The sequence below is a fragment of the Cypionkella sp. genome (genome assembly GCF_030652235.1).
Classification (GTDB): Bacteria; Pseudomonadota; Alphaproteobacteria; order Rhodobacterales; family Rhodobacteraceae; genus Cypionkella.
Genome location: NZ_JAUSBA010000031.1, coordinates 1 through 93,432, shown reverse-complemented (window position 1 = coordinate 93,432; position 93,432 = coordinate 1). Strand labels below are relative to the sequence as shown.

General features: G+C 59.9%; 100 protein-coding genes and 3 tRNA genes. 37 read left to right on the top strand and 66 right to left on the bottom strand.

Going from position 1 to position 93,432, the window contains the following annotated elements; all coding sequences use genetic code 11:
* Positions 1 to 125: 125 nt before the first annotated feature.
* Together Q7V03_RS09660 and Q7V03_RS09655 are read right to left on the bottom strand one after the other, a co-directional pair.
* Positions 126 to 806: a hypothetical protein gene (locus Q7V03_RS09660; protein WP_304925387.1), complete on the bottom strand. Its 681-nt coding sequence runs from the start codon at positions 804 to 806 to the stop codon at positions 126 to 128.
* A gap of 91 nt (positions 807 to 897) precedes the next feature.
* Positions 898 to 973 (bottom strand) — tRNA-Ile (locus Q7V03_RS09655).
* A gap of 143 nt (positions 974 to 1,116) precedes the next feature.
* Between Q7V03_RS09655 and purM the strand changes: the two genes are divergently transcribed.
* The 3 genes from purM (at position 1,117) to rnd (ending at position 4,222) form a co-directional block, all read left to right on the top strand.
* Complete coding sequence (gene purM, locus Q7V03_RS09650) at positions 1,117 to 2,163, top strand: phosphoribosylformylglycinamidine cyclo-ligase (protein ID WP_304925386.1); 1,047 nt, start codon at positions 1,117 to 1,119, stop codon at positions 2,161 to 2,163.
* Positions 2,160 to 2,747, top strand: coding sequence for a phosphoribosylglycinamide formyltransferase (gene purN, locus Q7V03_RS09645; protein ID WP_304925385.1), 588 nt, complete (start codon positions 2,160 to 2,162; stop codon positions 2,745 to 2,747). The genes purM and purN overlap by 4 nt, the downstream gene beginning before the upstream one ends.
* 317 nt (positions 2,748 to 3,064) lie before the next feature.
* On the top strand, positions 3,065 to 4,222 hold the full coding sequence (gene rnd, locus Q7V03_RS09640; RefSeq protein WP_304925384.1) for a ribonuclease D: 1,158 nt from the start codon (positions 3,065 to 3,067) through the stop codon (positions 4,220 to 4,222).
* A gap of 101 nt (positions 4,223 to 4,323) precedes the next feature.
* Here the strand turns inward: rnd and Q7V03_RS09635 are convergent, their stop codons facing one another.
* Complete coding sequence (locus Q7V03_RS09635) at positions 4,324 to 4,773, bottom strand: hypothetical protein (RefSeq protein ID WP_304925383.1); 450 nt, start codon at positions 4,771 to 4,773, stop codon at positions 4,324 to 4,326.
* Between the two features lie 118 nt (positions 4,774 to 4,891).
* On the opposite strand from Q7V03_RS09635, the gene Q7V03_RS09630 reads away from it, so the two are divergent.
* Positions 4,892 to 5,305, top strand: a complete 414-nt coding sequence (locus tag Q7V03_RS09630; protein ID WP_304925382.1) for a SufE family protein — start codon at positions 4,892 to 4,894, stop codon at positions 5,303 to 5,305.
* 211 nt (positions 5,306 to 5,516) lie between these two features.
* Here the strand turns inward: Q7V03_RS09630 and Q7V03_RS09625 are convergent, their stop codons facing one another.
* The 4 genes from Q7V03_RS09625 to cobS all read right to left on the bottom strand — a co-directional run bounded on the left by Q7V03_RS09625 (position 5,517) and on the right by cobS (position 10,709).
* Positions 5,517 to 5,849, bottom strand: a complete 333-nt coding sequence (locus Q7V03_RS09625; RefSeq protein WP_304925381.1) for a DUF427 domain-containing protein — start codon at positions 5,847 to 5,849, stop codon at positions 5,517 to 5,519.
* 45 nt (positions 5,850 to 5,894) lie between these two features.
* Positions 5,895 to 7,700, bottom strand: a complete 1,806-nt coding sequence (locus tag Q7V03_RS09620; RefSeq protein WP_304925380.1) for an aminopeptidase P family protein — start codon at positions 7,698 to 7,700, stop codon at positions 5,895 to 5,897.
* A 91-nt stretch (positions 7,701 to 7,791) separates the two neighbouring features.
* Positions 7,792 to 9,663 (bottom strand): cobaltochelatase subunit CobT, encoded by a 1,872-nt coding sequence (gene cobT / locus Q7V03_RS09615; RefSeq protein ID WP_304925379.1) that lies wholly within the window; start codon positions 9,661 to 9,663, stop codon positions 7,792 to 7,794.
* A gap of 71 nt (positions 9,664 to 9,734) precedes the next feature.
* Positions 9,735 to 10,709 carry a cobaltochelatase subunit CobS gene (gene cobS, locus Q7V03_RS09610; RefSeq protein ID WP_304925378.1) on the bottom strand — a complete coding sequence of 325 codons (975 nt, stop codon included), beginning with the start codon at positions 10,707 to 10,709 and terminating at the stop codon, positions 9,735 to 9,737.
* A gap of 183 nt (positions 10,710 to 10,892) precedes the next feature.
* Here cobS and msrB point away from each other — a divergent pair, with 183 nt between their 5' ends.
* The 3 genes from msrB to Q7V03_RS09595 all read left to right on the top strand — a co-directional run bounded on the left by msrB (position 10,893) and on the right by Q7V03_RS09595 (position 13,946).
* On the top strand, positions 10,893 to 11,348 hold the full coding sequence (gene msrB, locus Q7V03_RS09605) for a peptide-methionine (R)-S-oxide reductase MsrB (RefSeq protein ID WP_304925377.1): 456 nt from the start codon (positions 10,893 to 10,895) through the stop codon (positions 11,346 to 11,348).
* A 115-nt stretch (positions 11,349 to 11,463) separates the two neighbouring features.
* Complete coding sequence (locus Q7V03_RS09600; protein WP_304925376.1) at positions 11,464 to 12,267, top strand: hypothetical protein; 804 nt, start codon at positions 11,464 to 11,466, stop codon at positions 12,265 to 12,267.
* Positions 12,264 to 13,946 carry a glycosyltransferase family 4 protein gene (locus tag Q7V03_RS09595; protein WP_304925375.1) on the top strand — a complete coding sequence of 561 codons (1,683 nt, stop codon included), beginning with the start codon at positions 12,264 to 12,266 and terminating at the stop codon, positions 13,944 to 13,946. The genes Q7V03_RS09600 and Q7V03_RS09595 overlap by 4 nt, the downstream gene beginning before the upstream one ends.
* A gap of 20 nt (positions 13,947 to 13,966) precedes the next feature.
* Here Q7V03_RS09595 and Q7V03_RS09590 read toward each other — a convergent pair whose 3' ends face one another.
* Positions 13,967 to 14,599, bottom strand: coding sequence for a DnaJ domain-containing protein (locus tag Q7V03_RS09590; protein ID WP_304925374.1), 633 nt, complete (start codon positions 14,597 to 14,599; stop codon positions 13,967 to 13,969).
* A gap of 72 nt (positions 14,600 to 14,671) precedes the next feature.
* Here Q7V03_RS09590 and Q7V03_RS09585 point away from each other — a divergent pair, with 72 nt between their 5' ends.
* A complete protein-coding gene (locus tag Q7V03_RS09585; RefSeq protein ID WP_304925373.1) occupies positions 14,672 to 14,923 on the top strand; it encodes a BolA family transcriptional regulator in 252 nt (83 codons plus the stop codon).
* A gap of 86 nt (positions 14,924 to 15,009) precedes the next feature.
* On the opposite strand, the gene Q7V03_RS09580 is transcribed toward Q7V03_RS09585, so the two are convergent.
* Positions 15,010 to 17,157: a malate synthase G gene (locus Q7V03_RS09580; RefSeq protein WP_304925372.1), complete on the bottom strand. Its 2,148-nt coding sequence runs from the start codon at positions 17,155 to 17,157 to the stop codon at positions 15,010 to 15,012.
* A gap of 179 nt (positions 17,158 to 17,336) precedes the next feature.
* On the opposite strand from Q7V03_RS09580, the gene Q7V03_RS09575 reads away from it, so the two are divergent.
* The 3 genes from Q7V03_RS09575 to Q7V03_RS09565 are packed head-to-tail and all read left to right on the top strand — an operon-like array spanning position 17,337 to position 18,603.
* Complete coding sequence (locus Q7V03_RS09575; protein WP_304925371.1) at positions 17,337 to 17,672, top strand: helix-turn-helix transcriptional regulator; 336 nt, start codon at positions 17,337 to 17,339, stop codon at positions 17,670 to 17,672.
* 2 nt (positions 17,673 to 17,674) lie between these two features.
* Positions 17,675 to 18,160 (top strand): SRPBCC family protein, encoded by a 486-nt coding sequence (locus Q7V03_RS09570; RefSeq protein ID WP_304925370.1) that lies wholly within the window; start codon positions 17,675 to 17,677, stop codon positions 18,158 to 18,160.
* Positions 18,160 to 18,603, top strand: coding sequence for an SRPBCC domain-containing protein (locus Q7V03_RS09565; protein ID WP_304925369.1), 444 nt, complete (start codon positions 18,160 to 18,162; stop codon positions 18,601 to 18,603). The genes Q7V03_RS09570 and Q7V03_RS09565 overlap by 1 nt, the downstream gene beginning before the upstream one ends.
* Before the next feature lie 18 nt (positions 18,604 to 18,621).
* On the opposite strand, the gene Q7V03_RS09560 is transcribed toward Q7V03_RS09565, so the two are convergent.
* Positions 18,622 to 18,777 (bottom strand): DUF2256 domain-containing protein, encoded by a 156-nt coding sequence (locus tag Q7V03_RS09560; RefSeq protein ID WP_304925368.1) that lies wholly within the window; start codon positions 18,775 to 18,777, stop codon positions 18,622 to 18,624.
* Positions 18,777 to 20,255 (bottom strand): FAD-binding domain-containing protein, encoded by a 1,479-nt coding sequence (locus tag Q7V03_RS09555; RefSeq protein ID WP_304925367.1) that lies wholly within the window; start codon positions 20,253 to 20,255, stop codon positions 18,777 to 18,779. Before Q7V03_RS09555 ends, Q7V03_RS09560 begins: the two co-directional genes overlap by 1 nt.
* A 301-nt stretch (positions 20,256 to 20,556) precedes the next feature.
* Here Q7V03_RS09555 and pepN point away from each other — a divergent pair, with 301 nt between their 5' ends.
* Positions 20,557 to 23,118, top strand: coding sequence for an aminopeptidase N (gene pepN, locus Q7V03_RS09550; RefSeq protein WP_304925366.1), 2,562 nt, complete (start codon positions 20,557 to 20,559; stop codon positions 23,116 to 23,118).
* Here pepN and Q7V03_RS09545 read toward each other — a convergent pair.
* Positions 23,075 to 23,695: a transglycosylase SLT domain-containing protein gene (locus tag Q7V03_RS09545; RefSeq protein ID WP_304925365.1), complete on the bottom strand. Its 621-nt coding sequence runs from the start codon at positions 23,693 to 23,695 to the stop codon at positions 23,075 to 23,077. The two genes, pepN and Q7V03_RS09545, sit on opposite strands and share 44 nt — an antisense overlap.
* A 179-nt stretch (positions 23,696 to 23,874) precedes the next feature.
* On the opposite strand from Q7V03_RS09545, the gene gatB reads away from it, so the two are divergent.
* From gatB to Q7V03_RS09530, 3 genes are all read left to right on the top strand, one after another.
* Positions 23,875 to 25,386, top strand: a complete 1,512-nt coding sequence (gatB, locus tag Q7V03_RS09540) for an Asp-tRNA(Asn)/Glu-tRNA(Gln) amidotransferase subunit GatB (RefSeq protein ID WP_304925364.1) — start codon at positions 23,875 to 23,877, stop codon at positions 25,384 to 25,386.
* Between the two features lie 119 nt (positions 25,387 to 25,505).
* The gene (locus Q7V03_RS09535; RefSeq protein ID WP_304925363.1) at positions 25,506 to 26,156 is read left to right on the top strand and encodes a glutathione S-transferase family protein; all 651 of its coding nucleotides are present in this window, start codon (positions 25,506 to 25,508) and stop codon (positions 26,154 to 26,156) included.
* 134 nt (positions 26,157 to 26,290) lie between these two features.
* Entirely contained in the window at positions 26,291 to 26,680 is a 390-nt protein-coding gene (locus Q7V03_RS09530) for a DUF4177 domain-containing protein (protein WP_304925362.1), read from the top strand.
* On the opposite strand, the gene Q7V03_RS09525 is transcribed toward Q7V03_RS09530, so the two are convergent.
* The 4 genes from Q7V03_RS09525 to Q7V03_RS09510 all read right to left on the bottom strand — a co-directional run bounded on the left by Q7V03_RS09525 (position 26,681) and on the right by Q7V03_RS09510 (position 32,371).
* Positions 26,681 to 27,784: a pyridoxal phosphate-dependent aminotransferase gene (locus tag Q7V03_RS09525; protein WP_304925361.1), complete on the bottom strand. Its 1,104-nt coding sequence runs from the start codon at positions 27,782 to 27,784 to the stop codon at positions 26,681 to 26,683.
* Positions 27,785 to 27,952: 168 nt separating this feature from the next.
* Positions 27,953 to 28,282 carry a DUF1992 domain-containing protein gene (locus Q7V03_RS09520; RefSeq protein WP_304925360.1) on the bottom strand — a complete coding sequence of 110 codons (330 nt, stop codon included), beginning with the start codon at positions 28,280 to 28,282 and terminating at the stop codon, positions 27,953 to 27,955.
* Between the two features lie 104 nt (positions 28,283 to 28,386).
* Positions 28,387 to 31,422: a valine--tRNA ligase gene (locus tag Q7V03_RS09515; RefSeq protein WP_304925359.1), complete on the bottom strand. Its 3,036-nt coding sequence runs from the start codon at positions 31,420 to 31,422 to the stop codon at positions 28,387 to 28,389.
* Between the two features lie 196 nt (positions 31,423 to 31,618).
* Positions 31,619 to 32,371 carry a VOC family protein gene (locus tag Q7V03_RS09510; protein WP_304925358.1) on the bottom strand — a complete coding sequence of 251 codons (753 nt, stop codon included), beginning with the start codon at positions 32,369 to 32,371 and terminating at the stop codon, positions 31,619 to 31,621.
* A 179-nt stretch (positions 32,372 to 32,550) separates the two neighbouring features.
* Here Q7V03_RS09510 and Q7V03_RS09505 point away from each other — a divergent pair, with 179 nt between their 5' ends.
* Positions 32,551 to 33,282 (top strand): DUF3592 domain-containing protein, encoded by a 732-nt coding sequence (locus Q7V03_RS09505; RefSeq protein ID WP_304925357.1) that lies wholly within the window; start codon positions 32,551 to 32,553, stop codon positions 33,280 to 33,282.
* Here Q7V03_RS09505 and Q7V03_RS09500 read toward each other — a convergent pair.
* Complete coding sequence (locus Q7V03_RS09500; protein ID WP_054007924.1) at positions 33,279 to 33,710, bottom strand: Lrp/AsnC family transcriptional regulator; 432 nt, start codon at positions 33,708 to 33,710, stop codon at positions 33,279 to 33,281. The two genes, Q7V03_RS09505 and Q7V03_RS09500, sit on opposite strands and share 4 nt — an antisense overlap.
* Before the next feature lie 223 nt (positions 33,711 to 33,933).
* On the opposite strand from Q7V03_RS09500, the gene Q7V03_RS09495 reads away from it, so the two are divergent.
* The 3 genes from Q7V03_RS09495 (at position 33,934) to aguB (ending at position 37,202) form a co-directional block, all read left to right on the top strand.
* The gene (locus Q7V03_RS09495; protein ID WP_304925356.1) at positions 33,934 to 35,079 is read left to right on the top strand and encodes a type III PLP-dependent enzyme; all 1,146 of its coding nucleotides are present in this window, start codon (positions 33,934 to 33,936) and stop codon (positions 35,077 to 35,079) included.
* 74 nt (positions 35,080 to 35,153) lie between these two features.
* Positions 35,154 to 36,233: a DUF2235 domain-containing protein gene (locus tag Q7V03_RS09490; RefSeq protein WP_304925355.1), complete on the top strand. Its 1,080-nt coding sequence runs from the start codon at positions 35,154 to 35,156 to the stop codon at positions 36,231 to 36,233.
* A 96-nt stretch (positions 36,234 to 36,329) separates the two neighbouring features.
* Positions 36,330 to 37,202, top strand: coding sequence for an N-carbamoylputrescine amidase (gene aguB / locus Q7V03_RS09485; protein WP_304925354.1), 873 nt, complete (start codon positions 36,330 to 36,332; stop codon positions 37,200 to 37,202).
* Here the strand turns inward: aguB and Q7V03_RS09480 are convergent.
* From Q7V03_RS09480 to gltX, 3 genes are all read right to left on the bottom strand, one after another.
* Positions 37,194 to 37,916 (bottom strand): heparan-alpha-glucosaminide N-acetyltransferase, encoded by a 723-nt coding sequence (locus Q7V03_RS09480; RefSeq protein ID WP_304925353.1) that lies wholly within the window; start codon positions 37,914 to 37,916, stop codon positions 37,194 to 37,196. The two genes, aguB and Q7V03_RS09480, sit on opposite strands and share 9 nt — an antisense overlap.
* Before the next feature lie 78 nt (positions 37,917 to 37,994).
* The gene (gltA, locus tag Q7V03_RS09475; RefSeq protein ID WP_304925352.1) at positions 37,995 to 39,290 is read right to left on the bottom strand and encodes a citrate synthase; all 1,296 of its coding nucleotides are present in this window, start codon (positions 39,288 to 39,290) and stop codon (positions 37,995 to 37,997) included.
* 74 nt (positions 39,291 to 39,364) lie between these two features.
* The gene (gene gltX, locus Q7V03_RS09470) at positions 39,365 to 40,765 is read right to left on the bottom strand and encodes a glutamate--tRNA ligase (RefSeq protein ID WP_304925351.1); all 1,401 of its coding nucleotides are present in this window, start codon (positions 40,763 to 40,765) and stop codon (positions 39,365 to 39,367) included.
* A gap of 77 nt (positions 40,766 to 40,842) precedes the next feature.
* On the opposite strand from gltX, the gene Q7V03_RS09465 reads away from it, so the two are divergent.
* Complete coding sequence (locus Q7V03_RS09465) at positions 40,843 to 42,960, top strand: ComEC/Rec2 family competence protein (protein WP_304925350.1); 2,118 nt, start codon at positions 40,843 to 40,845, stop codon at positions 42,958 to 42,960.
* Here the strand turns inward: Q7V03_RS09465 and lexA are convergent.
* From lexA to Q7V03_RS09435, 6 genes are all read right to left on the bottom strand, one after another.
* Positions 42,954 to 43,640 (bottom strand): transcriptional repressor LexA, encoded by a 687-nt coding sequence (gene lexA, locus Q7V03_RS09460; protein WP_304925349.1) that lies wholly within the window; start codon positions 43,638 to 43,640, stop codon positions 42,954 to 42,956. The genes Q7V03_RS09465 and lexA overlap by 7 nt on opposite strands.
* 78 nt (positions 43,641 to 43,718) lie before the next feature.
* Positions 43,719 to 44,894, bottom strand: a complete 1,176-nt coding sequence (locus tag Q7V03_RS09455; protein WP_304925348.1) for a molybdopterin molybdotransferase MoeA — start codon at positions 44,892 to 44,894, stop codon at positions 43,719 to 43,721.
* Positions 44,891 to 45,382, bottom strand: coding sequence for a cyclic pyranopterin monophosphate synthase MoaC (gene moaC, locus Q7V03_RS09450; protein ID WP_304925347.1), 492 nt, complete (start codon positions 45,380 to 45,382; stop codon positions 44,891 to 44,893). Before moaC ends, Q7V03_RS09455 begins: the two co-directional genes overlap by 4 nt.
* Positions 45,379 to 46,191 (bottom strand): indole-3-glycerol phosphate synthase TrpC, encoded by an 813-nt coding sequence (gene trpC / locus Q7V03_RS09445; RefSeq protein ID WP_304925346.1) that lies wholly within the window; start codon positions 46,189 to 46,191, stop codon positions 45,379 to 45,381. Before trpC ends, moaC begins: the two co-directional genes overlap by 4 nt.
* 96 nt (positions 46,192 to 46,287) lie before the next feature.
* Positions 46,288 to 47,301 carry an anthranilate phosphoribosyltransferase gene (gene trpD, locus Q7V03_RS09440; protein WP_304925345.1) on the bottom strand — a complete coding sequence of 338 codons (1,014 nt, stop codon included), beginning with the start codon at positions 47,299 to 47,301 and terminating at the stop codon, positions 46,288 to 46,290.
* The gene (locus Q7V03_RS09435) at positions 47,298 to 47,885 is read right to left on the bottom strand and encodes an aminodeoxychorismate/anthranilate synthase component II (RefSeq protein ID WP_304925344.1); all 588 of its coding nucleotides are present in this window, start codon (positions 47,883 to 47,885) and stop codon (positions 47,298 to 47,300) included. Before Q7V03_RS09435 ends, trpD begins: the two co-directional genes overlap by 4 nt.
* A 168-nt stretch (positions 47,886 to 48,053) precedes the next feature.
* Between Q7V03_RS09435 and Q7V03_RS09430 the strand changes: the two genes are divergently transcribed.
* Positions 48,054 to 49,655 (top strand): divergent polysaccharide deacetylase family protein, encoded by a 1,602-nt coding sequence (locus Q7V03_RS09430; protein ID WP_304925343.1) that lies wholly within the window; start codon positions 48,054 to 48,056, stop codon positions 49,653 to 49,655.
* Positions 49,656 to 49,949: 294 nt separating this feature from the next.
* Here Q7V03_RS09430 and trpE read toward each other — a convergent pair whose 3' ends face one another.
* The 7 genes from trpE to fabI form a co-directional block, all read right to left on the bottom strand.
* Positions 49,950 to 51,458: an anthranilate synthase component I gene (gene trpE / locus Q7V03_RS09425; protein WP_304925342.1), complete on the bottom strand. Its 1,509-nt coding sequence runs from the start codon at positions 51,456 to 51,458 to the stop codon at positions 49,950 to 49,952.
* A gap of 44 nt (positions 51,459 to 51,502) precedes the next feature.
* Positions 51,503 to 53,380, bottom strand: a complete 1,878-nt coding sequence (locus Q7V03_RS09420) for a SurA N-terminal domain-containing protein (RefSeq protein WP_304925341.1) — start codon at positions 53,378 to 53,380, stop codon at positions 51,503 to 51,505.
* An 80-nt stretch (positions 53,381 to 53,460) separates the two neighbouring features.
* Complete coding sequence (locus Q7V03_RS09415) at positions 53,461 to 54,639, bottom strand: aminotransferase (protein ID WP_304925340.1); 1,179 nt, start codon at positions 54,637 to 54,639, stop codon at positions 53,461 to 53,463.
* A gap of 213 nt (positions 54,640 to 54,852) precedes the next feature.
* On the bottom strand, positions 54,853 to 55,362 hold the full coding sequence (locus Q7V03_RS09410) for a DUF2127 domain-containing protein (protein ID WP_304925339.1): 510 nt from the start codon (positions 55,360 to 55,362) through the stop codon (positions 54,853 to 54,855).
* A 178-nt stretch (positions 55,363 to 55,540) separates the two neighbouring features.
* On the bottom strand, positions 55,541 to 56,047 hold the full coding sequence (gene gpt, locus Q7V03_RS09405; protein WP_304925338.1) for a xanthine phosphoribosyltransferase: 507 nt from the start codon (positions 56,045 to 56,047) through the stop codon (positions 55,541 to 55,543).
* Positions 56,048 to 56,058: 11 nt separating this feature from the next.
* Positions 56,059 to 56,673 (bottom strand): LysE family translocator, encoded by a 615-nt coding sequence (locus Q7V03_RS09400; protein ID WP_304925337.1) that lies wholly within the window; start codon positions 56,671 to 56,673, stop codon positions 56,059 to 56,061.
* A 25-nt stretch (positions 56,674 to 56,698) separates the two neighbouring features.
* Positions 56,699 to 57,535 (bottom strand): enoyl-ACP reductase FabI, encoded by an 837-nt coding sequence (fabI, locus tag Q7V03_RS09395; RefSeq protein ID WP_370651098.1) that lies wholly within the window; start codon positions 57,533 to 57,535, stop codon positions 56,699 to 56,701.
* 121 nt (positions 57,536 to 57,656) lie between these two features.
* On the opposite strand from fabI, the gene pdxH reads away from it, so the two are divergent.
* From pdxH to tdh, 8 genes are all read left to right on the top strand, one after another.
* Positions 57,657 to 58,259, top strand: coding sequence for a pyridoxamine 5'-phosphate oxidase (pdxH, locus tag Q7V03_RS09390; protein WP_304925336.1), 603 nt, complete (start codon positions 57,657 to 57,659; stop codon positions 58,257 to 58,259).
* 118 nt (positions 58,260 to 58,377) lie between these two features.
* Positions 58,378 to 58,905 carry a cold-shock protein gene (locus Q7V03_RS09385; RefSeq protein ID WP_304925335.1) on the top strand — a complete coding sequence of 176 codons (528 nt, stop codon included), beginning with the start codon at positions 58,378 to 58,380 and terminating at the stop codon, positions 58,903 to 58,905.
* On the top strand, positions 58,881 to 59,357 hold the full coding sequence (locus tag Q7V03_RS09380) for a DUF192 domain-containing protein (RefSeq protein WP_304925334.1): 477 nt from the start codon (positions 58,881 to 58,883) through the stop codon (positions 59,355 to 59,357). Before Q7V03_RS09385 ends, Q7V03_RS09380 begins: the two co-directional genes overlap by 25 nt.
* Before the next feature lie 97 nt (positions 59,358 to 59,454).
* A tRNA-Pro gene (locus Q7V03_RS09375) sits at positions 59,455 to 59,531 on the top strand.
* A gap of 120 nt (positions 59,532 to 59,651) precedes the next feature.
* The gene (locus Q7V03_RS09370; protein ID WP_304925333.1) at positions 59,652 to 61,061 is read left to right on the top strand and encodes a YdiU family protein; all 1,410 of its coding nucleotides are present in this window, start codon (positions 59,652 to 59,654) and stop codon (positions 61,059 to 61,061) included.
* Between the two features lie 105 nt (positions 61,062 to 61,166).
* Positions 61,167 to 61,727 (top strand): helix-turn-helix domain-containing protein, encoded by a 561-nt coding sequence (locus Q7V03_RS09365; RefSeq protein ID WP_304925332.1) that lies wholly within the window; start codon positions 61,167 to 61,169, stop codon positions 61,725 to 61,727.
* A 139-nt stretch (positions 61,728 to 61,866) separates the two neighbouring features.
* Positions 61,867 to 63,057: a glycine C-acetyltransferase gene (locus Q7V03_RS09360; RefSeq protein WP_304925331.1), complete on the top strand. Its 1,191-nt coding sequence runs from the start codon at positions 61,867 to 61,869 to the stop codon at positions 63,055 to 63,057.
* On the top strand, positions 63,054 to 64,079 hold the full coding sequence (tdh, locus tag Q7V03_RS09355) for an L-threonine 3-dehydrogenase (protein WP_304925330.1): 1,026 nt from the start codon (positions 63,054 to 63,056) through the stop codon (positions 64,077 to 64,079). The genes Q7V03_RS09360 and tdh overlap by 4 nt, the downstream gene beginning before the upstream one ends.
* Positions 64,080 to 64,214: 135 nt before the next feature.
* Here the strand turns inward: tdh and bfr are convergent, their stop codons facing one another.
* Together bfr and Q7V03_RS09345 are read right to left on the bottom strand one after the other, a co-directional pair.
* Positions 64,215 to 64,700: a bacterioferritin gene (gene bfr, locus Q7V03_RS09350; protein ID WP_304925329.1), complete on the bottom strand. Its 486-nt coding sequence runs from the start codon at positions 64,698 to 64,700 to the stop codon at positions 64,215 to 64,217.
* On the bottom strand, positions 64,648 to 64,953 hold the full coding sequence (locus tag Q7V03_RS09345) for a bacterioferritin-associated ferredoxin (RefSeq protein ID WP_304925388.1): 306 nt from the start codon (positions 64,951 to 64,953) through the stop codon (positions 64,648 to 64,650). The genes bfr and Q7V03_RS09345 overlap by 53 nt, the downstream gene beginning before the upstream one ends.
* A gap of 240 nt (positions 64,954 to 65,193) precedes the next feature.
* On the opposite strand from Q7V03_RS09345, the gene Q7V03_RS09340 reads away from it, so the two are divergent.
* The 6 genes from Q7V03_RS09340 (at position 65,194) to Q7V03_RS09320 (ending at position 73,130) form a co-directional block, all read left to right on the top strand.
* Positions 65,194 to 65,874: a trimeric intracellular cation channel family protein gene (locus Q7V03_RS09340; RefSeq protein WP_304925328.1), complete on the top strand. Its 681-nt coding sequence runs from the start codon at positions 65,194 to 65,196 to the stop codon at positions 65,872 to 65,874.
* 189 nt (positions 65,875 to 66,063) lie between these two features.
* A complete protein-coding gene (locus Q7V03_RS23860) occupies positions 66,064 to 66,417 on the top strand; it encodes an Arm DNA-binding domain-containing protein (protein WP_370651097.1) in 354 nt (117 codons plus the stop codon).
* A gap of 68 nt (positions 66,418 to 66,485) precedes the next feature.
* The gene (locus tag Q7V03_RS09335; protein WP_304925327.1) at positions 66,486 to 67,334 is read left to right on the top strand and encodes a site-specific integrase; all 849 of its coding nucleotides are present in this window, start codon (positions 66,486 to 66,488) and stop codon (positions 67,332 to 67,334) included.
* Positions 67,335 to 67,689: 355 nt separating this feature from the next.
* Complete coding sequence (locus Q7V03_RS09330; protein ID WP_304925326.1) at positions 67,690 to 70,041, top strand: glycosyltransferase; 2,352 nt, start codon at positions 67,690 to 67,692, stop codon at positions 70,039 to 70,041.
* Between the two features lie 72 nt (positions 70,042 to 70,113).
* On the top strand, positions 70,114 to 72,168 hold the full coding sequence (locus Q7V03_RS09325) for a glycosyltransferase 61 family protein (protein ID WP_304925325.1): 2,055 nt from the start codon (positions 70,114 to 70,116) through the stop codon (positions 72,166 to 72,168).
* Entirely contained in the window at positions 72,165 to 73,130 is a 966-nt protein-coding gene (locus Q7V03_RS09320) for a hypothetical protein (RefSeq protein ID WP_304925324.1), read from the top strand. The genes Q7V03_RS09325 and Q7V03_RS09320 overlap by 4 nt, the downstream gene beginning before the upstream one ends.
* Positions 73,131 to 73,478: 348 nt before the next feature.
* Here Q7V03_RS09320 and Q7V03_RS09315 read toward each other — a convergent pair.
* From Q7V03_RS09315 to Q7V03_RS23855, 7 genes are all read right to left on the bottom strand, one after another.
* Positions 73,479 to 73,552, bottom strand: a tRNA-Cys gene (locus Q7V03_RS09315).
* 59 nt (positions 73,553 to 73,611) lie between these two features.
* A complete protein-coding gene (xerC, locus tag Q7V03_RS09310; protein ID WP_304925323.1) occupies positions 73,612 to 74,640 on the bottom strand; it encodes a tyrosine recombinase XerC in 1,029 nt (342 codons plus the stop codon).
* Positions 74,634 to 74,834 (bottom strand): hypothetical protein, encoded by a 201-nt coding sequence (locus Q7V03_RS09305; protein ID WP_304925322.1) that lies wholly within the window; start codon positions 74,832 to 74,834, stop codon positions 74,634 to 74,636. Before Q7V03_RS09305 ends, xerC begins: the two co-directional genes overlap by 7 nt.
* Positions 74,821 to 75,153, bottom strand: a complete 333-nt coding sequence (locus Q7V03_RS09300; protein WP_304925321.1) for a GapR family DNA-binding domain-containing protein — start codon at positions 75,151 to 75,153, stop codon at positions 74,821 to 74,823. The genes Q7V03_RS09305 and Q7V03_RS09300 overlap by 14 nt, the downstream gene beginning before the upstream one ends.
* Entirely contained in the window at positions 75,150 to 75,365 is a 216-nt protein-coding gene (locus Q7V03_RS09295) for a hypothetical protein (RefSeq protein ID WP_304925320.1), read from the bottom strand. The genes Q7V03_RS09300 and Q7V03_RS09295 overlap by 4 nt, the downstream gene beginning before the upstream one ends.
* A gap of 2 nt (positions 75,366 to 75,367) precedes the next feature.
* Entirely contained in the window at positions 75,368 to 75,613 is a 246-nt protein-coding gene (locus Q7V03_RS09290; protein WP_304925319.1) for a hypothetical protein, read from the bottom strand.
* On the bottom strand, positions 75,610 to 75,750 hold the full coding sequence (locus Q7V03_RS23855) for an Arc family DNA-binding protein (protein ID WP_370651099.1): 141 nt from the start codon (positions 75,748 to 75,750) through the stop codon (positions 75,610 to 75,612). Before Q7V03_RS23855 ends, Q7V03_RS09290 begins: the two co-directional genes overlap by 4 nt.
* Positions 75,751 to 75,871: 121 nt before the next feature.
* Here Q7V03_RS23855 and Q7V03_RS09285 point away from each other — a divergent pair, with 121 nt between their 5' ends.
* Positions 75,872 to 76,201 (top strand): Arc family DNA-binding protein, encoded by a 330-nt coding sequence (locus Q7V03_RS09285; RefSeq protein WP_304925318.1) that lies wholly within the window; start codon positions 75,872 to 75,874, stop codon positions 76,199 to 76,201.
* Positions 76,202 to 76,215: 14 nt separating this feature from the next.
* Entirely contained in the window at positions 76,216 to 76,605 is a 390-nt protein-coding gene (locus Q7V03_RS09280) for a hypothetical protein (protein WP_304925317.1), read from the top strand.
* Here the strand turns inward: Q7V03_RS09280 and Q7V03_RS09275 are convergent.
* The 24 genes from Q7V03_RS09275 to Q7V03_RS09155 form a co-directional block, all read right to left on the bottom strand.
* Positions 76,602 to 76,928: a hypothetical protein gene (locus Q7V03_RS09275; RefSeq protein WP_304925316.1), complete on the bottom strand. Its 327-nt coding sequence runs from the start codon at positions 76,926 to 76,928 to the stop codon at positions 76,602 to 76,604. The two genes, Q7V03_RS09280 and Q7V03_RS09275, sit on opposite strands and share 4 nt — an antisense overlap.
* Positions 76,925 to 77,083, bottom strand: coding sequence for a hypothetical protein (locus Q7V03_RS09270; RefSeq protein ID WP_304925315.1), 159 nt, complete (start codon positions 77,081 to 77,083; stop codon positions 76,925 to 76,927). The genes Q7V03_RS09275 and Q7V03_RS09270 overlap by 4 nt, the downstream gene beginning before the upstream one ends.
* A gap of 1 nt (position 77,084) precedes the next feature.
* Positions 77,085 to 77,345: a hypothetical protein gene (locus tag Q7V03_RS09265; RefSeq protein WP_304925314.1), complete on the bottom strand. Its 261-nt coding sequence runs from the start codon at positions 77,343 to 77,345 to the stop codon at positions 77,085 to 77,087.
* Positions 77,342 to 77,809: a lysozyme gene (locus Q7V03_RS09260; RefSeq protein WP_304925313.1), complete on the bottom strand. Its 468-nt coding sequence runs from the start codon at positions 77,807 to 77,809 to the stop codon at positions 77,342 to 77,344. Before Q7V03_RS09260 ends, Q7V03_RS09265 begins: the two co-directional genes overlap by 4 nt.
* Positions 77,806 to 77,973 (bottom strand): hypothetical protein, encoded by a 168-nt coding sequence (locus Q7V03_RS09255; protein WP_304925312.1) that lies wholly within the window; start codon positions 77,971 to 77,973, stop codon positions 77,806 to 77,808. Before Q7V03_RS09255 ends, Q7V03_RS09260 begins: the two co-directional genes overlap by 4 nt.
* 21 nt (positions 77,974 to 77,994) lie before the next feature.
* Positions 77,995 to 78,396 (bottom strand): hypothetical protein, encoded by a 402-nt coding sequence (locus Q7V03_RS09250; protein ID WP_304925311.1) that lies wholly within the window; start codon positions 78,394 to 78,396, stop codon positions 77,995 to 77,997.
* A 5-nt stretch (positions 78,397 to 78,401) separates the two neighbouring features.
* Positions 78,402 to 78,935: a hypothetical protein gene (locus Q7V03_RS09245; RefSeq protein WP_304925310.1), complete on the bottom strand. Its 534-nt coding sequence runs from the start codon at positions 78,933 to 78,935 to the stop codon at positions 78,402 to 78,404.
* Positions 78,935 to 80,698, bottom strand: coding sequence for a hypothetical protein (locus Q7V03_RS09240; protein ID WP_304925309.1), 1,764 nt, complete (start codon positions 80,696 to 80,698; stop codon positions 78,935 to 78,937). Before Q7V03_RS09240 ends, Q7V03_RS09245 begins: the two co-directional genes overlap by 1 nt.
* The gene (locus Q7V03_RS09235; protein ID WP_304925308.1) at positions 80,688 to 81,506 is read right to left on the bottom strand and encodes a hypothetical protein; all 819 of its coding nucleotides are present in this window, start codon (positions 81,504 to 81,506) and stop codon (positions 80,688 to 80,690) included. Before Q7V03_RS09235 ends, Q7V03_RS09240 begins: the two co-directional genes overlap by 11 nt.
* Entirely contained in the window at positions 81,503 to 83,629 is a 2,127-nt protein-coding gene (locus Q7V03_RS09230) for a hypothetical protein (RefSeq protein ID WP_304925307.1), read from the bottom strand. The genes Q7V03_RS09235 and Q7V03_RS09230 overlap by 4 nt, the downstream gene beginning before the upstream one ends.
* Entirely contained in the window at positions 83,629 to 85,236 is a 1,608-nt protein-coding gene (locus Q7V03_RS09225) for a terminase large subunit (protein ID WP_304925306.1), read from the bottom strand. Before Q7V03_RS09225 ends, Q7V03_RS09230 begins: the two co-directional genes overlap by 1 nt.
* 9 nt (positions 85,237 to 85,245) lie before the next feature.
* Positions 85,246 to 85,668 (bottom strand): phage terminase small subunit P27 family, encoded by a 423-nt coding sequence (locus Q7V03_RS09220; RefSeq protein ID WP_304925305.1) that lies wholly within the window; start codon positions 85,666 to 85,668, stop codon positions 85,246 to 85,248.
* Positions 85,665 to 85,988: a head-tail adaptor protein gene (locus Q7V03_RS09215; RefSeq protein ID WP_304925304.1), complete on the bottom strand. Its 324-nt coding sequence runs from the start codon at positions 85,986 to 85,988 to the stop codon at positions 85,665 to 85,667. Before Q7V03_RS09215 ends, Q7V03_RS09220 begins: the two co-directional genes overlap by 4 nt.
* Entirely contained in the window at positions 85,985 to 86,395 is a 411-nt protein-coding gene (locus tag Q7V03_RS09210) for a DUF3168 domain-containing protein (RefSeq protein ID WP_304925303.1), read from the bottom strand. Before Q7V03_RS09210 ends, Q7V03_RS09215 begins: the two co-directional genes overlap by 4 nt.
* The gene (locus Q7V03_RS09205) at positions 86,392 to 86,799 is read right to left on the bottom strand and encodes an HK97-gp10 family putative phage morphogenesis protein (RefSeq protein ID WP_304925302.1); all 408 of its coding nucleotides are present in this window, start codon (positions 86,797 to 86,799) and stop codon (positions 86,392 to 86,394) included. Before Q7V03_RS09205 ends, Q7V03_RS09210 begins: the two co-directional genes overlap by 4 nt.
* 1 nt (position 86,800) lies before the next feature.
* On the bottom strand, positions 86,801 to 87,112 hold the full coding sequence (locus tag Q7V03_RS09200) for a head-tail connector protein (protein ID WP_304925301.1): 312 nt from the start codon (positions 87,110 to 87,112) through the stop codon (positions 86,801 to 86,803).
* A 105-nt stretch (positions 87,113 to 87,217) separates the two neighbouring features.
* Complete coding sequence (locus tag Q7V03_RS09195) at positions 87,218 to 87,709, bottom strand: hypothetical protein (RefSeq protein WP_304925300.1); 492 nt, start codon at positions 87,707 to 87,709, stop codon at positions 87,218 to 87,220.
* A gap of 345 nt (positions 87,710 to 88,054) precedes the next feature.
* The gene (locus Q7V03_RS09185; RefSeq protein ID WP_304925298.1) at positions 88,055 to 88,438 is read right to left on the bottom strand and encodes a hypothetical protein; all 384 of its coding nucleotides are present in this window, start codon (positions 88,436 to 88,438) and stop codon (positions 88,055 to 88,057) included.
* A gap of 60 nt (positions 88,439 to 88,498) precedes the next feature.
* Positions 88,499 to 90,061 carry a phage major capsid protein gene (locus tag Q7V03_RS09180; RefSeq protein WP_304925297.1) on the bottom strand — a complete coding sequence of 521 codons (1,563 nt, stop codon included), beginning with the start codon at positions 90,059 to 90,061 and terminating at the stop codon, positions 88,499 to 88,501.
* A complete protein-coding gene (locus Q7V03_RS09175) occupies positions 90,061 to 90,453 on the bottom strand; it encodes a hypothetical protein (RefSeq protein ID WP_304925296.1) in 393 nt (130 codons plus the stop codon). The genes Q7V03_RS09180 and Q7V03_RS09175 overlap by 1 nt, the downstream gene beginning before the upstream one ends.
* On the bottom strand, positions 90,440 to 91,666 hold the full coding sequence (locus Q7V03_RS09170) for a phage portal protein (protein ID WP_304925295.1): 1,227 nt from the start codon (positions 91,664 to 91,666) through the stop codon (positions 90,440 to 90,442). The genes Q7V03_RS09175 and Q7V03_RS09170 overlap by 14 nt, the downstream gene beginning before the upstream one ends.
* A gap of 289 nt (positions 91,667 to 91,955) precedes the next feature.
* The gene (locus Q7V03_RS09165) at positions 91,956 to 92,144 is read right to left on the bottom strand and encodes a hypothetical protein (protein ID WP_304925294.1); all 189 of its coding nucleotides are present in this window, start codon (positions 92,142 to 92,144) and stop codon (positions 91,956 to 91,958) included.
* A 17-nt stretch (positions 92,145 to 92,161) separates the two neighbouring features.
* Positions 92,162 to 92,905 carry a helix-turn-helix domain-containing protein gene (locus Q7V03_RS09160; protein WP_304925293.1) on the bottom strand — a complete coding sequence of 248 codons (744 nt, stop codon included), beginning with the start codon at positions 92,903 to 92,905 and terminating at the stop codon, positions 92,162 to 92,164.
* A gap of 342 nt (positions 92,906 to 93,247) precedes the next feature.
* Positions 93,248 to 93,432: integrase core domain-containing protein (locus Q7V03_RS09155; RefSeq protein WP_304925292.1), on the bottom strand; the 185-nt coding region annotated here is incomplete at its 5' end.

Below are 93,432 nucleotides of genomic sequence, written 5' to 3'. Positions count from 1 at the left end.
CGACTGCCCAGGTTGCTGAGGGCATAACGCCGAAAATCGGCAACACACACGACGGCCGTTCGCGCCGAAGGGCCGGACAACAGGCTCACCAATCCAGCCGAAGGAAAACCGTTCCAGTTCCCAGACTATTTCAGCGGCCTGTTAAGTGCCTGTATCTCTGCACGTGTGACGACGTGCGCAAGTTCGCGCCATTTGTCAGAGCTCGGTTCCACGATCAGATTGTTCTCTGTGATGTATTGTCGAATGTCGGCGTCGACTTGGTTCGTAACTCCGGAGGCAAGGCTGGCCAAAAGCACTGCTAAACGCCTTTCGCGGACCTTCGCGTCAAGTTGGCGGGCGATCAACATCATTTCATAATCGCTGTAGGCGTTAATCATGCCAATTGGGTCGCGACTGCCGCTGATCTCGCCGGCGTCTATCCTCATCATAATTCGGTCATATTCGGCGTCGATCTCATTCTTACTTGGAAACTGTTCGCGGTTGGCGTCGTCTGCCGCGAGTGCTGCCGTATAGCGCTGCCAGACAGCGCGCCCAAAGTCTGCAGTGGTTATGGGGGTGCGTGGCGAAGCGGGCTTGAGCGGTATAGGATTCGCGCCGCTTGCTCGTTGTTTTGCTGCTGCGATTTCAAGCTGCAACCGGGCGACCGCTGCCGAATGCAAGCGCAACGCTACGCGCCGATCACCACCGAGGGGCTCTATAAGTTCGCTGCGTGGATTGTCTAGGAACGGTCGCAGGCTCGCTGGAACTGCGATGCGTGCCCAGAACCTACCGTCTTTTTCTTTCCAATAGCGGAGTTTCCCTGCCATCGTTCACCCCGATTCTGGCACAAGCCTTGGCACCAAAAACGGCACAACTAACCGTGAAGCAAGAGTTTTGTTTAAGATCAACAAGTTGGAATGGTAGGTCCGGAGGGACTCGAACCCCCAACCAAGGCGTTATGAGCGCCCTGCTCTAACCATTGAGCTACAGACCCATTCTGCCTGTGCCTAGCATATGCTGGGGCGGGGTCAAGGTTTGGGGTGACAAAACCCCGCCGGAGTGCGGCGCCTGCGTTGCGCGCGCGGGCCGGATGGCTTATGGGGTCGGCAGTCGCCTTTTAGCTTGGGGAATCTGCGCATGAGTACCGGACACAATGGCCTAACCTATGCGGATGCGGGCGTTGATATTGATGCGGGCAACGCTTTGGTTGAGCGGATCAAGCCCGCCGCCAAACGCACGTTACGCTCTGGCGTGATGTCGGGCTTGGGCGGGTTTGGTGCTTTGTTCGATCTGAAAGCGGCGGGCTATCAGGATCCGATTTTGGTGGCGGCGACGGATGGGGTTGGCACCAAACTGCGGATTGCGATTGATACTGGCAATGTTGACACGATTGGCGTCGATCTGGTGGCAATGTGCGTCAACGATCTGGTCTGCCAGGGCGCAGAACCCTTGTTGTTCTTGGATTATTTCGCGACCGGCAAGCTGGATGTCGAGGAAGCCACGCGCATCATCAACGGCATTGCGGCGGGCTGTGAGGCTTCGGGCTGTGCGTTGATCGGTGGCGAGACCGCCGAGATGCCGGGCATGTATCACAAGGGTGATTTTGATCTGGCTGGTTTCGCGGTGGGTGCGATGGAGCGCGGTGCGGATTTGCCATCTGGCGTGATGGCGGGCGATGTGCTGCTGGGGCTAGCCTCGAACGGCGTGCATTCGAACGGCTATTCTTTTGTGCGCAAGGTGGTGGAACTGTCGGGTCTCGGTTGGGATGCGGCCTCGCCGTTCTCAGACGGCACTTTGGGCGAGGCGCTGCTGGCGCCGACGCGGCTTTATGTGAAGCAGGCACTTGCGGCAGTGCGGGCGGGTGGGGTTCATGCTTTGGCGCATATCACCGGTGGCGGTTTGACCGAAAATCCGCCACGGGTGATCCCGGAAGGGCTGGCCTGCGAGATTGATCTGTCGGCTTGGGAATTGCCGGGGGTGTTTCGCTGGTTGGCGACGACCGCCAATATGAGCCAACCGGAACTGCTGAAAACCTTCAACTGCGGCATCGGCATGATCGCGGTTGTGGCGGCGGATCGGGCGGAGGCTTTGAGCGCATTGCTGCGGGCAGAGGGTGAGACTGTGGTGGCTTTGGGCCGTGTTGTTGCTGGTGAGGGTGTGATCTACACGGGCCGTTTGCTGTGAAACGGGTTGCCGTCCTGATTTCGGGCGGCGGCTCTAACATGCTGGCCCTGCTGCGCGATATGGTGGGCGATCATCCCGGGCGGGCGGTGTTTGTCGGCTCGAACGATCCAAGTGCTGCGGGTCTGGTGCGGGCGGCCGAGATGGGCGTGGCAGTGGCGGCGGTGGATCATCGGCCGTTTGGCCGGGATCGGGCCGCGTTTGAAGCGGCTTTGCTCGCGCCAATTTTGGCATCGAAGCCTGACATTCTGTGTTTGGCGGGGTTTATGCGGGTGCTGACGCCGGAGTTTGTGCGGCGGTTTGAGGGGCGGATGTTGAACATTCACCCTTCGCTGTTGCCAAAATATCCGGGGCTCCATACCCATGCGCGGGCTTTGGCTGCTGGTGATACCGAGGCGGGCTGCACGGTGCATGAGGTGACGGCGGAACTTGATGCCGGGCCGATTTTGGGACAGGCGCGGGTGGCCGTTTTGCCGGGGGATCGCGAGGCGGATCTGTCGGCGCGGGTGTTGAGGCAAGAGCATCGGTTGTATCCGGCGGTGTTGCGGCGGTTTGCGCAGGGGGATCGCAACCGGCTGGACCTTTGACGGGGCGCCTTCTTGGGGCATCGAGCCACGCTTTAAGGCTTTGGTATGGGGTGCTTGCGGTGGGTTACACCTGATCGCGGTTTGCGGGCTGTGGCGCAGGAAGCCTCCGGCGGGAGTATTTCTAAAAGAGCAAATACTTGAGGTTTCTCAGTTTAGGTTGTGAGAGGTGCTTGGCCGATCAAGCGGCGGTGCTGTGGCCTTGGAGCCGCCGCTATGAGTATTTGGCAACCATCAAGCGCTTGGGCTTTTCTTGGCCGGCAATGCTGCCTATAGCGGGGGGGCGGGATACCCCCGTAAGCCCTTTGCGAAAGACGCCCATGCGCACGATTACAACCACCGAAGACCTTGCCGCTTTTTGTGCAGCCGCGAAGTCAAAACCCTTTGTCACCATTGATACCGAATTTCTGCGCGAGCGGACCTATTGGTCAAAGCTGTGCCTGATCCAGATGGCTTTGCCGGGGAAAGACGGCGATGCGGTGTTGATTGACCCGATTGAGGGGTCTGCGATGTCGATGGAGCCGTTGTATGACCTGTTTCGCCATGAGGCGACGGTCAAGGTGTTCCATGCCGCGCGGCAGGATTTGGAAATATTTTTCGTGGAAGGCAATGTGTTTCCGAAGCCGCTGTTTGACACACAGGTCGCGGCGATGGTCTGCGGTTTTGGCGAGCAGGTCGGTTATGAGACTTTGGTGAAGAAGATCGCCAAGGAGAATTTGGATAAAACCTCGCGGTTTACCGATTGGTCGCGCAGGCCGCTGACCTCGGCACAGAGCGAATATGCTTTGGCGGATGTGACGCATTTGCGGGTGATTTATGAGTTTCTAGCGGCACAGCTGGCGAAGAACGGGCGGCAGGCTTGGGTGGAGGAGGAGCTTTCGGTTCTGACCGATCCTGCGACCTATACCGTGCATCCCGAAGAGGCCTGGTTGCGGGTGAAGACGCGCACCACCTCGGGACGGTTTCTGGGCGTGGTCAAAGAATTGGCGCGGTTTCGTGAGGAATATGCCCAAGGCAACAACGTGCCGCGCAGCCGGGTGATGAAGGACGACGCGCTGTTGGAACTGGCCTCGACCCGGCCAACCAATGTTGAGGAGCTGGGCCGCTCACGGCTGTTGCTGCGTGAGGGACGCAAGACTGAGATTGCCGAGGGGATATTGGCGGCGATCAAGGCTGGGATGGAGATGAAGCAGGAAGATCTGCCGAAACCGGATCTGTCGAAAGATCAGATGCAGGTCAATCCGGCTTTGGCCGATTTGCTGCGGGTGTTGTTGAAGGCGAAATCCGAGAGTTTGGGGGTGGCCCCTAAATTGATCGCCTCGGCTTCTGATCTGGATGCGATTGCCGCCGGAGAGCGCAATCTGGAGACGCTGAAGGGCTGGCGGGCAGAGGCGTTTGGCGATGATGCGATGCGGCTTTGCCGGGGTGAGATTGCGCTGTCGGCCAAGGGCAATGATGTGCGGGTGGTGCGGATTTAGCGGCTGACAGCGGTTCGAGGGTTTCCCAGCTGGGAGAGGATTGTGTGTTTTGGGCAAGGGACCACGATATGCTGTGGTCCCTTGCCCGTTATCTCTGCGCCTTATCGGCTGCTGGCGCGGGCGTTGCGGGCACCTTGCACGACAATCTGATTGATCTGTTGCAGTTTGATGTCGGACAAGTTGTAGGCCACAGTGATTTCGCGCGATTGCTGGTTGACCACGGCGGTGGCCCCTGCGGGTGGGAATACGTGGAATTCCAGCACCAGCGTGCCTTTTTCATCCAGCGGTTGCGGCACCAGTTCGGCGCTCCAGAAGCCTTGCGTCGGCGTCAGACCGGTGGCGCGGATGATGGCACCGCCGGGGTAGGGTTCGATCTTCATCGACAGCACGTCGGCGACGAGCGGGCGCGGATCGGCGGGTGTCTCGGTGCTGACCACTTCAACCGGGGCCGAGCGTTTGAACCATTTGAACGGGTTCAGACGGCTGGAAAAGCCACCGCAGGCGGTCATGGCGGTGAGGGCAAGAATGGCGATGGGCAGGCGAAAGCGCATATGGGCATCCCTTTGGCGTTGCATGATCGGTAGCCGATTGAGGGCGGTTTGAAAAGCCCGCTTGGACTGGACGTTTGGGCTGGGGAGCACTACCTCGGGGGGAGAGATGGAGACACCTATGGCCACGCCCGCCTTTGAAGAGATTGCCGAGACCTTTGAGTTCCTGGATGACTGGGAGGAGCGTTACCGGCATGTGATTGATCTGGGCCGCGCGATGCCGCCGCTGGAGGACAGTTTCAAGGTGCCTGCGCTGAAGGTCGAGGGCTGTGCGTCGCAGGTCTGGCTGCGGCCGATGGTGGCGGATGGCCGGTTCGCGTTTCAGGGCGAGTCGGATGCGATGATCGTGCGCGGGCTGATCGCGGTGCTGCACGCGCTTTATGCCGGACTGCCGGTTGCCGAGGTGGCGCGGGTCGATGCGCATGCCGAGATGGGGCGGTTGGGGTTGAACGAGCATTTGTCATCGCAACGCTCTAACGGGGTGCGGGCGATGGTGGAGCGGATCCGCAAGGTGGCGGCAGAGGCTGCGGCGTAAGCAACGCGCAGCGGCTGTTGGTGGGCGGGTTCTGAGTGTGAAAATCTTCCCCACGGGGAATGACTTGTGATTTTTAGAGATTTTTCTTGATTTTTCCGCAAGATGTAGTGGCTTTAAACCCGATGGCTTGGATTTTTAACGATCTGTTCAGGAAACTCTGTGTTGCAATCGGCACCCAGTTTGTCGGGATTTCAAACTGCTGGTGAGGCCGTCAACTGAAGCTGACTTTATCTGGATAGAACGCCAGATGTCCGGCAATGGCCTCTATACCGGGAACCGGGGCTTCGTAGGACCAGACGGCGTTTTCCATCAAGCCCTCGGTGGTTTTGATCGAGTAATAGCTGCACAAGCCTTTGTGCGGGCAGGTGGTTTGGCGGCTGGTCTTTTCCAGCAATCCCATGTCGATATCGGCGCGCGGAATGTACAAAGCCGGCGGGTAGCTGCCCTCTTTCAACTCTAGGGCGTTGCGGGTTTCGCCTAAGCGCGTGCCGCCCGCTGTGATGGTCAGCGGGCGATCCTTCGGGGTGATGGTGATGTAAGCCATGCGCGCCTCCTGCGGTTTGCAGAAATTTAGCGCGGTTTGCGGCCTTTACAATGGGGCGCAGGCGGCTTGGCACCATGCCAGCGCTTCGGCAGACAGGCGCGGCGTCAGTTTTGCCAAGGTTGCGGCGTGGTAGACGTTGAGCCAATCGCGATCACCGGGCGAAAGCTGGGCGGTGACGATCAAGCGGCGGTCGAAGGGCACGAAGGTGAGGGTTTCAAAGCTGAATTGGGTGCGCTCATCATCGCCGCCGGGCAGGTGTGGGGCAGGTTGCACCACGATCAGGTTTTCCAGCCGGATGCCGAATTCGCCCTCGCGGTAATAGCCGGGTTCGTTTGACAGGATCATGCCGGATTCGAGCGGGACTTCCGAGATGCGGCTTAAGCGCTGCGGGCCTTCGTGGACCGACAGGAACGCCCCAACGCCATGGCCGGTGCCGTGGTTGAAATCTTGGCCTGCAAGCCAGAGGGCGTAGCGCGCGAGGGGATCAAGATCGCGCCCGGTATAGCCTTGCGGCCAGCGTGCGCGGCTGATGGCGATGGTGCCTTGCAGCACGCGGGTAAAGCAGGTGCGGGCGTAGTCGCCGGGATCGCCCACCGCAATCGTGCGGGTGATGTCGGTGGTGCCATCGCGATATTGTGCGCCGCTGTCCACCAGCAGCAATTCATTCCGACCAATTGCGCGGTTGGACTCTTCTGTGACCCGGTAATGCATGATGGCGCCATTCGGGCCTGATCCGCAAATGGTGTCGAAGGAAATGTCGTGCAGCACATTGGTGGCGCGGCGGAAACCTTCCAAAGCACGCACCACGTCGATCTCGGACAGGCCGCCGTTGGGGGTTTGCTGATCGAGCCAGCACAGAAATTCGACCACAGCCGCGCCGTCACGCAGATGGGCTTGCCGCATGCCCTCAATCTCGGCGGCGGTTTTCTTGGCTTTTGGCAGACGGCAGGGATCGTCGCCCCAAGCCACGGTGATCGCGGCTTCGGTCAGTTCAGTGGAAACTGCCAAGGGGGCAGTGGTGCGATCTACCCGGACCGCGCCTTGCAGCGTGCGCAGGGCGGGCACGAAGGCCGCGATCGGGCGCAGCAGCACATCACTGCCCAGATGCGCGCGGGTGGCAGCGTCGAATTTCTCGGCATCGGCGAACAGGGTGACATGGGCGTTGTCGTGCAGGATGGCAAAGCCGTGCAGCACCGGGTTGCGCGGCACGTCTGCGCCGCGGATGTTCAAAAGCCAGCAGAGGGAGTCGGGCAGGGTGATGACGGCGGCGGATTGGCCTTGGGCTTGCAGGGCTTCCGCCAAGCGGGCACGTTTCTGGGCGCTGGTTTCCCCCGCAAGGCTGTCGGGGTGGGCGAAGGCGCGGCCAAGCGGGGCAGGCGGTTGATCGGGCCAGATGCGGTCGATCTGATTGGCGCAGGCTTGCAGAACCACCCCGGTGCCGTCCAAGGCGGCTTCCAGCTTGGCCACTTCATCAGCGGTGTGCAGCCAGGGATCAAAGCCGACAACGCCTTCGGACATCTGGTCTTTCAACCAAGCGCCCGCGCTGATTTCGGGCCAAGGCACTGGGGTAAAATGGGCCAGATCGACTTGGCCTTTGACTTGGGTGCGATACCGCCCGTCGATGAACACACCCGCGATCTCTGGCAGGACGATGCAGAAGCCCGCCGACCCGGTAAAACCCGTCAGCCATTGCAGGCGTTCATCGCGGCTGGCTACATATTCGCCCTGATGCACATCGGCGCGCGGGATCAGGAAGCCTGCAAGCCCCTCGGTGGCGAGGATTTGGCGCAGGGCAGCAAGCCGGGCCGGGCCTTGGGCCGCAGAGGCTTGGGTGTCGAAGGTCTGAAACATGGGCATCCTCTGTGATCAAATATCCTCGGGTTGGTCAGTTTGGCCTTGGACCAAAATGACCTGCGCGCAGGCCGAGGCGGCGTGCCCCCGTTTACCCCGCTTTCCGCATCCCCAAGGCCTTGGCGCGTTTGCGCGGGTCCAGCTCGAACAGCCCGGCGAGTTGTTCTGTCATCGCCCCCGCCAGTTGTTCGACATCGGTGATGGTGACGGCGCGTTGGTAATAGCGGGTCACGTCATGGCCGATGCCGATGGCGATCAACTCGACCGCCTTCTTGCGCTCTACCATGGCGATCACGTCACGCAGGTGTTTTTCAAGAAAATTCGCGGGGTTCACCGACAGGGAACTGTCATCGACGGGCGCGCCATCGGAAATCACCATCAGGATGCGGCGGGTTTCGGGACGGGCCATCATGCGGCGGTGTGCCCATTCCAAGGCTTCACCGTCGATGTTTTCCTTCAGCAGACCCTCTTTCATCATCAGGCCCAGGTTGGGGCGCACGCGACGCCATGGGGCGTCGGCGGATTTGTAGATGATGTGGCGCAGATCGTTCAGCCGACCCGGTTGTTGGGCGCGACCTTGGGCCAGCCAACGCTCGCGCGATTGGCCACCTTTCCACGCGCGGGTGGTGAAGCCGAGGATTTCGACCTTGACCGAGCAGCGTTCCAGCGTGCGCGCCAATACATCGGCGCAGATTGCGGCGATGGAGATCGGGCGGCCGCGCATCGAGCCGGAGTTGTCGATGAGCAGCGTCACGCAGGTGTCGCGGAATTCGGTGTCTTTTTCCTGTTTGAACGACAGGGGGGTGGTGGGGTTGGCGATGACACGGGCGAGGCGGCCTGCATCAAGTGTGCCTTCTTCCAGATCGAACAGCCAAGAACGGTTTTGTTGGGCTTGCAGGCGGCGTTGCAGTTTGTTGGCCAGGCGGCTGACGGCACCTTTCAAGGGTTCCAACTGCTGATCGAGGTAAGCGCGCAGGCGTTCAAGTTCAGCCGGTTCGGCGAGGTCTTCGGCGCGGATTTCCTCATCAAAATCCGTGGTGTAGACGGCGTAGTTTGGGTCTGCGTCGGAGTAGGGCGCGGGCGGTGGCGGATCAAGCGGGGCTTCGCCTTCGGGCAGTTCGGCCTCGTCGCCCTGCTCCATATCCGCCGAGTCTTCCATGGTGACTTGCGCTTGGGATTGGTCTTGCTGGTCTTCTTGGGATTGTTCGGGCGAAGCTTCGCTGTCTTCCGAATCCTGTTCATCCGAGCCTTCGCTGTCGGGCGCGTCTTGGTCTTCTTGCGCTTCGTCGCCAGACTCGTCCTCATCGGGCTGATCAGGGTCGTCGCCCAATTGGTCGCCGTAGCCGAGATCAGCGATCACCTTGCGGGCAAGGCGGGCGAAAGCGGCTTGGTTATCAAGCACCGTGTCGAGATTGTTCAGGGTGCCAGCGGCTTGGCCTTCGATGAAATCTCGCCACATTTCCATGACGTTGGCCGCACCCTTGGGCAGATCGCGGCCGGTGGCAAGATGGCGGACGAGGAAACCTGCGGCGACGGAAAGCGGCGCATCCTCGCGCTTGGTGATGCTGGAATAGCCTTTGCGATCAGCTTCATAGGCGATTTTTGCGTCGATGTTGCCTGCGGTGCCGGGCATGGCGCGGGCGCCGACGGCCTCGCAGCGCGCCGTTTCCATCGCATCATAGATTTCACGGGCGAGCGGCCCTGAGGGGGCGTATTTCGTCGCGGTGGTCTCATTGTGGAATTTGCGGCGCAGCGCGAACGCGTCGGCGGTGCCACGGGCGAGCAAAACCTCGTCGCGTGTCATACGGCGGCTGACTTGCGGCAGGCGGATGCCTTCTTTGTTCATCCCCGCCGGATCGACCGAATAGGTCACCGTCATTTCGGGATCGTTGGCCATGGTCTTGGTGGCCTCGGCGAGGGCCTTCTTGAACGGATCGGCGGGGTTGTCGGTGGGTTTGGTCATGATCCGTCCAAGTCGTAGGCTGGGGTTTTACCCCACCGCTTCGGGAAGGTGGGGTGGAACCCCACCCCACATTACTTCATCGCCATGCTTGCCGCAGACTCGGGCAGTTCCTCGGCAAAACAGCGCTGGTAGAATTCGGCCACCGTGCTGCGCTCTAACTCATCGCATTTGTTCAGGAACGACAGGCGGAAGGCGTAGCCTACGTTGCGGAAGATCTCGGCGTTTTCGGCCCAGTTCAGCACGGTACGGGGCGACATGACGGTCGAGAGGTCGCCGTTCATAAACGCGGTGCGGGTCAGGTCGGCGACGGTGACCATCTGGCTGATCACTTTACGGCCTTTTTCGGTGTTGTAGTGCGGGCGCTTGGCCAAAACGATGGCCGCTTCGGCGTCGTGGCTGAGGTAGTTCAGGCTTGCGACCAGCGACCAACGGTCCATCTGGGCTTGGTTGATTTGCTGGGTGCCGTGGTAGAGGCCCGTCGTGTCGCCAAGCCCCACGGTGTTGGCGGTGGCGAACAGGCGGAAGCACGGATGCGGGGTGATGATTTCGTTTTGATCGAGCAGCGTCAGCTTGCCGTCATGCTCTAGCACGCGCTGGATGACGAACATCACGTCAGGGCGGCCTGCATCGTATTCATCAAACACAATCGCAACCGGATTGCGCAGCGCCCAAGGCAGGATGCCTTCGTGAAACTCGGTGACTTGCTTGCCGTCGCGCAGCTTGATCGCGTCTTTGCCGATCAGGTCGATGCGGGAGATGTGTGAATCGAGGTTCACCCGCACCGTTGGCCAGTTCAGCCGTGCGCCGACTTGCTCGATATGTGTCGATTTGCCGGTGCCATGATAGCCTTGGATCATCACGCGGCGGTTGTAGGCGTAGCCTGCGAGGATCGCCAAAGTGGTATCTGGGTCAAATTTGTAGGTGGGATCAATCGCGGGCACCCGGTCGGTGCCGTCTACGAAGCCCTTCACCTTCATATCGGTGTCGATGCCAAAGACATCGCGAACCGAGATTTCTTCGGTGGGTTTCATAATCGTATCTGCCATTGCCTTTAGCCCATATCAAACTGGCGGGCTTTGGCCCGCGATCCTGCTCTTTAGTGGAACATAACGGGCAGGGCTGCAAGGGCAAGGGATCACGCGATTTCTCTTCTGTGTGAGATGCTGAAACTTATCGGCACGCGGCCGCGTTGTTAGGATACAATCGTCAAACATTATGGGAGAATTGCCATGCGCCGCCGCAGTTTTTTAGGCTCTGTTGCCCTGCTTGCTTTCGCGCAGCCGTTGCGGGCTGAGACGTTTGAAGTGACTTTGACCGAGGCCGCATGGCGCGCCAAGTTGGGTGATGCTGCCTATGCCGTGCTGCGCGACGAGGAGACCGAACGCGCGGGGTCCAGCCCATTGAATGATGAGCACCGCCGCGGCACGTTCCTGTGTGCGGGCTGCGATTTGCCCGTGTATGCGTCGGACACCAAGTTTGAGTCTGGCACGGGCTGGCCGTCGTTTTACAAGCCGATTGATGGGGCGATTGGCACCAAAGAGGATAACACGCTGTTCTCTACCCGCACTGAAGTGCATTGCCGCCGGTGTGGCGGGCATCTGGGGCATGTGTTCAACGATGGCCCGCCGCCCACGGGGTTGCGCTATTGCATGAATGGCGTGGCGCTGAAGTTTTTGCCCGCCTGACCCGAGCCGGGAAATTTGTGCCTGCCTGCGGTGGGCGGGATAGACAGGCGATTGCGGCACGTTTACCGATAGGGCCAAGTGGGAAGATGCCCGTGCTTTGTTCGGAGTGCCTGAATTGGCCAAACCAGCCTCGCTTTTGACGATCTCCGCGACCGACACGCTGAAGCGCCTGCTGGATGGGCCTGCGGATGTCGCGCGGCTGGAGCAGGCGTTCCGGCATTTGGCGAAGTGGCGGTCGGAGTTGATCTCGAATACTTTGGTCGAGCGTTCAGGGACAAAGGTTTTGTCGGGGCCGTTCAAGGGCATGGAGTATCCGGTGCGGGCCTCGGAAGGCTCGCGCTCGTGCCGGTTGCTGGGGGCCTATGAGGCAAGTTTGGCCCCGGTGATCGAGGAGATTGTCACCAAAGCCTATCCGGTGGTGATCGACCTCGGCTCGGCTGAGGGCTATTACGCGGTGGGTCTGGCGCGGCGGCTGCCAAAGGCGCGGGTGCTGGCGCGCGATGCCAATCCCAAAGCGCAGGCGTTGTGTGCCGCACTGGCTGCGGCGAATGGTGTGGCGGAGCGGGTGGAAATTGGCGGGCTGCTCGACCATGCTGATTTCGATCTGTGTCAGGCGCAAAAAACCCTGGTGGTTTGCGACATTGAAGGGGCGGAGGGCGCGTTGCTGGACCCTGTCCGCGCGCCAGGCCTGCGGTCTGCGGATATTCTGGTTGAGGCGCATGACTGCATTCAGCACGGGCTTAGCCATCTGCTGGTGGAGCGGTTTAGGGCGACGCACCATATCCGGGTGATCGGGCGGCGGTTGGACGATTCTGGGCTGCCCGATTGGATGGAGGCGTTGTCTGATCTGGATCGGCTGGTGGCGTTGTGGGAATGGCGATCGGGGCCGACGCCGTGGCTGTGGATGGTGCAGAAATGAGCGGGGTTCCAAACAGAGATGCCGGGCGCAACGCGGCGATTTGGTATGCGCAGGATGGGTTTGATCCAGCTGCCAAGGGCATCAATGGCCGCAGGGTGGCGGGAGAGTCGTTTCTGAAGGGCTTTTTGCGCCACGCCGAGGTTGAAGAATTCGTGCTGCTGTCGCACGGGGCCGGAGAAATTGAACCGGTGAAAGCCTTGGCTGCCGAGTTGCGGCCCGGCAAAACGGTGCGTCATGCGCCATTGCTGCGGCCCAATGCGATTGCGCCCGTGCAGACGGTGTTTTTCCCCAGCCCGAATTACATTCAGGAAAGCTGGCGGCGCGCGGTCTATGGCACCGCGGCGTGGTCGATTTGCGGGATTACCCATACGACTTCCACCCATGCGGTGATGCAGGGGTTTTTCGATCTGCGGATGGCACCTGTGACCGAATGGGATGCAGTGATTTGCACCAGCCAATCGGTGCTAAGTTCGGTGAGCTATCAGATGGACCGGATTGATGAGCATATGCGCGCGCATCTGAAAGCGGTGCCCCCGCCGCGCCCGATGCTGCCGGTGATCCCTTTGGGCGTGCATTGTGCGGATTTTGAACCCGATGCTGGCAAGGGGGCCGCCCTGCGTGAAAAGCTTGGCGCAGGGCCGCAGGATGTGGTGTTCACCAGCATCGCGCGGCTGACCCCGCATGAGAAATTTGACCCCCTGCCGATCTATCTGGCGATGCAGGCAGCCCAACGGCAGTTGCCGGGGCAAAAACTGTTCGTCGTCTTCTGCGGCCAGTTCCGCGATGATTATTCCCGCAAGGTTTTCACCGAAGGTGCCGCCAAGCTGATGCCGGATGTGGGCTTTGCTTTGCTGGATGGCGCGTCCGCGGATGACCGCAAGTCGGCTTTGTCCGGTGCGGATGTGTTCATGTTCCTGATTGATAACATTCAGGAAACCTTTGGCCTTGCGCCTTTAGAGGGCATGGCGGCAGGGCTGCCTTTGTTGGTGTCTGACTGGGACGGTATGAAAGATACGGTGTCGCCAGATGTCGGTTTCCGCATCACCACCCGCACGCTGCCGGGGCAGTATTACGCGCAAGAGGCTTTGCGCTATCAAGGCGGCACCGACAGCTATGTGCAGTATTGCGCCTCGACTTCTGCGCTGACCGAGTTGGATTTGCCCGAACTGACCGCGCGCATTTTGCAGTTGGCGCGCGACCCGGATCTGCGCCGCCGTATGGGGGCTGCGGGCCGCGCACGGGTGCAGGCGCTTTATGATTGGGCACGGGTGGTGCCGCAGATGCAGGCGCTGTGGGGCGCGCAGGACGCACGCCGCAAGGCTGGCTCCGCACGGTCATTGCGCTATAAGGCTGACGTGCTGCCGATTGCCCCCTCGCCGATGCATCTGTTTGGCAGCTATCCGACCGAGCAGGTGACGTTCGCCAAAACCCGGCTGGTGCTGGCCGATCCAACCGGACGCCCCAGCCTGACCGAGGTGCTGGCAACGCGGAATTATCAGGGTTTGAAGCGGGTGTTCGCTGCCCCCGAACAGATCGCGCAAGTGCTGCGGGCGGTGATTGCGGCCGGGCCTACGGGCTGTGATCTGGCGCAGCTAGAGGCCGGGTCGGGTCTGAAGGGCGCGCCGGTCGAGCGGATTGCGATCTGGTTGTTGAAATATGGCTTCGTGCGGCGGGGGTAGAACCCGCCGTTTTCGGGCCGTCACTCCTTGAAGTAACGACTGTCCTTGATCTGATCCCAAGCCCAGACCACCTCTTGCAAACGGTCCTCATCCGAGCGATCGCCGCCATTCATATCTGGATGAAGATCCTTCACCAAGCCTTTGTATTGCTTGCGAATTTCGGTCTTGGTCCACGTGTCGCGGGCCTCCAGAATCTCTACCGCTTTGCGCTCGGTTGCGGGCAGTTTGCGGGTGGCGTTTGAGGTCGGTTTGCCGGGGTTGCGGGTGGCGTTGTCGCCCAGCAAAGACATCGGATCATCGACGCCGACGCGGTGCCACGCATTGCCGTCATCTTTCTTGCTGAACGGTTTTGTCTCACGCTCCCACAGACGGTCTTTTTCCAGCAGTTTCTGGAATTCTTCATCGGTGGCATTGCCGAAGAAATTCCACTTCAGGTTATACTCGCGGATGTGATCGCGGCAAAACCAGAAATACTCATCCAGATGGTCGGGCGATTTTGGGGCGCGGTAGGCCCCCTTTTCCTTGCAAGACGGATAATCGCAAGCCTTGTTCGAGGTTTCAAACGCCCCCGACATGCCCCGGCGCGTGGTTTTGCGCTTGGCTTTGTCGGACGAGACGCGGATATCAAACTCAAAGGGGGGACGCGTGGACATGCAGGGGCCTTTCCGAACTGAAGGCAAGACATTAGAGGTTTGAGCGGCAGATAGAAGGGGCTAAGGCGAAAAATGAGCATTGAGAATGAGTTGATTGCGCGTCTGACGATCACTTTTTCACCAACCCGGCTGGAGGTGGTCAATGAAAGCCACAAACACGCAGGGCATGGTGGCGATGATGGTTCGGGCGAAAGCCATTACGCGGTGCTGATCCGGGCAGATGAATTGGCCGCGATGGGCCGGGTGGCGCGGCATCGGGCGGTGCAAAAGGCACTGGGCGATTTGAACCAGCGCATTCACGCGCTGGCTTTGGATATTGGCTGAGCTTTGGCTTCACGGCCTGCTCACCCGTCCGTTGCGGTTCCTTTTCGCTGAAGCGAAGCAAGCCGCAAAGCTTGATGAGCCGCCCGTCAGCCGCGCGCTTTCAACTGCAAACGCCGCGCATGCAGCACGGGTTCGGTATAGCCCGAGGGCTGTTCGCGGCCCTTGAACACCAGATCGCAGGCGGCCTGATAAGCGATGCCGTCAAAGCCGGGGGCCATCGGGCGATAAATTGGGTCGCTGGCGTTTTGGCGATCGACCACAGCGGCCATTTTGCGCATCGCGGCGTCCACTTGCGCGGCGGAAACGATGCCATGATGCAGCCAGTTGGCGATGTGTTGCGCGGAAATCCGGCAGGTGGCCCGGTCTTCCATTAAGCCTATGTCATTGATGTCAGGCACTTTCGAGCAGCCGACGCCCTGATCAATCCAGCGCACCACATAGCCCAGAATACCTTGGGCGTTGTTTTCAACCTCGCGCAAAACCTGCGCTTCGGTCCATTTCTGATAGGTCGCCAAGGGGATTTCCAGCACGGTTTCGACATAGCCGCGCCGCCCGCCTGCTTTCAGCTTGGCCTGCACCGCCGCCACATCCACCTTGTGATAATGCAGCACATGCAGCGTCGCCGCCGTGGGCGAAGGCACCCAAGCGCAACTGGCCCCGGCCTTGGGATGTTCGATCTTCTGCTCCAGCATCGCGGCCATCAGATCGGGGGCCGCCCACATGCCTTTGCCGATTTGCGCGCGCCCTTGCAGACCACATTCCAGACCAATATCGACATTCTGGTTCTCATAGGCACCAATCCACGATTTGCGCTTGATGAAATCCTTGCGGCTGAACGGGCCTGCTTCCATCGAGGTGTGAATCTCATCGCCGGTGCGGTCGAGAAAGCCGGTGTTGATGAAGGCCAGGCGGTGGCGTGCCGCCCGGATGCAGGCCTTCAGGTTGACCGAGGTGCGGCGCTCTTCATCCATCACGCCCAGCTTAACCGTGTTCGCGGGCAGACCCAGGATCGCTTCAATCTTGCTAAAACACTGATCGGCAAAGGCAACTTCCTCTGGCCCGTGCATCTTGGGCTTCACCACATAGACCGAGCCACATTGCGAATTGCGCAGACCTTCGGTCTTTTTCAGATCATGCATCGCGATCAAGCTGGTGATTAGGCCATCCATCAGACCCTCAAAAATCTCGGACCCATCGGGCAGTAGAATCGCCGGATTGGTCATCAGATGGCCAACATTGCGGATCCACAGCAGCGCGCGGCCCTTCACGGTCAGCAGGCCGCCATCGGGTGCGGTGAAGACGCGGTCGGGGTTCAGCGCGCGGGTGATTTTGCGGCCCCCTTTATCAAGGTCAGCCGTTAAGGTGCCCTGCATCAGCCCCAGCCAGTTGGCATAGGCGAGGGTTTTATCCTCGCCATCGACGCAGGCCACCGAATCCTCGCAATCGATGATGGCCGACAGCGCCGATTCCAGCACCACATCGGCCAGTTGCGCCTGATCGCGGCTGCCGATCGGATGGGCACGGTCGAATACCAGCTCCACATGCAGCCCATTGTTGACCAGCAGCACCGAATCCGGGGCTTTCGGATTGCCCCTGTAGCCCGCGAATTTTGCAGGCGTCACCAGCGGCAGATCATCGACCAACAGCGCGCCGTTGGCGACATAATAGCGCCGCACATCAGCGTGGCTGGTGCCGATGATCGGAAACGCCTCATCCAGAAACACCCGCGCGCGGGCGACAACGCGGGCACCGCGACCACGCTCGTAACCGCCTGCGGGCGCTGGGCTGCCCATCGCATCGGTGCCATAGAATGCGTCATAGAGGCTGCCCCAGCGCGCGTTGGCGGCGTTCAAAGCGTAGCGAGCATTGGTGATTGGTACCACCAGCTGCGGGCCTGCGATATGGGCAATCTCGGCATCCACATTGGTGGTGTCAATTTGAAAATCGTCACCCTCTGGCAGCAAATATCCGATTTCACTGAGGAAATCTTTATACGCGACCGGATCATGCGGGGCGTTGCGGTGGCTGTGGTGCCAGCGGTCGATCTGGGATTGCAGCGTTTCGCGCTTCGCCAGAAGGCTGCGGTTCGCAGCCCCTTCGGTCTGTGCCAGATCGGCCATGCCCGCCCAAAACTGATCCGCCGAGACCCCGGTGCCCGGCAGGGCGTGAGCTTCAAGGAAACTCGCCAGAACCTGATCCACCTGCAAACCGTGCCGTGTGACGCGCATAACCATTGGACCCTCGCTGTTTGGCTTTTTTAAGCCGATAGCAGAAATGCGCCGGGCAGGAAAGTTTTGCAGGGCCCGATTTTCTCGCAAAAGGCGAAAACACTTTTCGCGAATGGTTGGGAATGAAACTTAGTGATTTGGCTACGTTTTATTCCCTTGGGCGCCAAAATCTGTTACTTAGCAATATGGCTAAACATGATCCCGACCTTTCGCTGATTTTTCAGGCTTTGTCCGATCCGACCCGGCGCGGTTTTTTGGCGCGCTTGGGCCAAGGGGCGATTCCGGTCTCTGAACTGGCGCGGCCCACGGGCTTGGCTTTGCCGACAGTGATGCGCCACCTTGGTGTACTGGAGGCGGCGGCTTTGATCAGCACCGAAAAGACCGGGCGCACCCGAATGTGTCGTGCGCGCCCTGAAACCTTGGCCGCCACCGAAGGCTGGCTGGCCGATCAGCGCGCTATGTGGGAGGCGCGGACTGACCGTTTGGAAGCTTATGTTGCTACATTGATGAAGGAATCCTGAAAATGACGCCTGACTGCAAACTTGATTTGAACCCCGAAACCGATCTGGTGCTGGTGCGCGAGATCAACGCGCCGCGTGAAATTCTGTACACCTGCTGGACCACGCCCGAGCATCTTGTGCATTGGTTCGTGCCCAAGCCGCATAAGGTCACGGCCTGCGCCTTGGACGTGCGACCCGGTGGCAAATGCAACACCACCTTCAATGTTGATGGCACTGAGATGGAAAACAACGGGGTCTATCTAGAGGTGATCCCGAATGAAAAGCTGGTGTTTACCGATACTTACACCGAAGGCTGGAGGCCAAACCCCGAACCGTTTATGACCGCAATCCTGACCTTTGAAGACATCGGCAACGGCCGCACCCGCTATACGGCGGTGGCGCGGCATCGCAGCAAAGAGACGGCGGAAAGCCATAAGCAGATGGGGTTTTATGACGGCTGGGGCACGGTCGTTACCCAACTGGAGGAATATGCGCAGGGGCTGAAGTGATGCAAGATCGACAGATCATCCTGACCCGGCTGATCGCAGCACCCGTGGCGAAGGTTTGGCAATGCTGGACCGATCCTGCCATGCTGCCGCGCTGGTTTGGGCCAGAGGGCTATTCCTGCGTCACCAAGGAAATCGACCTGCGGCAAGGTGGGTTGTGGCGGTTTGACATGACCGGGCCGGATGGAAAAATCTGGGCTAACCGGCATCGTTACACGCTGTTTGATCCTTTTAAGCGTTTGGAATTTCTGTTGGACGGCGATGACGACAGCGTGCCGCCGATGGAGGTTGTGGTGGTGCTGGAGGCTGAGGCTGACGGCACGCGGATTACCCAGACCATGACCTTTCCAAGTGTCGAGATGTGCCAAGGTGCGCTGGCGTTTGGCGCGGATCTTTTGGGGCAGACCACTTTGGCTAAGTTGGACGCGGCAGCGCGAAAGTTGTAATCTCAGGGCTATCGGGGTCTAAGGCCGGGGCTTTACCTTGGTATTTCGGCAGCGGTCGGAACAGCAGTTCACCTGATCCCACATCTTCTCCCACGCCTTGCGCCTTAGCCTTTCTTGTCGCCAGGCGGCGCAGGTTTTGACAGGCAAATCAGCCTGCTTGCGCAGGTTTGGCATTAAAGATCGAGACTGAGCTGGCCGTGGCTGGGCTGCGTGCGTTTGGGCGCGCGGGAGGCATGACGCTCGATAATCTCAACCAGTTCGGCGCGGGCAGCGGGTTTGCGACGCATCCCCCAAACCGCCTCGCGTGCATCACGTTGAGCGGTGGTGACATCGACAATCGGCTCGGGGTAGCGGCGGCCCAAGACACGCCCGGCGCCTGACCACCGCCACGGGGCTTGCAGATAAGCATCTGGAACGGCTGATAATTCGGGAATCCAGCGCCGGGTGAACGCGCCTGTTGGGTCTTGATCAAACCCCTGTTTTACCGGGTTGTAAATGCGTGGGATGTTGATGCCGGTGGTGCCCGATTGCATCTGAACCTGCGGCCAGTGGATGCCGGGTTCATAATCGGTAAATCTGCGCGCAAGCACCGCCCCCGTCACCCGCCAATCCAGCCACAGATGATAGGATGCACACGCCATCACCATGGCGCGGGCGCGGAAATTCAGCCAGCCGGTGGCCGCCAGATAGCGCAGGCAGGCATCCAGAAACGGCAGGCCGGTCTCGCCATTCTCCCAAGCGTGCAGGCGTGCAGGGTCGCTGCTGCGCCGCAGCAATTCGGCGGAAGATTGCAGGCAGCTGGTCTCGATATTGGGCTGATCTTCCAACTTTTGGATGAAGTGATCGCGCCATGCCAAGCGCGCCTGAAAGCTGCTGAGCGCTCCACCCCAGCGCCCGCCGGGGTATTCGGCAGCGCGGGCTTGCGTGGCCTGCACCACCTCGCGCAGCGACAGGCTGCCGAGGGCGATGTGGGGGGAAAGTCGAGAGCAGGCACGCTCGGCGGTCAAAGGCGAGGACATCGCCGAGCGGTAGGGTGCCCCACGTTGAGTGAGGAAAGAGTCTAGAAGATCAATGCCTTGTGATCTGCCCCCCATTTGACGATGCGCGCATTTATCCTCGGTCAGCCGCAGGGCGCGGGTTGTGGGAATCAGGCCGGGTTCCAACCCCGGCACGGCGTTCAGAGCGGGCGGTTCAAGCTGGGGCGCTGCCATGAACGCATCGCGGCGGCTTTGCCACTGATTACGGCTTGCAAGGCGACGGATCACACCGGATTGTGGCACCTCATCCCAGATGATGCCCGCACTGCGCGCCCAAGCCGCGATGGTGCGGTCGCGGGCATAGGTGAAGGCATTGCCGGTTTCCTCATGCGACACGATGCGGGTGATGTTGTGCTGGCGGCACAGCCGTTCCAGCACGTTCTGGGCTTCGCCGACGCGCACCAGCAGGGGGGCTGCAAGGGTGGCAAGCTGGGCGCGCAAATCTGCCAGACATTCTGCCGTGAACGCCCATTGCCGGGCAGAGGTGTCGGGCAGCGTCCAGTAGTTTGGTTCGACAATATACAGCGGCAACACCGCCCCCAGCCCTGCCGCATGGCTGAGGGCGGGGTGGTCGTGGGCGCGCAGATCGCGTTTGAACCAGATGAGAACATTCATGGAACATAGAGATAGCGGAGGATTTGGCGCTGTAAAGGGAGGATGCTGGGCAGACAGTGGCACAGGCGGTGGCAATGCGCTGAAATGCTTAGATTATTGAGTTGTTTTTCGGCGTGTTTTTTTCTGTGCTTCGGCAGCTTTACGGGTTGGAATTGTACGCTTGCAGTAATGATTGGCGCGAATCGGGGCCAAGGTGGAAGCCTGGGGCGGGGATATTTGAGGCAATGTGAATGGCTTGGTTTGCGCTTGGGGCTTGCGGAGTGAGGGTGATTGGGAAACCTTAGTGGCAAAGGAGACTGCCATGACCGCTCTTGATCCGCGCATTATTCGACTGGCCGATTACCAGCCCTACAGCCATTTGGTGGAGCGGGTAGACCTGACGTTCCGGCTGCATCCGAAGGCCACGCGGGTTTTGGCGCGGCTGCATTTGGTGGCCAATCCGGCGGCGGTCGGAGGGCAGGATTTGCGGCTGGATGGCGAGGGGCTGCGGTTGATATCTTGCGCGGTGGAGGGGCGGGCGGTGCAGCCAAGCCTCGATGCAACCGGTTTGACGCTGGCGCATGGGCTTTTGCCAGCAGGCGCATTCGTGCTGGAAACCGAGGTCGAGATTGCGCCTGAGGGCAACACCGCGCTGGAGGGGCTTTACATGTCGCAGGGCATGTATTGCACCCAATGCGAGGCCGAGGGCTTTCGCAAAATCACCTATTATCCAGATCGCCCGGATGTGATGGCGCGGTTTCATGTGCGGATTGAAAGCGATCTGCCGGTGCTTTTGTCAAATGGCAATCCGGTCGGGCAGGGCGCGGGATGGGCGGAATGGGATGATCCCTGGCCGAAGCCCAGCTATTTGTTCGCGCTGGTGGCCGGGGATCTGCGGGCGCATCCCGACGCGTTTACCACGATGGAGGGGCGCGATGTGGCGCTGAACATCTGGGTACGGCCGGGGGATGAGGGGCGTTGTGCCTGGGGGATGCAGGCGCTGAAAGCTTCGATGGCTTGGGACGAGCGGGTTTATGGGCGCGCTTACGACCTTGATATCTTTAACATTGTTGCCGTCGATGATTTCAACATGGGCGCGATGGAGAACAAGGGGTTGAACATTTTCAACTCTAAGGCCGTGCTGGCCAGCCCTGAAACCGCGACGGATGATGACTTTGCCCGGGTGGAAGCGATCATTGCGCATGAATATTTTCACAACTGGACCGGCAATCGCATCACCTGCCGGGATTGGTTTCAGCTGTGCCTGAAAGAAGGGCTGACGGTGTTTCGCGATCAGCAATTCTCGGGCGATTTGCGCAGCCATGCGGTGAAGCGGATCGAGGATGTGCTAAGCTTGCGCGCCCGCCAGTTCCGCGAGGATGGTGGGCCACTGGCGCATGCGGTGCGGCCTGACAGCTTTGTCGAAATCAACAATTTCTACACCGCAACCGTCTATGAAAAGGGTGCCGAGGTGATCGGGATGCTGAAGCGGTTGGTGGGCGACGCCGATTATGCCCGCGCTTTGGATCTGTATTTTGACCGCCACGACGGGCAGGCGGCGACGATTGAGGATTGGCTGACGGTGTTTGAAGACACCACGGGCCGCGATCTGAGCCAGTTCAAGCGCTGGTACACCGAGGCCGGGACGCCTCGGGTTACGGTGAGCGAGGATTGGGCAGATGGCACCTATACACTGACTTTGGCACAAGAGAACCCGGCCACGCCGGGGCAGACGCAGAAGGGGGCTAAGGTTATCCCTGTCGCGGTCGGGCTTTTGAACCCGAACGGCGATGAGGTGGTGCCGACGACGGTGCTGGAGTTGACAGAAGCGCGGCAGAGTTTTGCGTTCAAGGGGCTGGCCGCACGGCCTGTGGCTTCGATCTTGCGGGGGTTTTCGGCTCCGGTGGTGCTTGAGCGGTCTGTGCCTGTGGCAGAGCGGGCGTTTTTGCTGGCACATGACACCGATCCGTTCAATCGCTGGGAGGCGGGGCGCAGTTTGGCTAAGGATGTGCTGGCGCGGATGATTGTGGACGGCGCGGTTCCGGCTGCTGATTTGCTGGATGGGCTGGCGCGCCTGGTGTTTGATGACAGCTTAGACCCGGCGTTCCGGGCGCTGTGTTTGCGACTGCCGGGGGAAGACGACATGGCGGCGACATTGCACGCCGCTGGTCATGTGCCTGATCCGGCACGGATTTATCTTGCAAAGCGGGCATTGCATTTGGCCTTGGCGCAGCGCTTGGCCGCTGGTCTGCCGGGGTTGGAACTGGCCTGCCGGGTGCCGGGGGCGTTTTCGCCGGATGCTGCGGCTGCGGGCAAACGGGCGCTGCGGTTGGGGGCTTTGGGGTTGCTGGCACGGTTGGAGGGTGGGGCTGCCGCAGCAGCGGCTTATGCGGCGGCCGATAACATGACCGAGAGTTTCGGCAGTTTGGCGATTTTGCTGGATATCGGCGCGGGGCAGGCTGAACTGGCTGATTTCGCGACAAAATGGCAGGGCGACCGTCTGGTGCTGGACAAGTGGTTCGCAGTGCAGGTCGCGGCGGCGGCTCCCGAAGCGGTGGCCGAGGTGGTGCGGCGCTTGACCGCGCGGCCTGAGTTCGACTGGAAAAACCCCAACCGCTTCCGCGCGGTGATTGGCGCGCTTTCTGGCAACCATGCAGGCTTTCATCATGAAGGGGGCGCAGGTTATGCGCTGCTTGCCGATTGGCTGATCAAACTTGACCCACTCAATCCGCAAACCGCCTCACGGATGTCGACGGCGTTCGAATCTTGGCCGCGCTATGACGCGGATCGGCAAGCGATGATGCGCGGCGCATTGCAGCGGATTTTGGCGGCACCGGGGCTTAGCCGCGATCTTTCTGAGATGGCGGGGCGGATGCTCGCTTGACGGGTATCGCGCAATAGGCCTGCTTGCCGGTCCAAGCGGCGATATCGGCGCGGACCTTGGCTTTGCTCATCGGGCCCCAATCGCGGGCGACGCCGCGGTTGCCTTTGCCCGAGACCATGCCGTCGCGACCGACTTGGCGGGCAATGATCTTTACGGCACAGTCGAGGTTGGCGGCACCGCTTTTGAGTGCCTTGCCGGTGTTCGCCTCACAGCGATAAGCGTTGGCGGTTTGCGTGGAAATCTGCATCAGGCCGAAATAACGGCCTGCACCAGCAGCGCGCGCGTTGTAGCCGCTTTCGTATTTGGCGACGGCAGACATCACGCCAACCCAAAAAGCGCGGCGGTCGTCCATCGAGGCAGTCTCGTAGCCGGGGCACCAGGTTTTGATATCATCGGGGACTTGGGCTGCCAGTTTGCTGTCGTATTTCTCAACCGAGACCAGCGCCGCATTGGTCCAGCTTGCCGCTTCGGGGACGTGATCCCAGCGCATTTTGGGCAAAGCCTCGGCCATTAGGGCCGGGGTGAAGCCGAAAAACAACAGGGAGAAAGCCGCGCCGAAAAGGAAAGTGATCCGCATTAGACCGTCACAAGTTGCGCCGCACCAGCATGGCGACCCGCCGCGTATCAGGGCGAATCGCGCCTACGGCAAGTTTGGTGGGCTTGTGTGGGCCGATATAGGCAGGTTTCCGCCCGCGTCACCCTTGCAGCAACCGCTCCGCCTGCCTAAACAGGGGGCGAAATCCACGGAGACCCGCCATGCTTGATCTGACCTATGAAGCGCCAAAACCGAAGCTGATCGCGGGTGTGAAGCATGATTGGGAGCTGGTGATTGGCATGGAAATCCATGCGCAGGTGTCCTCCAATTCCAAACTGTTTTCGGGGGCCTCGACGCAAGTGGGTGCTGAGCCGAACTCTAACGTCGCCTTTGTCGATGCCGCGATGCCGGGGATGCTGCCGGTGATCAACGCATTTTGCATCGAACAAGCCGTGCGCACGGGCTTGGGGCTGAAGGCGCAGATCAACCTGCGCTCGGCGTTTGATCGCAAGAACTATTTCTACCCGGATTTGCCGCAGGGCTATCAGATTTCGCAATTGTATCACCCCATTGTGGGTGAGGGCGAAGTGTTGGTTGAACTGTCGCCGGGCGTCGCCCGTCTGGTGCGCGTCGAGCGGATTCACCTTGAACAAGACGCCGGAAAATCCATCCACGACATGGATCCAACGATGTCGTTCGTCGATTTCAACCGCACCGGGGTGGCATTGATGGAGATCGTCAGCCGTCCCGATATTCGTGGCCCGGAAGAGGCTGCCGCCTATGTCGTCAAGCTGCGCCAGATTCTGCGCTACCTTGGCACCTGCGACGGCAACATGCAAAACGGCAACTTGCGCGCGGATGTGAACGTCTCGGTCTGCCCGGTGGGGCAGTATGAAAAATACCAAGCCACTCAAGACTTTAGCCATCTTGGAACCCGCTGCGAGATCAAGAATATGAACTCGATGAAGTTCATTCAGCTGGCGATTGACTATGAGGCCCGCCGCCAGATCGCCATTCTGGAGGATGGCGGTTCGGTCACGCAAGAGACCCGGCTTTATGACCCCGACAAGAACGAAACCCGGTCAATGCGCAGCAAGGAAGAAGCGCATGACTACCGGTATTTCCCCTGCCCGGACCTGCTGCCGTTGGAGATTGAGCAGGCTTGGGTCGATGACATCGCGGCGTCGATGCCAGAGCTTCCGGATGCCAAGAAGGCGCGGTTCATGGGCGATTTCGGTCTGACCGATTATGATGCCAACGTGCTGACCGCCGATCTGGAATCCGCAGGTTTCTTTGAAGCGGTGGCGCAGGGTCGCGATGGCAAACAGGCTGCGAACTGGGTGATCAATGAGTTGTTCGGGCGGCTGAACAAAGAGGGCAAGGCGATCACCGACAGCCCGGTGTCGACTACACAACTGGGTGGTGTGCTGGATCTGATCGCCAAGGGCACCATCAGCGGCAAGATGGCCAAAGACCTGTTCGAGATCATCTGGACGACGGGCGGCGATCCTGCGGAACAGGCGGCCAAGCACGGCATGCAACAGGTCACCGATACCGGCGCGATCGAGGCGGCTTTGGATGCGCTGATCGCGGCCAACCCCGATCAGGTGGAGAAGGCCCGCGTCAATGCCAAGTTGGCGGGCTGGTTCACCGGGCAAGTGCTGAAATCGACGGGGGGCAAGGCCAATCCGGCGGTTGTCAACGCGATGGTGGCGCAGAAGCTGGGGCTTTAATCCTAGTTTGGCGGGGTGAACCCCGCCCTACCCAAATTGTCATGGGGCACCTGCACGGGTGCCCTTTTGCTTTGCCTGAACCGCCGATTTTGCGCATCTTGCGGCAATAGGGGGCAGCTATGACAGCCATTCTGTTTTATTCGCGCAACCCAAACCCGCGCCTTGCTGTGGCCGTGGCGAGGTATTTGGGCTCGGATGTGGTGTTTGAATTTGCCTCGCCGTTTCACCCGGCGCAGAGCGCGAAATTCCGAGCCTTGAACCCAAGCTTGCGTATCCCGATCTTGCTGGAGGACGGCCATTCGCTGTGGGAGGCGGATGCGATTGCCTGCCGGTTGTCGATGCGGGCGGGCTCGAATTTCTGGCGGATAGATGATGAGATGCCCGAGATGATCCGTTGGATTTCTTGGGGAAAAGCCACCTTCGTACACGCCTGCGACGTGGTGCATTTTGAGCGTGGCACCAAGCAGCGCTATGGTTTTGGCCCGATTGACCCGGCGGTGCTGGCGCAGGGTTTGGCAGATTTCCATGAACATGGCCGCCAGTTGGATGCGCATCTGGTGGGTCGGGATTACCTGCTCGACAGCGGCCTCAGCTATGCTGATTTCCGCATGGCAAGCTATCTGGCGTTCAATGATGTGGCGGGGCTGCCAATGTCGGATTACCCGCAAATCGACGCATGGTATCGGCGGATTGCCGCGCTGCCTGCTTGGGATCATCCCTTCGCGGGGCTGGACACACCACAATTGCCACCGGTTTCGGACAAGGGCTAGCTGACTTTGCAAAAACTTCCACTGCATCTAGTGCTGTGGCGAAATCCGCGCGCGGTGGGCGGAATATCCTTTCTGTGATTGGCCTTACCCGGCGTTCTTCGTATTATGCCGCCAATATCTTCAGGAGCGACCCGATGCAGCGTTACGAATACAAAGTGATTCCCGCCCCCCGCCGGGGTGAAAAATCGCGCGGGGTCAAAACCATTGAAGACCGTTTCGCGCTGACCTTGACGCTTGTGATGAACGATTTGGGCCGTGACGGCTGGGACTATGTCCGCGCCGATACGCTGCCCGTGGATGAGCGCGCGGGCTTCACGGGTGGGACGAAAACCAGCTTCCAGAACGTATTGGTGTTTCGCCGCGTGATTGAAGCGGAGGCATCGACGGCGCGGCCTCTGCTGGCCTTGGAAGAAATCTCCGCCGTGCCACGTTTGGGCCCGGCTGAGGTGCCTGTGGGTCCGGCTCCGGCTTTGGGGCCAGCAACTGGCCCGGCACCTCCCGCACCCGGCTTGGCGGCTGAGTGATCAGCCTGCGGCTTTAAGGGCCTCGGGCAGGGCGGCTTCAAACGCCGCCAGTGCTGCCTCATTGCCCAGACTGACGCGGATGCAGCGATCCAGCGGGGCCACCCCCGGCATGCGCACAAAAATACCCCGCGACAGAAGTTCGGCTAGGATTCGGCGGGCGTAGTCGCCGTCGCGGGTGCCGTCCATCGTGATGAAATTGGTGGCCGAGGGGAGCGGGATCAGGCCGTGGGCGCGGGCGATGCCGTTCAGGCGGCTGCGGGCAGTGGCGGTTTTGCTGCGGATTTCTGTCAGGTAGGTTTGGTCCTGCAATGCCGCGAGGGCACCTGCTTGCGCGATCCGACCGACACCGAAGTGGTTGCGCACCTTATCAAAAGCGGTGGCCAGCGGGGCCGAGGTGATCGCATAGCCGATCCGCAGGCCCGCGAGGCCGTGGGCTTTTGAGAAGGTTCTGAAGCGGATCAGGTTGGGGGTGTCTGGACTGACCTCGGGCGCGGTGCCGTCGGGGGCGAGGTCAATATAGGCTTCATCCAACACTAGCAGGGTTTGCGCGGGCAGGTTGGCGAGCAGGTCTTTGATCGCATGTCCTGGGTGGTGGCTGCCCATCGGGTTGTCGGGGTTGGCGAGGTACAGCATGCGGGCTTGGGTTTGCTGGGCGAGATCCAGCAGGGCATCAGGGTCTTCATGATCCCCCTTATAGGGCGCGCGGTGCAGGGTGCCGCCGTAGCCTGCGACGTGGAAGTTGAAGGTGGGATAGGCGCCGAGGCTGGTCACGACGGGGGTGCCGGGTTCGACGATCAGGCGGGCGAGATAGCCCAAGAGGCCGTCGATGCCTTCACCGACCACGATGTTTTCGGGGGCGCAGCCGTGATGTTGGGCGAGGCCGGCTTTCAGGGCGTGGGTCTCGGGGTCGCCGTACATCCAGACCTCGGACGCGGCGGTTTGCATGGCCTTTATCGCGGCGGGGGAGGGGCCGAACAGGCTTTCGTTGGCACCCAGCCGGGCGATGAAAGGGTGGCCTTGGCGGCGCTCTTGCGTCTCGGGCCCGGTGAAGGGGACAGTCGAGGGCAGGGAGGTGGCGAGCGGGGTGAGGATGGGGGCTTTCATGACCGGATTTGGGGGGATTTTTGCGGGGCTGGCAAGGGGGATTTTGGCGGTGGATAGAGACGGTCCCAACTCGGGACCAAAAAATGTTTTGTATTATCAGACGGATGGGGTGGGCGCGTTAAGAGATTTTTAATGATTTGCCAATGTGGGGTGGGGTGAAACCCCACCCTACCGTAGAAACTTGCGGCGGGCTTCTTCGGCGATGGCTTGATGCATTTCAAGTTGCGCGAGTTTCGCCATTGCCGTTTTGCGTTCGGCCGCATCACTCAGGGTGGCGAGATGGGCGCGCTGGGCGGCGGCTTGTTTCTTCAGGGTGATTTCTTCCGGCAGCACCCCGGCCTCGGCCATGATGCGGAAGCCCACGGCATCGCCTGCGGACACAAACGCATCGCCGGGGCGGTCGGGCAGCGGCTGGCCTTCACCCTTCAGGCCTTGCAACGCGCCCTTGGCGCGGGCCTTGGCGATTTGACGCTCTGCGAGTTTGTTGAGCCAGGACATCGGAACCTCCTACGGGAAATGTAGGTGCTTGACGCAGATGTGGAAAGGGGGGCTTTGCGCCCCCCTTGAACCCCCTGCAGGATATTTGAGCAGAGAGGATGGCCTTAGCCGATTTCTGCCAAACGTTTGAGCGCGGCTTGCAGTTTGGCGGATTCATCCTCGCGGGCGGCGAGGTTGGCGCGGGCTTCATCGACCACTTCTTCGGGGGCGGAGGCTGCGAAGTTGGGGTTGTTCAAACGCCCTTTCAGCCCGCCGATTTCTTTCGCCAGCTTGTCCATGGTCTTGATCAGGCGGGCTTTTTCCTCGGCGATGTCGATCAGGCCTTCAAGTGGCATTGCAAAGGCCGCTCCTTCTGTAGCGATTGTAACAGCGCCTCTGGGAACAGGAGCGGGATCCCATATTGTTGCCACCCGAGCGAGACGGAGGACAAGAGGAAGGTTGCGTTTCAATGCGGCGTCAGCTGCGGCAGAAACATTCAAAGGAACAAGATCAACCTTCAGTCCAACTGGGACGTGGAGTTGCGCACGCGTGGAGCGGATTTCTTCAATCAGGGTGGTGACGAAGCCCATTTCCGTCGCGGCCTCGGGGTTGATCAGTTCCGCGCCGTAGCTCGGCCAATCGGTGTGGACCAGTAGCTTGGCGCGGGTGCCGGTGGTGCCCCAGAGGTCTTCGGTGATGAAAGGCATCATCGGGTGCAGCAGGATCATCGACTGATCCAGCACCCATGCCATGGTTGCCCGCGTTTCGGGGGCGTCGGGGCCGTCGAACAGGGGTTTGGCGAATTCGACATACCAGTCGCAGACCTTGCCCCAGACGAATTTATAAAGCGCGTCGGCGGCGTTATCGAAGCGGTAGTCTTTTAGAGCGGCGTTGACCTCTGCTAGCGCTTTGGCGGTTTCGCCGATGATCCAGCGGTTCGCGGTGGCGCTGGCTTTGGGGGCCTGCGCTTGGGTTTTATGACCCTCCCACACGCCGTTCATTTCGGCAAAGCGGCAGGCGTTCCACAGTTTGGTGCCAAAGTTGCGGTAGCCTGCGATGCGGGCGGTGTCGAGTTTCAACACGCCGCCAAGGCTGGCCATTGCGGCGTTGGAGAAGCGCAGGGCGTCGGCGCCGAATTCGTCGATGATCTCCAGCGGGTCGATGACGTTGCCGAGCGATTTCGACATCTTCTTGCCCTTGGCGTCGCGGACAAGGCCGTGCAGGTAGACGGTTTTGAACGGCACTTCATCGACCACGGCCAGCTGCATCATCATCATGCGTGCGACCCAGAAGAAGATGATATCGGCCCCGGTGATTAGGGTCGAGGTGGGGAAATACTTTTGCAATTCAGGGGTTTGCTCGGGCCAGCCGAGGGTGCCAATCGGCCAGAGGCCGGAGGAGAACCATGTGTCGAGTACGTCGGGGTCGCGTGAAAGGAAAATTGTGCCGGGGCTGATGATAAACAGCGCGTCTTGCCGACCATATCCATACATCTGATGATCTTCGACAAAACTAATAGCCGTCTTTGCCCCATAGTAGGCTTGCGCCATTGCCTGTGCTTCAGCCTTACTGGCCGCACAAAATGCTTTAGTTCTGACGTTTTTTTCGCTGAAACGGTCGCCGCCTATCGCGGCTTCATTCTCTACGTCAGCTCTATCCGGCCCATACCAAACCGGAATCTGATGGCCCCACCACAACTGGCGCGAGATGCACCAAGGCTCGATATTCTCCAGCCAGTGAAAATAGGTCTTCTCGCCCGATTCCGGGATGATCTTGGTCGCACCGGACCGCACGGCATCCAGCGCGGGGCCGACGATTTTGGCGGTATCGACGAACCATTGGTCGGTCAGCATCGGTTCGATCACCACCTTGGAGCGGTCGCCGAAGGGCTGCATGATCTTTTTCGCCTCGACAAACGGCTCGCGGGTCAGGTGTTCAGAGCCGGTTTCGGGGTCGATTTCGGAGTGCAGGGTGGACACACAAAGGCCAAGCGCGTTGATGTCGGCGATGACTTGCTTGCGGGCCTCAAACCGATCAAGGCCGCGGTATTTTTCGGGCACGAGGTTGAGGGCGTCGACCTCATTCTCATCGGTGGGCGAGCCTGCGGCGATTTCGCGCGCACGCTTCACGGCGTCGGCATAGGCGGCACCGTCGGCGCGCATCTGCGCACGGGTGTCCATCAGGCGGTACATCGGCAGATTGTTGCGCTTGGCGACCTGATAGTCGTTGAAATCATGCGCGCCGGTGATTTTCACCGCGCCCGAGCCGAACGTGGGGTCGGGATATTCATCGGCGATGATCGGGATCAGACGGTCACACAGCGGCAGGTGGACCATCTTGCCGATGATCGACTGGTAACGCGCGTCAGAGGGATGCACGGCCACAGCGCCATCGCCGAGCATGGTTTCAGGCCGGGTGGTGGCGATGGAGATGTAGTTGCGGGTTTCGCGCAGCGTCACATGGCCGTCTTCATCCTTCTCAATATATTCGTAGCTTTGCTTGTCGGCCAGAATATATTTGAAATGCCACATATGGCCTGCGACCTCGATATTCTCGACTTCGAGATCCGAGATCGCGGTTTCAAAATGCGGGTCCCAGTTGACCAGACGCTTGCCGCGATAGATCAGGCCCTTGGTGTACATGTCCACGAACACCTTGATCACGGCGTCGTGGAAATTGCCGTCCTCACCCGCTGGCGCACCGGGGGCGCCGGACATGGTGAACGCCTCACGGTCCCAATCACACGACGCACCAAGGCGTTGGAGTTGGCCGATGATGGTGCCGCGCGATTTGACCTTTTGCTGCCAGACGCGGGCGAGGAACTTCTCGCGCCCCATCTCGCGGCGGCTGGGTTCCTGATGCAAAGCCATATCGCGCTCGGTCACCATTTGGGTGGCGATGCCTGCGTGATCGGTGCCAACCTGCCAAAGCACATCGTGGCCCTGCATGCGGTGCCAGCGGATCAGGATATCCTGCAACGTGTTGTTGAAGGCATGGCCCATGTGCAACGAACCAGTGACGTTGGGCGGCGGGATCATGATGGAAAACGCTTCCGCGCCCGGCCGCGCGTTCGCGCCCGCAGCACCTACTTTTTCCCTGATCCAAAGATCGGAAATTCGGGCCTCCGCTTCGGCAGGAGAGAAAGTCTTTTCCATCGGCATTTTGGGCATCCTTAAAGCTCAGGCTTGCCATACCCAATCAAGGCGGCAAGGCCAAGCGCCAGATGGATTGCTCTTTTGAAAATACTCCCGCGCGGCGCGCTTCAACATGCGCAAAATCCACAAGGTGTGCGGCCACAACCCCGGCAGCGCGGGCGAGAGGGGGCTCGATGCCCCCCGAGGCCGCCGCTGTTTCAGGTCACGCCGGGCCGACCAAAGCGAACACCGCGCCGTTGGGGTCGGTGCAATGGATGATCAGCGCGCCACCGGGGACCTCGGCGGGGTCACGCTGCACGTGACCGCCTGCGGATTTGACCAGATCAACTGCGGTGTGGATGGAGCGGGTGCCGAAATAGACGGTCCATTTCGCGGGGCCTTGCTGGCCAGCCTCGGCGATTATCCCGCCGAACTGCAGATCGCCGCGCGCAATCACGTGATAGGTCATCGACGGCCCCATGGGTATGGCGCGCGCTTCGGTCCAGCCAAACAGCGCGCCGTAAAACGCCAGCGCGGCGCTTGCATCCGGGCAGGCGAGATCGTGCCAGTTGCCGTGGCCGGGTTTGCTTTGGTCAAACGCGCCGCCCGTGCCATCCGGCAGCGGTTGCAGGATGGCAAAACTTGCGCCCTGCGGGTCGATCAGCACCGCGAAACGGCCGGTGTTCGGAATATCGGTGGGTGGCACCACAACGGTTGCCCCCAGCGCCTTGGCCTGTGCCACCAAAGCATCGGCATCATCCACCGCAACATACTGTGTCCAAGCCAGTGGTATGCCGGGATCGGCGGAAAACAGGCCCGCCACCATCGCGCCATCGGCTTTCGCCAACAGATAGGCCATCCCCGGCATGCCGCTATCAGCCCAAGTCCAGCCGAGCACAGCGCTGTAAAAGGCCTTCGCGGTGTCCACATTATTCGTCGCCAGTTCGTACCAGCAGGGCAATCCGTGAGATGACATGGTTTCCTCCGTTGATTGTTTGATATCAATGTAAAAGCATTCTCCACTTCGTTGCAAAGCAATTCGCAATCCGGCGTGGTGGGTGCTCGGAAACCAGCCCATGCAAGGGAGGTGGCGATTGTTATGGCTTGCGCTAAGGGCGTGGCCTAGGTTGCGAAGAGTCCGGCTTGGATCGGACGATGGGCGTGGTGCTGGGTTTGCATAAGACTGATTTGGAGCATATGCGGTGGCGGTTCAGTTTGCTGAAGGCAGGCTTGTTTGGCCTGGCGGTCTTGGCTGTAACGATCTTTCTGACCGCAAGTCCAGTGATCCACGATCTGCGATCGGGCTGGGCGTTACGGTTTGACGGCGGGGACACGACCGGACAGGTCACGCGCCTATGGCACCACGGAAGCGGCAAAAACCGCGAAATGTTTGTTGCCTACGCATATAGCGTAAACGGGCAGCGCTTTAGCGGTGAAAACTCAGTGGATGATACACTGTTCTGGTCTTTGTCTAAGGGAGACCCCATTGCGCTGCGCTATGGCAAGGATGATCCACAGCTTTCCTCGATCACTATTTTCGGCGAACACCGTGGGCTGCGTGCCCTTGGTTTTTGTTTGTTGTTCGTTGTGGTTCTGGTGCTTCTGCTCGCAGCGCTATCCAGCAAGATAGAGGCTTCGTATCGCATGACCTATCTGCTGAGAGTCGGCATTCGACGCTCCGCTGTGGTGATCCGCTATGCCAATGCGCCCGGCGTTTCCGATGGCAGCCTGTCTAGCATCCTATGGCAAGACGAGATGGGCGCAGCGGGACAAAGCAAGATAATGACCGCAACCCGCTTGCCCAATCTTGGCGCAAAGATCACCGTCTACGTCGATCCTGAGGACAAATTGCCAGCCATATGGGACGGCGATTTTGGTAAACCCTAAACCGCCCGGTCCAACCTTGTGCTGAGATGGATCAGGCTTTCTGATGATTTCACCCCGGTCAAAGCGCCGATCTGATCCAGCACTTGATCCAGCAGTTGCGTGTTGGAGGCTGCAATTTGCAGCAGCAGATCAAAGCGGCCCGAGGTGGTGAACACCCGTTCGACCTCGCCAATACCCTTGAGGCGGGTGAGAATTGCGGCCTGAGAGCGCGGCTCGATGGTCAGCAGCACGCTTGCCCGCAGACGGCCTTGGCGGGCGGCCTCGCCCAGCTTTAACGTATAGCCCGCGATGACGCCGGAGGTCTCTAACCGCTCTAGCCGGGCCTGAATGGTAGAGCGTGCCACCTTCAAACGCCGCGCCAAAGTCGCCACCGACATGCGTGCATCCGCCCCCAGCAGGGTCAGAATGTTGCGATCCAGCTCATCCATACAATATGTATCCTTTTTTGGTGATTATAACGAGAAAATCCGACAATTATATAGTTTTGTTCGGTGAAGTTGTACCTCATATGCGGCATCCTACGTTGCAGGAAAAGGGCGGCTCATACGCACCTGGCCTGGTTGGAAAACCTTGCAGGTGCCCTGAGCAAATCGCTGCCCTTCACGGCTGCGAAAGGGGATTTGCATCTTGTTGGCAGAAAGGAATACGCCGATGGGACTGTCCAAAACGATCTGGACCAATCCGACCGAATATCTGCGCAATCAGCAGCCGGAGAATCCCGTGCTGTTCTTTGCACCGCAGGCTATCCAAGCGGTTGCCCGAAAATTTCTTGACGGATTTCCGGGGTTTGTGACCTATGCGGTCAAATCGAACCCCGGTGAAGAAGTCATCGAAAACCTGATCGCCGCAGGCGTCAAAGGGTTTGACTGCGCCTCGCCGTTTGAGATTGACCTGATCCGGCGCTTGGCGCCTGATGCAGCCATTCATTACAACAACCCGGTGCGTTCGCGCGCCGAAATCGCCCATTCGGTTGCGCGCAAGGTGAAATCCTACTCGGTTGATTCGGCAAGCGAACTGGCCAAGTTGATTGAGATGGTGCCTACCGAGAATTGCGAGATTTCGGTGCGCTTCAAGCTGCCGGTGGCGGGCGCTGCCTATAACTTCGGCGCGAAGTTTGGTGCGACCGAAGATGTTGCGGTGGAATTGCTGAAAGTGGTGGCGGCGGCGGGCTTTATCGCCTCGATCACCTTCCACCCCGGCACGCAATGCACCGATCCGGCGGCTTGGGCATCGTATATCCGCGAAGCTGCGGTGATTGCAGAGCGCGCAGGTGTGAAAATCGCCCGGCTGAACGTTGGTGGTGGCTTCCCAAGCCACCGCGCCGAAGGTGTGGCGCCGCAGCTTGACGCGACCTTTGCCACCATCGACCGTGTGGCAACCGAGGCGTTTGGCGCAGATCGTCCGCTGCTGATCTGCGAACCCGGTCGTGCGATGTGCGGTGATGCGTTTACGCTGGCGGCCAAGGTGAAGGCTGTGCGCGATGATATGCATGTGTTCCTGAACGACGGCGTCTATGGCTCGCTGTTCGAGTTGGGGCAGATCGGCATCATTGACCGTATCGCGGTGATCTCGCCTGAGGGGGGGCGTCGCAATGGGGCGATCCTGCCGCGGATCTGCTTTGGGCCAACCTGCGATTCGGTGGATCGTCTGCCCGGCGATATTCCGTTCCCGGCTGATATTGCCGAGGGCGATTATGTCATCGTGCATGGCATGGGGGCCTATTCGACAGTCACCAACAGCCGCTTCAACGGTTTTGGCGAGTTGGGCATGGTGACCGTGCTGTCACAAAAGCTTTAACTTCGCCGTAATCCGGTTAACCTACGCTCTTGGCAGGGAAACTTGCCGAGAGCGTTTTTGTTTTTGGGGGCTGCGTGTCACTGTTTAGCCGGATCAGACATTGGTGGCGCGGTCATCCGATCGTCGAAACCGAACCAGCCGCACCGCCGTTGCCGGGGCGCAAGCGCGGGGCGGTGGATCATGTGATCATTTTGGATGGCACGCTCTCGACGTTGGAGCCGGGGCAAGAGGGAAATTGCGGCTTGATTTACAAGCTGCTGACCGAAGGCGGGCGCTCGGCACATCGTACGGTGTATTACGAGCCGGGTATCCAGTGGCAGGGCTGGCGCAACGGGATGAACCTGATCCAAGGCCGCGGCATCAACCGTCAGATCCGCCGGGCTTATGGCTGGCTTGCCAGTCATTACCGCGAGGGCGACCGGATTTACCTGATCGGTTATTCGCGCGGGGCGTTTGCGGTGCGCTCTTTGGCCGGGGTGATCGACCGGGTCGGGCTTTTAAAACGCGAACATGCGACCGAGCGCGGCGTGACTTTGGCTTACCGCCACTACCGTCACGACAGCCATCCTCGGGCCAGTCAGGCGTTCTCGCATCGGTTCTGCCATCTGAAGGCGCCGATTCAGATGGTGGGGGTGTTTGACACCGTGAAGGCTTTGGGGCTGCGCTTGCCGTTGTTGTGGATGCTGACCGAGCAGCAACACCAGTTTCACAACCACCATTTGGGCAGTTCGATTCGGCATGGGTTTCATGCGCTGGCGATGGACGAGACTCGTGCTGTGTTCGAACCGGTGTTGTGGGAATGCCCGCCGGGCTGGGAAAGCGATGTGCAGCAGATGTGGTTTCGCGGCGCGCATGGCGATATTGGCGGCATGATTGGGGATGATGTGGCGCCGCGGCCCTTGGCGAATATCCCGCTGGTCTGGATGCTGGAGCGGGCGGAAAGCGTTGGATTGGAGTTGCCGGAGGGCTGGCGGGCGCGGTTTCCCTGCGATGCCAGCGCCCCGATGGTGGGCACGATGCGCGGCTGGGGCATGTGGTTTCTGCTGCGCCACAGGCGGGTGATTGGGCGCGATGTGTCCGAAGCGGTACATCCTTCGGCGCAGCAGGTGCGGCGGGCGGGATGGCTGCCATGGCCACTGGCACGCGGGCGTTAAACGGTTTGTCTTTGCCGCCGTTTTGACTTTGCCGCCGTTTTGACTTTGCCTCTGGGGGTTTGATCAAATAGCCTTAGCCAAAATGGAGAACCCAAGATGCGCACAGTCACCGTCGCCGCCACGCAGTTCGCCTGTTCATGGGATCTGCCCGCCAATGTGGATCGGGCTGAGGCGCTGATCCGTGCGGCGGCAGGCAAAGGTGCGCAAGTGGTTCTGATCCAAGAGCTTTTCGCCGCGCCCTATTTCTGCATCGAACAACTGCCGCAGTATTTCGCACTGGCACAGCCTATGGAAGGCCATCCGCTGATCGCGCGGTTCTCAGCCTTGGCGCGGGAATTGGGCGTGGTGCTGCCCTGTTCGTATTTTGAAAAGGCCGGGCATGTCTATTTCAATTCGATGGCGATGATTGATGCGGATGGCCGTGTGCTGGGCAATTACCGCAAGACCCACATTCCGCAGGGGCCGGGCTATGAGGAAAAGTTCTATTTCTCGCCGGGCGATACCGGCTATCGGGTGTGGGATACTGCGGTGGGGCGGATTGGCGTAGGGATTTGCTGGGATCAATGGTTTCCGGAATGCGCGCGCTCGATGGCGCTGATGGGGGCAGAGATGCTTTTGTATCCGACCGCGATTGGCTCGGAACCGCCCAGCCCCGGCTATGACAGCCAGCCGCATTGGGAGATTTGTATGCGCGGTCATGCCGGGTCAAACATCATGCCAGTGATCGCCTCGAACCGGATCGGGCGTGAAGTAGCCCCGGGGGGGCGGGAGGTGACGTTCTATGGCAGCAGTTTCATTTCGGACCACACCGGGCAGTTGTTGGCCAAAGCGGGCCGCGAAGCTGAGGAGGTGCTGACCGCCACATTCGATCTGGACGCGATTGCCGATCTGCGCAGCAGTTGGGGGCTGTTCCGCGACCGTCGGCCTGCGACGTATCGGGCAGTGGCAAGCTTGGATGGTTCAGCCTAGCTGGGCATAGGCCCAGACGAGGCCGAGCAGAATCGGCTGGTGAATGAGGTAGATCAACAGGCTGTGCTGACCGGGCCAGCTGAGGATTTGCACCCATTTGCCCGAAGGTTTGCCCGCCAGCCTTGCCCAAAGCCCGGTTTGACTGCCGATTTTTCCCAAGGCGATGCCTGCAAGAACCGCACCAAACCATGGGAAGATCGGCTCAAAATCCATCGTGGTCGCAGGCTCAAGGCTTAGACCAATGAAGCGCAGCAGCGGCGCGGTCAGCGCCTGCGCGTGCCAGTGGTAGCTGCCATAGACGAAGACAGCAGCGAGGGCAGCGGTTGCGATGGCAGGCAGGCGCAGGGTCAGCAGGCCGAGCAGGCTATAGAGCGCAATGGCGTGCAAGATACCGAAATAGATGTAGAATTCCGGCATAGCGATGCGGGTGGCGAGGCTGACCAGCAGGGCGGCCCCAGCGATTTTGGCGAAGCGCCGCCAGAAGGCGGGCCAGCGGATGGCTTGGCCATGCGCCAGCCAAAGGCCCACGCCGGATAGCAATAGGAAGCTGCCCGCGACGATGCGGGCGTGGAAGTAGAAGGTGTCGGATTGGGCGTAGGCGTAGTCGATCAGCCCGAACATCAGCAGATCATAGCTGAAATGGAAGGCGGCCATACCGATCAGCGCCAGCGTGCGGGCGAGATCAAGCAGCGGAATACGGTTGGTTTGCGGCATGGGACCCTCAAAAATCAGGGGATACGTCGCAGTTTGGCCCGCAAGTGGCAAGGGCGGCTTGCGCCGCCCTTTCACCGTTCAGCGGTGTTTCACATCAACGTAATCGCGCTGTTTTTCGCCGATATAAAGCTGACGCGGCCGACCGATCTTTTGGTTTTTCTCGGCAATCATCTCTTTCCACTGCGAAATCCAGCCGACGGTGCGCGAAATCGCGAAGATCGGCGTGAACATCGAGGTCGGGAAGCCCATCGCATCCAGAATGATGCCGGAATAGAAATCGACGTTAGGATATAGCTTTTTCGAGATGAAATAATCATCCGACAAAGCGATCCGCTCCAACTCTTTGGCGACTTGCAGGGTCGGGTTGTTGTGGATGCCCAGAAGCTCCAGCACCTCATCCGCCGATTCCTTCATCACCGTGGCGCGGGGATCGAAGTTTTTGTAAACGCGGTGGCCAAAGCCCATCAGGCGGAAGCCCGAGTTCTTGTCTTTGGCCTTGGCGATATATTCCGGGATGCGATCCACGGTGCCAATTTCGCGCAGCATTTCCAAGCAGGCTTGGTTTGCCCCGCCATGCGCCGGACCCCACAGGCAAGCGATACCAGCGGCGATACAGGCAAACGGATTGGCGCCCGAGGAACCCGCCAGACGCACGGTCGAAGTCGATGCGTTCTGCTCGTGATCGGCGTGCAGCATCATGATCCGGTCCATCGCTTTGGCGAGAATCGGGTTCACATGATAATCTTCCGCCGGAACCGCGAAGCACATGTTCAGAAAGTTGCCCGAGTAGGACAGAGAATTCTTCGGATAAACAAAAGGTTGCCCGACAGAATACTTATAGGCCATCGCGGCAATCGTCGGCAGTTTGGCGATCATGCGGATGGCGGCAACCTCACGCTGCCATTCGTCATTGATGTCCAAACTGTCGTGGTAGAACGCTGACATCGCGCCAACCACACCCACCATCGTCGCCATCGGATGCGCATCGCGGCGGAAACCCCGGAAGAAGTTGTGCATCTGTTCATGCACCATGGTGTGACGGGTGACGCGGCCTTCAAAATCAGACAGTTGTGCTGCATTGGGCAGTTCACCATAGAGCAGCAGGAAGCACATTTCGAGATAGCTCGATTTGTTCGCCAGCTGTTCGATCGGGTAGCCGCGGTGCAACAGCTCACCCTTGTCACCGTCGATATAGGTGATCGCACTTTCGCAAGCTGCAGTCGAGGTGAAGCCGGGGTCAAAGGTAAAGACATCAGCTTGGTCATAAAGCTTACGGATATCAACAACATCCGGGCCCAATGTGGGCGAGTATACCGGCAGGTCGTAGGATTTTCCGTCAAGGCTTAGCGTGGCAGTCTTGGTCTGTTCGGCCATCTTTCATCCCCCAATAAAAGCCATCCCTACGGCAGAGGGTTGGCCCGCGTTCCGGTTCGGCAGGGGGGGGCGGATCAGACCGCCGCATCCTCCAGCCGGGCAATCGTCTCGTCCTGACCGATGACCAGCATCATGTCGTAAACACTCGGCGTCACAGTGCGCCCCGCCAAGGCCGCGCGCAGGGGGCTGGCGAGCTTGCCAAAACCGATCCCGTTTTCTGCGGCAACTTGGTTAAGGATCGGCTCCAACGCGTCCTTTGTCCAGCTAACATTTTGCAGCTGCGGCGTCAATGTTCTCAGTATACCACGGGATACCGTATCCAAGGATTTGCCCGCAGCCTCATCGGGTTGGATCGGGCGTGAAATCAGAGCAAAGTGAACCTTTTCAATAAGTTCCGGGAAGGTTTTCGCGCGGTCTTTCACGCAGTAGAGTGCGGATTTAAGCAGGGTGTTCTGCGTATTTGTGAGGGCAGGTTTGCCTGCCGCCACCAGATAGGCGGTCAATTCATGCAGCAGTGCAGCATCGTCGCTCATCGCGATGTGATGGCCACAGGTGTTTTCCAGCTTTTTGAAATCGAGGCGCGCGGGGGCGCGGCCGATGCCGTCCAGATCAAACATCTGCAAGGCTTCCGCAGTGGTGAAAATCTCGGCATCGCCATGCGCCCAGCCAAGACGGGTCAGGTAGTTGCGCATCCCCGCAGCGGGATAGCCCATCGCCTGATATTCCTCAACGCCCGTAGCCCCATGGCGTTTCGACAATTTCTTGCCATCCGGGCCATGGATCAGCGGAATATGCGCCCAAACCGGAATCTCCCAGCTCATCGCATCGTAGATCATCTGCTGGCGGGCGGCATTGTTCAGATGGTCATCCCCCCGGATGACATGGGTGACGCCCATGTCGTGATCGTCGACCACCACGGCCAACATGTAAGTTGGCGTAGCATCCGACCGTAAACAAATCATATCATCGAGCGAAGAATTCTGGATCACCACACGGCCTTGCACGGTGTCGTTGATGATCGTCTCGCCGGTGCGGGGGGCTTTCATGCGGATCACAAAGGGGGCGTCGGGGAAGGTGGCGGGATCGGCGTCGCGCCACGGACTTTGGAACAAGGCATAGCTGCCGCGGGCCTCGGCCTCGGCGCGGAAGGCGGCGATTTCTTCTTGCGTGCTGAAGCACTTATAGGCGGTGCCGCGTGCCAGCATTTCGCGCGCGACCTCGGCATGGCGGTCTTTGCGGTCAAACTGGCTGACCACATCGCCATCCCAATCAAGACCCAGCCAGGTCAGGCCGCGCAGGATGGCGGCGGTGGCTTCGGGAGTGGAACGCTCGCGGTCGGTGTCTTCGATCCGCAACAGGAATTTACCCCCCCGGCCGCGCGCGTAAAGCCAGTTGAACAAAGCCGTGCGTCCGCCGCCGATGTGCAGATAGCCGGTGGGCGAGGGGGCAAAGCGGGTGACAACTGGGCGGGACATGGGCGGGTTAACCTTTCAGAAACCTTATCGGCAGTAGGATCGCGGCAGCTTTAGGCAAATGTGGGGGGCAAAACAAGGTGGCGGCGCGTCCGGGCAACGTTCTGAACCGGTTGCTGTGGCCCCTGCGTGCGTTGGCAGAGGCGCGCGGGCTGCTGTTCCCATGGGTGCCGGTGTTTCTGGGCTGTGGCATTGCTGGGTGGTTTGCGCTGCCGATTGAGCCGGGTTTGGGGTTCTATGCGGTTGGCGCGGGCATGATTCTGGCGCAGATCGTGCTGCATCGCTTTGGGCCGGAGTTGTGGCATCCGCCGCTGGTGGCATTGGCCTGCGTGCTGGTGGGGCTGATGGCGGCGGGCTTGCGGGCGCATATGGTGGCGGCCCCGATGCTAGAGCAGCGCTATTACGGCGCGGTGCAGGGGCGGGTAATTGCCATCGACCGCTCGCAATCGGATGCGCTGCGGATCACCTTGGATCAGGTCGTACTGCAAGATCTACCGCCTGCTAAAACGCCGCTGAATGTGCGTATTTCCTTGCATGGAGAATATGTTAGTCTTGATCCAGGACAGATTGTTCTGTTGACGGCCTCGTTGGCCGCCCCGGAAGGCCCTGCCGAGCCAGGTGGTTTTGACTTCCGCCGTATGGCTTACTTTCAGCAGTTGGGAGCGGTGGGCTATACAAGAAGTCCGGTGCTTTTGTGGGCCGAAGCGGCGGCAGGCACGCAAGCGATCAACCGACTGCGCACGGAGTTGACCCGTGCGATGATCGCAGCGGTGCCGTCTGAGGCGGGGGCATTTGCGACTGGGGCGATGACCGGGGATCGCTCGGCGATTTCCTTGGATACCGTGCAGGCATTGCGCGATTCGAACCTTGCGCATTTGTTGGCGATTTCGGGGATGAACATGGCCTTCATCACCGGTTTTGTGTTTGCCTTGCTGCGCTCTGGGCTGGCGCTGATCCCGCCCGTGGCCCTGCGGGTGAATTCGAAAAAGGTCGCGGCGGTGGCGGCTTTTGCGGTTGCGCTGTTCTATTTGCTGCTGTCGGGCGCGAATGTGGCGACAGTGCGGGCGTTTTTGATGGTTTGCGTGATGCTGGGCGCGGTGCTGTTGGATAGGCGCGGGCTGACGATGCGCTCGGTGGCGCTGGCGGCTGTCATCTTGTTGCTGGCGCAACCCGAAAGCCTATTAGAGCCGGGGTTTCAGCTGTCCTTTGCCGCAACCGTGGTGCTGATCGCGGGATTTTCGGCCTTGGACCGGCAAATTTTGCGCGAAAAGCTGCCGCGCTGGCTGATGCCGGTGTTCACCTTGGTGCTGACCTCGGTGCTTGCCGGGGTTGCGACCGCCCCCTTTGCGGCGGCAACGTTCAACCGATTCACCGATTACGGCCTGCTCGCCAATCTGCTGACGGTGCCGATGATGTCGGTGCTGATGGCGGCGGGGGCTGTGGCGGTGCTGCTGGCCCCAATTGGTCTGGCGGGCCCGGCCTTGTGGGTGATGGAGCAGGCGGGGCGCTGGATTCTGTTTGTCGCACATTGGGTTGCGGGGTTAGAGGGGGCGGTGACGCCGATTGTGCAACCGGGGCCTATGGTGATGCCGCTGATCACTTTTGCAGGCGTCTGGGCTGTGCTTTGGCGCGGGCAGGCGCGTTGGATCGCGGCTGCGCCGCTGGTTTTGGCGCTGGGACTTTGGGCGGCGACAGAGCGGCCTGCATTGCTGATTTCCAGCGATGGCGCGCTGGTTGGGTTGATGGGAGAACAGGGCCGGGCGCTGTCGGTGGCGCGTGGTGCTGGGTTTACCGCCGATAACTGGCTGCAAGACGATGGTGATTTGGCTGTGCAGGCAGAGGCTTACACAAGGGCGGGGTTTTCGGGGCCAAAGGGCGCGCGGACGTTTGAGTTGGACGGTTGGCGGGGGGTGGCGCTCAGCGGCAAAGTGGCGCCAGAGGCTTTGATCGCCGCTTGTGCGCAGGCCGATCTGGTGGTGATGCCCGCGGCGGCGGCTCCGGTTGTCCCTAGGCCGAAAGATTGCATCGTCATTGATCGCAAAATGCTGGATCAAACCGGGGCTTTGGCACTTTCGGTGCGGGAAGGCCGCTTGGCTCTTAATCCCACACGCGATGCGCAACGGATCTGGATGGCAGACAAGCCGATCTGGCAAGACCGCAGCCTTGCCAAGCCGCACGCGGTATTGGCGGCTCAGTAGCTGCGGATCAGGCCGACAAGACGTCCCTGCACCTTCACCATATGGTCGGGGAAGACGCGGGTTTCATAGGCAGGGTTAGCGGCTTCCAAAGCGATCATGCTGCCGCGACGGCGGAAGCGTTTCAGCGTGGCTTCAGCATCCTCGACCAAAGCGACAACGATATCGCCGCTCTCCGCGGTGATCTGTTCGCGGATCACCACGATGTCACCATCGTTGATCCCAGCCTCGATCATCGAATCGCCTTTAACTTCAAGCGCATAGTGTTGGCCGTTGCCGGAGAGCATCGACCCCGGCACGGCCACATGATGCGAAATATGCGAAATCGCTTCAATCGGCACACCAGCGGCGATGCGACCCATCACCGGAATTTCCATCGCATAGACACCCGCAATCGGCATCGCCTCGCGCGGCGGATTGACCTTGTCACCCTTGATCAGCTTAAGCGAGAATCCGGGTTTTTCCATTGCTTCGGGCAGCTTCAGAATTTCCAAAGCACGGGCGCGGTGGGCAAGACGGCGGATGAAGCCACGCTCTTCCAGCGCTGTGATCAAGCGGTGGATGCCAGATTTCGAGCGCAGATCCAGCGCATCTTTCATCTCATCGAAAGACGGCGGGACCCCATCTTTATCCATGCGAGTTTTGATGAAATCTAACAGTTCCAGTTGCTTACGCGTCAGCATGCCACAGCCTTTATGCAGGTGTTGTTGCTATGTTCTGCCCGTGTTCTTGCTTTGTGTCAAGCGATTTGCGGTACTGCCTTAGATGGCGATGTAGTTCACCATGTCACCCGCGCCGCGCGGTCCGTCGCCTTTAGGCCGGATCAGCAGGGCGTTGGCTTCGGTCAGAATGGTCAGCAAAGCAGAATCCTGACGCGCAAAAGCGGTCACCGTGGGCTGGCCGCTTTCAATCGTCAGGCGGGCGCGCATATAGTGGTCGCGGGGGCCATTGGCGGGCTGCGGGTGGCCAAGCCGGGCGCTGAGCACTTGCGGTTCGGGCGGCAGGCCCAGCATGGCTTTCAGCATCGGCACCATGAACAGATGACCGCAGACGATGGCGGAAACCGGATTGCCGGGCAGGCCAAGCATTGGGATTCCCAAGACTTTCCCGGCCATCAGCGGCTTGCCGGGGCGCATGGCGATTTGCCAGAAGGCGCGCTCCAGCCCTAGATCGGTGGCAACTTTGCCGACCAAATCGTGATCGCCTACTGACGCGCCGCCAATGGTGACGATCAGGTCAGCGCCTTCGGTCAGCGCGAAAACCGTGCGTAATGACGCCTCAGAGTCGCGGGCAATCGGCAGCATCCGCGCTTCCCCGCCCGCCGCTTCGACCATCGCAGCGAGGGCGAAAGTGTTGGAGGCGATGATCTGGTCGGGGCCAGGGGTTTCACCGGGCATCACCAATTCATCGCCTGAGGCCATCAGCGCAACGATGGGGCGGCGGCGGACGGTGACGTCGGGCACGTTCATTGCCGCCAAAAGGGCGAGGTCGTTGGGGCGCAGCAGGCGCGGCGACAGGGCTTGGCCGAGGACAAAATCTTGGCCACGTGGGCGGATGTTGTCAGCCATTTTGGCGGTGGTTTTCAGGATGATCTGGTCGCCATCGCGGAGAATGTCTTCTTGGATGGCGACGCTGACGGCTCCTTCGGGCAGGGGTGCGCCGGTGAAGATGCGGATCGCTTGGTGCGGTGCGATTGCGCCGTGGAAGGCGTGGCCTGCGCCGGATTCTCCGATCACCGTGAAGCTCTCACCAACGGCGGCGGCGCGACCCAAGGCGTAGCCGTCCATCGCCGAGGCGTCAAAGGGGGGTTGCGTCAGTTGGGCTGTGGCCACAGTGGCCATCACGCGGTTATTGCTACGGCGCAGGGGCAGGGTTTCGGTATCGGTGAGGGCTGTGAGTGCGAGGCAGCGGGCGAGAGCATCTTGAACTGAAATCAAAGCTTTGCCTCATAACGCCCTGATTTACCACCATCTTTCAGGACCAGATGGATGCCTTCGATTGTCATGGATTTCTCGACCGCCTTGACCATATCGTAGATCGTCAAGCAGGCGATGGAGACGGCGGTCAAAGCTTCCATTTCAACCCCGGTCTGGCCGCCCGTTTTGACGGTGGCCTCAACCACGATGCCCGGAAGGCTGGAATCGGGGGTTAGATCCAGCGACACTTTGGTGATCGGCAAGGGGTGGCACAAAGGGATCAGATCGGCGGTTTTCTTTGCGGCCATGATGCCCGCCAGACGCGCGACGCCCAGCACATCGCCCTTTTTTGCACGGCCTTCGGTGATCAGCGCGAGGGTTTCCACTGACATTTTCACCGCGCCGCGCGCCACGGCAATGCGGGCGGTCACGGGTTTGTCGGAGACATCGACCATATGGGCGCGGCCCTGATCGTCGAAATGCGTCAGGCCAGTGCAAGCTTGGCTCATACGCCACCTCCGGACGACAGCGGCCGGGCGAGGATGGCGCGGGTGGCGGCGGTCACATCGTCTTGCCGCATGAGGGCTTCGCCGATCAGGAAGCAGCGGGCACCGTAGGCGGCCACGTCAGCCAAATCGGCGGGGGTGAACAGGCCGGATTCCGAGACGATCAGGCGGTCTTCCGGCACATAGCGGGCGAGTTGGCGGGTGGTTTCTAGGGTGACTTCAAACGTATGCAGATTGCGGTTGTTGATGCCCATCAGCGGCGATTTCAAAAGACACGCGCGGTCAAGCTCGGCACGGTCGTGGACTTCCAGCAGCACATCCATGCCTTGCTCGATGGCGGCGGCTTCTAACTCAGCCGCTTGGGCATCTGACAACGAGGCCAGGATGATCAGGATACAATCGGCGTGCAGGGCGCGGGATTCAACGACTTGGTAGGGGTCGTAGAGGAAATCCTTGCGCAGGCAGGGCAGGGTTGTGGCCTGTGAGGCCTCGGTCAGGAATGTGTCATGGCCTTGAAAGCTGGGCGCGTCGGTCAGCACCGAAAGGCAGGTGGCCCCACCCGTCTCGTACGCCTGTGCAAGTTCAGTGGGGTGGAAATCAGCGCGGATCAAACCCTTGGAGGGGCTGGCTTTTTTGATCTCGGCAATCAGGCCATAGCCCGAGATGGCGGCATCTGACAGCGCTTTCGCAAAGCCGCGCGGAGGGGGTGCCGCGCGTGCGGCTTGTTCAAGATCGGCCAGCGCCACTTGGGCTTTACGGTCGGCAATTTCGTCCAGCTTATAGGCTTTGATGCGGTCAAGGATTGTGGTCATTTTGGGCCCTTTGTTGCGGGGTCGTATAAGGTGCTCATTGGCCCATGGAAGGCCGCTTCGCGCGCGCGGGAACCGCCCGTCAGGGAGGCACGCGCACTAGAGGTTGGTCAGACGCTTCAGCGCCTCGATCTTGCCGCGTGCGGCGCCGGAGTCGATGGAAACGCGGGCGATTTCAACGCCTTCTTTCAAGCTAGCGGCTTTGTCGGCCACCACAAGGGCGGCGGCTGCATTCAGCAGAACCGCATCGCGAAAGCCGCCTTTTGCGCCATCCAGCAAGGCACGGAAGGCGACGGCGTTTTCAGCCGGGGTGCCTCCCATGATCGCCTCGAACGGGTAGATCGCAAGCCCCGCGTCTTCGGGGTGCAAGGTAAACTCGCGCACCGCGCCATTTTCGAGCGCAGCTACGGCAGTGGGAGCGGCGATGGAAATTTCATCCGAACCGTCACCCCCATGCACCAACCATGCTTTTTCGCTGCCCAAAGCCAGTAAAGTTTCGGCCATCGGGCGGATCAAAGCTGCGGAAAACGCACCCGTAAGTTGGCGTTTCACCCCTGCCGGATTGGTCAGCGGCCCCAGAATGTTAAAGATCGTCCGCGTGCCCAATTCGGCGCGCACCGGCATGACGTGGCGGGTGGCGGGGTGGTGCATCGGGGCCATCATAAAACCGATGCCCGCTTCATTCAGGCAACGCTCCACCACGTCGGCACCAACCATGACATTTAGCCCCATCTCGGTCAAAGCATCAGCCGCGCCGGATTTCGATGACAGATTGCGGTTGCCATGTTTGGCTACGACAACGCCAGCACCAGCCACCACAAAGGCGGTGGCGGTCGAGATGTTCAAGGTGCCCTTGCCATCGCCGCCAGTGCCAACAATGTCGATCGCCCCGGCAGGCGCACGCACCGCGTTGCATTTGCTGCGCATGACGCTGGCGGCGGCGGCATATTCATCCACCGTCTCACCGCGCACCCGCAGCGCCATCAGGAAGCCGCCGACTTGCGCAGGCGTCGCGGCGCCGTCAAACAGCGCGCTGAACGCCGCTTCGGCCTCGGCTCGGGTTAGGGCGCGGCTGGCAGCGATGCCGATAAGCGGTTTGAGAACATCGCTCATGCAGGCACGCGGGTGCGGGCGGCATCAAGGAAGTTCTTCAGCAGGTGGTGGCCGTGCTCGGACGCAATAGATTCGGGGTGAAACTGTACGCCCTCGATCAACTTTTCTTTATGGCGCAGGCCCATGATGGTGCCGTCTTCCAGCCAGGCGGTGACCTCAAGGCAATCGGGCAGGGTTTCTTTCTCGACCACCAAGGAATGGTAGCGGGTGGCCAGAAACGGCGACGGCAGGTCGCGGAACATCCCTGCACCTTTGTGGTGCATCGCGCCCATCTTGCCATGGACGATCTCATGGCAGCGGATCACCTTGCCACCAAACGCCTCGCCAATCGTCTGATGCCCCAGACAAACGCCCAGCAAAGGCACATCAGCCATCGCGGCGGCTTTGGTCAGCGGCACGCAAATACCCGCCGAGGCCGGATCACAGGGGCCGGGCGACAGCACGATCAACGCGGGTTGCAGCGCCAGCGCGTCTTGCACCGACATCGCATCATTGCGCACCACGCGCACATCTGCGCCCAACTCGCCCAAGTAATGCACAAGGTTGTAGGTAAAGCTGTCATAGTTGTCGATGAGCAGGAGCATCTTGCAAGGTCCGGACGGAAAAGGGGATGAAGCTGGCGGCGGTTCGGTTTATAGAGGGGCCAAGGTTTGCGGGGCCCGATTTAGATCGAGTTTTACATCGGCTATAGATGGGCCTAGCGGCAAAGCGGCGTCAAGGGCAAGTGGCGCTCATAACGGGTGGAGACAGGCATGATCCGGAATTTCGTGACAGGGATCGTCGTGGGTGGCGTGGTTGCGGGGGCTGGGCTGGGGGTGGTCTCGCTGGTTGTGCCGCTTCCGCAGGGGCGGGTGCAGGTGGCTGCGGATCAGAGCAAGCCTGTGGTGGTCGGGCCAGAGGCTGCGGTAGTGCCCAAGCCAGAGGCGGTGAAGTCTGCGCCGATGGATGCGGCTGAGGTGATTGCGCCAGAGGCTGTGCCCGCGCCAGAGGCGGTGCCTCTGACGAAGCCTGCTGACGAAACGATGCCTCTTGCTGAAAAGACACCACCTGTAACGCCAAAACTGGTGGCACCAACAACCAAACCTGCCGCACCTGTTGCCGAGGCGCTACCCACTTTGCCCGAAGCGCCGCAACCCGAGGCTGCGACACCTGTGGCCCCGAAGACCAGCGCTGAACTGCCCGATATGCCCGCCAAACCGCCGGTCGCAAGTGCCGAGGCCCCGGCCGCGCTGAACGATCCCGGTTCGGCTGCTGCGGCCCCCCCGCAAGTGCAGGCAGCAGCAGAGGCCGCCCCGACTCCGGCGAGCCCAGGTGCTTTGGCGGGGGATATCGGCACCGATGCGGCCCCGGCTCCGGCCGATCTGCCGCCACCTGCGCCGCAAGAAGCCGCCGAGACGCTGCTGGCGCCTGCGCCCACTCTGGCAGAGCCCACAGCGCCGTCGATGCTGGTGCTGGATCCGGCGCCAGAACCGGCTGTGCCAGAGGCCGCCGTTGAGGTGCCAAAGCTTGCGCCAGAGGTTTCGGAGCTGCTGGATACCGGCCAGCCGGAAACTTTGGCACCCAGCGTTGGGCTGACCAAATCTGTCGATGGTGTGACGGTCGGGCGGCTGCCCAGCATTGCCGAGTCCGCGCCGTCCGTAGGCCCGACCATGGCGGCGGAACCTGCGCCTGCCGCTGACACCCGGCCCCTCACGCAATATGCGGCGGCGTTCAGCAATGATCTGGGCAAGCCGTTGTTTGCGGTGCTGCTGGTCGATACTGGGGCCGCCGATCTGGACCGCGCCGCGCTGGCTGCGCTGCCGTTTCCGGTCAGTTTTGTGATTGATCCGCTCGATCCCGGCGCGGCTACAGCTGAGGCGATTTACCGCGCGGCAGGCAAAGAGGTGGTGATGCTGGCGGCGGGTATCCCGGCCGGGGCGACTGCGGGCGATCTGGAGCAGACCTTTCAAGCCAACGCAGGCGTGCTGCCCGAAGCTGTCGCGGTGATGGACATAGGTGCTGCGGGCTTTCAGGACAATCGGCCGCTGGCGACGATGGTGGTGCCGATTATCAAGGATCAGGGCCGTGGTTTGGTGACCTTTGATGCGGGGCTGAACGCGGCGGATCAGGTGGCGCGGCGCGAGGATGTGGCGGCGGCGGTGATCTTCCGCGATCTGGACGGCGCCGGTGAGGATACGCCGCTGATCCGGCGCTATCTGGACCGCGCAGCGTTCAAGGCGGCGCAGGAGGGCCGGGTTGTCGTGGTCGGCACCACGCGGCCCGAGACGATTGCGGCGCTGATGGAATGGTCGATTGAGGGCAAGGGGGCTTCGGTGGCTTTGGCTCCGATTTCGGCGGTTTTGGCGGTGAAATAGGGCGGTCCCGAGTTGGGACCTTACAGATTATGATATGAATTCGAATGGTTGCATTGCAGCGTTTGGGGTTTGTTAATCTTTTGCTGCGTGCTTGGCGTCAGCGACGGATGCGCGCCGCGCGGGACTATTTTGCCAAGGTGAAACGGCAGAGCGGGTTTTGGATTTGCTCTTTCTGAAATACTCCCGCGCGGCGCGCTCCCGAAGTCTCTGCTCGGCGTGCCGTTTCAGAAAACTGCCCCGGCTGCGCCGTCGAGTGGGGCCTCGATGGCCCCCGAGGCGGCACCTGTTGCCAGGTCAGAGGTTGCCTTTGCGCACAAACAATCCGGCATCCTCGGCGGCGCGGCGCAGGGCGCGGGATTTGTTGACGGTTTCTTGATATTCGGATTCGGGGTCGCTGTCGTAGACGACGCCGCCGCCAGCTTGGATATACAGGGTTTCGTCTTTCAACACGGCGGTGCGCAAAGCGATGCAGAAATCCATCTCGCCATTGCCTGCGAAATAGCCGACGCCGCCGCCATAGATGCCGCGCTTTTCGGGCTCCAGCTCGTCAATGATCTCCATTGCGCGCACTTTGGGCGCGCCGGATACTGTGCCCGCGGGCAGGCCTGCGAGCAGGGCGGAAAGCGCGTCTTCGCCATCGGCGATTTGGCCAACCACGTTGGAGACGATATGCATGACGTGGCTGTAACGCTCGATGATGAATTGCTCGGTCGGGCGGACGCTGCCAACTTTGGCCACCCGGCCCACGTCGTTGCGGCCCAGATCGAGCAGCATCAGGTGTTCTGCGCGTTCTTTTTTATCGGCCAGCAGGTCCAGCTCCAGCGCTTTGTCTTCTTCCGGCGTGGCGCCGCGCATCCGGGTGCCTGCGATGGGGCGGACGGTGACTTCGCCGTCGCGCAGGCGGACGAGGATTTCAGGGCTTGCGCCGATGACTTGGAAGCCGCCGAAGTTGAAAAAGAACATGAACGGCGAGGGGTTGGTGCGGCGCAAGGACCGATAGAGGGCAAAGGGAGGCAGGGTAAAGCTTTGCGCCCAGCGTTGGCTTGGCACCACTTGGAAGATGTCACCGGCGCGAATGTAGTCTTTTGCCTTTTCAACGGCTTGTTTGTAGCCTTCATGCGTGAAGTTCGAGCGCATCTCACCCACCGTCGCAGCCTCGCCCAGATCACGTTGGGCTTCCGGGGCGCGGTCGAGGTCGCGCAGGGCGTCCATCACTCGCTCTGCCGCTTGCGCATAGGCGGCACGGGCCGACAGACCGGAAGCGGCCCAAGCGGGTGCGACGAGGGTGACTTCGCCCTTGACGCCGTCCAGCACCGCCACCACCGAGGGGCGCATCAGCACGGCATCGGGCAGGCCCAAGGGATCGGGGTTGATGTTGGGCAGATGCTCAACGAGGCGGATCATGTCATAGCCAAGATAGCCGAACAGACCGGAGGCAATCGCGGGCAGACCTTCGGGCAGGTCGACGCGGGACTCGGCGATCAGGGCGCGCATCGTATCGAGCGGCGCGCCGGGCAAGGCGGTGAAGGCTTGCGGATCAAACCGGGCGTCGCGGTTGATCGAGGCCGTGGTGCCGTGGCATTTCCAGATCAGATCGGGCTTCATGCCGACCACCGAATAGCGGCCACGCACTTCGCCACCCGTCACCGATTCCAGCATGAAGGTGTCGGTGCGGGCTTCGGCCAGTTTCAGCATCAGCGAGACGGGCGTATCCAGATCAGCGGCCAAGCGGGCATAGACCAATTGGTTGTGACCCTGCGCCCAGCCGCGTTCAAACTGTTCAAAGGACGGCAGAAGGTTCATCGCAGGGCCTTGGTTTAAGAACGGGTCTTGGGTTTGGTCTGGGCTTAGTTGTTCATCTGGGTATGGACCGCGTTGATCGCGGCTTGGTCCAAGGTGATCCCGGCAGAGGCGGTCAGGGCCGCCGTATACAGCGCCATCACGTCGTCGGAAATAGCGCGGCCCGCGTTTACGTTGATGGCGTCGCGCAAGGCGGTGGCATCTTCGCCCGTGGTGGCGGCAGCGCTGATGCTGTTGAGTTGCACCACGGCGGCGAAACCGGGGGCCTCAATCACCCGCAGATCGTTCGGCTGCATCTGGAACACCGCTTCGAGCAGGCTGGCAGGGGCGTCCGTCACTACACCTTGACGCTCAATCTGGGTGGTGCGCGAGACGATGCCGAAGCCGCCAAGGCTGGCACCGCCTTCGACCGCCGATTTGATCCGGGTGGCCTCATCCGACAGCGCTTTGGCAAGGGCGTTGGCTGCCGCTGCGGCGGCTACTTTTTCTTTGACCTTGTCGAAGGGCAGCGGGGCGGGCGGCACGATGCTGTCGAGTTGCATCGCCACAAGACCGCCGTCATCCAGCACGATGGCTTCGGGGAAATCGCCCTCGGCCATGCTGGCGGCGGTGTCGCGGAAACCTTTGTAGCCGGTGATTGCGTCGTTGTCGTCGGCACTGGCAGCATAATCGGTGGTGGCCAGCGTCAGGCCTTGTTCCTTGGCGACATCGGCGAGGCTGGCGCCGCCAGCGAGGGCGTCATCGACCGCTTCGACCTTGCCCGAGATTTCCTTGCGGGCGGATTCGAGTTGCTGTTCCAGCGCCAGATCGGGCCTGGCTTGCTCAAAGCTGGTTTCTTGCGCCAAGAGAATCGCGTTCATCCGGAACAAAGCCGGGCCGATCGAGGACGGGAACGGGCCGACGACGCCGGGGTCTTTCAGCGCAAACACCGCGTCGCCGGCCTCGGCCAGTTCCTTTTGTGACACGTCACCCATGTCGACATCTTCAAGGCTTAGGTTGCGCTCTTTCACCAGATCGTCAAACGACATGCCTGCGTCGATGCGGGCTTTGGCGGCTGCAGCATCGGCGTCGGTGGCAAAAGCGAGGCGTTCGACGAGGCGTTTTTCCGGGATGATATAGGTGGAAAGCCGCGCTTCGTAGGTGGCTTTGAGGGCCGCTTCGTCCAAGAGCATGGCTTTGGCAAGGGTGTCGGGCAGCAAAGCGACATAGGTGATGCGCTTGGCCTCGGGGCGGGTGTAGGCGGCGATATTGGCTTGGTAATAGGCCTGCAAATCGGCATCGGTCAGCGGCGGAATCGGTGTGGTCAGGGATTTTTCGGTGAGGCGCAGCATCGAGAAGCCGCGCTGCTCGCCTGCCCAGGCGGCGATGGTGTCGGTCAGGATTTGCGGCGGGACGAGGCCGCTGGAGATCGCGGTTTGCAAAAGTTGGCGCGCAGTGTCGGCGCGCAGGCCGGCCTCAAAGCTGGATTCGGTCAGGTTGTTCTGGCGCAGAACCTCGCGGTAGGTGGTGCGGTCAAAGCCGTTGATGCCCTGAAAGCTGGGGATCGCCGAGACTTTGCTGGCGACCGATGCATCGCCGACCGACAGGCCGACGCGATCTGCTTCATTGTCCAACGCGGCGCGGTCCATCACCTGTTGCAGGACTTGACGGTCAAGGCCGATGGCTTGGGCTTGTTGCAGGGTGACGGGTTGGCCGATTTGCTTGGAAAAGCCGTCCATGGCTTGGCGCAGCGAGCGGGCATAGTCGTTGACGTCGATTTTGCGATCGCCGACGGTGCCGATGGAGGCCGTGCCACCGCCGAAATTTGTGACACCAAAGCCGCCCAAGCCGCCGATCAGCATGGCCATCAGCACCCACACCATCACCGAAGCGCCCTTGCGCTTTTTCTTCGGGGTCTCGTCAGAGGAAAGTGGTGCGTTGGCCATGGGTCTGCCTGTCTTACAAAGGTTTGGCCGCTTGTCTAAGCGGTTGCGGGGATGGGGGCAAGAGTGGGGGCGGGTTGCGATTAGCCTTTGAACGCTGCCAGCCGTCGGAAGGTTTCGGCGATGCCTGCGTGGTCGACATTGGCGAAGGCGATGCGGATTTGGCGTTTGCCTGCTTCGGAGCGCTTGGGTTGGAACATGGTGCCGGGGAGCATCAGAAGGCCAGCCTCGGCCACAAGGCGTTTGCACAGCGCGTCGGAGGCGAGTTGGTAGGGGTGTTCGACATAGGCGAAATAGGCACCGCAACCGAGCAGTTTCCAGTCGGGCAGGGCGGTGAAGCCTGCGACCATGGCGGCGCGGCGGCTTAGGATTTCGGCGCGTTCGCCTGCGAGCCACTGGGCAAGGTTTTGCATCCCCCAAAGCGCGCCGATCTGGCCAAGTTGGCTGGGGCAGATGGCGACGGTGTCAAGGAATTTCTCGATCTGGAACAGGCGTTCGGCAGAGGCGGTGACGGCCCCGACGCGGTGGCCGGTCAGGCGGTAGGCTTTGGAAAAGCTGTAAAGTTGGATCAGGGTATCGTGCCAATCTGGGTCGGTGAACAGATCATGGGCACGGCCTGAACGGCTGTCGAAATCGCGATAGGTTTCGTCGACAATCAGCGCAAGGCCGCGCGTGCGGCAAAGGTCGCGGAAGGCGGTGAGGGTTTCCGCCGGATATTCGACGCCGCCGGGGTTGTTGGGGCTGACGAGCACGATTGCGCGGGTGCGGTCGGTGATCAGGCGCGCGGCGGCTTCGGCTTCGGGGATCAGGCCGGGGCCTGCGGACAGCGGCACGGTCTTAACCCCTTGCATATCCAGCCACATTTTATGGTTGAAATACCACGGCGTCGGCAAAATCACTTCATCGCCCGCGCCTGCCAGGGTGGACATCACGGCGCAGAAGGCTTGGTTGCAGCCTTGAGTGATCGCGGTTTGGCTTTCCAGCACAGTGCCGCCGTAAGCCTGCGACCATTGTTTGGCGACCTCGGCGCGCAGGGCGGGCAGGCCCAGTACCGGGCCATAGAGATGGGCATCGGGGTTGTTCAGCGCGGCATCTGCCAGCGCCTGGCGCAGACCAAGCGGCGGGCTTTCGACGGGGGCGGCTTGGCTGATGTTGATCAGCGGGCGCTCGGGCGGGAAGGTCACCCCTTGCAACCAGCGCCGCGCCTCCATCACCGGGGGCGGATCGGTGGCAGCCATGGCTGGGTTGAGGGGGTGGATCATCTTGGGTGCCTCCTTGCCGGCCCCGCTTCGGCGGGCATCGTTGCTTTGCGCCGCAGTGTTGACGGATGCGGGCCTGAGTTCAAGCGCGAAGCGTTCGCGCGGCACTGTCTCTTGTCCCGGCGCAGCCCCGGCCTTGAGCCGGGGCCTCAGCGGTTGTCGAAGGGCAGGAGGCCGTGGCTTAAGGCCGGGGCTGCGTGGTTATAGGGGCAGGTCTTAGAGCGCGGCGGCATTGGCGCTGCGCCTGACTTTCAGGGCTTTGTATTCCTGCCAGACCAGCGCGATCATCATCAGATCGAAGAACGCCAGCATCAACAGGAACGGCGAGCCGGAGTGCTGAAACTCAAACAGTTGGTAAATCACGAAACCCGACAGCACCGCCATCGCCGCCGGATAAGCCCACAGGATGCGCGCCCAGAGCATCAGCACCATCGCCACTTTTAGCCCGCCATGCAGCAGCAGATACCAGCCATAGAAGTCTTGGGTGGCAACCGGAAAGCCCTCCATCGCGCGCTGGGTCCAAGCGGCGAGGGTGTCTGTGGGCTGCTCGGCGATCTGAAAATGCGTCAGCCAATACAGCAAACGCGCCGCCGGGGCATGTGGGGTCAAAAGCAGCCCGAGGCCCGCCAGAAACTCGGCGGAACACAGCAGGCCCTTGATTGCAAGGCTGGTCTCGAACAGCCAATGCAGCACGCGGGCTTTGCTGAGGCGGGCGGTGGCTTTCATGCTTAGACGCCCTGGGTTTGCCGGAAGTGTATCAAGGCGGCGCGCACGGGGCAGGGGCAGACGAGCATGAGGCGGCCTTTCCGTTGCCCAGAGGTTGGGCACGCGGATATGGCGCAGATAGCCGCGCGGTTGCAAGCCCTGTTACGTCAGGCCCACGCAGCCGTTATCTGGGTGGGGGTCAGTCTGCGCCGCGGAAGGGTTGCACGTATTGCAGCGCCATATCCCAGGGAAAGAAGATCCAAGTGTCTTGGCTAACCTCGGTGATATAGCTGTCGACCTGCGGCTTGCCGGAAGGTTTGGCATAGACGGTGGCGAAATGCGCGTTTGGATACAATTTGCGCACCACTTCCAGCGTTTTGCCACTGTCCACCAAATCATCGACGATCAGAATCCCGGTGCCGTCGCCCATCAGATCGGCTTGCGGGGCTTTGATCACCTGCGGCACAGCACCTTGCGTCTGGTGGTTGTAGCTTTTGATTGAAATGGTATCGACGCGGCGGATGTCGAGTTCGCGCGCGACGATCATCGCCGGAACCAAGCCACCCCGGGTGATGCCGACCACGGCTTTCCACAGCCCGTTGTCCGGCCCCTTGCCATCCAGCCGCCACGCCAGCGCCCGGCTGTCGCGGTGCATCTGATCCCAGCTGACGTGAAAGCCTTTTTCGTGTGGCAAGCGGTCGTTCATAGCGGGCCCTTTCAGGTGGCGGCGATCTTGAGGCCGAGAATGGCAAGCATACCACCAAAGCACCTGTCGATGATGGATTTCAGGCTGATATAGGCGGCCTTTGAGCGGTGGAACGAGAAGATGCGGGCGACGACGGTGTTCCAGATCGTTTCATTCAGGAACACCACCAGCAGCAGGGCGGCGTAGACCCAAGCTGGGGTATGCGGCGGCACGGTGCCTACGAAGATCGCCGAGAACAGAACGGCAGGCTTTGGGTTAGCAAGCTGCGTGATCAGGCCAAGGCGGAACGCCGACCAAGCGGTGCGCGGCGGGCGCGTGGTCTCTGTCATGTCCAGCGGCTGATCGGCGGATTTCCACATGCCCCAAGCCATGTAGATCAGATAGAGCCCGCCCACGATTTTCAGCGCGTAGAGCAGGGCAGGGGCGGCCTGAAATACCAGGTTCAGGCCGAACAGCGCCGCCAACGCCCAGACCACGCCGCCGATACCGATGCCGCAGGCTAAGAAAAACCCGGTGCGCAGGCCCTCGATCACACCGGTGCGCGCCGACATCAGCACGGCAGGGCCGGGGCTGATCGCGACCATCAGATGCAGGAAGGCGACGGCGAGGAAGGCGGTGAGGGTCATCTGGCGGCTACCTTATGTGGGGAAATTAGTCCTTACGGCCGGTGACCACATCAATATCCGGCGCATCAACGGCTTTCATGCCGACGACATGATAGCCCGCATCGACATGCAGGTTCTCGCCAGTGGTGCCCGAGCCGAGATCGGACAGCAGGTAAAGTGCCGCCTTGCCGACTTCCTCTTGCGTGACATTGCGCCGCAGCGGGCTGTTGAGTTCGTTCCACTTCATGATGTAACGGAAATCACCGATGCCAGAGGCAGCCAAGGTCTTGATCGGGCCTGCCGAGATCGCATTGACCCGGATGCCGTCTTTGCCAAGGTCTTCGGCGAGGTATTTGACGCTTGCCTCTAGGCCCGCTTTGGCGATGCCCATCACGTTGTAATGCGGCATGACTTTTTCAGCGCCATAGTAGGTTAGCGTCAGCAGAGACCCGCCTTGGTTCATCATAGCGCTTGCGCGCTGGCAGACGGCGGTGAAGGAATAAACAGAAATATCCATCGTCATCAGGAAGTTAGCGCGGCTGGTGTCAACATAGCGGCCGCGCAGTTCGGCCTTGTCGGAAAAGCCGATGGCGTGGACCACAAAATCAATCTTGCCCCACATTTCGGCCAGATGGGCGAACAGAGCGTCGATTGAGGCCTCATCCGCCACGTCACATTCCACGAAAGTGTTCATGCCGATCGAGGCGGCGAGGGGTTCGACGCGCTTTTTCAGCGCCTCGCCCTGATAGGAAAAAGCAATCTCGGCGCCTTGGGCGGCGATGGCTTGTGCTATGCCCCAAGCGATGGATTTGTCATTGGCCAGCCCCATGATCAGCCCACGTTTGCCCGCCATAAGCGGCCCCGTCACGAGTCCAGTTGACATTCGGTCTTCCCCGTCCACCTTATTTCCTGAAAAAGCTGTGTAGGCGAAAGGCTGCTCTGCATCAAGAGTAAGCGTTTGGCCGAAGTTTGGGCCAAAGTTTTGGGCCTCGGAAGGAAAGATCATGGACAGAAGCGGAATTTTTGCGGGCGATGACCCGTTTGCCATCGCGAAACTTTGGATGACGACGGCGGAAGCCTCTGAGCCGAACGATCCCAACGCGATCGCGCTGGCGACGGTGGACCCAGAGGGGCTGCCGAATGTGCGGATGGTTTTGCTGAAGGATATCGAACCTGCGGCTTTCGTGTTCTACACCAACTACGGCTCGGCCAAAGGGCGCGAGTTGGATGCTTCGGGCAAAGCGGCCTTTGTGCTGCATTGGAAATCTCTGCGCCGTCAGATCCGGGTGCGCGGTTTGGTCAGCCGCGAGGAGGGCAAGCCCGCCGATGACTACTACGCGAGCCGCAGTTTGAAGTCGCGGTTGGGGGCTTGGGCGTCGGATCAATCGCAGCCGCTGTCATCCCGGCTTAATTTGATGGCAGAGGTGGCAAAAGTCACCGCCTCGAAGGGGGCAAATCCCACACGCCCGCCGTTCTGGGGCGGCTTCCGCATTGTTCCTTTAGAGATGGAGTTCTGGGCGGATGGCAACTTTAGGTTGCATGATCGTTTTCGATGGTCGCGACAAGCTATTGATAAGCCTTGGGAAATTTTGCGACTTAACCCGTAATTTTCACGAAGCGTGAAATGATCTGTGCGGAAATGCTGAAAAGATATCCCTTGCAACGGCAAGGGATATGACCGCATGACTAGGGCTTAAGGGGCTCTATCTGGGGAAACAGCCTTCGATGAATGATGAAGAAATGGACGTGCAAATTCTGCACGGCCTCGTGAAGTGGTTCGATCCAGCTAAGGGTTTTGGCTTTATAGTCGCAGAGGGATACTCTGGGGATATACTGCTGCACGCCAATGTGCTGCGGAATTATGGGCAAAGCTCGGTCGCTGATGGCGCCGGGATCACGGTAAAAGTGCAACAAACCCAACGGGGTGTGCAGGCGATGGAGGTCGTGAAAATCGAACCTCCGGCCGGATCGGTGTTTCCTTTGGGGGAAGATGCCGAGCATACAACCCCGGAAGAAATCGCGATCCTGCCGATTGAACCGGCCCGGGTGAAGTGGTTCGACAAGGGCAAGGGCTTTGGCTTTGCCAATGTGTTTGGCCGCAATGAAGATGTCTTTGTGCATGTCGAAGTATTGCGTCATTCCGGTTTTGCTGATCTTTCAGCGGGCGAGGCGGTGTGCCTGCGCATCGTTGACGGCAAACGTGGGCGTATGGCGGTACAGGTGTTGTCATGGGAAGCGGCGGTTCATCTCTGATCATGTTGGCTTTGGTGTTTGGCGGTGCGGCCCATGCGGCTTGCGCGCCAGATACGGTTGAGTTGCGCGGGCCCTCGGGTGTGCAGCGGTTTTCGGTGGAAATTGCCGATTCTGAGGCCGAGCGTAGCAAGGGTCTGATGTTTCGTGACCATATGCCCGCTTCGGCGGGGATGTTGTTTATCTATGATCAACCCAAACACGCTTATTTCTGGATGAAAGACACCCTGTTGCCGTTGGATATGGTGTTCGCCGATGCCACGGGTCTGGTGACTTCGGTGCATAGCAATGCGGTGCCGCAGGATGAGACGCCGATTGATGGCGGCGCGGGTGTTGCCGTGGTGCTGGAAATCAACGCAGGCTTGGCCAAGCGGATGGGGATTGCACCGGGGGTGGTCATGCGCAGTGCGGCTTTGGATCAATCGGTCGCCGCATGGCGTTGTTCGGACGAGTGAGCCGTTTCGCTGATTTGAAAATCAAATGACTTTGTCGGGGCAAGAAGTGCTTTAGCGACTTTTCAATCCCGATGAAGCGGGTTATGACACTTTCAGTCGGGGCGTAGCGCAGTCTGGTAGCGCATCTGGTTTGGGACCAGAGGGCCGGGGGTTCAAATCCTCTCGCCCCGACCAATTTCCCAATATCGCCAATGTGATCTTAACATTGTGATGCGAACAGCGCGCAGAGCATTTGCTGTGTTGCCTTGTCCGAGCGGGGCGGGCAGGCCATATCTGTGGCAAAGGAGCCCCGCGATGATCCAGTTTGACAATTCCTATTTGCGCGACCTGCCCGGAACATATTTGCGGCACGTGCCGGATGTGGCGCCTGCGCCCGCGCTGGTGGTGCTGAATGAAGCTTTTGCTGCGGAATTGGGGCTGGAGATTGACGAGCCGGCGGGGTGGTTTTCGGGGGCTGTGGTGCCCGATGGGGCCGAACCTGCGGCTTTGGCTTATGCTGGGCATCAGTTTGGCGGGTTTTCACCGAGTTTGGGCGATGGGCGGGCACATCTGCTGGGCGAGTTTTTGGCGCCAGACGGGCGGCGCTGGGATTTGCAGCTGAAAGGCTCAGGGAGGACACCGTTTTCGCGTGGTGGCGATGGTAAGGCGGCTTTGGGGCCGATGCTGCGCGAATATCTGATTTCCGAGGCGATGGCGGGTTTGGGCATCCCCACGACTCGGTCTTTGGCGGTGGTGGCGACGGGCGAGTCTGTGCTGCGTGAGGCCGGGCCGTTGCCGGGGGCGGTGGTGGCGCGGGTGGCCGCCAGCCATATTCGGGTTGGTACGTTTCAGTTTTTCCATGCGCGCGGCGAGGTGGATAAGCTGCGGGCTTTGTTGGATTATACCATTGCGCGGCATTATCCGGGTGTGGACGGCGCGCTGGGGTTGTTTGACGCGGTGGTGGCGGCTCAGGCGCGGTTGATCGCGCAATGGATGGGGGTGGGCTTTATCCATGGCGTGATGAACACCGACAATATGACGCTGTCGGGCGAGACGATTGACTATGGGCCGTGCGCGTTCATGGAGGCTTATGCGCCGGGGACGGTGTTTTCCTCGATTGATCGGCAGGGCCGCTATGCCTATGCCAATCAGCCGCTGATTCTGGGCTGGAATTTGGCGCGGTTGGCGGAATGCTTGCTGCCGTTCTTCGATGCAGATGCAGAGCGCGCGGTCGATCTGGCAAATGCGCGGCTGGAGAGGATTGCGGAGATTTTTCGCGCCGAATGGGTCGTCGTGATGCGGGCCAAGCTGGGCTTGCTGGGGGACGATGCCGGGGATGGCGCGCTGGCGGATGATTTTCTGCTGGCGATCCAAGGTGTTGACTGGACGCTGGCGTTCCGGCGGCTGGCGGGGGCGGTGGAGGATGAGGCCGCGTTGCTGGCATTGTGCGAGGATGCCTCGGCGCTGAAAGCTTGGCTGCCGCGGTGGCGGGCGCGTCTGCGGCCGGATGCAAGTGCTGCGCTGTTGGCGGTGAACCCGGCGGTTATTCCACGCAATCATCTGGTTGAGGCTGCGCTGGAGGCGGCGACTTTGGGCGATCTGGCCCCGTTTCACGCGCTTTTGGCGCAGGTGCGCGATCCGTTTGCGGCGGAAACAGGGCGCGAGGCGTTCACCTTGCCCGCACCGACGGGGTTCGGGCGCTATGTCACCTATTGCGGCACCTGATCCAGTCGGAATTCGTGCGAATTCCGTGCACGATTTCCGCGCGGAAATCGGCGCGGTGCAGGCTGGGGCGTTGACGGATGGCTTCTGTCTAGGCAGGGTGCTTGCATGAATCCAAGGTCAGATATTCACGACAGGTTGGCGGCTTCGCTGCGCGAGGCGCGCAAGGCGCGTGGGCTGTCCTTGGATGCGGTGGCCAAGCTGTCCGGGGTCAGCCGATCTATGGTTAGCCAGATCGAGCGCGGCGAATCCTCGCCGACCGTGGCGACCTTGTGGAATCTGACGCAGGCTTTGCAAGTTGATTTCGCCGGTTTGCTGGAGGGGCGGCCTGAGGTGGGGATCGAGGTGGTTCGCGCGGGCGCCGCCCCGGTGATCGGTGGCCGTGGGGTTGGGGTTTCTATCCGTATCCTGTCGCCTGCCGATGCGGTGGGCGAACATGAGGTTTACGATTTGCGCTTGGCGGCCAATGGCTTACTGGAATCCGAGCCACATTCTGCGGGCTGCCGCGAGCATTTGACAGTGATCGAAGGCCAGATCCGGGTGCGCTCGGGTGAGGATGAGCAGGTGTTGGGGCCCGGCGATACCGCGCGCTATCCGGCGGACCGTGACCACGCGATTGCGGCCGAGGCGGGTGCGGCGCGGGCTTTGCTGATTGTGCAGGATAGCTGAGGCGGGCGGGGGCTAGCCCCCGCACCCCCAGAATATTTGGGCAATGTGAACTGAAATCCGGCTGAGCGGACGGTATTCCGTTATATTGACTTTCACTTTGGGTTGCGGTTATATCCGTTAAGTTGGAGGAAATTCTGCCATGACAGATGCACGCTTTCTAAACCATTTGCGCGATACGCTTGCCGGGATTGAGGCCGATGGGCTGATGAAGCGGGAGCGGTTGATTGAGGGGGGCCAAGGCGCACGCGTGCGGGTGGCGGGGCGCGAGATGCTTAATCTCTGCGCCAATAACTATCTTGGCTTGGCGGATGATCCTCGGCTGGTGGCTGCGGCCAAGGCTGCGATGGACAGCCACGGCTATGGCATGGCCTCGGTCCGCTTTATCTGCGGCACGCAGGATTTGCACCGCCAGTTGGAAGCGCGGATCGCGGATTACCTTGGCATGGAGGATTCAATCCTGTTCGCCGCCTGTTTTGATGCCAATGGCGGGTTGTTTGAGCCTTTGCTGGGCGAGGCGGATGCGATTGTCTCGGACAGCCTTAACCATGCCTCGATCATCGACGGGGTGCGGCTGTGCAAGGCCAAGCGTTACCGCTTTGCCAATAATGACATGGTGGATCTGGAGGTGCAGCTTGCCACGGCGGTGAAGGATGGCGCGCGGTTTATCATGATCGCAACCGACGGTGTGTTTTCGATGGATGGTACTTTGGCTAACTTGCCTGCGATTGCGGCGCTGGCGGAGAAATACGGTGCGCTGACCATGGTGGATGATTGCCATGCGACCGGGTTCATGGGTCCGCAGGGGCGGGGAACGCCGTTTCACGCGGACGTCAAGGTTGACGTGTTGACCGGGACTTTGGGCAAGGCGTTGGGGGGCGCGTTGGGGGGGTATATCGCCGGACCACAGCCGATGATTGATCTGTTGCGGCAGCGGGCGCGGCCGTACCTTTTCTCAAACGCGCTGCCGCCTGCGGTGGTGGGGGCAGCTTTGGCGGCTTTGGATATTGTTGAGGGCGCGGACGATCTGCGCGCACAGTTGTTCCATAACGCGGCCTATTGGCGTGCGGGGTTGGGGGCGATTGGCTTCCGGCTGCTGCCCGGAGAGCATCCGATTGTGCCAGTGATGCTGGGCGATGCCCCCTTGGCCCAGGCGTTCGCGCGAGCGTTGGATGCGCGCGGAGTGATGGTTTCGGCGTTTTTCTATCCGGTGGTGCCGCATGGCGGCGCGCGGATCAGGACGCAGATGAATGCGGCGCTTTCGACCGATGATCTGGATTTTGCGCTGGCGGCGTTTGAAGCGGCGGGCAAGGAAGTGAGGGCGATCCGATGAAAGCTTTGGTGAAGGCGAAGGCCGAGATTGGCTTGTGGATGCAAGAGCGCGCCGTGCCCGAGATCGGGCCGGAAGATGTGCTGATCAAGGTGAAGAAAACCGGGATCTGCGGCACCGATATTCACATCTGGAATTGGGATGAATGGGCGGCGCGGACGGTTCCGGTGGGTCTGGTCACGGGCCATGAATTTGCTGGCGAGATCGTGGCCAAGGGGGCTTTGGTTGAGGGTTTGGCGATTGGTCAGCGCTGTTCGGGTGAGGGGCATTTGATTGGAAAATTGAGCCGTCAGTCGCGGGCGGGCAAGTTCCATCTCGATCCGGCTACGCGCGGGATTGGGGTGAATGAGCCGGGGGCTTTTGCGGAATACCTCCGCTTGCCTGCGTTCAATGTGGTGCCGTTGCCGGATACGATTGATGACGAGATTGGCGCGATTTTGGACCCGCTCGGCAATGCCGTTCACACGGCTTTGAGTTTCGATCTGGTGGGCGAGGATGTTTTGATCACCGGGGCCGGGCCGATTGGGATCATGGCGGCGGCGGTGGCGCGGCATGTGGGCGCGCGGCATGTGGTGATCACGGATGTGAACCCGGCGCGGTTGGAATTGGCGGCGGAAGTGGCGGATGTGACGCCGGTGAATGTGGCGTCGGAAGATCTGAAGGACGTGATGGCACGGCTGAAGATCGTGCAGGGCTTTGATGTGGGGATGGAGATGTCGGGCAATCAGCGCGGGCTTGATCAGATGATCGAGGCCTTGGTGATGGGCGGCAAGATCGCGATGTTGGGGATTCCGCCGGGGAAATCTCCGGTCGATTGGAGCCGGATCGTGTTCAAGGCGATCACGATCAAGGGCGTCTATGGGCGTGAGATTTTTGAGACTTGGTACAAGATGATCGCGATGCTGGAGAATGGGTTGGACGTGCGCAAAGTCATCACCCACCGCTTTGGGGTGGATGAGTTTCAGACCGGGTTTGAGGTGATGCGGTCGGGGCAGTCGGGCAAGGTGGTGCTTGACTGGGCGTGAGGTGTCCACGCGTGGACAGGCTTGCTGTTTGCGGAACATCAAGGGCTTAAGCGGGGCTTGTTCAGACCTTGTTAACCTTTGCGCGCGGGTGTTGGGCGGGGGAGGGGAGGCGGAACATGCCTCCCCATGCGTTTGTTATTCGGCCTGATCGGCGGGTTTGGCGTTGAGCATGGCGTATTTTTCTTCGCCCAGACGGCCCAGCAAACCAAGCTGGGTTTCCAGAAAGTCGATGTGGCCTTCCTCGTCTGCAGTCAACTCGTCAAACAATGCGCGGGTGACGAAATCGCCGACCTGATCGCAGTGGCGCCGCGCCTCGATATACAAAGTGCGGGCTTCGTGCTCGGCGGCAAGGTCGGCTTCCAGCGTTTCGCGCGGGGTTTGGCCGATGCGCAAAGAATCCAGTTTTTGCAGGTTGGGATGGCCTTCCAGAAATATGATCCGGGTGATCAAACGGTCGGCATGATGCATCTCTTCAATGCTTTCGGCCCGGCTTTTGGCGGCCAGATGGCCCAGACCCCAATCATCTTGCAGGCGGTAATGCAGCCAATATTGGCTGACGGCGGTCAGTTCAGACCGCAGAGCCGCGTTGAGATATTCGATGACTTTTGGGTCGCCCTTCATGGGACATTCCTTTCACGCTGCGCAGGTTCGGTATCTGTTGGCCCGGCACTGCGGCCGATACAACACCGAAATTCGCAGATTGACGCATCGTGTCAAGGAACAAGGGCATACAACCGCCACAATCGGCGCGCTTGCCCAAAGCATGATAGATTTTTCCCGGCGTGATGATGGTGTCGGGATCGGATGCGCGCATCCAATCGACGGCAGCACGGATGTCATGATCCGAAATGGCTTGGCAGTGGCAGACGATCACCAGGGACACCGTATGTCAAAAGGCTTGCCAAGATAACCTAGCGAAACGGTAGGAAATGTAAACCTGATTCTTTTACTTCGAGATGCCGGATCTAAGCTTTGGCGGCGACAGCGCGGCGGCATTGCGTGCTAAGCTGGCCTCAGTCAATGTCCGAAACGTATCCCCTTGGCAGTGCCATGAGGACGGCGCGGCCCGCGCCACATTGAGAAACCCGACTGCCCCATCAGGAAAGCCCGGACCGTGACAGATATTGCTCAGTTGTTTCAGGATCAGCTTGCGCAGGCGCAGATCTTGCAGGCGTCGATTCAGCGCATGCTGGATTTGGCGGCAGCTGCAGTTTTTGCGACGACGGGGGCGCTGGTCGCGTCGCGCAAGCAGATGGATATCGTCGGGTTTCTGTGGCTGGGCGTGGTGACAGGGGTGGGCGGCGGCACGTTGCGTGATCTGCTGCTGGGCGTTCCGGTGTTCTGGGTGATTGATCCGGCCCCGGTTGCGGTCTGTCTGGCGGTTGCGGTGGCGGTGCATTTCAGCGCGCATCTGCTGGGTTCGCGCTATCGCGTGGTGCTGTATCTGGATGCATTTGGCATGGCTTTGGTGACGATTGCGGGCACCAGCAAGGGTTTGGATGCGGGGGCGGGGCCGCTGGTTGCGGTGGCGATGGGGGTGATCACGGCGGCGTTCGGGGGTATTGTGCGCGATTTGCTGGGACAAGAGCCGTCAATTCTGCTGCGGCGGGAAATCTATGTGTCGGCTTCGGCGGCGGGTGCGGTGCTGTTCGTCGGGCTGATGGCGTGGGGTATTTCGCGCGATGTGGCGATGGCGGTGGGGCTGACCATGGCTTGTCTGATCCGGGTTTTGGCCATTCGGTTTGACTGGGCGCTGCCAGTGTTTCGCCCGCGCCCCGAGCGCCCACCGCTTTGATAAAGTGTCAGGATTTCAGCAAAAAAAACCTGGAGGCGGGTATCGCCTCCGAATCTGTGTTTTATCATGTAACATACTAAATCAATACGTAAGCTAAGCATCTGATTTTTAATAGTTCACTCGTCGAAATCCGTAGCATACAGTCACATCCAGCATCATTTTTTTTGGCGGGCTAGAAGGCGGGTCAAAATGCCTAGAGAATCCAAGGAGCTTTCTGCGCTGGCGGTGAAGAGGCTTCCAGAGGGTGTTCATGCCGTAGGCGGCGTTCCGGGTCTGCTCTTGCAGGTGCGGGATAGCGGGTCGCGGTCATGGTTGCTACGCTCGGTTGTCGGTGGGAGGCGGCGTGAAATGGGGCTGGGGCCTTACCCAGAGGTTGGGCTGGCCGAAGCCCGTAGTGAGGGCGCGCGGATGCGAGGCCTGATCCGGGGGCCGGACGTGACCCGATTTCCGAACGGCAAGAGGCCCGCGCCGCCCTTGCAACGGCCAAACGGAAAGGCAAGACGTTCGCGGAAGTTCTGGACGAATACGCCGCCGAAAAGCTGACCGAAATCAAAGAAGACAAGTATCGGAGCCAGTGGCAGGCCACGGTCAGGAATTACGCCCTTCCAGTCTTGGGCGACACGCTGGTGCATAATATCGGACTGGATGACGTGTTGCGAGTCTTGACCCCGATCTGGCATGAAAAGACCGAGACCGCGAGCAAGTTGCAAGGCAGGATGGACAAGGTGATCGCCTTTGCGATCGTCAAGGGATACCGAGAGGGCGGCAACCCGGCCCAGTGGAAAAGCAACCTCTCTCTGGTTTTGCCCTCGCCGTCAAAGGTCTCTGCGAGCGAGCATTATCCTGCCCTCCAACTCGATGATGGGCCGCGCTGGTGGAGCGATCTGCAATGCCGCGATGGGATGGGCGCGAGGGCCTTGGAGTTTCAGGCCATGACGGTTTCCCGGTCGGGGGCAGTGCGCTTCGCCACATGGGATGAAATCGACATGAAGGCTCGGCTCTGGACCATCCAGCCGGGGCGGAAGGCATCAAAGATCAAGCCGCGCAGCCAAGGGGGCCGTCCGCATCGGGTGCCGCTCACCCCTGAAATGGTGGCGCGACTTGAGGCGCTCCCTCGGTTCGAGGGCTGCAATCTGGTTTTTCCCTCGCCCACGGGTAAGGACCTGTCCGACGCCACGCTCGGCAAGGTGATGGAGACCATCCACAGCGCGGATATCCGTCGAGGCGGTCTGGGATATCTGGACCGCGATACTGGAAAGCCTGCGGTGCCGCACGGCCTTCGCGCTTCTTTCAGTACGTGGGTTTCTGACCACACAGATTTTGAACGTGACATGGCGGAAATCGCCCTCGCGCATCTGGTAGGGACGAAGGTCGCGCAGGCTTATGATCGTGCCGACCGGATTGAGAAACGGCGAGGAATGATGGCGCGATGGATCGAGAAGCTGACAACCGGAAAGTGATATCATACGCTGATGCTGTGGATTTCGCCTTTGATGCTTTGGTGGAGCGCGTCAACCAGTTTGTCCGGGGGCGACAACCACCTTGGCCGGTTTAGGGCCGATGGGGTTGGCGTAGATTGAGGTGTCTGGTTCAGATGTCTCCTTCGGTTTGGCTGCCCAAAGATAGCAGCGCAATACATTGTGCGTAGCTTGGGAACGAGATAGCGGAGGTTTACGTCAGATGGCCGAATCAACCATGCGCAGACTTACAGCCGAAGCTATTGGCATCGGACTTAACTCATAGAAAGCAGATCGGCATGACGTTTTGAATTCCAAAAGGTCTAGTATAGGTACAGGGTCCATTAATCCGGCGGTTTTGGCCCCTGCGACCGATGATGACGAATTCCTTCGCTGCGGCATCGCAAGTTTTGCGTCCGGCGCATTGGTTGACGCGCATAAAGCTTTTCGCCTTGCTTTAACTTGTGCTCCGGACAATGGGCGCACCCATGCGCTGATCGCAAACACGTATCTTCGTCTTGGGGCCCCGGCACTTGCACTGCATCACGCGCAAACCGCGTTGTCAGTCCTTCCAAATGATCTTGATGCGCGCGTGGCGCTGGCGGGCGCTGCCCTGAAACTAAAAAACTTTGCGCTTGTGCGCGACGCGATCAAAGCCCTTGATCCATATCCCCAAGCGGCGGGCCTAAATGCCTTGCTTCATTTAGCGCTTTCTCTGGAAGCAGGTGATTTTGAGAGCACGTTGTTTGAGCTTGCCGAAATTCTGGAAGTTCGTCCAGAAGACCACTTTGCAAAGGAACTATTTGCGCAGGCGTTTTGCGCGTTCCAGAATGATTCAGATGAAGGCCGCTTCAGAGACTTTATCGACAGCATAGGGCTGCAACCTTGGACATCTGATCCACTTCCTGCCGGAGCGTGGACAGAGCCAGAAGCTTCATCCATCGACATTATCATTCCGATCTTCAATGCCATCGAGGATCTTTCACGCTGCCTTGCCTCTGTTCGCCAATGGCACTGCCCTGCTATCGGAAAAATCATCCTTGTGGATGACTGCTCTGACCCGGATGCTGAGGCTTGGATAAATGCTTACGCGCGTGAGCTTGAGAATGTTGTCGTCGTCCGAAATTCACAAAATCAAGGGTTCACCCGCAGTATTCTGGCCGGGATGAAGAAGAGCACGGCACCCTACGTTGTTCTGCTGAACAGTGATACAACTGTGACTGCGGGCTGGGTTGATGGCCTGTGGCGCGCCATGAATCGGCGATGGACAACCGCGCTGGCCGGGCCGCTTTCGAACAACGCATTTCATCAGACAATCAAACCCCCCATTTTGCCATCACATTCAGAGATGTCCGTCGTGGGTGATCTGGAAAACGATCCAGATCTCGCGGCAGCGTTTGTTCGCCTCACAAGTCGCCGCTCGTATCCGCGCGTTCCGTTCTTGTCGGGGTTCTGTCTTTTGATGCGCCGAGATGCCTTCGATCTTGCGGGCGGCCTTGACTCGGAGGCCTTTCCCTTTGGCTATTGGGAAGTCCAAGATCTTTGTCTGAAGATCCTGGATCTGGGTATGGATGCGGTGATAGCGGATGATGTGTATGTGCATCATTCAAGCAGCCGCAGCATTGCCAGTTTGCGCAAGACGGAACTCGTCAAGACTGGTCTAGAACGCCTAAGTGCAAGGTTCTCGACGCTGCGGGTGCTTGCAGCGCAACAACTCAGTGCAACAGAGCCTGAGGTCACGCATCATATGCGGGCTTGGCACACCTATGAGACGCAAGTTGCGATGCGGCAGAACTGCAGCCAGCCGGTCGATCGGCCTCTTGGCGGAATGCTTGGTGAGCTGGTTGTTCAGAAAGCACCACCTGCGTCGTTTATCGGAAAAGAAGTCTGCTTCTTCGTGTCTCACGCGCCGCTTGGCGTGACACTGGAGTACACAAGGCAGTATATTGGTGCCATCCGCGACGCGGGAGTTCAGGTGGTGCTGTGCCTCTCCACCGACAACATGTGGCTCCCAATCGACAAGAGTATCGAGGACTGTGTGGATGGTCTGATTATCCGCCAGAATGTCGGTTTTGACTTTGCCGCATGGGCAGACATGCTGCGTACATTCCCTGAAGTCTGGGACTCGGATCGGGTGTTCTTCGCGAACGACAGCCTGATCGGGCCGTTTGCATCGCTTGAAAGTATAATTCAAGATATCCGGACGCGAAATGGTGGCTTTTTTGCGCTGAGTGAATGCACGAACTCATCGTATCATGCCCAGAGCTATTTCTTTGGGTGGAACCGCCAGAATCTGCAAGCTGAAGCATTGCGCCGTTTTTGGGAGAGTATCGCAAACGAAGAAGACAAGACGCAGGTTGTTTTGAAGTATGAGTATGCGATAGCGCCTCTCAGCCCTGCCCTGCCTGATCCAAGTCAGCATTTCGTGTTCGGGATGGAGACGCTGTTTGGATGCGAACCGTCAATGATGTCTGGTTTCAATCCGACGCACGGTGCATGGCGGCGAATGCTGGATCTTGGGTTTCCCTTCGTAAAGACAGACTTGCTGCGTGATGGCGTCTTCCCAATTGATACATCAGACTGGAAGACCGTCTGCGCGGGCCATGGCGCGGACACAGATGCGGTGATGCGGCATGTCGAGGGATCTCGCATAAACCGCCTGCCTTTCCGAAAGCACGACCAACCTATGACACAGTCGGACCACGGCTAAGCTGGCCGTCACAACGCATCGCCTTTGCAGGACAAGTCGGCCAATGAAGCAGGGAATTGATCGAGAGCCAAAATGAGAAAACGCATCTTTCTTCACGTAGGGCTGCCAAAAACCGGTAGTTCAGCCCTGCAGGCACTGCTCTCCAAAAATGCGGAAGCACTCGAGCGCATTGGCATTTTTTATCCCAATCCAGAAAATGCGCAGGTCGCAAACTGCACCGGCAACCTGCTGCATGTGATGTTGAATATGGCAGCCGCCGACCGTGTCATTCACAATCACCAAGAGCTGGTACGGGCCTATCTGGCGCGGACGGTTGACGCGGCGATCAACGCCAGCGCCTGCCAGACTGTGCTTCTGTCAGGGGAGTTTTTAAGCCAATGGATGTCAAGCGAGACTGTCGAATGGTTAAAAGATCTCGACATTCACCATTCCGTCACGATCATCGCATTTGTCCGCGATATCTATGATCAAACTGTTTCAGGCTGGAAGCAGGCTATAAAGACAAGTTCAACATCAGTAGACCTCGACGCGTTTGTTAAGTCCCTATCCTTGAAAAGGAAAGATACCGCACTGCATAACGTTGCCATGCTTGCGGACGGCGACTTGGATCTGCGCCTCGTCAATTACGATCACCACAAGGCAGGACTGTTTGATGCGCTTTTGCGCGAAATCGGTGTTGAGACGGCTGGCGTCGATCTCTACCGCGGCGAGAACAGGCTGTTTAATCCGTCGATCTCGTATCGGCAGGCAAAGATAATTGCCCTATCGTCGCAGTCTGCCAGTTTGTCAAGACTGTCAGCAACACTACTGAACCAGTTCAGAACGTCCGTTGATCTTCGTAAGGATCCTGTGTTCACGGACATTGACCAGAGCTTGCTGGATAACTTCAGTTCCGAGCTTTGCGTGTTCAACCGGCTGCTTCCCGAGAGTGAGAAGCTTAGGGTTTTACCTAGGCCCGCCGACTTCCACAATGAAGCCGGTATGTTCGATGCGGACGACCTTTCGCAATTATTTGAATTGTTCGGGAACTTACTCGCAAAATCTTCGGCAGGTGCCGCCGCAACTCCACAACAAAAATCGCCTGAACTTCCGGCAGATTTCGATGCCGAAGAATATCTGCTGCGCAACCCAGACGTCGCCGAAGCGGGAATGGACCCTATCTACCATTACCTCAACCATGGCCGGTTCGAGTTTAGAAGTTATAAAGGGCAAGAAATGCCGCGCGGCACTGTTGCCCTGGCTGAAAGAGTTCCTGGCTCCAAGGTTGCCACATCGGCAGGGCTTCATTTTGATTTCCTTGACTCGCGCGAGTTCGGTCACAAGGATCATTTTTTTCACTTCATGCTGGGATATTTGCTGCCAGCACTGGACATCGCGCTTTCTGTGGATGCCCCACCCCGCGTTTGCTTTGAAGATTGTGGCCCCCTGATGAACGCCGCGTTGTCGCAGGCATGCGCCCTGCTCGGGTTAGAGTTTGCCGACGCCGCGACCAGTCTGGACAAAGTCCTGGTGCCGCGTTGGGACCGATTTCTATTGCGACCGGATGGATCCCGACCGCCTGAGGCACTTGGAATCGCATTTCTTTCGGCGACACGCAAAATCAGATCCCGCCTGATCCAAGAGGCACTTGTGTCCGTTGCCGACCTGGGAACAAGCGCTCCGTGGTTGGAAGCGGATGTCCTCGTCTTCAGGCGTTCACCTGAACATGCCTTCTATACGCAAGGCGGCGGCGCAAGGCATCCCGGCTATGGCGCGGGTAGCCGTCAGTTGTGCAATGCCCCTGAGATCACACAAGCCCTGATAGATGCGGGCATTCGTGCCTGTGAGATTGATCTCGGGGCAATTCCCTTCGCTGAGCAAATTGCGGCCATCCACAGGGCAAAGGCTGTCGTAGGTGCTCGCGGCGCAGAGTTTGCACATCTCGTTTGGATGCGGCCTTCTTCGGCGGCGTTGATGTTCGCGACGCCTATTGCAAGCCCAAATCATGTGACACGGACTTTAGCAAATATCCTGGATCTGCGACTGATGGAGGTCGACGTCGCAGCCGATCACTTCGATGGCCCCGTGCAAAGGACAGTGATGTGGGCGCTTGAGGCAGGGCTGCGTTCAGGGGGCGAACGGACATGAGCAAAAGATATCAAGGCGGCGGGTCAGCCCTTGCCTTTGATGCGGATGCCTACGGGGCTACGCTTTCTTGGCTGGGACACCCTTTGCGTGATCTCGGCATTGCGGCTGTTTGCCGTCCGTTTGGAGACGGCCATTGCGATCTGCGAGGCAGTTGGCCCTATCAGTCCCTTCCTGGTCTGGAGGGATTGCTGCGTTTGCAAAAACTGTGTCCAACGCCATTGAGCTATACTGCGGTCATTCGTCCGGACATTGGGGCCGAAGTCTTGGCCTCATCGCTAAAAAGCATCGATGATCGCTTTGCTATGACATGCAAACCGCTCAAGCCGCATCTGGCGCATCTTCCAGATAGACGCGCCGCCTGTGAAACCTATTCATCGCGCACTCGCAATCGCCTCGCTCAGGCCAACGAGATATTCACAGTCGCACGTGAAGCTCTTGGGACGTGCCATATGATCATGGCGGACTGGCAGAAGCGGCTGAAGGCTCTTCGCGGAATACCGGATCAGTCCTCGCCAGATGCAGCGCATTTCAAATGCCTTATCGCGGCGCAACTTCCGAATGAATTTGAAACTGCCGCTGTTACACTGCGTTGGCGAACAAGTGGCGAGATTGCCGGTATTTTCCTTTTCGTATCGTCATCCGGAAGCGCAAGCTGGCACGCGCATAGTTTCCTAGTTGCCCCGGAAGCCATTGATCAGTTCGGCAGCTACCTGCTCTTCGACGCTGCGTTGGGTATTCTGGGAGCAGGTGAGATGTGGTTTGGAGGCGCCCCAGCAGGCCCGAACGGGGAGGGCGTCTTTCGATTCAAACAACGGTTCACGAATGCCTTCCGTTCAGCACATATTATCAGCATAGATCTTGATCCGAAGGCGTTGACCGAAGTTCGGGCGCAGTCAGGCCGTTTTGCGTGGCTTCCTGACTATCACAATCCTGAACTTGCAATGGCCAATCTGAGAAGTTGAGGGTTTGGGCGCATCTGATCTTGTGGGCCGTCGCGGTTACTGCATTCTGTTTGCCGACCCGCGATGACACGTCAGCCTTCTGACAAACAATCATTACATTGGCATATTGCGATGCCGTCAGGAGGGGGCATCCACGCCATCAAAAGAGCCTGTGGTGGAGGTCACCGGGATAGCCCCCTCGGACGTGAGCCCCCTTCCTTCCGGGGGTCTGATGCAATCAGCGGACACCGTGTTGCAATCGGCCGCATTGGGTCACGACTAGTCGCACAATTTATGGCTGGTAGATAGGCGGGTCAGACAGCTGATGCAAAATTAAATCTATATAAATCAAATATTTATAAATTTTCCTGGAGGCGGGTATCGGAATCGAACCGATCTACATGGATTTGCAATCCAGCGCATAGCCTGCCTGCCCACCCGCCTCACTGTTGCTTCCATTAAGTTTTTCCTTTCCTGCCGTCAATGCCTATCAGTCTTTTTATCACTTCACGTTTTGTGCTGTATCCGTTCCACCCCGTTTATCGCGGGCGGATCGGGCTTGCGTGACTTGCCGCGCTTGGCCCGCATACAGCCGGATCATGTCCTTACTGGCGTGGCCGCTATAGCTGGCGATTTCATCATCTGTGCATCCAGACCATGCCAGCTCCATAACCCCGCGATAGCGCAAGCCGTGCAGGTCAAACGCCTCAAGACCAAGCCTGCGCCGCTCTGCCAGCATGATCGCGCCCATTGCGTGATAGGTCATAGGTTGATCATAGGTGTTGCGTAGGATCGACCTTTCCGGGTCGCAGGGGTCAGGCTTCACCGCGTCAAGTGCTGCCTTCAGTGCCGCAGTGCAGGGCAGCACCAGCGCCTTGCCTGTCTTGCCCTGCACCACCCGCAGGCAATCGCCGTCATAGTCCCGCCACTTGAACCGCGACCAATCGCCGGGGCGTTGCACCGATCCCACGCCGATTTCAAAGATCAGCAAGGGCAGGGGCTTGGCACGTTCCCGCCATATTTCTACCGCTGCATCCGTCCATGGCTGATGCACCCGGCGCTTGTGGGCGGGCGTCTTGATCCGCCGCGCGCCCTTGGCCGGGTTAGCATCAAGCCAGCCCAAATCTATCGCGTGTTCGCACATAACAGACATAACTTGCGGGATGTAATTGGCGAAGCGCACCCTATGGCGGTTCAGCTCCATTGCTGCCAGCACGTCTTGGCGCTTGAGTTTTGGCACTTCGGTTTGTGCGTTCTTGGCCAGCACATAATCAATCACGCGCTGATATTCATTGCGTGACACAAGGCTAAGATTTGTCCACCTATCCGAAGCTTTGTAGCTTTCGGCCAGCCTTGCCCAAGTGCGACGGCTTCCCGGCGCTTTGCCGCCCCGGATCGCCCAATATTCCAGATCGAATTCCTTGGTGCCGAAAGGTGCCTTGATCCGGGCATAGCGGCCCTCGCGCCGGAAATACCACGTCTTGCCTTTGTCACCCGTCCAAAGCCATTTTTTCTTGACGGCGATCACCATTGCATTGCCCCGCCCATTGCTTCGCCCCGGATCACGCGGCGCAGCTCGTCCACGTCAAAGCGCTCAAAGGGTCCGATCTGCTTGGGTGGCGGAAGGTTGCCCGCCTCCACCTGCGCGCGCAATTCGGCGGGCTTCATGTCCAGCAGCTTGGCGGCGCTGGCCTCACTGGCAAAGATCGGTTCAGCCTTGCGCACCAAACAACTCCACCAATTCCAGCGACGCAAGCGCCGCCTCGTATACCGTCACCACCAGCGCCAATTCGCCCTGTGCCTTGATCTGTTCGGGCGTCATGCTGCGCCGTTTGATCAGTTGCTTTATGGCTTTCTTGTCGTATCCGTCCGACTTGGCCCCAGCGTATTTGGTGCCAAGCTGTTCTTTCAGATCGTCAATCCGGGCGATGATTTCCTCCATCCCTTCAACGTGCTGCAACAGAATTTCACCGCTGTTTTCCAGCGCCGCCTTGGTTACGGCCCGATCCGCATCGGTTTCCTTCATCGGGGTTTTCTTGCTCATGCTACGGCCCTCGCCAAATCAACTGCCGATCTAGCGCGCGCCAAGGCGTTCCACTTCACCGCCACGCCGCCTTCGGTGCCGTCAATCACGCCCTCGCCGCAGACGCATTGAACGTGATGGGTTTCGCGGCCCGCGCCGTAGCCAAACCAGCCTTGATCCGGCTTGCCCGCGCCACAGGGGCAGGCCAACAAATGCCCGTGGGTGATTTCCATACTCATCGCTGCCAGCACCACACGCGCTTAAGGGCGGCGTTAGTCAGGGCGACGGCACCGGGCGACGGATAGTCATTGTTCCACAAACCCACCGCACCCGGTTCAGTTTTGGCTGATCCGCCTTCAGCACCGCAGCCGCCGCGCTCCATATCGCAAATCACGCGGAAACCGTCCGAGGCAGGGGCAATCCGCGCCACGTCGAAACCACAGCACGGGCACACGGCCAGATTGATCGGTTGCCAGCTCATGCCGCGCGCTCCCCGGATTGGGCTTGCTGTGCGAAAGATGCCTCCAGCCGCGTGATAATTTCAGCGTTCATGCTTCGGTTGTTGTCGAGTGCAGCCTTCGCTACAGCTTGTCTTAGGCCATCAGGCCAACGCAACATCGTGGAACAACGGGCGGTCATTGGTAGCTCCTTTGTACATGTACCATTGTGGTATATACCAATGTGGTGGCATTGACTGTCAAGCTCTATTTGTCGCACCCCTGCAACGAAGAGGTGATAAATGATCAATCAAACCAGTGCGTCCCGATCTTCTGAACAAGTCCACTTGCGTATCCCCTCTTCATTGTTAGCTCGGATTAAGTCGGCAACCTCCCGATCTGGCCGTTCCGTAAATGGTGAAATCGTTATTGCGTTAGAAACCGCCTTCCCCTCACCTGTTGTCGATGTTGAGGCGGTAGAGGTGTTGCTTCAGTATGTATCCAGTGCCCCAAACACAGCAGAGCTTCAGCACCGCATTGAAGAAGTAAACGCGCGCTTTGTATCCAAAGGTTCCCTGCTAAGGGTAGAGGCGCAGCCAAATGGCGCTTTAACGATTGTGACTGAAAACTGATGGGGCATTGATCCATGACAACCTTTTTAATTCTTGCAGCTCTAGCCGCCGCCGGCATTTATTGGGCGACCCGCCCCGGCGACCCGCCACCGCAAACTCGCGAAAGCAGCAACGACTGGGTCACACGCGCGCCGCCAATATCGCCCCCGCGCATGGCAATTGATCCCGATAGAGATTTCGACTGGATAAGCTCCGAAAACGGCAACGAAACTTGCGAGTGGAATATGATGGCGGCAACGGTTTTTGAGCAAGACGGCGGCTGGAAGTATGTCGTGAACGTCGATGCCGGAGAGAAAGAGGACGCAGTTTTTAGCCAGCGATATCGGTCGCAGGATCAAGCCGTTGTTGAGGCCGAGCAATACATGGAAGGTCTGCTAGAAAAGCTGACTGCCCGCCGCCGCTAAAACATCGCGTCAAATAGCTCTGGCGTCAGCTCTGGCAATGGCGCTTTGCCTTTGCCCTTTGTCACCAGCTCGCGCCACGTCCGATCTAAAGCCCGGATCAGATCGACGTGGCGCAGCTCCAACGGCAAGCCCATCATCGCGCCTTGCTCCCTGATTTCCGGCACGGTCAAAGGCTGCGGCCCAGCCTCGCCCCAAAACCGCCCCGGCGATATCGCGGCGAATATCTGCCACAGCGCCACCCCGGCCAGCGGCACCACCGGGCGCGCGCCCGTTTCCATATGGCACCGCATCACCTCGCACATCATCCGTTCAAGCCGCTTCATCCCAACACCTCGCCCACCGCTTGCAGCTTGCCATTGGCGCAAAGCCGCCCCGCCTTTTCCGCCGCCGCCGCGCGGATCACTTGGCCCTCACTGGCTGGCGTTTGCCCCTGCCAGCCGGGGCAAGGCGTCAACAGATCGGGCGGCACCGTCGCCACGTTACGGCCACACCCGGCCAGCAGCGCCGCGCAAATAATCAGACAACGGCACATCGGCACCCACCCCCATTGAAAGCTCTGTATCCAGCGCCGCCGCTGCCTGCGCCGCCGCCTGTTGCTTCAGCCGGAATTTGTCCAGCTCTTTGTAACCCTGAAGCTGCGCTTGCACCGTCACCAGCTCCGCGCGCGCGGCCTCTGCCCGCTGCCATTGCCAGACGGCAAGCAGAACACCCAAGGCTACGGCAATCAAGCGCGCCTTCATCGCAGCGCCGAAAGGCAAAGGTCGCGTTCTGATTTCCGTCGCGCCACCAGCCCCGGCAACACCCGGCCATTGTCGCGCACCCATCGCGGCAACTGATCACACGCGCCCCGAATATCCCCGGCGTTCAGTTTGCGGAACAGGGTCGAGGCGCAAGCTTGTGGCCCGCCCACGTTGAAGGTAAACGACAGCACCGCCAAATAGACTTCGTTCGGCAAGGCATCGGGGCGCTTCAGACAAGACAACATCGCGGTTTCATGTTCGATCAAATCCGCCGCAAGGCGCTTGTCGCATTGCTCTGCCGTTGCGATATCGGTTAGCCGCACACCTCGCGTTGCCCCAAAGCAGATTGTGGGAACCCCGCCCGTGTCGGGATATGCCGACAGCCGCCGCCCTTCAAACGTGCCCACCAGCGTTACCGCCAAGGCTAGCAGAATTCCCCCGGCCTTCAGCCGCGCGCCGTTCACGCGGCCCACCGCTTGCGGGCATAGCCGACAATCTGCATTGCCAGCCAAAGCGCGGAAAGGATCGGCACCGCATCCGAGGCCACGCTGGAAACTTCACCCAAAGACGGCACCCACGCGGGCATAGTAATTCCGCCCACCGCCACCCCATTCGTTACCCGTATCATTGCCACCTCATGCGCCATTTTTTATACCTCAATCGCCATTGCCGAGCGGAACAGCTCGTCGATTGTCGCCTCATCCAAGCCCAGCCCTTCGGCCAGCTTGGCAATCGTCGGTGACGCGCGCTTGAAAATAACCGCCTCTGCCCAAGCCATTTGCGTAAGCGGATCAGCCCGCGCTATCGAGTCTTCCACCATCGGCAACAGCCCCGCGACATACAGCGCGGCGCGGGTTTGAAAACGGCTGGCCACCATTGCCGCGCGCTCTGCTATCAGCGGGTCCGGCAGGGCGGGCGCGATGTAGGGCGACGGCCCAGCGGCCAGCGCCAGCGCCCAAGCCTCTTGCCCCGGCTCGATCAACACCGCAGACCCATCCGGGCGGGTGCCGATGATCATGCTGCCACTATCGTTTGCAAATTGATAATCCATAGCCATCACTCCAATTCTACCCCGGTTGCGAATGGCCAAAGACTTTCGCCGCCCGTTAAAAAACTTGGGTCCTGCATAGTCGAAGTGCCGCTAGAACCTATGACGTGGGTGATTAAAACCTCATCACCCGGAATAAAGCTGACGTCCAAAGAGCGTGCAACATTGGCAGTTGAAGTGGTTGTGTAGGTGATCAAATCGGTAGAAACGCCATTCCGCACGCGCTTGATTTTGAGGGTCGCTGGGTAAAGGGCGCTGGTAGTTCTGTGACCCGCAGTCACCCTAACAGACCCAGATTGACCAAAGCCAAAGCTATGAACGGTCACTTCTGTAGATGCGGCTGTTGTAAATGCACCAATCCTGCGAGATCGCGGCACGGCCCCCGCCGTTGGGTTTTCCAGCGCGCCTAGCTGAAGCCGGGGCGCACCCAGCGCGCCCTCAAACATCGCCAGCGGATTTTTCCACCAGCGCTTCCAAAGGCTCGACGTTCCCGGCGCGCCGGGGTTGGTTTCAAGCTCTGTGATCGCATTATAATCCGTCATTAGATTGCCTCATAGGGTGCGGTGCCGTCAGTAAAAAGCAGCGTGGTTTCATCTACGGCGAAGTTGCCCGCCAGCTTTTCCGCCGCCGTGGCCGTCGCATAGTCGCCTTGGGTGTCCACCGTGGCAAAGCCATAGCGCCCGTCAAACTGGTAAGCTTGCGCGGTGATTTCGATTGTCTGCCCCGGCTTCGGATCGGATCGCCCCGTCACCTGCAACAGTGTTGGAACCTGCCGCCCGGTCGCATCGGTGAAAGCCCGCGACGTGACGCGCAACACATCGGTTAGGCGGATCGCGGTATCCTTGGCGTCAAGCGTCATGGTCGCCTTGATCGGTGCCGAGCTGAAGCGCTTCAGCAACCTTTGCGACAACACCAGCACCGCGCTATCTTCGCCGTTGTTAAACCAGCGCGACAGGATTTTCCTAATTCTGGTATCACCATAGGCGCGGCTATCCTTGGCCTTTGGGTCAAAGGTCCACGCCGCCCGCTTGAAATTGTCATAGCCTGACACGCCCTTGGTCGGATCGGTTTGCACCGTCGCAAACACAATATCGGTCAACCGCGCGCTGTTGCGGTCTTCGGCCTCAAACGACAGCAGGTTTGACTTTTCGGTGATTTCAAAAACCGTGTCCGAGTCGGGCGGGCGGTTACATTTCAGGCCCACCGTTTGGCCAAAATCATCCCACCAGATCGACACGCCCAAAACCATCAGCTCACCCAGCAACAGGCCAATGCCCGTTGGCGACGTGATCCGGGTGCGTACCAACACATCAGGTGCCCACCGCGTCACCTCTGCCGCCCATGTCGCCAACGGCAACAGCGCGGGCGCAAACCCCGGCGCGGCAAGGCACAGCCGCGCTACAGCATCATCCAGCCGCACCGCATCGAAAACCCCCACAGTCTGCACCGTGTCGCCTGCCGTATGCGAAGCCGCCACCGTGCCCGCCACAGCCCGCGCGGTGAAGGTCAGCACATCAACCGCCCGCGTGAAGGCCAGAATTTCACTACCTATCACCAGCTCACCCGACGCGGCATAGGTCGCGCCGATCCCGACAGGCGTTAGGGTGGCGCTGGTGGCAACAGCATCAATCCCCACCAACAGCGCGCCTTGATTGATCGCCGGATAAACCGCCCGATCATTGGCCAGCAGTGAAAGCGGGTCTTCGGCCTCAAGCCTCACCCGGCCCAGATCATCCGGCGCGGTCATTTCAGTGATCACGAAATTTCGCGTCACCATATCCACCAGCGCGCCGCCGTCGATAAAGCCTTGCTTGATCCGCAAAGCCCGCCCGCCGTAGTAAGGCCAGCGCGCGCGCAGCTTGCCAAAGAACGAACCCCGCGCCGCCGGATCATATCCCGCTTCATCCGTCTGCGCCGCGCCGGAAATCCGCTCTGCAACGTAAGGGTCAATTCCCCGGTCATGGTAGGGAAAATCCGACAGATCGACGGCGATTGTCGCGCGCCGACCAAGCGGCCCAGACCCTTCATCCGATCCGGCAATGTTGACGGTCGCAGCCATCACGGAAACCGATTTGACGGCTGGAAAGATCGTCGATCCACCGCGGGGCATGTTCGGGCGCGGATCGGCAAAAGTCAGGGTTTTGACCGCAGGCAAAAACACCGTAGGCGCGGCGCAAGTCGCAAAGGTATTGTAGCACTTGCGCACCACCCCACCGCTTAGGGTCGCGGTGCAAGCCCCCACGCCAAACACCCGCCCGCAGCCGCCCACGTCGATTTCAACTAGGGTGATCGGTTCACGCGCCATAGCCGCTCACCGTCATTTTAACATCAGCGAAGCGCCCGCCCTGCAACCATGCTGGCCGCAGCTCACCCGCACCATCGGTCCGCCAAACATAGGCTAGATCGGCGGGCATATAGGACGGCGACCCGCCGAAAAAGAATGTTTCCCCCTCGCGGTAAGCTTTGCTAAACGGCACCAAATCACCCTGGACAAAATCCCGCGCCAAAGGTGAAAACGCCACGTCTTGCTTGATAGATTGCCGGGTGATCGTGCCGCCCGCAAAATGCCCGCCCATCGTTATGTTGGCGTTGAATTCCACGTCCAGCGCCTCATTGGCGGGCACATAAGGCGGTTGCACATCGCCCGGAAAGATCACGCGCGCGCCCGCATAACAGATACCGACTTGCGGCGCGACAACAGGCGCTCCGCCCATATAAAAGCGCAACACCTGCACCGCGCGGCCCAAGAAAATCCACCCCAGCGGCGCAGCTCCATTTGCCAAAAGTTGCGGCGCAAGTGTTGGGCCGATATTGGTAAACACCCCCAGCAGATCAGCCGAGGTTTGCAGCACCAATCCCGTTCCAACTTTGTCAAGATTGTGCGCAGCAATGCACACGCAATCCATAAAAAGCGGGGCGGGCAAGGTGCATTGCCAAATGCCCGTTTTGCCAATCGGCTCCCAGAAATCAAAGGTTTGTGGCCCAATCACATTCGCATAAGCAGCGCCAGCCGCCAGCGACCCCGTGCCAGAAAAGGTGCCCCCCGCCAGAAGGTTATTATAAAGCGCAAACGGCTTGTCGGTATTGGTCGCCCCGGCCTCTAAAAAGATCATGCTGGAACCCCTACTTGCAGGCCACGCTTGCCGAATTCCTTTTGCAGAGCATCCGCCAAGGCGATGATCTGCGACCCCTCGTAAAGCTTCTTCGGATCAAGCCCCTGCAACGTCACCACCAGCGGCGATTGCGCCGCCTCTGCCGTCGAGGCCGAGGCGCTGCCCGCCGACTCTGCGCCACCGCCCGAAGTACCGCCGCCCTTGGATTTGCCAGATCCGCCAAGCGCCGAAACCACGCCCATGCCCGCCGCACCGATAGTTGCGAAAGCCGCCATCTTGCCCCAGAAGCCCAGCTTCTTATCGGCAAGCACCTGCGTTTGGGCCAACAGCACATTCACGAAAGCCTCACCCGCCGCCGCCACGCGATGAAGCTTTGCCACCTTGCCGTTACCCGCCGCAGTAAGCGTTGCCATCGCACCAAAGAACGACCCGGCTTCCGCAAGTGTGCTGCCTTGTGCTTCATCCCGAATTCCACGCAACCGCTCTTGGTGTTCCGTTTCCAGCCTCTCTAGCGCCTCGTGCCGCCCGCCAACCTGCATGAGCTGCGCATCGGTTGCCGTGGCCAGCAGCGCCGAAGCTTCGGCATACCACGCCGTCACAGCCTCGCGTTCGGTCTGAAGATCACGCAGCACGGCATCCAGCTTGCCAGTGCCGCCGCCGCTTCCGCCTTTGCCCGCACTGCCCGCCGTGGTCTTTTTCAAGGTAAAGCTGCCCGACGCAGAAGCACCCGCGCCCACGCCTGCATCACCCGAGCCGCCGCCGCCAACCGCCAGCGCCACAGCCGAAGCCGCCAAGCGAGCCTTGACCGCAAGGCCATCCAAAACACCACCTAAGCCACTGACTACGGAAATAGCGTCATTCAGACTAATGCCGTTGATACCATCGACGGCGCGCATCGCCGCGATAGCTTTACCAGTCAGGTCAGTCAGACCGATTTTGTAATCATCAACCCCAATAGTGCCGATCTCGAACTGTTTGACCAAGTCGAGCATTTGTAAGGAAATTTCGCTCAAGGCTTCTGAAGCCTTTGTATCACCGCCAAGCGCCCCTAACGTCATGGCAGCCAGCTCAACCTGACCTGCCGCCTCGCGCGCTTGCTGGCCCAGATCAGTAACCGCAGATGCACTCTCCCCAATTAGGGTGGCATTTTGCTCCATAAGCGTGTCACTCGCGGCCAGCTTGTCGGCAAGGTCTTTGCCTAAGATTTCCGCCGCACGTTCGCGCGAACCGAATATCTTATCTAAGCCGCCGCCCAGATTTGCCACCTCCGCGACATAGCTTGTCACGTCAGAAATCAGTCCGGCCCAGCCTACCGCCGCCTCCATAAAGAACGTGGTTGCGCCCGTGGTTAGCTTATCAAAACTGTCATCCAACTCTCTGGCGCGCGCCACTACTTGCTCATCCATCACAGCGCCCGCATCCTGCGCCGCAATGCCCATGTCTTTCAGTCCTGCGCTGCCGCCTTCCAGTGCAAGCGTCATAGCCTTGCCACCCCGGCCAAAGGCTTCGGTAATCATACTCATGCGGGTGGCCTCGTCGGGCACCCGCTGTATCAGGTCAGCGAAATCACCCAGCAGGTCAGAGGTTGATCGCACCTCACCCGAGGCGGTGCGCAATTGAATTCCGTTCGCAATAAGCAGGTCGCGGAATGTACCAGTGCCCCGCGCTGCGTCGCCTATATTGTCGGTGAACTTCGCAAGGCCAGAGGCAAATTCATCGCGCCCGACTCCCGCCAGCTTCATGCCGTATTGCAGCTCCTGAAACTTTTGGACGGTCAAGCCGATCCGGTCAGCATCATCCGCCATGTCCGCTATTGACCCGATTGCGCTTCGTAACCCGCTGGTAAACGCCGCCAACCCACCCGCAAGCAAAGCTCCCGCGAAAGCCTTACTAAATGTGCCAACCCTTCCCTGCACAGACGCCAGCGCCTGATTGATCCGACCCGAGGCGGCAATCATATCAGCTTCCATTCGCCGCGTGGCCATTGAAGACCCGCGCTGCAAACCCTGATAGGTCTTTGTCCCGGTCCGCTCTGCTTTCGCCATCCGCTTTTCAAATTCGGATATCCGCGCTTCCAGCATCACTATAAGCCGCTCGTCTGCGTTGCCGCCACCTTCAGCCATCAAGCCACCCACATATCATCTGAAAACCAATCCGCGCCCGTGGTGAACTTGTCTTCACCCGCCGCAGCTCGCGCGACGGCCATTGCTGTTGCAACCGCGCCGTCAATCTTGTTGCCAGATCGCGCTTTGTGAAACATGCGCACCCCGGCCTTGTCGGTTTCAACTTGGACGTTCTCAAAATTCCAGCGCAAAACCGGGTGCCCTGCGTGGCGGAACTGCCCCGACAAAATCACCCGCTCTAGCTCTTTCACCGCTGGCCCCATCGAAACCCAGCCTTGCCGAAATTCCACCGCAGGCAGGCCATCGGCCACCAGGTCAGCCATCATCGACCGCCCAAAGGTCGGGTCAAATGCAATTTCCTGCACATTGAATTTCGCGCAAAGCTCACGAATGTGCAGCTCCACCGCGCGCAAATCCACCGTGTTGCCGGGTGTCGGGAGTATGAAACCATCCTCTGCCCACGTCACATAGTCCACGCCATGCCGATCACCGCGCCCGCGCAAGTTGTCTTCAGGACAAAAGAAATAAGGCTGCACCGCATAGCCGCCCGCCTCATCCTTGAACGCGATCACAACCGCCGTTAGGTCTTCATTTTTGGATAGGTCAACGCCGATCCAGCAAGGTGCCGCCGACATTTCAAAATCATCAAGATCGACCTCAAACGCGCCTCGGTCGTAAACGTGCATTTCAACAAACGGCGATGTTGAACTGTCAAGCCAGCGGTTTAGGTTGAATTGCAAAAAGCTATCGCGCTCAAACGGCGAATTGACCGCTTTTTTCACAATGTCGCGGAAGGCGTCCAAGTCGGGATAGCCATGTTTCAGCCCCGGATTAACCTGAAACCACAGGTCCTCATCCTGCCAATCGTCTTCAGGTTCGGCCATGAAAATCACGGGCAGGGTGGCCGGATCATCGACTTGCCCCTTTTGCACCCGGATCGCATATTCAACCACGTTCCAAGCAAGGTTCTCTTGCCCCCGGCCCGAGGTTGTCAAAGTCATGTCCAGCGTTCCCGGCACCTTGACCAAGGCCGAAGTCAGGGCGTCATATTGCAGCCGCCCCTTGTTCCCGGCCCATGCGTGTAACTCATCCTTCAGCACCACATTCGGCGTTTTGCCGTGCAGCGCGTTGCCATCGGCGGCGACGGCCAGATAACGGCTTGTGGTATCGGGGCAGGCAATGCGGCTTATATATTCCCGCACGTCCAGCTTTTTGCGCAGCCGGCTATCGTGCTGCACAATCAAGGCGCACTCGCCAAACAGCTCTAGCGCTTGCTCATGCGCCGACGCCGCCGAAACAATCAACTGCCCCGGTTGCCGCTCTGGCCCGATCAAATGCAGCAACGTGATCGCCGCCGCCAAGCTTGTTTTGCGATTGCCACGCGGCACCAACAAAACCACCCGCCGCACAATGCGCCGCCCCAGATCATCGCGCGGCCCATAGATCGCTTTGATGATCGCCTCTTGCCACGGGTCAAGCTGGAACGGGTGCCCCGGCGCCGGGTTTTTCGGGTGCTTCAGCTTGCGCAAGAAATCAATCGCGCGCTTCCCGTATCCAAACGGATCGGGGATAGTTTCCGGCGCATCAATCCAAGCGGGTCGCAGCATGTTTCACCTTTAGAAATTAAACAGGTCGTCTTCATCATCATCAGCCGAAACCGTTGGGCGTGATCGGGATACGGGCGTAAGCCCAAGCTCCCCGGCCATCTGCCGCGCCCGGTTGGTGCAATCGGCTTGCACCGCAACCGCCGGATTTTTGCGGCTGGAAATCACGCGGGCGTTGCCCTCTTTGTCCATCGCATAGATCATCTGCACCGCACCAAGCTTGCGGATTTCCCGGCCCATTTCCCGCGCAAGGCCGATGGCTTCACAGTAGTTTTCAAGAATGCCCAGATCGGCGCGGGTCAAAATTTTGCGCTCCACCAACAGCGGGTAAACCCGATCCCATTCCGCCCCGGCATCCGGCCCCATGAAATCGGGCGCGGCCATATCTGGCATCACATCGCGCTCAAGCTTCAGATGGGGCTTTGTGCCTTTCACGCCACGCCCTCGCAGTGCAGCGCTAGGCCCTCGCCCTTCGCCCAATCGCCGCCGTCGATTTGCTTCAGGTCGTAAATCTTGCCCCGAAACATCACCCGATCGGCAAGGGTGACGCCCGCGAAAACACGGGTGCGCAACACCAGCGCCACCCGATCCACCGCGCCCGCCGCGCCCTCAATCTGTTCTGCCTTGTCTTGGCTCACCAGCTCCGCGCGCAAGGTGGCCAATAGCGCCCATGTATCAACCGGGGTGCCATAATCATCGGGCGCGCTGGTGACGCGCTGAAGCTGGATCACATGCCGCAGCTTGCCCGCCTTCATAGCCCGCCCCCCGTTATTGTGGCGTCAACCGTGACAACGCCGTGTGACGTGCTGCCGTCCGGGTCGCGGATATAGCGCACCGTGCTAGACCATCCGGCCAGCACGAAACCGCCCTCTAGCGGCACCCGCCCAGCCCGCAAGGCTTGCCGAATTTCCCAGCCGATCCGCCGCACCCCGGCCAGTGAAACTTCCTTTTGCCACAGGTGTATCGTGTGGAAAATCTGCACCGATCCGCCCGTTGCAAGCCCGCCATCAAGCTCTTGTGTTTCGCCCAGGATGATCGACGGCGAAGGGTTTGGCCGCGCGTTGCGGTCCAAGATATTCGCCGCAGGCACCAGCGCCACCAGTGCAGGCCGCGCCAAAAACACCGCGCGCAGGGCTTTTTGCAGGGCTAAATCTGCACTCATTTGCCAGCCTTTCTTATCGCGCGGCTCATGCCCGCCTTGATTGCGGTCAGCGCTTTCTTGCGGGTCAAGCGAAACCCCGGCCAAAAGAACGGCTTGGCGGGCGAATGTGTGGTGCCGTATTCGACCAAATGCGGGTAACGCACGTTTGAATTGCCGACAGTCACCGCCGCCATGTTCTCCGGCACAAAGCCCGATCCCCCCGGCTGGCTATAAGGCGGCGTGTTCTCAAGCGGCCCGGTAACTTGGATTGAGGCGCGCATGTCGCCTTCATCCACCGCCGCAAGGCTGCGCATAGCATCCGCCACCATGTCCGCGCCCCGGATCAGCGACGGCTTTACGCCCTCGCGCACGGCTTCAGGAATAGCCCTCATGCGATTTTGAAAACTGGCCAGACCCTCGCCCATCTCAAAAGGTCCAATCGCGGAATTCGCGGATGATTTCCGACACGCCAAAAGGCGGTTCGCGGGCGGCTTCTGCGGTCGCCTCGCGGTTCTCATACCAATGCGCGGCCAGCATCAGCACCGCCTCCACCAGCGCCCCCGGCACCGCCTCTTGTCCTGCCCCCCCAAAGGTATCGGCAAACTTAAAGCCCAGCTTGCGCTCAATGAAGCCTTCAGCCGAGGCAAGCATCCGCGTTAGCATCACATCATCGGTCACGCCAATGTCATCGGTGAACGACAACTGCGCCTTCAGATCGTCTAACGTGCTGATTGCCATAGCCAAAAAACTCCAATTCCCGCAAATAACACACGAGCTACCCCGCGCCGGTCCCCGGCTTAGGCGGGAAGTTGAAGACCACCCCCCACCCGTGCCGAAGGCTGATCAGGTCGCGCTGGCGTGAACAACGATGATGTTGCTATTCGGTTGAATGGTGAACTTGACACAACCAATGTCGTCGCCCTCGCCATCATCCACACCAATCACCGAGCCAACAAAGGCGCGCGTGCTGTTCTTCGGGCTGGCACCCGTCGCAGGCTTATCCGCGAAGCTGAAGCGCATGGCATAGTTGGAAGCTGGTGCTTCAAACGCCGCGCGCATGGCAATCTGGCCAGCGTCCAGCGGGTCAAGCCCGCACACATAGTCAAACGCCTTGCCCTTGCGGAACATCTTAAAGACGCGGGTGCGGCCATCGGTAACATTGGTGAATTCAGCCGTGCCCCACTCATCCGCAGGGCGGCCCAAGGTCTTCGGTTCCTTCACCTCAACCGCCGCAACCAAAGGCGTGGTAAGGTCGGCTGTAACAAAGTCTGCGCTCTTGAGTGCCACCACAGCGCCCAGCTCAAACTTGCTGCCAACAATCGTAAAGACGGCCATAGCTATTTCCTCTTTTCTTCGCGCTGTTTCGCGCTGTTGTGATCGTAGGCGCAAAGGCTCTGCCAGTTGCTCTTGTCCCAGAACAACGCCTTATCGCCCCTGTGTGCTTTCTTATGGTCCACCACCACCGCGCGCTTGCCACAGCGCACACACCACGGGTGAGCCTCTAGCCATGCAGCCCGCGCGGTGTCCCACTTCGAGGTATACCCGCGCGCGCTTGAGCTTGGGCGCTTGGCATCAAAGCGCGCCTTGCGTTCCCGATCCGCGCCCGCCGTGCAAGGGCAGCGCTGGCCTATGGCCACCGTCTTGCCGCATCTGCAAAGGCGTGGGGCGCGGATCGGCATTTTAAGGCACCGGGCGGATAAGAGGCTCGACCACAGCATTTGCGCCCATGATTGCCGAGGTGCCCGAAGCCAAGGTCAACACCGGGCGGAAATAGCGCTTTCCGCCCAGATAGCCGAGCCTATAGCTGAAGCTTGCAACCAGCACCGCAGGCGCATCAGATTGCATCTGAGCAGCCGGAACATCATTCCAAGTCGCGTTATCGGCGCTTTCCTGAAGCTTGGCACTGAACGACGCCGCGCCCGTGATCACACCCACCGACAGATGGATAGCCGCCGATTTGCAATCTTTGACATCAACAGCAATGCCGTTGGTTGTGGCGGCGTAAGAGGCGGGCAGCAAAGCGGTTCGCACCGCATAGTTGGAATAGAAATCACGCAAGGCCATAAGAACCCCCTGTTAGCTGATGGAAGGATAGGCAGGGCGCGCATCGCCCCGCCCGCTGGCTTAGATCGACATACGCAGTTTCTTGAACTTGATCGCTTGCAACACCCGACCACCGACGCGACGGCCCATATGGTAACGGGTCTTCTTTGCGGTCGCTTGGCTATAGGGGTCCACCAGCACCGAAAGGCCGAGGCGGTCCAAGATCCGATAGCCGCTGAAATCGCCGTAGATGATCGGGGTGGCACCGCTGGCAACATCAGGCATATCGACGTTTTCAACGACAGGACGGCCCAGCAAGGTTTCAGGCTGGCCGATCTGCACAGAGGGTTGCCAGACCTTCAGGCCATTGGCATCGGTCCAGTTGCGCATCTTGCCAAGCGTGGTGCCGTTCATCATCCACACGCCTTTGTTGCGATAGGATGGCGCGATGGAATAAAGCATGGTGATCAGCGGCGCGATGGCGTCCGAGGCGGTGAAGGCAATCGCGCCATAGTTAAAGTTGGCAATATCCGCATTGGTCAAAATGCCCTCTGGATCGTAGAAGCCCGCGCCATTGGTGAAAGCGAAGGTTTCCTTTTTTTCAAAGTCTTCGCCGCACATTTCGCGGATTTCGGCCTCAACCATCGCCGCATCTTGCAGCAGAGAATTCGGGATATCGACAAAGGTGGACATAGCCTTGGTCAAAATCTCAAGCTGGCCGAAGATGTTCGTGGTGGCGGTTTCCGGCTCTGCCGTGGTGTCATCATCCCACGTCGCGTTGCCACCGGGCTTGCGGGTCGGATAGATCACCGAAGGCGCGCTGGCACCCTTGACCGAGGCCAAAGACCGGAAAGGCGAGATTTCAACAATATCCTTGATCACCTCGCTTGAGAATTCAGGCGGTGCCAGATAGCCGCCGTTTGGGTCGCTGGAAATCGACAGCGCCTTCAGCTCTGTTTCAGGTGCCAGATTGCCGCGCGTGATGTAGGCCGCAAACGCCTTGCGCTCGATTGTCGGCTCTTGTGCCGCGCCACCATCACCACCAGGGCGATTGGCCTTGGCCTCAAGCTTCACCATCTTTTCAAGCAAGGGCGCGACAGCCGCAGCGATTGCCGCCGACATATCCCCGGCGTGTTTGGTTTCCACCTCGCCAAGCTTGGCTTGCAATTCCTCTAAAGTCACTTCATCCACCTTCCCGCCCTCTAGGGCTTTAACCGCAGTGATTTTCGCGCCGGGGTGCATCGGCACCGCAACGATTGAGATTTCCTTGAGGTTGACGCGGAACAGGTCGCGCCCGCCGCCAACTCGCGCTTTTTTGCTTGTGGGCAGATAGCCAATCGAAAGCCCGCCCATCGCCCCGGCGATGATCAGCGCCCGCACTTCAGCAGCCCGCACCACATCCGCCACCAGCAGCCGACCCTTAACGGCCAAGCCTTGCGCGGTTTCAACCAGCTCATCCCACACGCCCACCACGTCCGCAGGGTCATGGCTGGCCAGCATCGGAATAGGTGGCGCGGCCCCGGCAAATGCGCCCTTGTGAACAATATCGCCGCCAAGATCAGCAGTGCCGAAGATTGACGCCAGCCCGGTAATCGTGCCCGCCTCATCAACCGCCAAGCTGGCCTTTACCTCTAGCCGCAACATCAGCGTGCCCCCGGCATGAAGCGCCGCCGATCATCCGCAAAGGCATCAATCTGCGCTTGCACCCAAGTACCCGCCTTCAGCAGCCGCACCACAGCGGCAAAGTTGAACGGCACTTGCTGGCCATCGGCCATCACATCCCACCCCAAGACGCACCGCGCGAGATTGTGCAGGCGGCACAGCTCACGGTTTTCCGCCGACACATGGCCAGTCAGATCGGTTGCGGAAGTCAGATCATCCACCAACGCCAAACGGGCGCGGGCTTGGGTGTTGCTATCCGGCCCCGCCACCAGCACCTTTAGGCCAGTCGGTTTTCCATCAACCGGGTGATGTAGCTCAAGCCACGCGCCCCGGTCCTGATCCGCCGCAAACGCCTCAATATCATTCAACTGCATTGGTTGGCCCCTTGGCTGGATTGACAGGCGGCACGGTATCCGGCGCGGCCTTGTCGATTGTGATATTCGGGTTCTCAAACTCATCCCCGCCAGCGCGCGGCCCCATGCCAAGCCAAGCGCGGCCCTCATTCGGGTTCAGCACCTTAACGGCGATCAATGCGGCAATCGTGGTGGCGCGCGTGGAAAGATCGGCGCGGGTCATGTCGTCGCGGTCAAAGCGGATGACAAACTTGCCGCGCTCTGACTCTGAAAACAGCGCGCGCCCTAAGGCACCCTCAAGGGCGCGTAGCCACGGCTCTAAGCAGTAGGTTAAAAATTCCTTGCCGAGCTGTTCCACGTTGCCCCACGTCGCGCGGTCAAGATCGAACAGCATTGAAGGCGGCACCCGGAAGGCCCGCGCAATCTCTAGGATTTGGAATTTGCGGTTTTCCAGAAATTGCGCATCCGTCGAAGTGAACGTGAACGGCACAAAATCCGCGCCATCATGCAAAATGGCAGTCTTGCCGCTTTCGCCGTCCGCCTCATGCGTAGACTTCCAAGCCGCCATAGCTTTCTTCACCGAGACTTCGCCCATGCCTTGCGGAAACTTCAAAGCCCCTGAAGGCCGCGCGCCCTTGCCAAATAGGCTTGCGGCATGGCGCTGCAGCACATAGGCCACCCCGATTGCATCACAGGCCAAATTCAGCGGCGCGCGGCCAAACGGCGCGCGCAAATGGATCATGTCGGATGATGGATATGGAATGTTATTGATACGGTAAAACGGTTCACCCGTGTTTTGATCAAGGTCAACATTCACCACGCCGGAACGGTAACGGATCAGCTCTATCGGCACCCCATCAACGCGGTTGACGTAAGCCAGCCCGCCCCGATCATCTGATAGCGCGTCAATCATCAAATCCCGGATCAGCTCATAGCCAGAGGTCCAATCATTCGCGGCACCCTGCAGCAGCGCAAGCAGCGGATGCCCCGGCACATCGGTTTCGCTGCCATCTTGCGCAACCTCTTTCACCATCAAATCGAGGCAAGCCGCCGCTTCAGAAATAACTTTCATAGCCGAGGCCACGGGTGTCATTTTCAGGGCATCGGCTGCGGAAATTGTAACCCCCGCGCTTACCGCCATTCCATAAAAATAGGCTGACAAATCCGGGTAAGGATCGGCCAGCCCCTTGGTTTCGGGTTTGAACAGGCGGGAAAGGATACCGGGCTTTTTCATCCCTAATTAAATGCGGCAACACAACCTATTGTGGCAATCCGCTTAAACCGGACAAAATAGGACACAACCGGACACAACCGGACATTTAGTCAGGCTCGAAACTGGTAATGCGCGCACCATCCCGGCGACCTTAGATCAGGAATAACAGCCCCGGTGCCGTCGCCAATGACCAGGTATCTTGAAAACCACCAGTGCGGCCCGATCTTGCAATCAACCCGTTCACGCAGGAACCCGATCCGCTGTTGCGGTTTGCGGGGAGTTGCCCAGGTGAAAAGATCAAGCTGACTTTTCACCGCGCCACCCACGCCCGCAAATCCGCCTCAAAGGCGAAATAGCGCCCGCCCGCCTTCAGGATCGGCACCCCCGCCACAAGCCGCCCACAGCACCAGCGCCTTACCGTGCGATCCGTCACGCCCATAAAAGCCGCGATTGCCTTCACACCCTCAAGCCGTTTCCCGCGTTCTGCGTTGTCGTTCATTTTCTGCCCCCTTTTTTCTAAGCTATGCTTCTCAGCCAATCCGCAAACTTCAACGCGATGGCCCTTTCCACTTCGTCCGCGTTTGCCCGTGGCGGTCGGTTGAATGGCAAATCCCAGCCCTGCAACATGCCCGCCCCGATCTTGCGCCCGATCCGCTCCAATGGCGGAAACCCCTTGGCCGCAAGGTACTCATCCCATTCCGCCGCCTCATGGCTATCGAAGGCGATCAGCTTGGATAGTTGCGGCGCTGGCCGAGACTTTCCCCGCAACAGTTGGCGGGGCGTCAAACCGCCAGTTTTTACGCGCGCATTTTGGTTCATATTTGGTTGTTCTTTATAGGGGGGTATGGGGGGGGCGCACTGGATGGCACCTGTTCTAACCACAGATGGCACCTGTTCAGGTGTCACAGATGGCACCTGTTCAGGTGTCACAGACGGCACCTGATGCGGGCTGCGAAAGCGGTAAGACGCATCACGCCCCGGCGCGTTTCCGCCAAGACATTCGATCCAGCCAGCGGCTTGCAATTCGGCCAAGGCGCGCAACAGCGTCCGCTTGGACGTGCAGACAGCCCGCATCAGTGCGGCCAGACCGGGGCGACATTCGGCGGTTTCATGGTTGGCGAAGCCTTGGGCAAGGATCACAGCGACAAGCCGAGCCATCGGCAGCAGTCGGCCATCAGCCGCCACCGCCTTCATCCAAACCCACCGCTCTTTAGACCATCCACCGGGCGTTTGACCGCGCAGTTGAATGACCTTAGCCATGCTGCAAACCCCTAACAGGTTCGCACTTTGTGCCCGTTTTGTCTGATCTGATATTTTGGGGGTAAGCGATTGAAAACGCGGGATATTGTCCCGGCTTTGCAATCCAGCGCATAGCCTGCCTGCCCACCCGCCTCAAGGTTTGGGTGGGATAGGGGATATGGGCGCGGGGTGCAAGGGGGATTGTGGGATTTGCGCGGGGTGGCGGACTTGGCTTGCAGATCGACCGGCATCAGGAACGCTTTGCGCTCGACGAAAAGTTGGCGCGATCGATTGGCAGGATTGAGCGGGTGGAGTTGATCTTGGGGTAATCCCCCCATTTTTGACGGGGTGCATTTGTAGAACTTAGGCGGCCGTTTTCAGTTTCTGGGCGGGTGTGATGCCGCCTATGCCCATGTTCGGGCGGTCGTTGTTGTAAGTCCACAGCCATTGTGTGGCGAAGTCCTGGGCCTCGTCGATGGTTTCGATGATATTTTGATCCAGCCATTCATGCCGGACCGTGCGGTTGTAGCGCTCGATGTAGGCGTTCT

What these genes read in the sequence shown, in the direction of transcription:
- Q7V03_RS09520 (WP_304925360.1), bottom strand. Translation starts at nt 28,282, where the DNA reads ATGTCCTGGCTCAACAAACTCGCAGAGCGTCAAATCGCCAAGGCCCGC.
- Q7V03_RS09200 (WP_304925301.1), bottom strand. Translation starts at nt 87,112, where the DNA reads ATGGCAATCAGCACGTTAGACGATCTGAAGGCGCAGTTGTCGTTCACC.
- Q7V03_RS09360 (WP_304925331.1), top strand. Translation starts at nt 61,867, where the DNA reads ATGACAGATGCACGCTTTCTAAACCATTTGCGCGATACGCTTGCCGGG.
- Q7V03_RS09435 (WP_304925344.1), bottom strand. Translation starts at nt 47,885, where the DNA reads ATGCTCCTGCTCATCGACAACTATGACAGCTTTACCTACAACCTTGTG.
- Q7V03_RS09480 (WP_304925353.1), bottom strand. Translation starts at nt 37,916, where the DNA reads ATGCCGCAAACCAACCGTATTCCGCTGCTTGATCTCGCCCGCACGCTG.
- tdh (WP_304925330.1), top strand. Translation starts at nt 63,054, where the DNA reads ATGAAAGCTTTGGTGAAGGCGAAGGCCGAGATTGGCTTGTGGATGCAA.
- bfr (WP_304925329.1), bottom strand. Translation starts at nt 64,700, where the DNA reads ATGAAGGGCGACCCAAAAGTCATCGAATATCTCAACGCGGCTCTGCGG.
- gltA (WP_304925352.1), bottom strand. Translation starts at nt 39,290, where the DNA reads ATGGCCGAACAGACCAAGACTGCCACGCTAAGCCTTGACGGAAAATCC.
- purM (WP_304925386.1), top strand. Translation starts at nt 1,117, where the DNA reads ATGAGTACCGGACACAATGGCCTAACCTATGCGGATGCGGGCGTTGAT.
- Q7V03_RS09430 (WP_304925343.1), top strand. Translation starts at nt 48,054, where the DNA reads ATGATCCGGAATTTCGTGACAGGGATCGTCGTGGGTGGCGTGGTTGCG.
- Q7V03_RS09285 (WP_304925318.1), top strand. Translation starts at nt 75,872, where the DNA reads ATGATCAATCAAACCAGTGCGTCCCGATCTTCTGAACAAGTCCACTTG.
- Q7V03_RS09265 (WP_304925314.1), bottom strand. Translation starts at nt 77,345, where the DNA reads ATGAAGGCGCGCTTGATTGCCGTAGCCTTGGGTGTTCTGCTTGCCGTC.
- lexA (WP_304925349.1), bottom strand. Translation starts at nt 43,640, where the DNA reads ATGCTGACGCGTAAGCAACTGGAACTGTTAGATTTCATCAAAACTCGC.
- gatB (WP_304925364.1), top strand. Translation starts at nt 23,875, where the DNA reads ATGCTTGATCTGACCTATGAAGCGCCAAAACCGAAGCTGATCGCGGGT.
- Q7V03_RS09590 (WP_304925374.1), bottom strand. Translation starts at nt 14,599, where the DNA reads ATGTCCACGCGTCCCCCCTTTGAGTTTGATATCCGCGTCTCGTCCGAC.
- Q7V03_RS09235 (WP_304925308.1), bottom strand. Translation starts at nt 81,506, where the DNA reads ATGATCTTTTTAGAGGCCGGGGCGACCAATACCGACAAGCCGTTTGCG.
- Q7V03_RS09215 (WP_304925304.1), bottom strand. Translation starts at nt 85,988, where the DNA reads ATGAAGGCGGGCAAGCTGCGGCATGTGATCCAGCTTCAGCGCGTCACC.
- fabI (WP_370651098.1), bottom strand. Translation starts at nt 57,535, where the DNA reads ATGTCAACTGGACTCGTGACGGGGCCGCTTATGGCGGGCAAACGTGGG.
- Q7V03_RS09635 (WP_304925383.1), bottom strand. Translation starts at nt 4,773, where the DNA reads ATGCGCTTTCGCCTGCCCATCGCCATTCTTGCCCTCACCGCCATGACC.
- Q7V03_RS09385 (WP_304925335.1), top strand. Translation starts at nt 58,378, where the DNA reads ATGAATGATGAAGAAATGGACGTGCAAATTCTGCACGGCCTCGTGAAG.
- gpt (WP_304925338.1), bottom strand. Translation starts at nt 56,047, where the DNA reads ATGAACGACCGCTTGCCACACGAAAAAGGCTTTCACGTCAGCTGGGAT.
- Q7V03_RS09280 (WP_304925317.1), top strand. Translation starts at nt 76,216, where the DNA reads ATGACAACCTTTTTAATTCTTGCAGCTCTAGCCGCCGCCGGCATTTAT.
- Q7V03_RS09595 (WP_304925375.1), top strand. Translation starts at nt 12,264, where the DNA reads ATGAGCGGGGTTCCAAACAGAGATGCCGGGCGCAACGCGGCGATTTGG.
- gltX (WP_304925351.1), bottom strand. Translation starts at nt 40,765, where the DNA reads ATGTCCCGCCCAGTTGTCACCCGCTTTGCCCCCTCGCCCACCGGCTAT.
- Q7V03_RS09530 (WP_304925362.1), top strand. Translation starts at nt 26,291, where the DNA reads ATGCAGCGTTACGAATACAAAGTGATTCCCGCCCCCCGCCGGGGTGAA.
- cobT (WP_304925379.1), bottom strand. Translation starts at nt 9,663, where the DNA reads ATGACCAAACCCACCGACAACCCCGCCGATCCGTTCAAGAAGGCCCTC.
- Q7V03_RS09535 (WP_304925363.1), top strand. Translation starts at nt 25,506, where the DNA reads ATGACAGCCATTCTGTTTTATTCGCGCAACCCAAACCCGCGCCTTGCT.
- Q7V03_RS09620 (WP_304925380.1), bottom strand. Translation starts at nt 7,700, where the DNA reads ATGTTTCAGACCTTCGACACCCAAGCCTCTGCGGCCCAAGGCCCGGCC.
- moaC (WP_304925347.1), bottom strand. Translation starts at nt 45,382, where the DNA reads ATGAGCCAAGCTTGCACTGGCCTGACGCATTTCGACGATCAGGGCCGC.
- Q7V03_RS09325 (WP_304925325.1), top strand. Translation starts at nt 70,114, where the DNA reads ATGAGAAAACGCATCTTTCTTCACGTAGGGCTGCCAAAAACCGGTAGT.
- Q7V03_RS09575 (WP_304925371.1), top strand. Translation starts at nt 17,337, where the DNA reads ATGGCTAAACATGATCCCGACCTTTCGCTGATTTTTCAGGCTTTGTCC.
- rnd (WP_304925384.1), top strand. Translation starts at nt 3,065, where the DNA reads ATGCGCACGATTACAACCACCGAAGACCTTGCCGCTTTTTGTGCAGCC.
- Q7V03_RS09565 (WP_304925369.1), top strand. Translation starts at nt 18,160, where the DNA reads ATGCAAGATCGACAGATCATCCTGACCCGGCTGATCGCAGCACCCGTG.
- Q7V03_RS09500 (WP_054007924.1), bottom strand. Translation starts at nt 33,710, where the DNA reads ATGGATGAGCTGGATCGCAACATTCTGACCCTGCTGGGGGCGGATGCA.
- Q7V03_RS09255 (WP_304925312.1), bottom strand. Translation starts at nt 77,973, where the DNA reads ATGATACGGGTAACGAATGGGGTGGCGGTGGGCGGAATTACTATGCCC.
- Q7V03_RS09295 (WP_304925320.1), bottom strand. Translation starts at nt 75,365, where the DNA reads ATGGAAATCACCCACGGGCATTTGTTGGCCTGCCCCTGTGGCGCGGGC.
- Q7V03_RS09195 (WP_304925300.1), bottom strand. Translation starts at nt 87,709, where the DNA reads ATGGCCGTCTTTACGATTGTTGGCAGCAAGTTTGAGCTGGGCGCTGTG.
- Q7V03_RS09660 (WP_304925387.1), bottom strand. Translation starts at nt 806, where the DNA reads ATGGCAGGGAAACTCCGCTATTGGAAAGAAAAAGACGGTAGGTTCTGG.
- trpC (WP_304925346.1), bottom strand. Translation starts at nt 46,191, where the DNA reads ATGACCACAATCCTTGACCGCATCAAAGCCTATAAGCTGGACGAAATT.
- Q7V03_RS09630 (WP_304925382.1), top strand. Translation starts at nt 4,892, where the DNA reads ATGGCCACGCCCGCCTTTGAAGAGATTGCCGAGACCTTTGAGTTCCTG.
- aguB (WP_304925354.1), top strand. Translation starts at nt 36,330, where the DNA reads ATGCGCACAGTCACCGTCGCCGCCACGCAGTTCGCCTGTTCATGGGAT.
- Q7V03_RS09510 (WP_304925358.1), bottom strand. Translation starts at nt 32,371, where the DNA reads ATGTCATCTCACGGATTGCCCTGCTGGTACGAACTGGCGACGAATAAT.
- Q7V03_RS09515 (WP_304925359.1), bottom strand. Translation starts at nt 31,422, where the DNA reads ATGCCGATGGAAAAGACTTTCTCTCCTGCCGAAGCGGAGGCCCGAATT.
- Q7V03_RS09225 (WP_304925306.1), bottom strand. Translation starts at nt 85,236, where the DNA reads ATGCTGCGACCCGCTTGGATTGATGCGCCGGAAACTATCCCCGATCCG.
- Q7V03_RS09180 (WP_304925297.1), bottom strand. Translation starts at nt 90,061, where the DNA reads ATGTTGCGGCTAGAGGTAAAGGCCAGCTTGGCGGTTGATGAGGCGGGC.
- Q7V03_RS09250 (WP_304925311.1), bottom strand. Translation starts at nt 78,396, where the DNA reads ATGGATTATCAATTTGCAAACGATAGTGGCAGCATGATCATCGGCACC.
- Q7V03_RS09545 (WP_304925365.1), bottom strand. Translation starts at nt 23,695, where the DNA reads ATGCGGATCACTTTCCTTTTCGGCGCGGCTTTCTCCCTGTTGTTTTTC.
- Q7V03_RS09205 (WP_304925302.1), bottom strand. Translation starts at nt 86,799, where the DNA reads ATGGGCGAGGGTCTGGCCAGTTTTCAAAATCGCATGAGGGCTATTCCT.
- Q7V03_RS09275 (WP_304925316.1), bottom strand. Translation starts at nt 76,928, where the DNA reads ATGAAGCGGCTTGAACGGATGATGTGCGAGGTGATGCGGTGCCATATG.
- trpD (WP_304925345.1), bottom strand. Translation starts at nt 47,301, where the DNA reads ATGAGCGATGTTCTCAAACCGCTTATCGGCATCGCTGCCAGCCGCGCC.
- xerC (WP_304925323.1), bottom strand. Translation starts at nt 74,640, where the DNA reads ATGGTGATCGCCGTCAAGAAAAAATGGCTTTGGACGGGTGACAAAGGC.
- Q7V03_RS09400 (WP_304925337.1), bottom strand. Translation starts at nt 56,673, where the DNA reads ATGACCCTCACCGCCTTCCTCGCCGTCGCCTTCCTGCATCTGATGGTC.
- Q7V03_RS23855 (WP_370651099.1), bottom strand. Translation starts at nt 75,750, where the DNA reads ATGTTGCGTTGGCCTGATGGCCTAAGACAAGCTGTAGCGAAGGCTGCA.
- Q7V03_RS09365 (WP_304925332.1), top strand. Translation starts at nt 61,167, where the DNA reads ATGAATCCAAGGTCAGATATTCACGACAGGTTGGCGGCTTCGCTGCGC.
- Q7V03_RS09245 (WP_304925310.1), bottom strand. Translation starts at nt 78,935, where the DNA reads ATGACGGATTATAATGCGATCACAGAGCTTGAAACCAACCCCGGCGCG.
- Q7V03_RS09570 (WP_304925370.1), top strand. Translation starts at nt 17,675, where the DNA reads ATGACGCCTGACTGCAAACTTGATTTGAACCCCGAAACCGATCTGGTG.
- trpE (WP_304925342.1), bottom strand. Translation starts at nt 51,458, where the DNA reads ATGAACCTTCTGCCGTCCTTTGAACAGTTTGAACGCGGCTGGGCGCAG.
- Q7V03_RS09185 (WP_304925298.1), bottom strand. Translation starts at nt 88,438, where the DNA reads ATGGCCTTGCGTGATTTCTATTCCAACTATGCGGTGCGAACCGCTTTG.
- Q7V03_RS09625 (WP_304925381.1), bottom strand. Translation starts at nt 5,849, where the DNA reads ATGGCTTACATCACCATCACCCCGAAGGATCGCCCGCTGACCATCACA.
- pepN (WP_304925366.1), top strand. Translation starts at nt 20,557, where the DNA reads ATGACCGCTCTTGATCCGCGCATTATTCGACTGGCCGATTACCAGCCC.
- Q7V03_RS09240 (WP_304925309.1), bottom strand. Translation starts at nt 80,698, where the DNA reads ATGGCGCGTGAACCGATCACCCTAGTTGAAATCGACGTGGGCGGCTGC.
- Q7V03_RS09160 (WP_304925293.1), bottom strand. Translation starts at nt 92,905, where the DNA reads ATGGCTAAGGTCATTCAACTGCGCGGTCAAACGCCCGGTGGATGGTCT.
- Q7V03_RS09585 (WP_304925373.1), top strand. Translation starts at nt 14,672, where the DNA reads ATGAGCATTGAGAATGAGTTGATTGCGCGTCTGACGATCACTTTTTCA.
- Q7V03_RS09420 (WP_304925341.1), bottom strand. Translation starts at nt 53,380, where the DNA reads ATGGCCAACGCACCACTTTCCTCTGACGAGACCCCGAAGAAAAAGCGC.
- Q7V03_RS09495 (WP_304925356.1), top strand. Translation starts at nt 33,934, where the DNA reads ATGGGACTGTCCAAAACGATCTGGACCAATCCGACCGAATATCTGCGC.
- Q7V03_RS09380 (WP_304925334.1), top strand. Translation starts at nt 58,881, where the DNA reads ATGGGAAGCGGCGGTTCATCTCTGATCATGTTGGCTTTGGTGTTTGGC.
- pdxH (WP_304925336.1), top strand. Translation starts at nt 57,657, where the DNA reads ATGGACAGAAGCGGAATTTTTGCGGGCGATGACCCGTTTGCCATCGCG.
- Q7V03_RS09210 (WP_304925303.1), bottom strand. Translation starts at nt 86,395, where the DNA reads ATGAGTGCAGATTTAGCCCTGCAAAAAGCCCTGCGCGCGGTGTTTTTG.
- msrB (WP_304925377.1), top strand. Translation starts at nt 10,893, where the DNA reads ATGCGCCGCCGCAGTTTTTTAGGCTCTGTTGCCCTGCTTGCTTTCGCG.
- Q7V03_RS09175 (WP_304925296.1), bottom strand. Translation starts at nt 90,453, where the DNA reads ATGCAGTTGAATGATATTGAGGCGTTTGCGGCGGATCAGGACCGGGGC.
- Q7V03_RS09170 (WP_304925295.1), bottom strand. Translation starts at nt 91,666, where the DNA reads ATGAAAAAGCCCGGTATCCTTTCCCGCCTGTTCAAACCCGAAACCAAG.
- Q7V03_RS09555 (WP_304925367.1), bottom strand. Translation starts at nt 20,255, where the DNA reads ATGAATGTTCTCATCTGGTTCAAACGCGATCTGCGCGCCCACGACCAC.
- Q7V03_RS09525 (WP_304925361.1), bottom strand. Translation starts at nt 27,784, where the DNA reads ATGAAAGCCCCCATCCTCACCCCGCTCGCCACCTCCCTGCCCTCGACT.
- Q7V03_RS09505 (WP_304925357.1), top strand. Translation starts at nt 32,551, where the DNA reads ATGGGCGTGGTGCTGGGTTTGCATAAGACTGATTTGGAGCATATGCGG.
- Q7V03_RS09415 (WP_304925340.1), bottom strand. Translation starts at nt 54,639, where the DNA reads ATGATCCACCCCCTCAACCCAGCCATGGCTGCCACCGATCCGCCCCCG.
- Q7V03_RS09580 (WP_304925372.1), bottom strand. Translation starts at nt 17,157, where the DNA reads ATGGTTATGCGCGTCACACGGCACGGTTTGCAGGTGGATCAGGTTCTG.
- Q7V03_RS09300 (WP_304925321.1), bottom strand. Translation starts at nt 75,153, where the DNA reads ATGAGCAAGAAAACCCCGATGAAGGAAACCGATGCGGATCGGGCCGTA.
- Q7V03_RS23860 (WP_370651097.1), top strand. Translation starts at nt 66,064, where the DNA reads ATGCCTAGAGAATCCAAGGAGCTTTCTGCGCTGGCGGTGAAGAGGCTT.
- Q7V03_RS09230 (WP_304925307.1), bottom strand. Translation starts at nt 83,629, where the DNA reads ATGGCTGAAGGTGGCGGCAACGCAGACGAGCGGCTTATAGTGATGCTG.
- Q7V03_RS09165 (WP_304925294.1), bottom strand. Translation starts at nt 92,144, where the DNA reads ATGAACGACAACGCAGAACGCGGGAAACGGCTTGAGGGTGTGAAGGCA.
- cobS (WP_304925378.1), bottom strand. Translation starts at nt 10,709, where the DNA reads ATGGCAGATACGATTATGAAACCCACCGAAGAAATCTCGGTTCGCGAT.
- Q7V03_RS09320 (WP_304925324.1), top strand. Translation starts at nt 72,165, where the DNA reads ATGAGCAAAAGATATCAAGGCGGCGGGTCAGCCCTTGCCTTTGATGCG.
- Q7V03_RS09560 (WP_304925368.1), bottom strand. Translation starts at nt 18,777, where the DNA reads ATGCCAAACCTGCGCAAGCAGGCTGATTTGCCTGTCAAAACCTGCGCC.
- Q7V03_RS09410 (WP_304925339.1), bottom strand. Translation starts at nt 55,362, where the DNA reads ATGAAAGCCACCGCCCGCCTCAGCAAAGCCCGCGTGCTGCATTGGCTG.
- Q7V03_RS09290 (WP_304925319.1), bottom strand. Translation starts at nt 75,613, where the DNA reads ATGAGCTGGCAACCGATCAATCTGGCCGTGTGCCCGTGCTGTGGTTTC.
- Q7V03_RS09370 (WP_304925333.1), top strand. Translation starts at nt 59,652, where the DNA reads ATGATCCAGTTTGACAATTCCTATTTGCGCGACCTGCCCGGAACATAT.